At 65.0% G+C, this 115343-nt stretch carries 94 protein-coding genes (2 of these 94 only partly in view); 44 read left to right on the top strand and 50 right to left on the bottom strand.

Going from position 1 to position 115343, the window contains the following annotated elements; all coding sequences use genetic code 11:
• Both ACFQU1_RS06470 and ACFQU1_RS06475 read left to right on the top strand, forming a co-directional pair.
• Positions 1-244 carry the 3' end of a hypothetical protein gene (locus ACFQU1_RS06470; RefSeq protein WP_378130499.1) on the top strand. It extends 263 nt beyond the left edge of the window, so only the last 244 of its 507 coding nucleotides appear in the window; the start codon falls outside the window, past its left edge; it ends in the stop codon at positions 242-244.
• Between the two features lie 380 nt (positions 245-624).
• Positions 625-1110, top strand: coding sequence for a cupin domain-containing protein (locus ACFQU1_RS06475; protein ID WP_378130501.1), 486 nt, complete (start codon positions 625-627; stop codon positions 1108-1110).
• Positions 1111-1231: 121 nt separating this feature from the next.
• On the opposite strand, the gene ACFQU1_RS06480 is transcribed toward ACFQU1_RS06475, so the two are convergent.
• Both ACFQU1_RS06480 and ACFQU1_RS06485 read right to left on the bottom strand, forming a co-directional pair.
• On the bottom strand, positions 1232-2116 hold the full coding sequence (locus ACFQU1_RS06480) for a LysR family transcriptional regulator (protein ID WP_378130503.1): 885 nt from the start codon (positions 2114-2116) through the stop codon (positions 1232-1234).
• A 13-nt stretch (positions 2117-2129) separates the two neighbouring features.
• Positions 2130-3470: an MFS transporter gene (locus tag ACFQU1_RS06485; protein ID WP_378130505.1), complete on the bottom strand. Its 1341-nt coding sequence runs from the start codon at positions 3468-3470 to the stop codon at positions 2130-2132.
• A 298-nt stretch (positions 3471-3768) separates the two neighbouring features.
• Here ACFQU1_RS06485 and ssuE point away from each other — a divergent pair, with 298 nt between their 5' ends.
• Genes ssuE through ACFQU1_RS06500 form a run of 3 tightly spaced genes read left to right on the top strand, consistent with a single transcriptional unit; the run spans position 3769 to position 6363 of the window.
• The gene (gene ssuE / locus ACFQU1_RS06490; protein ID WP_378130507.1) at positions 3769-4359 is read left to right on the top strand and encodes an NADPH-dependent FMN reductase; all 591 of its coding nucleotides are present in this window, start codon (positions 3769-3771) and stop codon (positions 4357-4359) included.
• 56 nt (positions 4360-4415) lie between these two features.
• A complete protein-coding gene (locus tag ACFQU1_RS06495; protein ID WP_378130509.1) occupies positions 4416-5780 on the top strand; it encodes an LLM class flavin-dependent oxidoreductase in 1365 nt (454 codons plus the stop codon).
• Positions 5764-6363, top strand: a complete 600-nt coding sequence (locus ACFQU1_RS06500) for a redoxin domain-containing protein (RefSeq protein ID WP_378130511.1) — start codon at positions 5764-5766, stop codon at positions 6361-6363. The genes ACFQU1_RS06495 and ACFQU1_RS06500 overlap by 17 nt, the downstream gene beginning before the upstream one ends.
• Positions 6364-6406: 43 nt before the next feature.
• Here the strand turns inward: ACFQU1_RS06500 and ACFQU1_RS06505 are convergent, their stop codons facing one another.
• Both ACFQU1_RS06505 and ACFQU1_RS06510 read right to left on the bottom strand, forming a co-directional pair.
• Positions 6407-7189, bottom strand: coding sequence for a GntR family transcriptional regulator (locus ACFQU1_RS06505; protein WP_378130513.1), 783 nt, complete (start codon positions 7187-7189; stop codon positions 6407-6409).
• 37 nt (positions 7190-7226) lie between these two features.
• On the bottom strand, positions 7227-7541 hold the full coding sequence (locus tag ACFQU1_RS06510) for a YciI family protein (protein WP_378130515.1): 315 nt from the start codon (positions 7539-7541) through the stop codon (positions 7227-7229).
• Positions 7542-7742: 201 nt separating this feature from the next.
• On the opposite strand from ACFQU1_RS06510, the gene ACFQU1_RS06515 reads away from it, so the two are divergent.
• The 6 genes from ACFQU1_RS06515 to ACFQU1_RS06540 all read left to right on the top strand — a co-directional run bounded on the left by ACFQU1_RS06515 (position 7743) and on the right by ACFQU1_RS06540 (position 13495).
• On the top strand, positions 7743-9053 hold the full coding sequence (locus tag ACFQU1_RS06515; protein WP_378130517.1) for an MFS transporter: 1311 nt from the start codon (positions 7743-7745) through the stop codon (positions 9051-9053).
• An 82-nt stretch (positions 9054-9135) separates the two neighbouring features.
• Positions 9136-10110 (top strand): 5-dehydro-4-deoxyglucarate dehydratase, encoded by a 975-nt coding sequence (gene kdgD / locus ACFQU1_RS06520; RefSeq protein ID WP_378130519.1) that lies wholly within the window; start codon positions 9136-9138, stop codon positions 10108-10110.
• Entirely contained in the window at positions 10107-10937 is an 831-nt protein-coding gene (locus tag ACFQU1_RS06525; RefSeq protein WP_378130521.1) for a hypothetical protein, read from the top strand. The genes kdgD and ACFQU1_RS06525 overlap by 4 nt, the downstream gene beginning before the upstream one ends.
• A gap of 26 nt (positions 10938-10963) precedes the next feature.
• On the top strand, positions 10964-12193 hold the full coding sequence (locus tag ACFQU1_RS06530) for an alpha-hydroxy acid oxidase (protein WP_378130523.1): 1230 nt from the start codon (positions 10964-10966) through the stop codon (positions 12191-12193).
• Positions 12190-12627 (top strand): heme-binding protein, encoded by a 438-nt coding sequence (locus ACFQU1_RS06535; protein WP_378130525.1) that lies wholly within the window; start codon positions 12190-12192, stop codon positions 12625-12627. Before ACFQU1_RS06530 ends, ACFQU1_RS06535 begins: the two co-directional genes overlap by 4 nt.
• 4 nt (positions 12628-12631) lie before the next feature.
• Positions 12632-13495: a DUF1932 domain-containing protein gene (locus ACFQU1_RS06540; protein ID WP_378130527.1), complete on the top strand. Its 864-nt coding sequence runs from the start codon at positions 12632-12634 to the stop codon at positions 13493-13495.
• A 37-nt stretch (positions 13496-13532) separates the two neighbouring features.
• On the opposite strand, the gene ACFQU1_RS06545 is transcribed toward ACFQU1_RS06540, so the two are convergent.
• From ACFQU1_RS06545 to ACFQU1_RS06565, 5 genes are all read right to left on the bottom strand, one after another.
• On the bottom strand, positions 13533-14612 hold the full coding sequence (locus ACFQU1_RS06545; RefSeq protein ID WP_378130529.1) for a M48 family metallopeptidase: 1080 nt from the start codon (positions 14610-14612) through the stop codon (positions 13533-13535).
• Between the two features lie 24 nt (positions 14613-14636).
• Positions 14637-15194 (bottom strand): LemA family protein, encoded by a 558-nt coding sequence (locus tag ACFQU1_RS06550; protein ID WP_378130531.1) that lies wholly within the window; start codon positions 15192-15194, stop codon positions 14637-14639.
• A gap of 122 nt (positions 15195-15316) precedes the next feature.
• Positions 15317-17764, bottom strand: coding sequence for an AI-2E family transporter (locus ACFQU1_RS06555; RefSeq protein ID WP_378130533.1), 2448 nt, complete (start codon positions 17762-17764; stop codon positions 15317-15319).
• Positions 17765-18161: 397 nt separating this feature from the next.
• Positions 18162-19187: a zinc-binding alcohol dehydrogenase family protein gene (locus ACFQU1_RS06560; protein WP_378130535.1), complete on the bottom strand. Its 1026-nt coding sequence runs from the start codon at positions 19185-19187 to the stop codon at positions 18162-18164.
• Positions 19188-19288: 101 nt separating this feature from the next.
• Positions 19289-19717 (bottom strand): cupin domain-containing protein, encoded by a 429-nt coding sequence (locus tag ACFQU1_RS06565; protein WP_378130537.1) that lies wholly within the window; start codon positions 19715-19717, stop codon positions 19289-19291.
• Positions 19718-20281: 564 nt separating this feature from the next.
• Here ACFQU1_RS06565 and ACFQU1_RS06570 point away from each other — a divergent pair.
• Positions 20282-21337, top strand: coding sequence for an alpha/beta fold hydrolase (locus ACFQU1_RS06570; protein WP_378130539.1), 1056 nt, complete (start codon positions 20282-20284; stop codon positions 21335-21337).
• A 168-nt stretch (positions 21338-21505) separates the two neighbouring features.
• Here the strand turns inward: ACFQU1_RS06570 and ACFQU1_RS06575 are convergent, their stop codons facing one another.
• The 4 genes from ACFQU1_RS06575 to ACFQU1_RS06590 form a co-directional block, all read right to left on the bottom strand.
• Entirely contained in the window at positions 21506-22369 is an 864-nt protein-coding gene (locus tag ACFQU1_RS06575) for an oxaloacetate decarboxylase (RefSeq protein WP_378130541.1), read from the bottom strand.
• Between the two features lie 123 nt (positions 22370-22492).
• Positions 22493-23314 (bottom strand): transporter substrate-binding domain-containing protein, encoded by an 822-nt coding sequence (locus ACFQU1_RS06580; RefSeq protein WP_378130543.1) that lies wholly within the window; start codon positions 23312-23314, stop codon positions 22493-22495.
• A 46-nt stretch (positions 23315-23360) separates the two neighbouring features.
• Positions 23361-24011: an amino acid ABC transporter permease gene (locus ACFQU1_RS06585; protein ID WP_378130545.1), complete on the bottom strand. Its 651-nt coding sequence runs from the start codon at positions 24009-24011 to the stop codon at positions 23361-23363.
• Between the two features lie 9 nt (positions 24012-24020).
• Positions 24021-24689 carry an amino acid ABC transporter permease gene (locus tag ACFQU1_RS06590; protein ID WP_378130547.1) on the bottom strand — a complete coding sequence of 223 codons (669 nt, stop codon included), beginning with the start codon at positions 24687-24689 and terminating at the stop codon, positions 24021-24023.
• A 434-nt stretch (positions 24690-25123) separates the two neighbouring features.
• Here ACFQU1_RS06590 and dctP point away from each other — a divergent pair, with 434 nt between their 5' ends.
• The 3 genes from dctP to ACFQU1_RS06605 all read left to right on the top strand — a co-directional run bounded on the left by dctP (position 25124) and on the right by ACFQU1_RS06605 (position 29008).
• Positions 25124-26254 carry a TRAP transporter substrate-binding protein DctP gene (gene dctP / locus ACFQU1_RS06595; RefSeq protein WP_378130549.1) on the top strand — a complete coding sequence of 377 codons (1131 nt, stop codon included), beginning with the start codon at positions 25124-25126 and terminating at the stop codon, positions 26252-26254.
• Between the two features lie 213 nt (positions 26255-26467).
• On the top strand, positions 26468-27625 hold the full coding sequence (locus ACFQU1_RS06600; protein ID WP_378130551.1) for a TRAP transporter small permease subunit: 1158 nt from the start codon (positions 26468-26470) through the stop codon (positions 27623-27625).
• A gap of 12 nt (positions 27626-27637) precedes the next feature.
• Positions 27638-29008 (top strand): TRAP transporter large permease subunit, encoded by a 1371-nt coding sequence (locus ACFQU1_RS06605; protein WP_378130553.1) that lies wholly within the window; start codon positions 27638-27640, stop codon positions 29006-29008.
• 13 nt (positions 29009-29021) lie between these two features.
• Here the strand turns inward: ACFQU1_RS06605 and ACFQU1_RS06610 are convergent, their stop codons facing one another.
• Together ACFQU1_RS06610 and ACFQU1_RS06615 are read right to left on the bottom strand one after the other, a co-directional pair.
• Positions 29022-29348 carry a c-type cytochrome gene (locus ACFQU1_RS06610; RefSeq protein ID WP_378130555.1) on the bottom strand — a complete coding sequence of 109 codons (327 nt, stop codon included), beginning with the start codon at positions 29346-29348 and terminating at the stop codon, positions 29022-29024.
• 118 nt (positions 29349-29466) lie between these two features.
• A complete protein-coding gene (locus ACFQU1_RS06615; protein WP_378130557.1) occupies positions 29467-30732 on the bottom strand; it encodes a PQQ-dependent sugar dehydrogenase in 1266 nt (421 codons plus the stop codon).
• Between the two features lie 248 nt (positions 30733-30980).
• On the opposite strand from ACFQU1_RS06615, the gene ACFQU1_RS06620 reads away from it, so the two are divergent.
• The 5 genes from ACFQU1_RS06620 (at position 30981) to ACFQU1_RS06640 (ending at position 35901) form a co-directional block, all read left to right on the top strand.
• Positions 30981-31340 carry a glyoxalase gene (locus ACFQU1_RS06620; protein WP_378130559.1) on the top strand — a complete coding sequence of 120 codons (360 nt, stop codon included), beginning with the start codon at positions 30981-30983 and terminating at the stop codon, positions 31338-31340.
• Between the two features lie 237 nt (positions 31341-31577).
• Positions 31578-32522, top strand: a complete 945-nt coding sequence (locus ACFQU1_RS06625) for an ABC transporter permease (protein ID WP_378130561.1) — start codon at positions 31578-31580, stop codon at positions 32520-32522.
• Positions 32519-33400, top strand: coding sequence for an ABC transporter permease (locus ACFQU1_RS06630; protein WP_378130563.1), 882 nt, complete (start codon positions 32519-32521; stop codon positions 33398-33400). The genes ACFQU1_RS06625 and ACFQU1_RS06630 overlap by 4 nt, the downstream gene beginning before the upstream one ends.
• Positions 33401-33404: 4 nt before the next feature.
• Positions 33405-34154, top strand: a complete 750-nt coding sequence (locus tag ACFQU1_RS06635) for a glycerophosphodiester phosphodiesterase (protein ID WP_378130565.1) — start codon at positions 33405-33407, stop codon at positions 34152-34154.
• Between the two features lie 187 nt (positions 34155-34341).
• Complete coding sequence (locus ACFQU1_RS06640; RefSeq protein WP_378130567.1) at positions 34342-35901, top strand: ABC transporter substrate-binding protein; 1560 nt, start codon at positions 34342-34344, stop codon at positions 35899-35901.
• 315 nt (positions 35902-36216) lie between these two features.
• On the opposite strand, the gene ACFQU1_RS06645 is transcribed toward ACFQU1_RS06640, so the two are convergent.
• The 5 genes from ACFQU1_RS06645 to ACFQU1_RS06665 all read right to left on the bottom strand — a co-directional run bounded on the left by ACFQU1_RS06645 (position 36217) and on the right by ACFQU1_RS06665 (position 42006).
• Positions 36217-37245, bottom strand: a complete 1029-nt coding sequence (locus tag ACFQU1_RS06645; protein ID WP_378130569.1) for a TIGR02594 family protein — start codon at positions 37243-37245, stop codon at positions 36217-36219.
• 275 nt (positions 37246-37520) lie between these two features.
• On the bottom strand, positions 37521-38990 hold the full coding sequence (locus ACFQU1_RS06650) for an alkaline phosphatase family protein (protein WP_378130571.1): 1470 nt from the start codon (positions 38988-38990) through the stop codon (positions 37521-37523).
• A 40-nt stretch (positions 38991-39030) separates the two neighbouring features.
• Positions 39031-40014 (bottom strand): ABC transporter ATP-binding protein, encoded by a 984-nt coding sequence (locus ACFQU1_RS06655; protein ID WP_378130573.1) that lies wholly within the window; start codon positions 40012-40014, stop codon positions 39031-39033.
• A complete protein-coding gene (locus ACFQU1_RS06660) occupies positions 40011-41087 on the bottom strand; it encodes an ABC transporter ATP-binding protein (RefSeq protein ID WP_378131590.1) in 1077 nt (358 codons plus the stop codon). Before ACFQU1_RS06660 ends, ACFQU1_RS06655 begins: the two co-directional genes overlap by 4 nt.
• A 112-nt stretch (positions 41088-41199) precedes the next feature.
• Positions 41200-42006, bottom strand: a complete 807-nt coding sequence (locus tag ACFQU1_RS06665) for an IclR family transcriptional regulator (protein WP_378130576.1) — start codon at positions 42004-42006, stop codon at positions 41200-41202.
• 183 nt (positions 42007-42189) lie between these two features.
• Here ACFQU1_RS06665 and ACFQU1_RS06670 point away from each other — a divergent pair, with 183 nt between their 5' ends.
• From ACFQU1_RS06670 to ACFQU1_RS06700, 7 genes are all read left to right on the top strand, one after another.
• On the top strand, positions 42190-43152 hold the full coding sequence (locus ACFQU1_RS06670; RefSeq protein ID WP_378130578.1) for a C4-dicarboxylate TRAP transporter substrate-binding protein: 963 nt from the start codon (positions 42190-42192) through the stop codon (positions 43150-43152).
• Positions 43153-43247: 95 nt separating this feature from the next.
• The gene (locus ACFQU1_RS06675; protein WP_378130580.1) at positions 43248-43751 is read left to right on the top strand and encodes a TRAP transporter small permease; all 504 of its coding nucleotides are present in this window, start codon (positions 43248-43250) and stop codon (positions 43749-43751) included.
• Entirely contained in the window at positions 43748-45031 is a 1284-nt protein-coding gene (locus ACFQU1_RS06680; RefSeq protein ID WP_378130582.1) for a TRAP transporter large permease, read from the top strand. The genes ACFQU1_RS06675 and ACFQU1_RS06680 overlap by 4 nt, the downstream gene beginning before the upstream one ends.
• A gap of 46 nt (positions 45032-45077) precedes the next feature.
• Complete coding sequence (locus ACFQU1_RS06685; protein ID WP_378131592.1) at positions 45078-46256, top strand: CaiB/BaiF CoA transferase family protein; 1179 nt, start codon at positions 45078-45080, stop codon at positions 46254-46256.
• Positions 46253-46708: a MaoC/PaaZ C-terminal domain-containing protein gene (locus ACFQU1_RS06690; protein ID WP_378130584.1), complete on the top strand. Its 456-nt coding sequence runs from the start codon at positions 46253-46255 to the stop codon at positions 46706-46708. Before ACFQU1_RS06685 ends, ACFQU1_RS06690 begins: the two co-directional genes overlap by 4 nt.
• A complete protein-coding gene (locus tag ACFQU1_RS06695; RefSeq protein WP_378130587.1) occupies positions 46705-47874 on the top strand; it encodes an ABC transporter substrate-binding protein in 1170 nt (389 codons plus the stop codon). Before ACFQU1_RS06690 ends, ACFQU1_RS06695 begins: the two co-directional genes overlap by 4 nt.
• A gap of 35 nt (positions 47875-47909) precedes the next feature.
• Entirely contained in the window at positions 47910-48839 is a 930-nt protein-coding gene (locus ACFQU1_RS06700) for a dihydrodipicolinate synthase family protein (protein ID WP_378130589.1), read from the top strand.
• A 6-nt stretch (positions 48840-48845) separates the two neighbouring features.
• Here ACFQU1_RS06700 and ACFQU1_RS06705 read toward each other — a convergent pair whose 3' ends face one another.
• Positions 48846-49733, bottom strand: a complete 888-nt coding sequence (locus tag ACFQU1_RS06705; protein WP_378130591.1) for a 4'-phosphopantetheinyl transferase family protein — start codon at positions 49731-49733, stop codon at positions 48846-48848.
• A gap of 83 nt (positions 49734-49816) precedes the next feature.
• Here ACFQU1_RS06705 and ACFQU1_RS06710 point away from each other — a divergent pair, with 83 nt between their 5' ends.
• The 5 genes from ACFQU1_RS06710 to ACFQU1_RS06730 all read left to right on the top strand — a co-directional run bounded on the left by ACFQU1_RS06710 (position 49817) and on the right by ACFQU1_RS06730 (position 56556).
• Positions 49817-50584, top strand: a complete 768-nt coding sequence (locus ACFQU1_RS06710) for a FadR/GntR family transcriptional regulator (RefSeq protein ID WP_378130594.1) — start codon at positions 49817-49819, stop codon at positions 50582-50584.
• Between the two features lie 78 nt (positions 50585-50662).
• Complete coding sequence (locus tag ACFQU1_RS06715; protein ID WP_378130596.1) at positions 50663-51637, top strand: substrate-binding domain-containing protein; 975 nt, start codon at positions 50663-50665, stop codon at positions 51635-51637.
• Between the two features lie 52 nt (positions 51638-51689).
• Positions 51690-53573, top strand: a complete 1884-nt coding sequence (locus tag ACFQU1_RS06720) for a sugar ABC transporter ATP-binding protein (RefSeq protein WP_378130598.1) — start codon at positions 51690-51692, stop codon at positions 53571-53573.
• A 20-nt stretch (positions 53574-53593) separates the two neighbouring features.
• Positions 53594-54589 carry an ABC transporter permease gene (locus tag ACFQU1_RS06725; RefSeq protein ID WP_378130600.1) on the top strand — a complete coding sequence of 332 codons (996 nt, stop codon included), beginning with the start codon at positions 53594-53596 and terminating at the stop codon, positions 54587-54589.
• Positions 54590-54621: 32 nt separating this feature from the next.
• The gene (locus ACFQU1_RS06730; protein ID WP_378130602.1) at positions 54622-56556 is read left to right on the top strand and encodes a hypothetical protein; all 1935 of its coding nucleotides are present in this window, start codon (positions 54622-54624) and stop codon (positions 56554-56556) included.
• A gap of 33 nt (positions 56557-56589) precedes the next feature.
• Here the strand turns inward: ACFQU1_RS06730 and ACFQU1_RS06735 are convergent, their stop codons facing one another.
• Complete coding sequence (locus ACFQU1_RS06735) at positions 56590-57459, bottom strand: LysR family transcriptional regulator (protein ID WP_378131594.1); 870 nt, start codon at positions 57457-57459, stop codon at positions 56590-56592.
• Between the two features lie 131 nt (positions 57460-57590).
• On the opposite strand from ACFQU1_RS06735, the gene ACFQU1_RS06740 reads away from it, so the two are divergent.
• A complete protein-coding gene (locus ACFQU1_RS06740) occupies positions 57591-58148 on the top strand; it encodes an NUDIX hydrolase (protein WP_378130604.1) in 558 nt (185 codons plus the stop codon).
• Here the strand turns inward: ACFQU1_RS06740 and ACFQU1_RS06745 are convergent.
• Genes ACFQU1_RS06745 through hutI form a run of 5 tightly spaced genes read right to left on the bottom strand, consistent with a single transcriptional unit; the run spans position 58143 to position 64015 of the window.
• Positions 58143-58712 (bottom strand): HutD family protein, encoded by a 570-nt coding sequence (locus tag ACFQU1_RS06745; protein WP_378130607.1) that lies wholly within the window; start codon positions 58710-58712, stop codon positions 58143-58145. The genes ACFQU1_RS06740 and ACFQU1_RS06745 overlap by 6 nt on opposite strands.
• A 3-nt stretch (positions 58713-58715) precedes the next feature.
• On the bottom strand, positions 58716-60389 hold the full coding sequence (gene hutU / locus ACFQU1_RS06750; RefSeq protein ID WP_378130609.1) for a urocanate hydratase: 1674 nt from the start codon (positions 60387-60389) through the stop codon (positions 58716-58718).
• A gap of 8 nt (positions 60390-60397) precedes the next feature.
• A complete protein-coding gene (gene hutG, locus ACFQU1_RS06755) occupies positions 60398-61222 on the bottom strand; it encodes an N-formylglutamate deformylase (protein ID WP_378130611.1) in 825 nt (274 codons plus the stop codon).
• A gap of 1 nt (position 61223) precedes the next feature.
• Complete coding sequence (gene hutH, locus ACFQU1_RS06760; RefSeq protein ID WP_378130613.1) at positions 61224-62759, bottom strand: histidine ammonia-lyase; 1536 nt, start codon at positions 62757-62759, stop codon at positions 61224-61226.
• On the bottom strand, positions 62756-64015 hold the full coding sequence (gene hutI, locus ACFQU1_RS06765) for an imidazolonepropionase (RefSeq protein ID WP_378130615.1): 1260 nt from the start codon (positions 64013-64015) through the stop codon (positions 62756-62758). The genes hutH (ACFQU1_RS06760) and hutI overlap by 4 nt, the downstream gene beginning before the upstream one ends.
• Positions 64016-64113: 98 nt before the next feature.
• Here hutI and ACFQU1_RS06770 point away from each other — a divergent pair, with 98 nt between their 5' ends.
• On the top strand, positions 64114-65460 hold the full coding sequence (locus ACFQU1_RS06770; protein WP_378130618.1) for a formimidoylglutamate deiminase: 1347 nt from the start codon (positions 64114-64116) through the stop codon (positions 65458-65460).
• Positions 65457-66182: a histidine utilization repressor gene (gene hutC, locus ACFQU1_RS06775; RefSeq protein ID WP_378130620.1), complete on the top strand. Its 726-nt coding sequence runs from the start codon at positions 65457-65459 to the stop codon at positions 66180-66182. The genes ACFQU1_RS06770 and hutC (ACFQU1_RS06775) overlap by 4 nt, the downstream gene beginning before the upstream one ends.
• 5 nt (positions 66183-66187) lie before the next feature.
• On the opposite strand, the gene ACFQU1_RS06780 is transcribed toward hutC (ACFQU1_RS06775), so the two are convergent.
• From ACFQU1_RS06780 to ACFQU1_RS06825, 10 genes are all read right to left on the bottom strand, one after another.
• Positions 66188-67126, bottom strand: a complete 939-nt coding sequence (locus ACFQU1_RS06780) for an ABC transporter ATP-binding protein (RefSeq protein ID WP_378130622.1) — start codon at positions 67124-67126, stop codon at positions 66188-66190.
• Between the two features lie 18 nt (positions 67127-67144).
• Entirely contained in the window at positions 67145-67780 is a 636-nt protein-coding gene (locus ACFQU1_RS06785; protein WP_378130624.1) for an ABC transporter permease, read from the bottom strand.
• Entirely contained in the window at positions 67777-68409 is a 633-nt protein-coding gene (locus tag ACFQU1_RS06790; RefSeq protein ID WP_378130626.1) for an ABC transporter permease, read from the bottom strand. The genes ACFQU1_RS06785 and ACFQU1_RS06790 overlap by 4 nt, the downstream gene beginning before the upstream one ends.
• An 87-nt stretch (positions 68410-68496) precedes the next feature.
• Positions 68497-69501: an ornithine cyclodeaminase family protein gene (locus tag ACFQU1_RS06795; protein ID WP_378130628.1), complete on the bottom strand. Its 1005-nt coding sequence runs from the start codon at positions 69499-69501 to the stop codon at positions 68497-68499.
• A gap of 144 nt (positions 69502-69645) precedes the next feature.
• On the bottom strand, positions 69646-70530 hold the full coding sequence (locus ACFQU1_RS06800) for a glycine betaine ABC transporter substrate-binding protein (protein WP_378130630.1): 885 nt from the start codon (positions 70528-70530) through the stop codon (positions 69646-69648).
• 74 nt (positions 70531-70604) lie between these two features.
• Entirely contained in the window at positions 70605-72128 is a 1524-nt protein-coding gene (gene hutH, locus ACFQU1_RS06805; protein ID WP_378130632.1) for a histidine ammonia-lyase, read from the bottom strand.
• On the bottom strand, positions 72125-72895 hold the full coding sequence (gene hutC, locus ACFQU1_RS06810; RefSeq protein WP_378130634.1) for a histidine utilization repressor: 771 nt from the start codon (positions 72893-72895) through the stop codon (positions 72125-72127). The genes hutH (ACFQU1_RS06805) and hutC (ACFQU1_RS06810) overlap by 4 nt, the downstream gene beginning before the upstream one ends.
• Positions 72896-73129: 234 nt before the next feature.
• Complete coding sequence (locus ACFQU1_RS06815; RefSeq protein WP_378130637.1) at positions 73130-73924, bottom strand: SDR family NAD(P)-dependent oxidoreductase; 795 nt, start codon at positions 73922-73924, stop codon at positions 73130-73132.
• Positions 73925-73934: 10 nt separating this feature from the next.
• Entirely contained in the window at positions 73935-74639 is a 705-nt protein-coding gene (locus tag ACFQU1_RS06820; protein ID WP_378130639.1) for a glutathione S-transferase family protein, read from the bottom strand.
• Entirely contained in the window at positions 74636-75613 is a 978-nt protein-coding gene (locus tag ACFQU1_RS06825) for a DMT family transporter (protein WP_378130641.1), read from the bottom strand. The genes ACFQU1_RS06820 and ACFQU1_RS06825 overlap by 4 nt, the downstream gene beginning before the upstream one ends.
• 234 nt (positions 75614-75847) lie before the next feature.
• Between ACFQU1_RS06825 and ACFQU1_RS06830 the strand changes: the two genes are divergently transcribed.
• Positions 75848-76432, top strand: coding sequence for a TetR/AcrR family transcriptional regulator (locus tag ACFQU1_RS06830; protein ID WP_378130643.1), 585 nt, complete (start codon positions 75848-75850; stop codon positions 76430-76432).
• Positions 76433-76677: 245 nt separating this feature from the next.
• Here ACFQU1_RS06830 and ACFQU1_RS06835 read toward each other — a convergent pair whose 3' ends face one another.
• The 4 genes from ACFQU1_RS06835 to ACFQU1_RS06850 all read right to left on the bottom strand — a co-directional run bounded on the left by ACFQU1_RS06835 (position 76678) and on the right by ACFQU1_RS06850 (position 79247).
• Complete coding sequence (locus ACFQU1_RS06835; RefSeq protein ID WP_378130645.1) at positions 76678-76980, bottom strand: carboxymuconolactone decarboxylase family protein; 303 nt, start codon at positions 76978-76980, stop codon at positions 76678-76680.
• 253 nt (positions 76981-77233) lie between these two features.
• Entirely contained in the window at positions 77234-78025 is a 792-nt protein-coding gene (locus ACFQU1_RS06840; protein WP_378130647.1) for a molybdopterin-binding protein, read from the bottom strand.
• Positions 78022-78873 (bottom strand): cytochrome b/b6 domain-containing protein, encoded by an 852-nt coding sequence (locus ACFQU1_RS06845; RefSeq protein ID WP_378130649.1) that lies wholly within the window; start codon positions 78871-78873, stop codon positions 78022-78024. The genes ACFQU1_RS06840 and ACFQU1_RS06845 overlap by 4 nt, the downstream gene beginning before the upstream one ends.
• 86 nt (positions 78874-78959) lie before the next feature.
• Positions 78960-79247 (bottom strand): pentapeptide MXKDX repeat protein, encoded by a 288-nt coding sequence (locus tag ACFQU1_RS06850; RefSeq protein ID WP_378130650.1) that lies wholly within the window; start codon positions 79245-79247, stop codon positions 78960-78962.
• A gap of 205 nt (positions 79248-79452) precedes the next feature.
• On the opposite strand from ACFQU1_RS06850, the gene ACFQU1_RS06855 reads away from it, so the two are divergent.
• The 3 genes from ACFQU1_RS06855 to ACFQU1_RS06865 all read left to right on the top strand — a co-directional run bounded on the left by ACFQU1_RS06855 (position 79453) and on the right by ACFQU1_RS06865 (position 82831).
• The gene (locus tag ACFQU1_RS06855; RefSeq protein ID WP_378131596.1) at positions 79453-79980 is read left to right on the top strand and encodes a sigma-70 family RNA polymerase sigma factor; all 528 of its coding nucleotides are present in this window, start codon (positions 79453-79455) and stop codon (positions 79978-79980) included.
• On the top strand, positions 79977-80615 hold the full coding sequence (locus ACFQU1_RS06860) for an NrsF family protein (RefSeq protein ID WP_378130652.1): 639 nt from the start codon (positions 79977-79979) through the stop codon (positions 80613-80615). Before ACFQU1_RS06855 ends, ACFQU1_RS06860 begins: the two co-directional genes overlap by 4 nt.
• Before the next feature lie 152 nt (positions 80616-80767).
• The gene (locus ACFQU1_RS06865) at positions 80768-82831 is read left to right on the top strand and encodes an ATP-dependent helicase (RefSeq protein ID WP_378130655.1); all 2064 of its coding nucleotides are present in this window, start codon (positions 80768-80770) and stop codon (positions 82829-82831) included.
• A gap of 212 nt (positions 82832-83043) precedes the next feature.
• On the opposite strand, the gene ACFQU1_RS06870 is transcribed toward ACFQU1_RS06865, so the two are convergent.
• The 7 genes from ACFQU1_RS06870 to ACFQU1_RS06900 all read right to left on the bottom strand — a co-directional run bounded on the left by ACFQU1_RS06870 (position 83044) and on the right by ACFQU1_RS06900 (position 106744).
• Positions 83044-84201 carry a PepSY-associated TM helix domain-containing protein gene (locus tag ACFQU1_RS06870; protein ID WP_378130657.1) on the bottom strand — a complete coding sequence of 386 codons (1158 nt, stop codon included), beginning with the start codon at positions 84199-84201 and terminating at the stop codon, positions 83044-83046.
• A 48-nt stretch (positions 84202-84249) separates the two neighbouring features.
• A complete protein-coding gene (locus tag ACFQU1_RS06875; protein WP_378130659.1) occupies positions 84250-86544 on the bottom strand; it encodes a TonB-dependent siderophore receptor in 2295 nt (764 codons plus the stop codon).
• Between the two features lie 316 nt (positions 86545-86860).
• Positions 86861-89047: an HlyD family efflux transporter periplasmic adaptor subunit gene (locus ACFQU1_RS06880; RefSeq protein WP_378130661.1), complete on the bottom strand. Its 2187-nt coding sequence runs from the start codon at positions 89045-89047 to the stop codon at positions 86861-86863.
• On the bottom strand, positions 89032-90366 hold the full coding sequence (locus tag ACFQU1_RS06885; RefSeq protein WP_378130663.1) for an efflux RND transporter periplasmic adaptor subunit: 1335 nt from the start codon (positions 90364-90366) through the stop codon (positions 89032-89034). Before ACFQU1_RS06885 ends, ACFQU1_RS06880 begins: the two co-directional genes overlap by 16 nt.
• Positions 90363-91136, bottom strand: a complete 774-nt coding sequence (locus ACFQU1_RS06890; RefSeq protein ID WP_378130665.1) for an efflux RND transporter periplasmic adaptor subunit — start codon at positions 91134-91136, stop codon at positions 90363-90365. The genes ACFQU1_RS06885 and ACFQU1_RS06890 overlap by 4 nt, the downstream gene beginning before the upstream one ends.
• A 33-nt stretch (positions 91137-91169) precedes the next feature.
• The gene (locus tag ACFQU1_RS06895) at positions 91170-92663 is read right to left on the bottom strand and encodes a TolC family protein (RefSeq protein ID WP_378130667.1); all 1494 of its coding nucleotides are present in this window, start codon (positions 92661-92663) and stop codon (positions 91170-91172) included.
• A 119-nt stretch (positions 92664-92782) separates the two neighbouring features.
• Positions 92783-106744 carry a VCBS domain-containing protein gene (locus ACFQU1_RS06900; RefSeq protein WP_378130669.1) on the bottom strand — a complete coding sequence of 4654 codons (13962 nt, stop codon included), beginning with the start codon at positions 106742-106744 and terminating at the stop codon, positions 92783-92785.
• Positions 106745-107408: 664 nt separating this feature from the next.
• On the opposite strand from ACFQU1_RS06900, the gene ACFQU1_RS06905 reads away from it, so the two are divergent.
• The 5 genes from ACFQU1_RS06905 to ACFQU1_RS06925 all read left to right on the top strand — a co-directional run bounded on the left by ACFQU1_RS06905 (position 107409) and on the right by ACFQU1_RS06925 (position 112979).
• Complete coding sequence (locus tag ACFQU1_RS06905) at positions 107409-107651, top strand: hypothetical protein (protein ID WP_378130671.1); 243 nt, start codon at positions 107409-107411, stop codon at positions 107649-107651.
• A gap of 580 nt (positions 107652-108231) precedes the next feature.
• Positions 108232-108795, top strand: a complete 564-nt coding sequence (locus tag ACFQU1_RS06910) for a spore coat U domain-containing protein (RefSeq protein ID WP_378130674.1) — start codon at positions 108232-108234, stop codon at positions 108793-108795.
• Between the two features lie 11 nt (positions 108796-108806).
• Complete coding sequence (locus ACFQU1_RS06915; RefSeq protein ID WP_378130676.1) at positions 108807-109532, top strand: molecular chaperone; 726 nt, start codon at positions 108807-108809, stop codon at positions 109530-109532.
• Between the two features lie 49 nt (positions 109533-109581).
• Positions 109582-112008: a fimbria/pilus outer membrane usher protein gene (locus ACFQU1_RS06920; RefSeq protein WP_378130678.1), complete on the top strand. Its 2427-nt coding sequence runs from the start codon at positions 109582-109584 to the stop codon at positions 112006-112008.
• Complete coding sequence (locus ACFQU1_RS06925; protein ID WP_378130680.1) at positions 112005-112979, top strand: spore coat protein U domain-containing protein; 975 nt, start codon at positions 112005-112007, stop codon at positions 112977-112979. The genes ACFQU1_RS06920 and ACFQU1_RS06925 overlap by 4 nt, the downstream gene beginning before the upstream one ends.
• Before the next feature lie 21 nt (positions 112980-113000).
• On the opposite strand, the gene ACFQU1_RS06930 is transcribed toward ACFQU1_RS06925, so the two are convergent.
• Together ACFQU1_RS06930 and ACFQU1_RS06935 are read right to left on the bottom strand one after the other, a co-directional pair.
• Positions 113001-113297, bottom strand: a complete 297-nt coding sequence (locus ACFQU1_RS06930; RefSeq protein ID WP_378130682.1) for a hypothetical protein — start codon at positions 113295-113297, stop codon at positions 113001-113003.
• A gap of 273 nt (positions 113298-113570) precedes the next feature.
• Positions 113571-115343, bottom strand: the 3' portion of a protein-coding gene (locus ACFQU1_RS06935; protein WP_378130684.1) for a pilus assembly protein TadG-related protein. Its footprint extends 6 nt past the window's final position; the window shows 1773 of its 1779 coding nt (coding positions 7-1779); its start codon lies off the right edge, out of view — the gene reads right to left on this strand; its stop codon occupies positions 113571-113573.

Genomic DNA, 115343 nt, shown 5'->3' on the forward strand with positions numbered 1-115343 from the left:
TCTCGGCGTCGCCTTCGCCGCCGGCATGGTCCTGCCCGAGCGGCGCGTCGGACTCTGGGCAGTCGCCACGGCTTGGCTTTGTGCCCATGCACTCTTCCACTTCTGGGAAGTCGCGGTCGGCATCTGCTCCCCCGCGGCACTTCCGCGTGATTTTCCGGCTGTGACCATGCCGGCGATCTTCGGGATCGTGCTGGTCCTCTGGGCCACTCGCCGTTCCGGCTCGAAACAGCCCGCCACCGCCTGAGATTAGCGCTGCAAGCCCGCACGGCGCAGGTGGGCCGCATCGCGGCCGTCCTGCGCTCCACCAGACAAGCGGAAGAAAAGCCTCACGAGCCTAAGGCCTCACGAGCTTAAGAAACACAAGGCGTGAGGTCTTCTATGCCGGCGTGTGCCGATCCGCGGCTTGTGAGGGCCGAGCCGCTGTGCGGCAAGAGGCTCGGCGATGGCGCCGCTCGACCGCCATTCGCTCTCCATGTACTTCTATTTCAGGGTGACCAAGCTGCCGGCATGCGTCGGACTCGCTGCAGGGATGTCGGCCACGGTGGTCGTAACACCGCGTCAATGACGCTGTTCGAACTGCCGCGCGGTCAGTCAGGCCAGGATTCATCGGAACGGGACAGACCAATGGAATTTTCGTTCTGGAGATCGCGCGGTGATGAGCCATCCGTTCTCATCCCCGCCATCGGCCTGGAGCTGAACGTTCTGTTGCCGCCGGCGTCCAACCAGAACGCGATGACTGTGATCGAAACGGTCAACGCTCCCGGCTTCGGCCCACCACGCCACCGCCACCCTGAAACGGAGGTCTTCCGGGTCATGGAGGGGCGCTACCTCTACGAGGTCGACGGCCGGCGCTTCTTTGCCGATGCGGGCGACCTGGTGAGCGTGCCGGGCGGCGCCGTGCACGGTTTCGTCAACGTCACGGATCGACCGGCACGCCAGTTGATCATGATCCTTCCCGGGCTCGATGCGAAATGCTTCTTCACCGAGCTCGGAGAAATCATGCGGCACGGAATACCCGATCGCGCGCGACTCAATGAGTTCGGCGCGCGCTGGAACATTGAATTCCTGGGCCCTCCTGTGCGGGCGGCCGACGGCATCACCGAGCGATGAGGTCGATTGGCAGCCTATCCGACACGGCGCTCGCACTGTCGGCCGGTGGCGGGCGCGTACGTGTCCCAAGCACCTCGGCATGCCGAGGCGCTAAGGCCCCCTGTCGTCTTCAGACGCTGCGCTACCGACTTGCGAGTTCCCGGATGAGCCGACGCAAAGTGACTTCCGCCTCCGAATGGCGCTTCGGTTCGAGATAAGCCAAGGACAGGTCCAGACTGAGGTGCGGCTCGATGATGCGGCTGATATTGACCCGTCCATCGGCTGCCGCTCGCTTGGCGGCTCCTTCCGGCAGCATGGACGAGGCGAGCCCGCGCTCGACCAGATCGATGATCATATTGACCGATCTGATCTCGAACGGAACGCGCATCTCCCTGCCGATCGCCGCGGCCGCCGCCTCGATCATCGATCGCAGCTTGTGTGGCCTTGGCTGCAGCATGAGCGGCATCGCTGTCAGTTGCTCGAATGGAACTCCGGCCCGTGGCGTTTGCTCATTGTCTGTGAGCAGGACGATGTCGTCGCGAAAGAGGTGGTCGCAGGCGATGCCGCTCGCATCATCCGGAATGAAGTAAACCATGGCCATGTCGAGGGTCCCATCGAGCAGCCATTCGACAAGCTGGTCACTCGCTCCCTCCAGGATCGTTATTCTTGTGCCCAGCAAGCTTTCATTGGCCGCTCGCAATATTCGGGCGATGAGATCGGGATCGAGGCTTGGATTGATCCCCAATCGGACCGGTGCGTTGTCCGGGGCGTCTGCGGGAGCGGCGATGCGCCGCGCGGCCTCGATATCCCGCGTGATCCGGATGGCTTTTTCGAGGAAGAGCTGGCCAGCTTCCGTCAGGTGAACGCCGCGACTGTGCCGCACGAGGAGTTGCACGCCGAGCTCCTCTTCGAGGTTGCGCATTTGCATCGACAGCGCCGGCTGCGCGATGAACAGGACCTCGGCGGCCTTGGTCATGCTCTGCAACTCGGCGATGCATGCGAAGTAGCGGAGCTGTCTGAACTCCATCCGGCCTTCCTCCTTAGGCGACGGCCAGCGTGGTGTCCTTCTTGTTCTTGACGACCACCAGGGCCAGCAACCCTCCGAGCGCGATGATCATGGAAAGCAGGAGTAGAGCAAGGAAAAAGCTGCCGGTCTCCTGCCGGATGAGCCCCACGAGCCACGGCCCCGTGAACCCACCGAAGGAGCCGAGCGTGTTGATCACCGCAATGCCGACCGGCGCCGCCGATCTCGACAGGAAAGACGAGGGAAGCGCCCAGAACACCGGCAAGACCGCGTAGACGCCGATGGCGCCAAGGCAAAACCCCGCGACAACCAGGACCGGCGACTGGAAATAGGCGCTCGCCACCAGTCCAATGGCCGCGATGAATGCGGCGACCGCGATGTGCCACTTTCGTTCTTTGCGGCGATCGGAACTCCTGGCGAAGATGATGCTCGCCACAGCGGCGAGGCAGAACGGGATCGGGCTGATCAGACCTATGGTAAAGGCCGAAACGCCGAGCGTGGCTATGATCTGCGGGAACCACATCACCACACCATAGAGACCGAGCACGATCGTGTGGTAAAGCAGCGATAGAACCAGCACGCGGGGATCGAGGAGTACTTTCCAGAAGGAGAGCGGCGGCTCCTTCTGTTGCTGGGTCAGATCTTCATCCAGCGCCTGCTTCAACGCTGTTTTTTCGTTGGCGGAAAGCCACTTCGCGTCGTCCGGCTTGTTGTCGAGATAAAAGAACACGACGACACCGAGCACCACGGCAGGCAAGCCTTCCAGAATGAACATCCACTTCCAGCCGGCAAGACCGAACCAGTTGATGTGAAGAAGAGCACTGCTGATCGGCCCGGCCAGGGCCGGCCCGAGAGGAACGGCGAGGCACAAGAGGCCAGCGGCCCATGCTCTCGATTTCTCCGGGATCCAATAGCTGAGGTAAAGCATCATCCCAGGAAGAAAGCCGGCCTCGGCCAAACCCAGCAAGAAACGCATCAGGTAGAAGCTGTTGGGCGAGAATACGAAGGCCATGCAACTCGCGGCAAGACCCCAGGTGATCATGATCCGGGCTATCCAGACCCTCGCGCCGACTTTGGCGAGGATCATGTTGCTCGGTACCTCGAAGAGAAAGTAACCCCAAAAGAAGATCCCTGCACCGAATCCGTAGACCTCGGGAGAGAAGTTGAGATCCTTGTTCATCGGCAAGGCGGCAAAAGAGAGATTGACGCGATCGAGCTGCGCGACGAAATACGCCAGCGTGATCAAGGGAAGCAGACGCATAATGACTTTGCGGTTCGCGATATCCGCGAGAGACGTCATGGCGCCCGCGTCTGCTTGCCGCCCGCTGCTCGCGACGGTCTCCGGTATGGTCGCCATCCGATAGTCCTCCCTTATGTGCATCGTGCTTTTGTGACGAGCTGATTGGCGCGCAGGATCGTGCACGATGCACGCGTTGTCAATCGACCGCCCTTCGTAAAAGCCGCAGCACGAACGACTTTTTGGCGCCGCCGGCCGAACTTCCGAAGCAGAACGAGGGCGTTAGGCTGCGCAGGTTCTGGCCGTCAGGGCCGATATAAGGACTTGGTATTGGTCCGCGCGCTCCGGTTCTGCCTAGTCTCTGCCGGTCAATGAACGACATGCGACGGTAGGTCGAACGATCGCCAGGGAGGAAAGAATGTTGGAGCCCGAGGGAGCGGCAATTGGCGACCAGGCCCAATCGGCTCGGCATCGACGCGTTCTCGTCATTTCCGGAAGCCCTACGATTCCTTCCAAGACGGCGCTGCTGGCGGACATGGTCGCGGCGCGGCTCTGTGGCGAGCAGACTTGCGTCGAACATCTTCGCCTCCTCGACTTGCCGGCCGAGGACCTCGTCGCGATGAAGGTCGATCGCGGGCCTGTCGCCCAGGCCATCGCGGCTGTCTCCAGGGCCGACGGCCTGGTGATCGCCACCCCGACCTTCAAGGCGTCGTTCTCCGGGCTGACGAAGCTCTTCCTCGATCTGCTTCCGCAATTCGGGCTTGCAGGCAAGGCCGTTTTGCCGCTCGCGACCGGGGGCAGCCTCGCCCATGTTCTCGCCCTGGATTACTCGCTACGTCCCGTGCTCCAGTGCATGGGCGCTCGGTGCGTGGTCCCGAGCTTCTACGTGACCGCAGACGCGTTCACGGGAGACGAGCGCGGCCTCTCACACAAGTTCGAAGCCGGTCTGGCGGATGTCCTTAGCGCCTTCAGGGAGGCCCTGGGCCTGCCGGCCAAGCTTGAAGCATAAGACGCCGGCAAAGCCACGGGCGACGTCGCCGCACGACAACTGACGAAGGAGGTAACATGTCCAAGCAAAATAGAGTGATGCGGCTCGGTGCGTTCTTCCATGGCATCGGCCACCATATTGCGTCCTGGCGGCACCCAAGCGCCGATCCTCATCTCGTGACTTCCCTTGCGGGCTATGTGGACATGGCGCGAACCGCTGAGCGCGGTGGTTTCGACATGATCTTCCTGCCCGACAATTTGAGCGTCCGAGAGAGCAATCTCGAGGCCCTCAAGCATGTCTCCGACTATATCGTGCAGTTCGAGCCGCTTTCGCTTCTCTGCGCCCTCGCCCCCATGACCCAGAACATCGGGCTGCTGGCGACCGCATCGACGAGCTACAACGAGCCCTATCATCTCGCCCGCCGTCTGGCGTCGCTGGATTTCCTGAGCGCCGGCCGTGCGGGATGGAATCTCGTCACCTCGACGACCGACGCCGAAGCGCGCAATTTCGGACGCGATACCCATTTCCTGCATGCCGAACGCTACGACCGGGCCGATGAATTCGCTAAAGTCATCATGGGCCTATGGGACTCGTGGGAGGACGATGCCTTCCCCCGAAACGCCGCCTCGGGCCTCTACTGCGACACCAGCAAGCTTCATGTGCTCGACCACCAAGGCAAGCACTTCCAGGTGAGAGGCCCGCTCAATATCGAAAGGCCGCCGCAAGGATATCCGGTCATCGCTCAGGCAGGCTCCTCGACGACGGGCATGGATCTCGCAGCACGTGTGGCGGATCTCATCTATACCATGCAGACCAGCCTCAAATCGGGCCAAGAGTTCTATACGGAGATGAAGCGGCAGGTCAGGGCGGCCGGCCGGCACGAGAGCGATCTTCTGATCATGCCGGGCGTCGTCCCAGTGGTCGGGAGAACCGACTCCGAGGCGCAGGAGAAATTCGAAGAGCTTCAGGAACTGGTCGATCCCGTCGTGGGCCTTTCTCAGCTTTCGGCCATGTTCCCGGGCTTTGATTTTTCCTCCTTCGACGTCGACGGCCCATTGCCCGACATCCCTGAGGGAAACGGCATCCAATCGCGCCAGAAGCTGCTCGTCGATATGGCGAGAAAGGACAATCTGAGCATCAAGCAGCTCTATCTGAAGATCGCCGGCGGTCGCTCGCATTGGGTCCTGATCGGCTCGCCCACGCATATCGCCGATCAACTCGAGGAACGCTTCGTCGATTATGCCGCTGACGGCTTCAACATCATGCCCTTCACACAGCCCGGCGGCCTCAACGACTTCGTGGATCTCGTCGTTCCCGAACTGCGCAAGCGCGGCCTAGTCAATGCGGGCTATGCCCCTGGGACCCTTCGTGAGAAGCTGGGTCTACCGCGGCCTCAACATCCCGCGCATCGCAAGACCGCTCAGATTGCAGCCGCAGAATGAATGGAAGCGGTGGAACGAGTCAGCGGCCGTTCCCGGAGTCAATGAAATGAACAAAATTGTTCCTGGTCAGCAGGTGCCCGATTTTTCCGCCAAGCTTGCCGACGGAAGCACATGGTATCTTTCGCAGAACGCCCCCGATTACATGCTGATGGTCGATATCTATCGCGGATATCACTGCCCGCGCTGCCGCCAGCATCTCGAAGCCATCAACGCGGCCATGGCGGATTTCAAGAATGCATGCATGGATGTGATCGCCGTCTCGGTCGACAGCGCTGAACGGGTCGCGAAAAGCTACGCCGAGTGGGATATCGCCGATGTCCGCGTCGGAGGTGGGCTGTCCATCACCGATGCGGACCGGCTTGGGCTCTATCTCAGTCATTCCATCGAGATAAGGCCGCTGGAATCACCCGTTTTCGCCGAACCGGCCGTGCTTTTCGTCAGAAGTGATCTGACACTCTATGGCGCGATCCTCCAAACCTTTCCCTTCGCGCGTCCGAAGATTCCGGATCTGCTCGAAGTGCCGACTTTCGCGGCAGCCCAGAATTACCCGCCGCGTGGCGATTATGTGCTGAGCGCCGCGTAATTCGCTGATCACGCCTGGAGCGCGGGCACCTTTGCCCGCCTCCTCACGAGGTACGATCGAGCGTCCGCCGCGATCGCTCGCGGGCCGCGGGCTTCTGCGCCGTGCTCGCTTCGACGTCGTTCGCCGGCGCACTCGCCTCGTTGCCGGACAGCAGGCGCCGCTTGCCGCCTTCGAGATGCTCGCGAATGGCGAGAGCCGCTTCTGGGCCGTCGCCCGCTTCGAAGGCCGCGAGGATGCGAGCATGCTCCTCTGCCACCTCGCCTGCCCGCGCCCGGCCGCCGGAACGATAAAGATAAAGACGCGCCTGCAGGAGAATGGCGTTCATGCCGCGATAGGTGTCGGAGATAACCTGATTGCCGGCGCTCTCCACGATCACTTGATGAAAGCGCTGATCGGCGGCGACGAATTTTCTATATTGCTTGTAGTGGGTGCCGATCTGCTTGGCCGCGCTCATCTGGCGCGTGGCCGCCCTGAGCTCGTTGAGCACGGAGGCGGCTTTGCGCGGCGCACCGACCAGCGCGCAATGGCCTTCGAGCATCGTGCGGAAATCAATGAGATCGCGCAGATAGTCGAGCGTCGGTTCGGGCGCGACCGAATAGCCGCTATAGAGCTCGGTCACGACGAGCCGCTCGGCTTCGAGCTTCGACAGAGCCTCGCGCAAAGGCGAGGTGCTGACGCCGAGATCGCGGGTCAGAGCATCGATATTGAGGCGCGTTCCCGGAGCAAGCCCCCGGTCGAGGATCCGCTCCTTCAAAATCTCATAGGTCTGCTCTGTCAGGGTCGTTTTGATCGGAGAAGATCGACCGTTGTACGTCGCTTTGGCCATGGGCGATCCATAAAGGGAACCGAGACGATTGTCCGGCTCAGTGCCTCGACGCGGCCGGCTTCGTCCGTGCGCGATCGAAGAATCCGGTGCGGACCCGCGTCAGCGTCATCGCGGTGATCAAGCCGGCCTTGGCATAGGGGTCGCCAGCGATGAAGCGCTCCGCTTCGCCCTGGCTTTCCACATCGACCAGATAGAAGGAGCCTTCGCCGACCGACCCATCTTCCTTGAGCTTGGCGCCCGCGGCGAGCAGAACGGCGATATTGGCTTCGAGATAAGCGAGATGGTCCGGCCGGACTGCATCGCGCTCCGCCATGCGGGCCGCGGGGATCACGGTGTCGATGAGATAGGGCATTCGATTCCTCCGGAACAGTCACGATTAGTCGCACATCATGCACGATGCCGGCAAGCGCCGTCTCCTTGTCGACCTCCAGCGGATATCGTGCACGATGCCCGATGCACGTTGACACGGCGGCGCGATTTTGAAATGGTTCGGCGAAACCAGGGCGGACAGCCCGGACAAACCATGGCCACCGGACGGCGCGGGAGAGATCAGATGGCGACGCTCGCAGACACAACACTTTCCAAGATGAAATGGCGGTTGCTGCCGTTTCTCCTGGTCTGCTATCTGCTTGCCTATCTCGATCGCGTGAATGTCAGCATCGCTGCTTTGCAGATGAACGAGGACTTGGGCTTCACGCCGACAATCTATGCCTTCGGCGGCGGCATCTTCTTCCTCGGCTATTTTCTCTTCGAATTGCCCAGCAACTGGGCGCTCGAGCGTGTCGGCGCCCGCCGCTGGATCGCGCGGATCATGATCAGCTGGGGCCTCGTCGCGAGCGCCATGGCCTTCGTCTCCGGGCCGACGAGCTTCTACTGGCTGCGCTTTCTTCTCGGCGCTGCCGAGGCCGGCTTCCTGCCCGGCATCGTCTATTATCTCAGCCGTTGGTTCCCGGCGCGCGAGCGTGCTGCGATCATGGCCCTCTTCTTCCTCGGCCTACCCTTGTCTTTCGTCGTCGGGGCGCCGGTCTCGGGAGCACTTCTCAGTCTCGACGGGCTCTTGGGCATCGCTGGCTGGAAATGGCTTTATCTCCTCGAGGGGCTGCCCACGGTTGTCTTCGGCATCCTGTGCCTCAAGGTGCTGACGGATCGGCCGAGCGAGGCGAAGTGGCTCTCGGCGGAGGAACGCAACTGGATCGAGGGCGTGCTGCGCGCCGAGGAGGCGGAACGCGCCAAGGTCTCCGCCCCGACTTTTACCGCGGCTCTCTACGACCGGCGCGTCTGGGCCTTCGGCATCGCCTATGTGGGCATCATCATGGGCATGTACGGCATCGGTCTGTGGCTGCCCCAGATCATCAAGCAGCTCGGCTACAGCGATTTCGTGACGAGCACCATCTCGGCCGTTCCTTACGTCCTGAGCGCCGTCGCCATGATCGTCGTCGCCCGCAGCTCGGACCGCACGGGTGAGCGGCGCTGGCACGCGGTCCTGCCCTGCATCGTGGCCGCGGCGGGCCTCGTCGCGAGCGCCTATATCGGCAGCCCCCTGCTGTCGCTCGCAGCGGTCACGGTCGGCGCGGTCGCGGTGATCTCCTCGATGCCGACCTTCTGGGCTCTGCCCACCGCCGTTCTGTCCGGGTCGGCAGCGGCCGGCGGCATTGCCCTCATCAACTCGATCGGCAACCTCGGCGGTTTCGCCGGCCCCTATCTCGTCGGCTATGTTCGCGAGGCGAGCGGCAGTTTCCAGCTGGGCCTCCTCTTCCTGGCCGTCTGCCCCTTCCTTACGGCGCTCATTCTCTACGCCATGACCGGCCGCAGCACGGCGGAAGAGGCGCTTCGCCGGGCGAAGTCCTCAGCGCCGGCCCATTGATCATCGCGGGCCGTTGCGAGATGGCCCGTGTTCCCTGCCGGCCCTGGTCGAAACATGTCGAATCCGTGGATCACAAATCGCCATGACGCAACTCAGTCCTGAAGCCCTCAGATCGGCTATCGACGGCGGGCTCCTGTCCTTCCCGCTCACGGATTTCGACGCGGCCGACAACTTCGATCCGGAGAGCTACCGCGCGCGGCTCGACTGGCTCAGCCCCTATGGCGCCGCCGCGCTCTTCGCGGCCGGCGGCGCGGGTGAATACTTCTCCCTCACCGATCAAGAATACGAGCGCGTCGTGGCGGAAACGGTGGCCTGGTCGGCGGGCCGGGTGCCGGTGATCGCCGCCGCCGGACAGGGAACGAAAGCCGCCGTCAGCCATGCGCAAGCCGCCGAGTGCCTGGGCGCCGACGGCATTCTGCTGCTGCCGCCCTATATGACCGAGGCCTCCCAGGAAGGCCTTGCGGCCCATGTCACGGCCGTCTGCCGCGCCGTATCCATCGGCGTCATCGTCTACAACCGCGGCAATTGCCGGCTGGCACCGCCGACCGTGGCGCGCTTGGCCGAGAGCTGCCCCAACCTGATCGGAATCAAGGACGGCCTCGGCAATGTCGAGTGGCTCTTGCGCATGAGGAGCCTCGTCGGAGACCGCATTCTTTTCGTCAACGGCATGCCGACAGCGGAAGTCTATGCCGCCGCCTACCGCGCCATGGGCGCGCCGACCTATTCGTCCGCCATCCTGAATTTCGTTCCGCGCACGGCGGTCGCCTTCCATCGCGCCGTGCAGACGGGCGATGCGGCGACCTGTGATAGGGTGTTCAAGACTTTCCTCGGCCCCTATCTCGAACTGCGAAACCGGCAACCGGGCTATGCGGTCAGCATCGTCAAGGCGGGCGTCGACATCATCGGGCGCAGCGCCGGCCACGTCAGGCCCCCGTTGTCGCCCCTGACCGCATCCGAGCGAGCGGAACTCGCCGATCTCATCGCGGCCCTCGGTCCGCAGGACCCGCCGATGGCCGAAGACCTGACCGCATCCGTCATGGAGGAGCTACCGGCATGAGCGACGGCGAGGTGAAAATCTACACGGCCTCGAGCAGCGCCACGGCAACCGGCGATTGCGCCGGACAGGTGGTCGTATCCGGTTCCTATGGCGGCGAATACAATGCCTATCACGCTGCCAAATGGGGCATTCGCGGCGTCATCCTGAACGATGCCGGCGTCGGCAAGGACGGCGCGGGCATCAAGGGCCTGCCTTACCTCGACCGTATCGGCCTGCCGGCCGCCACGGCCGACGCCATGACCTGCCACATCGCCGATGCCGAGCACATGCTCGCGCATGGCATGATCAGCCACGTCAACCGCGCGGCGGAGCGCCTCGGCTGCCGCGTCGGCCAGACCGTTCGCGACTGTGCCGAACTGATGAAGAAAGGCGAGATCATTCGCGAGGCGCCGCCGGAAATCAGCGGCGGCAAGCGCTACACGATCAAGGACGATCCGGGCGAGCCCAAGGTGCTCTGCCTCGACGCGGCGCCGCTGCTCGTGCCGGAGGACGCGGGGCAGATCGTCGTGACGGGATCTCACGCCGCCATGTTCCGGGGCCAGCCCGACGGGGTGGTCGGCCCCGACGTCGGGGCGATCTTCTTCAGCGACGCCGGGGTCGGCCTCGACGGCGCGGGCATTGCCCGCCTTGCCGATCTCGACCAGCGCGGCATTCCCGCCGGCACGGCTTCCGCCGCCAGCGCCCCTATCGGCGACGCGCGCGCCATCTATGCCGATGGCATCCTCTCCCACGTCAATGCCGCCGCGGCCCGGCTCGGCGCCGCGCCGGGCATGCCGATCAAAGCCTTCGTCGATCGCCTGCTTGCCGCAGCGCGCGGCGCGGGCTGAGCGGACAGCGCGATGAGAACCGGCCGATGAAGTTCACCGAGGCGCTCAGCATTGCCGATCTGCGCATGCTCGCGAAGCGACGCCTGCCGCGTGTGGTGTTCGAGGTCATCGAATCGGGCACGGAGGACGAATTCGCCCTCCCCCGGAACGAGGCAGCGTTCCGTGACTACCAGCTCTGGCCCCGCTATCTCGTGGACGTGAGCCGTATCGAACGGGGAAAGACGCTGTTCGGCAGGCGCTACGCGGCGCCGTTCGGCATGGCGCCGACAGGATTCGCCGGTCTCTTCCGCAAGGAAGCAGACAGCATGATGGCCTGCGCGGCCGCCGATGCCGATATCCCGTTTATCCTCTCGGGCGCCAGCATCGAGCCGCTCGAGAGGGTCGCGGCTGCGGCTCCCGATCACGTCTGGTGCCATCTCTATCCGGCGCGCGACCGCGCCATCACGACCGACCTCGTCAAACGCGCGGCCGATTGCGGGCGCGAGGTGCTCGTGCTGACGGTCGACAACCCGGTCTATCCCAACCGGGAGCGCGATACCCGTAATCGGTTCGGCAAGCCCGTCTGGCAGCAGAAATGGTCCACACTCATCGAGGCGGCCACGCATTTCGGCTGGGTGACGGAATATCTGCGGCGTGGCGGCTTCCCGCGCATGGAGAACTGGTCGCGCTACGCTCCCCCGGGCGCCTCCGGTCCGGCGGTCGCCGCCTTCTTCCGCTCGCAGAGCCCGAGCATCGTCACCTGGCGTGATCTCGAAACCTTTCGTGCGCTTTGGCCGGGCAAACTCGTTCTGAAGGGGCTGCAGCATTCGGAGGACGCCCGCCGGGCGGCCGAGGCCGGCATCGATGGCATCATCGTCTCCAATCACGGCGGCAAGGCCCACGATCCCCTCCCCGCTCCTCTTCACAGTCTGCCCGGCATCCGGGCAGCGGTCGGCCCCGAGATGCCCGTCATGATCGACAGCGGCATACGCCGCGGGTCGGATATCGTGATCGCCGCCTGTCTTGGAGCCGATTTCAGCTTCGTCGGCCGGCCGATGCTCTATGGCGTCACCGCCGGCGGCACCGACGGGACCCTCAAGGCGATCGACATCCTGAAGCGGGAGATCGACTTGAGCCTCGCCCTGATCGGCTGCCCCGTCTTCGACGATTTGAATGCCGGCTTTCTCTTCAAGCCGGAGGCGCTCAACACGCCGCCGACGCGCGAGGCAGCGCCGGTTTCCCTCAAGGTTCTGACGCAGTCGAGGAACTCGGTATGACGAACGGGTCGCCCGCCTTCTTGATCGACCGGAAAGGACTGACGCTCGCGGCCTGCCAGGCGGCGATGGCGGCCGCACTCGCGGAGGCGCAACGCAACGGGCTCGTCGTGACAGTTGTCATCCTGGATGCCGGCGGTCAGCTGCTGCATCTGACCCGCATGGACGGCATTCACGCCGGCACGGTGGACGTCGCCATCGCCAAGGCGCGCTGCGCCGTCCAGTTCAAGCGCCCGACGAAGGTCTTCGCCGAGGCCTATGCGGGCGGCGCGACCGCACTCACCGCCCTGCCGGGCATGTTGCCCTACGACGGCGGCGTGCCGATCATCGTCGACGGCCATATCGTGGGGGCAATTGGCGCGAGCGGCGCCTCGCCCGAGCAGGACGGCCAAATCGCCGCTGCGGGCGTCAACGCCATCCTCGCTTCAGGAGTCTGAGTCCATGTCAGCGTCCATGCCAGCCAACGCTCTGCCGACTGTCGCAATCGTCTCTCCGGGGCAGATGGGTGCTGCCATCGGCGCCCGCCTCAAGGCCGGCGGCCTCAAGGTGATCACCCCCGCCGGCCGAAGTGCGGCAAGCGAAGCCCGGGCGCGCGCCGCGGGCATCGAGATCGTTCCGGACCGGGAGATCGCCAGGAGCGACTTCATCTTCTCGATCGTGCCGCCGAGCGGCGCTGCGGACACCGCCCGCAGGATCGCCGAGCTCGTCCGGGGCGAGCCCGATCAGCCGCTCTACATCGATTGGAACGCTGTCAGCCCCGAGCGGGCCCACGAGGTGGCCGCCATTGTGGAGGGCGCCGGCGGGCGCTTCGCCGACGGCGGCATCATCGGCCTTCCGCCGGGTGCCGAAGGACCTGGACCGCTCCTCTATGTGAGCGGTGCCGAAGCTCCCGCGCTCGCCGCCCTGGAAGGACGGGGCGTGCGGTTCAAGATCATCGAGGGCCCGATCGGCGCGGCATCGGCGCTCAAGATGGGCTATGCCGGCATCACCAAGGGAACGATCGCCCTCGGCGCGGCCATGCTGCTCGCCGCCTCCCGCGCCGGCTGCGGCGAGGCGCTCGTCGCCGAACTCGCGGCAAGCCAGCCGCAGGTGCTCGCCGGCTTCCGGCGCAGCATTCCCGACATGTTCGGGAAGGCGGAACGTTGGGCACCGGAGCTCCGGGAGATTGCCGCCTTCGTCGGTCACGACCGCGCCGAGGGCGGCGTCTACGACAGCATCGCGGACTTCTATGCCGCCCTCGCCGAGAACATGAAGGGCGAGCGGCAGGAGATCGACACCCTGGACGCATTGCTTCGCGACGGCTGAACGGCACAGCAATCGAAGGTCGCGCCGTCTGTGGACCTCAGGAGGACGCCGGGTGCGGCCCCCAAGGCCCGGGTTGTCCTGCATCGGAGGGCGGATCCCACGGCCCCTGCGGCGTGGTTGGCGCAGGCGTAGGCGCAGGCAGGCGACCGCCAGCATACTGCACCAGCCGATCGACACGCGCCGCGATCGACGGATGCGTGGCGAAGAGATCCGTGAAGCCCGAGCGGGGATTGTCGATGCACATCTCCATGACGCTGGAAGGCGCGCTCGGCAATTCGCCGCGCCCATCGATCTTCAGCAGCGCCGCGATCATCGCGTCCGGGTTCTTGGTCAGCTCGACCGCGCCCGCATCGGCGAGATACTCGCGTGAACGCGACAGGGCGAAGCGGATGACCTGTGAGAGCAGCCAAGCGACCGCCACAAGCGCAAGGGCGATGAGGACGGCGGCGAAAGCGCCGCCGCCGCTTCCGCCGCGGCGACCCTCGGTGGAGTAGCGTCGGCGCGGCGCGCCGAAAGACATGCGCGTGAGCCCTCGGAACACGAACTCCCCGACGAAGGAGACGATGCCGGCCACGACGCCCGCAATGACCATGAGGCGCACGTCGCCGTTGCGAATATGGGTCAGCTCGTGGGCGAGCACCGCCTCCATCTCCGCATCATCGAGCGCCTCGAGGAGCCCGCGGGTGACGGTGACCGAATATTGCTTGTCGTTGAGCCCTGTCGCGAAGGCGTTGAGAACGGGGCTCTCCACGATATAGAGCCGCGGCATGGCAAGGCCGCGCGCGATGCAGAGATTTTCGAGCAGCGTATAGAGCTTTGGCTCTTGCTGGCGCGTCACCGGATGGGCCCCCACGGTCGCAGCAATGAGCGCGCGGTTGAAGTGATAAGCGATGAAGAGCCAGACGAGTGCCCCCGCGGTCGCCCAGGGCGCTGCCGCGATCAGATCGTTCAAGGCCATGCGCAGGAGCACATCGAGCGGCGCATCTCCCGTCAGGGCCTCGGCCAGCAGAGCGCCGGCGAAGACCATCACATAGACGAGCAGGAACAGCCCCACGATGAGGAAGCCGGAGCGGATCCGGTTCGCCCGGATATGCGTATAGAGCCCGAAGGCCTGCATGGCGGCCGCCTTGCCGGCGCGGCGTCAGAACTTGACGCTCGGGGCGACGTCCAGCGTCTGGCGCGCCTCCGCGCCGACGTCGAAGAACTCGCGTGGCTGAAAGCCGAGGGGACCGGCGAAGAGCGCGGCCGGCAGGGCTTGGATGGCGGCATTGTATTCGCTGACCGCATTGTTGAAGAAGCGCCGCGCCGCCGCGAGCTTGTTCTCGACATCCGAGAGGTCGGTCTGGAGCTGCTGAAAATTGGCGCTCGCCTTCAGGTCCGGATAGGCCTCGCTGAGGGCGATCAGCCGGCCTAGCGCGCCCGAGAGCTGCTGCTCGGCAGCAGCCTGCTGCGCCGGCCCCTGCGCGACGAGGGCCTTGTTGCGGGCCTCGACCACGGCGTCGAGCGTCGTCTTCTCGTGTGCCGCATAGCCTTTCACGGTTTCGACGAGATTGGGAATGAGGTCGTGGCGCTGCTTCAGCTGCACGTCGATGTCGGCGAAGGCCTGGTTGACGCGCTGCCGAAGGCTCACGAGCCCGTTATAGGTCGCGATGCCATAGATCACCGCGACGACGATGATTGCGAGTATCACCCATTCCATAGTCGTTCCCGCCTCCGTCCGGACCGTCAAAGCCCGGCTCGTGTTATGTCACCCCGTGCGACGCTCACAAAGTGGTGTTTTTGAACGCGGCGCAAATGGCCGTCCGAGGAAACGCCTCTTCGCTATCGTGATGAACCGCCCGTTCCAACAGCACTGGGAAGAGGGTTCTCGTCCTCCGTCGGCCGGCTTTCGAGATCGGCCATCAGTTCGTCGGCCAGTTCCTGCAGACGTCGACGATCGGGCTCGGGGAACTTCCGCGGTTTGGTGTCGATGACGCAGAGCGCGCCAATCACCAGTCCGGAGGAGGTTCGCAAAGGGGCTCCCGCATAGAAGCGAAGGCCCTTCTCCAGCACGAGCGGATCGTCGGCAAAGCGCGGATCCTTGGTTACGTCCTCGGATACGAGCACCTCATTCGCTGCGATCACGTGGGCGTCGAGCGATTCATGAGACGATTCGCTTCCATCGCCTTGGGCGTCCTGCGAGCCGGGGTCGGCCGGAGGCCGATGGACGAGGTCCACGAGGGAGACGAGGGCGATCGGGGCGTCAAAAACTTGGGAAACCGTTCGGGAAACACTCTCGAATTGCTGCCTCCTGCCCGCCACCAGGCCGAGGTCGTGCAGCGCCTGGGACTGCTCCTGCTCGGTGTCATGAGCAACCGGTGAGATTGTGGCAGGAGATGTCGGCCGCAGGCCCCACGCATCTATCTGGTCGACGCAGGCCTCGAGAGAAGCGAAGACCGCATCGGCCGCCATCTGCGTCGTCAGGTCCTCGGTCTGTCCGCTGCCAGGGGCCAAATTCCAGGCACAGACGACGAGCTTCACGCCGGGCGCCCGGCGGCGCAGGCGACGGCAGATGTAGCGGGCATAGACCTGCGGCTGTGGGTGAAGATAGGACAGGCACACCACCTCCACGCCTTGCAGGTCGAGCTGCCCGAGCGTCCCCTGGCTGACGGCGATCGGCGGCAGGACGCGTGTGCCGACACCCCGTTCCCCCAGCACTTGCGCTACCATCTCGGCCGCCGCGCGATCGACCTCCGTCCGTCCCGCCAGGCAGAGAACCGAGGCCGGCTGCGCCTCTGCGACCGACGATGACGTATCGCCACCTTTGCCCTTGCTCGGCTCCTCGGTCGATCCGGTCTTTTCCCGGACGTGGTCCTCCACTTCCTGGACCACGCAGATCGCCGTCTCGGCCACGAGCCGGCGATAGTTGGTGTCGGTGCTACTGCGCTGACGATCGTTCTCTGCCAGACGAAGCGCGGGAATGGCCACATTGTCGTAAAAGGCGAGCGACGAGTTCTCGTCGACATAATCCTCGGCCAGCTCCACGGCTTCTTCCAGATTGCCGGCCATTAGGCGCTGGTAGAGGCGCTCCTCTGGTGCGAGCACCGGGTCGCTGCCGAGGAGGACGCCCAGGAACTCCAGTTGCGGAACATAACGGCCGATCACGACGAGGCAGACTGTCAGGGGCGTTGCGAGGAAGAGCCCAACGGGGCCCCACAATGACGTCCAGAAGATCGCCGCCATGATGATGGCGAGCGACGACAGGCCCGTGCTGGACCCGTAGAGCCACGGCTCGAAGACGTTGTTGCTGATGAGCTCCGCCACGATGAAGAGGGCCAGAACCCAGAACAGCATGGTCCAGCCGGGATCCACCGCAACCGCGAGCGCAATGGGAAAGAGGGCGGCCAGAAACGGGCCGAGATACGGAACGAACCGCAAGACGGCCGCAAGCAGGCCCCACAGCACCGCGTTGGGCACGCCGATGAAATAGAGCGCAACGCCGATCGGAATGCCGTAGGTCAGGTTTATGACAAGCTGCATCAGCAGGTAGCGGCTGACCCGGGAGGCCGCATCGTTGATCGCCTGCGTGCTCTTCTGCAGATCGCCCGCCCCCACGAGCTTGATGAAGCGGTCGCGCAGATCCTCACGCTCGAGCAGCACGAAGATCACGAAGATGATGACGAGGCCGGCCGTCGCGAGCGGCGCGAGGAGCGGCCCCACGACCGTTTGGATCATCTCCAGCGGGCGGGGTCGCGGAGGCTCCAGCCTGACGGTTAGCGGTTCCTGCGCTGTGCTGCCGCCGAGTGCGGGTCCCGGTGGCGCGGCTGCCGTGCCATCCGGGCTCCCCTCGCCGGAAATCTGCTTGCTGAGATCCTCGATTGTGGTGGTGACTTTATCGACGACGCCGCCGCCCGGTGCAGATTGTTGCAGGGAGCGGATCTTCTGGGCAATGTTGGTCTGGTAGGTCGGCAGATTATTGGCGAGCTGCACGAGCTGGCGACCGACGACGAAGCCGATGCCGCCGATCAGGATGAAAGCGAGCGCGACGGCGATGAGCACCGCCGCGATCCGCGGCAGCTTCAGGCGCCTGAGCCAGTTCACCAGAGGGGTGAGCGCGAAGCTCAGGAGAATGGCCAGCGCGAAGGGGATGAAGATGTCCCGGCCGAAGTACAGCGTCCCGATCGCCAAAACGATGCCGCCGGCGGTCAGTATCGGCGACCTTGTGGGCTGTACGACAGGCGGAGATAGAGCCGGATTGGCCATGGCCACGCTTTCAGCTGGGTTGCTCATGAGAGAACCCGGCGCTTGCCCGTTGGATCCCACTCTTGCCGTAATGTCCGTGCGAAACTGGACGTTAGCGGAAATGCGCCACGCGCTGGGCAAATGCCCCGGCCTGACGAGCGGCCGAGGTCGCATGATGGCGCTCTCGGCGCGACAGATCCGTCGCATGCTGGTCGCGCTCGGTTTGGATCTCAGCGGCCGGCGGCCGCCAGGATGCGGCGCGTCTCGGCAACCGATCGGCGAGTGACGTCAGCGATTCTGGACCGCAGTAACATGCAAGCCGGCCTGAAGCCGGGCGATCACCCCGCTCCAGCTCTAGCCGTCCATGCGCCGTGCACGGGCACGACCTTCTGCGCTCGCACCGGTTGCGCGCGCAGAAGGTGGAGAGCACGCGAGGGCGTGGGCTTCATCTTTGCGTGTCGAAGCCGGCAAGAACGGTCTTGCCGATGGCGCGGCCGCTTTCAAGAAGTGCGTGGGCACGCCGGAGATTGGCTGCCGTGATAGGGCCGAGATCATCGGTCAGCGTCGTCCGCAGAACGCCGGCATCGACGAGGGCCGCCACCTCGGTGAGGATGCGATGCTGCTCGATCATATCCGGCGTCTGGAACATCGGCCGGGTGAACATCAGCTCCCAATGCACTGAAATGCTCTTGCGCTTGAGCGGCACGATGTCGAGCACTTTCGGGTCGTCGATCAGTGCGAGCTTGCCCTGCGGCGCGAGGGCCTCGGCGATGGCCGGCAGATGCGCATCCGTCGCCGTGAGCCCGGCGACATACTCCACCTCCGGAATGCCGATCGCTTTGAGCTCCTCATCGAGCGGCCGGCGATGGTCGATGACGTGGTCGGCGCCCATCTTCTCAACCCAGGCGATGGTTTCCGGTCGGGAGGCTGTAGCGACGACGGTGAGCCCGGTGAGGCGGCGCGCGATCTGCGTCAAGATGGAGCCGACACCGCCGGCCCCGTTGACGATGAGGAGCGTGCCGCCGCCGGTCTTGCGGCCATAAGCCACGCCCAGTCGGTCGAACAGGAGCTCCCATGCCGTCATGGCAGTGAGCGGCAACGCCGCCGCCTCGGCAAAGGAGAGCGAGCGTGGCTTAGGGCCGGCGATGCGCTCGTCGACCAGGTGGAATTCGCTGTTGCTGCCGGGGCGAGTCATCACGCCTGCGTAGAACACCTCGTCGCCGGGCTTGAACAGCGTGACCTCTGCGCCGACCGCCTCGACAACGCCGGCGGCATCGAAGCCGAGGACGCGCGGCGACCCGGCGGGCGGGGCGGCGCGTGCGCGCAGCTTCACGTCGACAGGATTGACGGAAACCGCCTTGACCGCGACGCGCAGATCGCGCGGTCCGGGCTCCGGCATCGGCAGATCGAGCTCGACGAGGGCTTCGTCATCCGTGATGGGCAGCGACTTGTGATAGCCGATCGCTTTCATGACTGAATTCCTTTCCGGGGATCTATCGGGCTTGACGCGGTCGGCTGCGGATCGCGCCGGCTCTAATGGGGTGCGAGGAGAACGTGGAAGGTGCCTCGCGTTCAGGGCTGTCGATTGCGGATGAAGGTCTCGGGTGTGCCGTCTTCTGGATTGGCGAAGATGATGTCCTTCGGATCGCGCCGCGGCGTATCGATCGACAGGAAGACAACTGGCGCTTCCAGAATATCGGGCAGGGCATGCACGGTCCCGCGGGTGAAGAACAGAAGCTGCCCGGGCGCGAAGGTCCTGAGATTGTCGGGGCTCCCCATCCAGAAGGTGCCGCGTCCGGAAACGACATAGAGATATTCGTCGCAGCTGGCGTGATAATGCGCTGGCGTCGGGCGATAGACGCGGAAGACGCGGGCGCTCGCAGCCTCCCCATTGGTTAGATAGGTGTCGAGGAGCAGCGTATCCGCCTGCGGCGGAAAAGACGAAGCGATCTCGTTGATGTCGAACCGGCCGAAATCGGACGTTCTGCTGTTCATCGTCATCGTCGTCTCCAGAGCTATTTCCCGGCTGCCCACCTACGCTCAATTCCGTCCGATTTCCATGGGCCGCCTCCCGCAGGGCGAACATCCTCGTGGGGCATCCACGCGGCCGTGGCCAGCGGGCCCGGCATCGCCATTTGGGCTTTTTCTTACGTCAAGGACGGCCGGCGGGTGCTGCGCAGGCGGGAGGCTCGGCCGGCGCTCTCGATAACCGAAATCGGGCCGATCGGGGAGGAGACGGCGGAGGCTGAACGCCTGCAGACCAGCAGATAATCATTTCATATTATTGTCAATTGTTGACAATGGAAATACTCACCGTCAAGGTTTCGCCCAGCCGGCCGGCTGCCGCCGGCGACGGCAGGATGATCTCGCGCGCAACAAGATGCCGGCTCCGCGCAGATCGTGGTCAACAAGAATTGATTGGGAGATGGAACGATGATCTCTAAGCGCTCAAGGACCGATGAACAGCCTGAGAAACACGCGGTCGATCCCCCTCGGCCGAGATCCGGACGAGGGGCCGGACTAAAACGCTGGGGCCGATCTGCACTGGCGCTCGGGGCTATTCTCATGAGCGGCGCGGCCTTGGCGCAGAGTGGCACCTCCTCCGGCCCAGCCACCGCGGATTCTCCGCCGATCGTTCTGTCGCGAATGGGCGCCTTTACGTTCGGCGGATCGGTGATCAGCGACGACAAAGGCAACAGCCTGCATTGCGGCCATGGCTATGCCCAGTTCCAAATTCCGGTTCAGGCCCGGCAATATCCACTCGTGTTCTGGCACAGTGCCAGCACGGTAACTTGGGAATCCTCACCGGACGGACGAGATGGCTTTCAAAGCATATTTCTGCGCCGCAATTTTCCCGTTTACCTGATCGACCTTCCCGGCCAGGGCCGCGCCGCCAATGGTTGCGAGGAGCTTCTCTACAAGCCGAGCAAAGGATTAGATCAATATACTTTCGACGGGTGGCGGTTCGGTACGTGGAATCCGCCGGATCCGCCGAAGTTCAATCCGGGCGTCCAAGTTCCGGCCGATAACAAGGAGTGGCTGAACCAGGTTTTGCGCGCGAGATACCCCGAAAGCGAAGGTGACGACGCAAATGCGCGCAATGCCAAAGCGGTCAACGCCCTTCTGGACAAGATCGGCGATTCGGTACTCGTCACCCATTCCGGTAGCGGCGTGATGGGCTTCTATACGGCAACCCAGGGAGCCCATATCAAGGCGATCGAGGCGTTCGAGCCCTCCGCCTTCGTCTTCCCGGCCGGTCAGCGGCCCGAGCCGATCATCACCGGGTTCAACAATAAGCCCCAAGATCCCGGACTTGAAGTCAGCGCAGAGGAATTTGCGAAACTCAAGAACGTGAAGATCCAGATGATCTTCGCAGACTATATTCCGAGCGAGTCGGTGAAGGTCCGAGGACCGGAGCGCCGCCGGATCAGCCTTGCTTACGCGAGAAAATTCGCGGAGCTGGTGAATGGGATCGGGGGAGATGCGGAGATCGTCTATCTGCCGGATCTCGGCATCAAGGGGAATACCCATCTCCTCATGCTGGATCTCAACAATGTCCAGATTGCCGATGTCGTCTCTAAATTTCTCGCCGACAAGGCACTCGACGGTCCGAGACCTTGATTGACAACCTGATCGGACTATCGAAAGCCTCTGGATCATCGCCGTACGGCGACGATCTCGCAGCGCTGCCTAGAGTTTGGTGTCTTCGCAGATAGTGAGAGGGGCGCCTTTTGGGGCGCCCTCTCGTCCATCGAAACAGTGTGGTTGCCGCCGGTTGCTTCGCCGGCGTCAACCGCCGATGACGAAGGGCCGGGCCGCCGCCTCGTAATCGGCGTAGCCGAGCACGGCCCGAAGCTCGCTCGGCTCGAGCGCCGTGTCCGCTTCAGGCCGGTCTGCCGCGAGCGCGGCAAGCCCGGCTTGTATCCCCGCGGCGACCGGCGAGATCAGCGCCGTCGGATAGGTGCCGATCTTGAGGCCGAGCTCCTTCGCCCGCACCTGCGAGGGCGTCTCACGCGGCCCACCGGGCGAGAGCACGGCAAAGGACGGCCGGCCTTGGGCGGCCGCCACCGCGCGCTTGATCTCGGCCTCGTCCGCCGGCGAGTCGAGAAACAGGATATCGGCCCCCTCTTCCACATACATCTCGATGCGCGCGAGCGCCTCCTCGATGCCGAGCGTCGGCCGGCAATCGGTGCGGGCCATCACCAGGATGCCCGAATCCTTGGCCGCCTGAACCGCTGCGCGGATCTTCATCCGTGCTTCGTCGCGCGACAGGCAGGGCTTGCCGTTCGCCGTCAGCGCGCGCGGCGTCACCTTATCCTCGATCAGGATCGCGGCGGCGCCGACCCGGCCATAGGCGCGGACGGTGCGCTGCACATTCATGGCATTGCCGTAGCCATGGTCGCCGTCGGCCAACAACAAGGTCTCGGGCGCTGCGCCGCGCACCATCTGCAAGGAATCGAGCATCTCCGGAAAGGAGATCAGGTCGAGATCGGGCCCGCCGAGCCGCGAGGCCGCCACACAGGAGCCGGACAGGAAAGCGGTACGAAAGCCTGCCTTTGCGGCAAGCTTGGCGCTCAGCCCGTCCCATACCGCCGGCATGACGACGAAATCCGGCTCGGCCAGCAATGCACGCAATTGATCGGGAGGTGACATTCAAGTCTCCATGGTGAGGATATGCGGCCGAGGAAAGCCAAGTGCGAGCATCGGCCGAACTTGCCGCAAGTCTGCGCGAGTGGCGCCACGCATTTACGCGCGGAGAGCCCGCTGGGGCGATGCTTAGAGTTGCGGCATGGGCGGCAGCTTGGTGAGCGGCGTGCCGAACCAGCGCTGATTGATGGCGCTCAGTTCCCCGTTCTTCTCGATCTCGGCGATGAAGCTATTGGCATATTGCTGCAGAGCGGTGTCGGATTTGCGAAAGGCCATGCCGTTGGCCTGCTCGCGCAACGTCAGCTTCGGCTCCATCTGCAGCTGCGGATAGTCCTTGTTGAGCTGGGCGAGAATGGTGTTGCTGGCGCCGATCGCCTGTACTTGACCGGAGATAAGCGCCTGCAGCGCGGTGGCGTCGTCGTCGAAGCGCTTCAGCTCGGTGCCTGGGGGCGCGATTGCGCTGATGGCGGTGTCCTGCGTGGAGGCGCGCGCCACGCTGATCGAGACGGACTTCAGATCCTCCGGCGTCTTGATGCTGAGGCTCTTGGGCGCCAGCACATAGATCGTCAGCGCGCTATAGGGATTGGAGAACAGCACCTGCTTGGCACGCTCGGCCGTTATGCCGAAGGTGGCGATGAGGACGTCGATCTTGTTCGTCAGCAGATACGGAATGCGGTTCGGCCCCGTCACGGGAACGAGTTCGAGCTCCACGCCGAGCGACTTCGCCAGCAGCTTCGCCACATCGACGTCATAGCCGGCCGGCTGCTGCTGGGCGTCGGTTCCGCCGAAGGGCGGATAATCGGTCAAAACGCCCACCATGAGCTTGCCGCGCGCCTTGATCTCCTCCGGCGTGGCCGCGCTCGCGGGGGCGATTCCCAGGCTTGCGGCGACGATGCCGGCGAAAGCCAGTGCGCCGAGACTCCGGCGGCAAATGGACTTGAACAGGGACATTGGGCGTTCTCCTCTCCGTTTGAAAGTCGGCGATTGGCCGCCGCAATCAGCGGGCGGCGACGAGCAGCTTGCGCTCCATCCTCTTGCTATAGGCCGAAAGTGGTCGGCACAGCAGATAATAGATGAGCGCGACAAGTGCGAAGATGGTGAAAGGCCGGAAGGTCGCGTTGTTGATCACCTGGGCGGCCCGGGTCAGCTCGACGAATCCAATGATGGACGCGAGCGAGGTGCCTTTGATGAGCTGGACGAGGAAGCCGATCGTCGGCGGAATGGCGACCCGCACCGCCTGCGGCACGATGATCAGCATCATTTTCGGGCCATAGCGCAGCCCGAGCGACGTTCCCGCTTCCCATTGCCCCCTTGGCACGACCTCGATCGCGCCACGCCAGATCTCGCCGAGAAAGGCGCTGGCGTGAAGTGACAGGCCGAGCGCCGCCGCGCTCCAGGGGTCGACTGACCAGCCGAACAGCCCCGGCACGAAGAAGGCGAGGAAGAGCTGCATGAGCAGCGGCGTGCCCTGGAAGACCCTGATATAGCCATTGGCGGCGAGCCTGAGCCATTTGAACTCGCCGGTGCGCGCAAGCGCCACCAGGATGCCGCCCACCGCCCCGCCGAGGAAGGCGACGAGCGACAACAGCAAAGTCCAGCGCACCGCGGCGATGATGAAGATGATGTCGCTCAGACCGAGTTCGCGCATCGGCTTCCCCTACCGGGCTGGAACGCGCAGGAACCTGCGCTCGATGGCCGCGAACACAGTCCAGAAAAAGACCGACATGCCGAAATACATGCAAGTGACCACGAAATAGACCTCGAAGCTCCGGAAGGTCCGCGACTGGATATCGCCCGCGACTGCCGTCAATTCCGTCGCCGCGATCGCCGAGCAGACGCTGGTGTTCAGCATCAGCAGGATGAACTGGCTGGTGAGGGAGGGATAGACCGCCTGGATTGCCGGCTTCAGGATGATGTGGCGGAAGATCTGCAGTGGTCGCAAGCCGAGCGACTTGCCGGCCTCGACCTGCCCCGTCTGGATGCTCTCGATGCCGGCGCGGATGATCTCGATGCCATAGGCGCCGACATTGACGACGAGCGCCAGGAGCGCCGCCGCATTGGACGAGAGCCGCAGGCCGAAGGAGGGCAAGCCAAAGAAGATCACGAAGATCTGGATGAGGAAGGGCGTATTGCGAATCAGCTCGATATATTCGTCGATGAGCCAGCGCAGCGGCTTGGGACCGGAGGTCTTGCCGAGCGCACCGGCCACCGAGACGACCATGCCGATCGCCATGGCCAGGCCCGAGAGAACGAGCGAATTGATGAGACCCTGCAACAGTTCCGGCCATGCCGCGAAGACGGCGGCGAAGTCGAATTCATAGCTCATCGACATCCCCCGTCCGGGAGCCCGGGTCTGCGGCCACTCGATTCCTCCCCGCCGTTACGGCTCGTTATCGTCGCGCTGTGCCTGGAAGGCGTCGGGATGCCGCCGTCGGCATTGGCCCCTCTCCCCGGCCGAGGCGAAACTGCCACCGATTAGGTGGAGAACGCAACGTGCGACCTGGTAGCCGCACCTTCGTGATCAGGTCCTTTGGGGTTCCCGTCCGGGTCTCCGAGATGAGGATGCCGTAGGCTCAGGCCGCACGATCAGCACGACGCGGCTTTGACGGTGCATGCACCGCGGCGGTTCGCGGGCGACAATGCCGGCAGCTGTACCGGCTACGCCCAAGGGCGAATTGCGCCGGGTAGTTACATCTGAAATTATCCCTCTCAAAGGACGGACTTCGCGTAACGGAGCCGCACAGATCGGAGGAGGACGACATGTCTCGCATGGACCGAACCGGCGAGGCGCCCGGGAGGCGCCGCTTTCTGAAGACGATGGGCACGGTGGCTGTGGCCGGAGGGGCAGCGGCGGTTTCCGCCCCCTTCATTTCCAATCCGGCCAAGGCACAGACGGCGGTCTGGAAGGTGCAGACCTCCTGGCCGGCGGGCGTCGGCCTCGCCACCTTTAAGGATTGGGCGAACAGCATCAAGGAGAAGACCGGCGGCGAACTCGAATTCAGGCCTTTCGCCGCCAAGGAGGTTGTCGGCGACTTCGAACTGCTCGACGGCGTCCGCAACGGCGTTCTCGAGGCGATGAACTCGTTCACGCTCTACTGGGCCGGCAAGCTGCCGGCCACCGCCTTTCTCAGTTCCTATACGCTGGGGCTGCGCTATCCCCACGAGTGGGATGTGTTCTTCTACAGCAAGGATGGGCTGAGGATGGCCCGCGAAATCTTTGCCAAACAGGGCCTCTATTACGTCGGGCGCATCCACCACGGCCCCAATATCATCCATTCCAAGACACCCATTCGGTCGATCGACGATTTCAGGGACCTGAAGCTGCGCGTGCCGGGCGGCATGATCGCCGAGACCTTCGCCGCGGCCGGGGCCAAGACCACGCTGCTGCCCGGCGGCGAGGTGTTCTCGGCGCTGGAGAAAGGCACGATCGATGCCGCTGACTATACCGGGCCGGCAGTGAACTGGGACCTCGGCTTCCAGCAGGTGACGAAATTCATCTCCATGGGGCCACGCGGCCTCGAATCCATCTATCAGCCTGTCGACTTGATGGATTTCGTCGTCAACATGAACAATTGGAACGCCGTTTCCCCGAAGATGCAGCGCTTCCTGGTCGACGAGGTGGAGGTTTATTCGGCCCTCCATCATGCAGCGGTGCAGAAGGCGGACATGGAGGCCTGGCCGAAATTCCAGCAGGCCGGCATCGAGGTGAACCGCCTCGGCGAGGAAGACATCGAGCGCTTCACCGACATCGCCGTGCCGATCTGGTTCAAATGGGCCAACAAGGACAAGGATGCCGCGCGGCTGTTCCAGGCGCAGCTCGACATCATGCTGAGCCCGAGCTTCGGCTATGTCACGCAGGACATGATCAAAGACCAGAAGCTCGAACTTTGAAGGCGAGGCCCCGGCGCACGGGGTGATCCGATTGACTTCGTGGGGCGGATTTGACGTCAAGTTCGCCCCACGGAGGCGTTTTCGAGCGAATTGCCCCCGGTTCGCGCTTGGAAACACGATAATCAAGGATGAGCAGCTTCTTTCGCGACCCGACGAACGAAGAAGCTGTAGAGGCGCCCTTCTCTTCGACATTTCCGATCAAGCAGCTCCCCCATGCCAAGCCTCACCTTCATCTTGCCCCACTGGCTCTATTGGTCGGGCCTCGTCATCTTCCCGCTGATCGCGATCTATTTCGTCAGGCGCGAGCGCCGCCGCGGCCCTGGTGCTGGCATCAATTTGCCGCTCGCTTACCTCTTCTGGCTGATGGCCGGTTTCCTCGGCTTGCACCGGTTCTATCTGCGCAATCCCTGGGGCCTCCTGTTCATCCCCGTCTTCGGCTTCATCCTTTGGACCAACGACACGATCCGGACCGTCCGCGAAGATGTGTCGCGCACGCGCCAGCAGCACGAACTCGCGTTGCGCGCCGTTCAGCGCGCCGATGTCCGCGTGCAAAGCAATCGCCCGGGGAGTGCCGATGCCCTGAGCCGGGCCCGCGACACGGAGCAGAGAACGAGGACGGACTACGAGAGCGCTCAGGCGGACATGAGCCACCGCCAGCGGCTGTCATTGGCCGGCGCCACAGCGATGGCCATCCTCTTGCTGATCGATGCCGCGCTCTTGCCGAGCCTGGTGCGCAGCGCGCGCCAACGTGAGGGAGCGCGACCGGCGGAGATCACGCCGGTGCCCGAGGTGCCGATGGCCGGCACCGCCGAGGCGACCTCCGCCCGGGTGCGCACGCCGATCACGGATATTCTGGACCGCATCAGCACGGCGGCGGGCGTCTATGTCGCCTATTGGTCGGTGATCGCCGTCTTCTTCTACTATTACGAAGTCCTCGGCCGCTATGTCTTCAACTCACCGACGAACTGGGTGCATGAGAGCATGTTCCTGATGTTCGGCATGCAATATCTCTATTCCGGCGCCTATGCCTATCGCGACGATGCGCATGTCCGGGTCGACGTCTTCTATGTCAAGCTCAGCCCGCGCGGCCGAGCCCTCATGGACATCTTCACCTCCGTCTTCTTCTTCATTTTTGCGATTACGTTATTCGTGACAGGCCTTCGCTTCGCGCTCGATTCCATCAATCTCAACGAGCACTCCTTCACCGAATGGGGGGTGCATTATTGGCCCATCAAATTGTCCATTCCCATCGGCGCCCTGCTGATGATCCTGCAGGGCCTGTCGAAGCTCATCAAGGACATCGTCTTCGTCGCGCGCGGTGCCCCGCCCACGGTGGCGGCTGGACCAGCCAGCACACATTTCGGAGCCTGAGGGGGGCGCGCGATGGGTTTGGACATCAGCATCGAGTGGCTTTCCGTTCTCCTGTTCGGCTCGCTCGCCCTGCTGCTGGCGCTTGGTCTGCCCATGGCCTTCTGCACCGGCAGCCTTGCGCTCATCTTTCTTTATGTGTTCGGCACGCCCGAAATTCTCAACATGATGCCGAACCGCATCTTTCCGTTCATGACCGACTACCAGCTGTCGGCGGTGCCTCTCTTCATCTTCATGGCGGCGATCCTGGAGAAGGCAGGCATCATCGAAGAGCTGTTCGACGTCATCTATAAATGGCTCGGCGGCCTCAAAGGGGGCCTTGCTTCCGCCACCGTCATCGCCTGCACGGCGCTCGCCGCCATGGTCGGCGTCGTCGGCGCGACGGAAGTGACCATGGGCATGATCGCCCTGCCCGCCATGCTCAAGCGGCACTATGACCCCTACATCGCCTGCGGGGCGCTGCTCGCCGGCGGCACGCTCGGCATCCTCATCCCGCCCTCCGTCATGGCCATCGTCTATGCCGTCGTCGCCCAGCAATCGCTGGGTGAGCTCCTCATCGGCTCGGTCTTTCCCGGCTTTCTGCTTTCGGGTCTCTATATCGCCTATATCACCATCCTGTCCTATATCGATCCGAAGCGCGGCCCGGCCCTCCCGCCCGAGGAACGGCTGACGCTCGGCGAGAAGCTCCGCCTCGCGCGCAAGATGATCACGCCCATCCTGCTCATCGTGCTCGTCCTGGGCGTGATCTTTCTCGGTATCGCGACGCCCGTGGAGGCGGCCGGCATCGGCACCTTCGGCGCCCTCTTCGTCGGTGCGTTGCATCGCCGGCTCAACTGGATCAATGTGAGCGACGCTGCCATGGCGACGCTCAAGGCGACCGCCATGGTGATGTGGATCTTCTTCGGCGCGACGATGTTCGTCGGCTTCTTCATCATCAAGGGCGGGCAGACCTTCGTAGCCGAACAGATACTCGGCACCGGTCTGCCGCCTTATGGCATTCTGGTCATGATGATGGCGATCCTCATCATCCTCGGCATGTTCCTCGATTGGGTCGGCATTCTATTGCTGACCGTGCCCATCTTCCTGCCGATCATGACGAGCCTTACCTTCGACGGCGTCTTCGGCCTGCCCGGCATTCCACAGTCCGATATCGCCCTGTGGTATGGCGTCATCTTCATGATCAATATGCAGATGGCCTTCTTGAGCCCACCCTTCGGCTATTCCTTGTTTTACTTGAAAAGCGTGGCGCCGCCGCAGATCACCATGGCCATCATTTTCCGCTCGGCACTGCCCTTCCTGTTCCTGCAGGCGCTCGGCCTCGCGCTCTGCATCATCTTCCCACAGATCATCTTATGGCTGCCGCGCACGCTTTACGGCGGCAGCTGAACCAAGTGGCCGTCTACTGCGGGGGAATGACCTCGACCTCGATGGAGGCATAAAAGGCGGCCAGGTCGTCGATATCCTGGTCGCTCAGGTCCTTGGTGACAATCGTCATCATCTCGTTCTTGCGCTCGCCGGATCGATATTCGCGCAGGGCCTTGGCGAGATAGTTCTCGATCTGACCGGCGAGGTTCGGTGCCTCCGGGTGCTTCGACAGGCCGTCGAGGCCATGGCAGGCTTGGCAGGTGGTCGCCTTCTGCCGCCCGGCCTGGGCGTCGGCGGCCTCAGCCGGCCCCGCCGCAAGAACACACATACCGACGACGAGCGATAATAGCTTTGAGATCATGCCGCCCCCCATATCTGCCGCCGCGAGCCGAAAGGATAGAGGCATCGCGAGGACGAAGCGACGTCACGGAACCGATAGTCCGCCGGCTCCGTGACGCAGCATGAGCATCGCATGCCCGTCAGTCCCGTCCCTCATAGGAGACGCGGTAGATCGCGCCTGCGGTATCATCGGACACGAGCAGCGAGCCGTCAGGCAGGGTCGTCACGTCGACAGGTCGCCCAAGATATTCTCCGTTCTCGGTCAGCCATCCCTCGGCAAAGACTTCCGTCTTGTCGACCGTTCCGTCAGGCTTGAGCGACGTGAACATGATGCGGGCGCCGATCGGCTTCGTGCGGTTCCAGGAACCATGCTGCGCCGAGAAGATGCCGCCGCGGTAGCGCTCCGGGAACATGGTGCCGTTATAAAAGGTCATGCCGAGGTCGGCGGCATGGGGATCCATTTCCACCTGGGGCGGCACGACGCCTTCCGGCACGGGATCGGCCTGGTATTCCGTGGTACGGACCGAACCGCCGCCGTACCAAGGGAAGCCGAAGTTCTGACCGGCCTCGGCGGCGCGGTTGAGCTCGCCCGGCGGCCGGTCGTCGCCCATCCCGTCGACCTGGTTATCGGTGAACCAGAGCGTCCCGTCCTTGGTGTTGAAGTCCATTCCGACCGAATTGCGGATGCCGGTGGCGAAAACTTCGCGGTTCTTGCCGTCCTGGTCGATGCGGATGATGCCGCCGATTCCGGTCTTGGCATAGAGGTCCGCCTTCTCCTTCGGCGGCACGTTGAAGGGCTGGCCGAGGGTGATGTAGAGCTTGCCGTCCGGGCCGACGCGGCAGACGCGGGCCGTGTGGTTGTAGCTCTCTTCAGTGGGCGGGATCAGATCGCCCTGTTTTATGACGAGGAAGGCCGCCACATCCGGTCCCTCGTAGAAGAATTCGGCGGCCGGGAAGACAAGCAGGCGGTTCTGCTCGGCAACATAGAGCATGCCGTCGCGCGAGAAGCAGACGCCGTTGGGAATTTTCAAGTCCACGGAGGGCGCGAATTCCTTCACCTCGTCGGCGACGCGGTCTTTGTCGCGGTCCGTGACGGCATAGACCTTGGATTTACGTGTGCCGGCAAAGACCACCCCCGTCGAGGGCCCGACAGCCATGTGCCGGGCGTCCGGCACGACCGCATAAAGCTCGATTGTGAAGCCCGACGGCAGCTTGACGCGTTCGAGATTCTTCTTGAGCGCATCGACGCGACGGCCCGTCTGCGGGACCAGGGGCGGCTCGACCGTACCCGTCTGGCGAAATTCCGAGAGCTTGTCGAGATTGCCGGCCTTGGGAGCCGGTGTAGGCTGGGCGAGAGCGGTTCCCGCCAGCGCGACGGTCGATGCGGCAAAAAGCAACCAGCGCATGGTGACCTCCCTATGATCGATCGGGCTTATGCTATGCCTTCCCGACCATCATGCGCCCGTGCCCGAACCGCTGCAATTATCCTCTTGGATAGACCGGCGACGCGCATCGGCCTGTGGTCGGGTAAGCCCGCTCATAAGGGCGCTGGATCAGCCGGTGCGCCAAAGCTCGACCGGAAGCCGTCGAGGGCTGTTCCTTGTGGAACCGGCCTTCCTTCCCTACCCTCGCGGCGATCCCTCGGGAGGCTCACGTGGACCAGAGATTGACGGCCATCCTGCCCACCAACGACTTGGACGCTGCGCAGGCGTTCTTCGAACGTCTCGATTTCAAACGCGACGAAGGCAGTCCCGACGATTACCGGATGATGTCGGACGGACGCGGTGGCTTCGTCCACCTTGCACCAGCAGTGGAAGGCTGGCTGGAGGCAGGACGCAATCCCTTCGGCCTTTATCTTTATCGGCCTGATGTCGATGAGCTGGCCGCCCGATTTGCGGGCGAGATCATCGAGAAGGAGGGTCCAAGTGAAAAGCCTTGGGGGATGTATGAGTTCGCGCTCAACGGCCCCGACGATGTTCTCGTGAGAATTGGCTGGCCGACACGTCTGAGATAGACGCACGAAATCCTCGAACATCCGCTCCCGGGGTCGTCTCGTCTGTCCTCGGCATCAGTGCCGGTTGCTTTGAGCGATCGCCCGAGCGGCGCGCCGGCCTTCGAGCACAGCGCCGCATGGCCAAGCTTGGCCACCGAATAGCCGAGGTCGGAGACACTCACGCCTTCCGTCATGCAGCTGTCATCGAAAGGCAGCATTGGCACCGGCATGGTTGCTGCGTTTCGGACGAGTTCGCCGATGCTGCGTTTCTTGGCTCTGCGGGCCGGGCGCGCATGTCTGACGCTGCTCTTGTGTGTCACTGCCATCTTTTTCGCCTTGCGCGTGGCGGGCGATCCCGTCGCCATCATGCTGCCGCCGGAAACCCCTCCGGACGTGATCGCCTCCTATAGGGAGCTGTGGGGCCTCGACCAGCCGCTCTATGCCCAGTACTGGCATTATCTCGGAAGCGTGCTGCAGGGCGACTTCGGCGTGTCTTTCGCCGACGGCCGGCCGGCCTTCGAGGCCGTAGCGGACGCTTTGCCCAAAACCGTACTCCTTGGCGGCTCGGCCCTTCTGCTTGCCCTTCTCATCGGCCTGCCGCTCGGCATCGGCGCCGCTCTCAAGCACAACGGCCCGCTTGATCGGCTCGCCATGGCCTCGGCGGTGCTCGGCTATTCCATCCCGATCTTCTTCCTGGGCATCCTGCTCATCCTGCTGTTTGCGCTCAAGCTCCGGGTACTGCCCTCGGCCGGTTCGGCGACGCCCGCCCATCTCATCATGCCGATGCTGACGCTCGCGCTTCCGCTTGCAGGCCGCCTCGCCCGCTTTGCACGCACCTCCATGCTCGAGGTCATGGGCAAGCCCTTCATTCGGGCCGCGCGCGCCAAGGGCGCGCGTCCCTTGGGCGTGCTCCTGCAGCATGCTCTGCCGAATGCGGCCGTGCCGCTGCTCATGTTTCTCGGCATCGAAATCGGCATGATCCTCGCCGGCGGCGCCGTCACCGAGACGATCTTCGCCTGGCCCGGCCTCGGCCGCCTCATCGTCGATTCTGTCGCGACCCGCGACCTGCCGGTGGTGCAGGCCGCCATCCTGACGATCACGCTGATCATGGTCCTCTCCAATCTCCTCGTCGACGTGCTGCACACCATGCTCGACCCGCGCCTCGGCAGGTGGGGTGAGCCGGCCGGAGCACCCGCCCGATGACCGCGCTCGATGCAGCCACCACACCGCCACGCCGACAGGCGGGCGGCCGTTCCATGCCGCCGACGATTGCCGCCGCCGTCGCCTTCCTGCTGCTCATGGTGGTCGTGTCGCTCGGCGCCGAATGGCTCGCCCCGACCCATTATGCGACCCAGGACCTCGCCGCCCGCTTCCGCCCGCCGGTCTTCTTCGGCGGCGATCTGACTCACGTTCTCGGCACCGACCATCTCGGCCGCGACCTCCTGAGCCGGATCATCTATGCGATCCGCACCTCGATCTTCATCGCGGTCTGCGGCACGCTGATCGGCGCTGTGGTCGGCACGCTGCTCGGCTTTGCCGCCGCCCGCCTCGGGCGAGCCGTCGACCAGGCGGTGATGATGCTGGTCGATGCGCAAGCGGCCATCCCCGCCTTCTTCCTGGCGCTGACGCTGCTCGCCTTTTTCGGCAACAACATTCTCCTGTTCATCTTCCTCGTGAGCCTCGACGGCTGGGAGCGCTACACCCGGCTGACGCGGGGTCTCGTCGCCTCCGAACAGGCGAGCGATTACATCATGGCCGTCGAGGCGCTTGGCGCCGGCACGGCACGCGTGATTTTCCGCCACCTTCTGCCGAACATCATCGCCTCGCTGGTGGTGCAGGCGACCTTGAATTTTCCCGGCACGGTGCTGCTCGAGACGTCGCTCTCCTTCCTTGGCCTCGGCGTGCAGCCGCCCGGCACCTCGCTCGGCTTGATGCTCGGCGAGGGGCGGCGCTACCTGCTCAATGCCTGGTGGATCGCGGTGCTGCCCGGCATCACCATCTTTCTCACCACCCTCTCGATGAGCCTCTTCGGCGATTGGCTGCGCGACCGGCTCGACCCGACGCTCGACGGCAGGACCTGACTCCATGCAGCACTCCATTTGGCGCGTGCCGAGATCCGGCCCCCCACGCGTGATCGCCCATCGCGCCGGCGCCCTGCTCGCGGTGGAGAACTCTGCCGAAGCATTCCACCTTGCGGCAAAGGCCGGGGCGGACGCGGTCGAGACCGACCTGCGGCTCACGGCCGATGGAGTCCTCGTCTGCCTGCACGATGCCGACCTTGGGCGCCTCGCGGGCGATCCCCGACAGGTGGCCGATCTCGACCTCGCGACCATCCGCCAGCTCGTGCCGCATGTGCTGACGCTCGCCGAGGCCATGGCGGCCTCGGCGCCGCTCGGCCTGCTGCTCGATGTGAAACTCACCCAGCCGGACTGTCTCGCGCCGATCCTCGCGGCAGTGGAGGCGGGCGGGGCAACCGAGCGCATCCTGCTCGGCTTGCGCCATCCCGCGCTGATCGCAGAGGCCCATGCCCTTGCTCCGGCGGTACCCGTTCTCGCCTTCCTGGCGGATCCCGACGCGGTTGCCGCCGCGCGGCAGGCCGGCGCCGCCTGGTTTCGCCTCTGGGAAGGCACCGCCACGCCCGCCCGCGTGGCGGCGGCCCGCGCCGAAGGGCTCGGCGTCGCCATCATGACCGGCCAGCCCCGCAGCACGCCTCTGCCCGGCGAATGGCCGCCCTTCCCCACGGGCCATGTCGATACCCCCGGCCTGGCGGCGCTCACCGCGCTCGGCCCGGACGCCATCCTGCTCGATGATCCTCGTCTCGCACGCTCGCCTTGATGGCCGTCACCGCACTGTCGTCGAACTTGGCTAGAGCGTTTTCGAGCCAAGTGGATACCGGTTCGCGTCAAGAAAACATGTTGAATCAAGAAACTAGGGCTCCGTTCGCGATTCAAGGCGCGAGAGGAGCTCTAGAGCCGCCGCATCCTGTTCGGACCCGGCCCGCCCCCTGACTGAAGGAGCCCCCATGCTAACGATCTCGCGCCGCCGCTTCCTGGAAGGTGCTGTTGCCGCACCGCTCGTTCTCGGTGCCGGCTCCGCCTTTGCCGCCGCCGACCGGCCGACTTTCACAGTCGCGGTCGCCGATCTCCCGGCGACCCTCGAACCCGCGCGCGAATTGTCGAACGTTGGCACGCGCGTCACCTATTCGATCTTCGATACGCTCATCCGCCGCGATTTTCTCGGCTCGCCCGATGGCGGCGGCTCCGAGTTGAAGCCGCATCTGGCAGAGAAATGGGAGCGCCAGTCCCCGCAGGAGCTCATCGTCAGCCTGCGCCGGGGCGTCAAGTTCCACAACGGCGACGAGCTCACCGCCGAGGACGTCGCCTATACCTTCCGCGAGGGCCGCATGTGGGGCGAGAAGCCGCAGATCCCCGGCGCGCGCCCCTATTTCGGCATTCTCGCCGGCTGCGACGTGGTCGACCCCTATACGGTCCGCTTCCGCACGCGGGTGCCCGACGTGCTGCTCGAGCAGCGGCTCGCCTCCTGGTGCGCCTGGATCGTCAACAAGCGCGCTTATGAGGAGATGGGTTTCGACGCCTATTCGAGGGCGCCGGTGGCGACCGGCCCCTACAAGGTCGTCTCCCATAACGCCGCCGATGCAACCGCACTCGAGGCCTTCGACGACTATTTCATGGGCCGGCCGACCGCCGAGCGCGTCACCTTCAAGCGGGTGCCGGAACTGGCCGCCCGTGTGGCCGGTCTCGTTGCGGGCGATTACGACTTGATCACCACCGTGCCGCCCGACCAGATGAGCGTCGTTGCCGGCTATCCCGATATCGACGTCCGTTCGGTGGTGCTCGCCAATGTCCATGTGCTCGTCTTCAACGAGCAGGACAAAGTGCTCGCCGACAAGCGCGTGCGCCAGGCGCTCGCCTCGTCGATCGACCGCCAGAAGCTGGTGGACACCCTGTGGCAGGGCACCGCCAAGGTGCCGGCCAGCCACAACTATCCGGAATATGGCCAGATGTATCTGGAAGGCCGGAAGCTCCCCTATGACCCCGCCAAGGCGAAGGCCCTTCTGGCGGAAGCCGGCTACAAGGGGGAGCCGATCGTCTACCGCACCCAGGCGAACTACTACACCAATGCCGTCGAAGCGGCGCAGATCATGATCGAGATGTGGAAAGCGGTGGGCATCAACGCCTCCCTCCAGGTCGTCGAGAATTCGACGCAGCTGCGCGGTCCTGGTGCGCAGATCTTCAATTGGTCGAATTCGACCCGCCTGCCCGATCCGCTCGGCGCGATCTGGGTCGCCTGGGGGCCAGCCGGCGAAATCCAGACCTCGGGCTTCTGGAAGAGCGCGGAGGCGTTTAACACAGCCGGGCGCGCGCTCGAGGCGGAAACCGATCCGGCCAAGCGCAAGGCGCTCTTCGCGCAAATGCTGGACGTTTGGGAGGACGAGGTACCCGCGACCATCCTCTACCAGCCGAGCGAGGCCTATGCCATCAAGCGCTCCATCGCCTGGCGGCCGACGACCTTCTACTTCATGGATCTGCGGCCCGACAACCTCAGCTTCGATCGCGCTTGAGGCGCTTCCCTCGCGGGACAGCGCCTTCACCAAGCACGGCTTCTTGCTCGTTTGTCGTCATGGCCGGGCACGTCCCGGCCATCTCGGCGGATGTGGGCCCGTCCATACGCACCAGCCCTTGTCATTCCACGGGAATAACATCCTGCAGGATTTCTCATGACGGCGGCGCGGCGCATAGGGCGTCTTCGGGCGGCATAGTACGCACGGCACGACCACAAACCTATCCGCCGAACAGCTTGGGATGCAGCGCTCCCAGCGGCCGCCGCTCAAGATGAACGGCGGCCTTTCGAAGAACAGAAGACGGTCACGGCAGGTCTACGCCCAGACGTCCTGCTCCGCCTCGCGGACACCGATATATGGCATATAGCCTTCCGCGTTATCGAGCGCCTCTACGGCGAGCGAGAACGGCTTCCTGTTCTCCGGAGCCTTCGTGTTGTCGAGCGCAGCATGCTCGCCAGATGATGGCTGCGCAACGGCTCCGCCGTCCTGAGGATCACTCGAGATGACAATCGACTCGTCGCGAGAAACAGCCTCGACGAATGCGCGCAGCATATCGAGGAACCTGCCGTCGCTACCCGCCTCGGCGGTCTTGCCTTGGTCGGCCACCTCATCGACGGCCTCGGCGCATGCATCGGCTACGGCCTCATCCTGCGACGGCCCGCTCTCCGGCGTGGCGGAACGCGTCGTCCTGACGACGATGACATCCCGATGCTGGCTATCTGCAGTCGCAGCCGGGACCACCGGATCAGCCGATGCGGCAGGGTTTGGCGCGGTCTCGGCGACGGCCCCATCTGTCGCGCTTTCGGGCACCGACGGCGCAGCAAGATCCGGCGCAGGCTGTGGCGGCGTGTTCCAAGCGGCCACCTGTTCATCGGTGAAGGTAGGGATTTTCAGCAATTCAGGATCAGGCTGCCCGCTCGGCCAACGGTAGCCGAGAACCTGCGAAGCAGGGAACGCCTTGACGTTCACGCCGTCGTCCTGGTTGCCGCCGAGCACCAGTGGATTGCCATCACTGTCCTTGCCGACGAGAAAGCCAGCATGGCCTTTCCAGGACGTCGGCGATTCACGCCACAGCACGGCGATGGAGCCGACCGCCGGCTCATCGAGCGTGACGGGCAGCTTGAGCCAGTTGCGCGCCACCTGTCCGGTGTCGACGACCTCTTCGCCCGCGGCCCTCAGACAATGGTCCAGAAATGCACCACACCAGGCCGTCTCGTCGTCCCGGAACGGCGCCCCCATTCCTTTCCACCAATCGACGATTGTCGCGTTGTGCTCCGGACCCGGAATCTCCCGCATACCGATGGAATCGCGTGCCACTTTCAGCCAACTCGGTTCGGTGACCATGTCTCTCATCCAATCTGTTGATCGAAACAGTCGAAGACGAGGTCAGTAAACAGCACAACCGAAGGGAGTGACCACAACCCAATAGTTTCATAGAATTTGAAGATAATTAATAGCTATAGCCATCCATCTCTAAATAGATGAACCTTCCAAATCTTGGAGAGCGAGCCCGAATTTCTCGCTGCAGCCGGGGCGAGCCGTTCTTCGCGCGTTGCGACGATCGGGCTCCCCACCGGCACGGACGGTTCGCAACGAGCAGGACTGCGCTGTCGAGGCTGCTAGTGACCGCCGACAATGAAGCGTCGGCCGTCCTGCTCCACCATATCGACATGCTGGAGAAAGGCGCCGCTCTCTGCCGAGAAGCGCGTGACCTTCGGCTCGGCGCGCGGCGGAAGCGCGAGGTTGCGGCCGACCATGGTCGGGGCCGGCGGCAAGCCGAGGAGCCCGAGCACCGTCGGCGCGATATCGATGATGCCGGCCGGTGCCGAGGAGCGCATGCCGCGTCCTTCGGCGGTCTCGGCGCCGACGATGAGTACCGTGTTCAGTTCGTGCGGATTCAATCCGCCGTGCATGCCGCCCCCGACGGGCACATCCCCCGGCGTCATAAGCCCACGACCCGGCAGTCCGTAGCGATCATCCGCGACGTCCGACTTCAGCACGAACATCAGGTCGGCCTGCCGGGCATGGCCCTGTCCGACGAGGTCGAGCGACAAGGTGCCGGGTAGCTCCCCGTCCACCTCGTTGCGGCCGCGCGCGAAGACATGGCCCACGGCCGGATGCTCCATCAACCAGGCCGCCAGACGCGACAAGGCCGCGCGGTCGCCGCCGAGCAGACGGATCTCGCCGCTGCGTCCGCCCGTCGCGACGAAGGCGGCATCGGCGAGCGCATCCCGTTCGCCTATTGCAAATCCGGCGCTCCCCGCATCGGCGAAGAGCGGGTCGGCGGCGCTGGTGGCGATCTGGCCATGGTCGGATGCAGCGATCACCGCGATCCGCTCCGCGTCGGGCTCGTTCTCCACCCAGTCGAGGATCCGGCCGAAGGCGGCGTCCGCCTCGGCGAGTGCGCGTTTGGAGTCGTCTGAGCCAATCTCGCGATAATGGAAGGAGGTATCGGGTTCGTTGAACCAGACGAGGGCAACATCCGGCCGCAAGATCGGCAACACATGATCGGTCATCACCTGGCCGGCATAGCGGGCATCCGGCAGGCGCGGCAGCTCGCGTTCCGGCAGCGGACCGATGCGTTGCACCGCCTCCGCCACCGCCTCCGGCGTCTGGGTCGCATCGGGACCGTGCACCGAAAAGGTCCAATGGCCGTTCGCGCGGGCCCGGGGACTGATCATATGCGCAGAACCGCCAGACCCGGTATGGACGACGGCTAAGCGCCGTCCGGCGCCCGCCAGCACATCGCCCAAGGTCTCGGCGTCGACGAAACGGCCCTCATGCGCCGCCTCGGCGCGGCGGATATGCTCGATCCGGCCGGTGTCGAAGACGCGGTCGGGGAAGGCAGCCGGATGGTAGAAGGCATTGCCGATAATGCCGTGCACGGTGGGCGGCGCGCCACTGGCGATGGAGGTCGTGGCGACCCGCGTGACCGATGGAAAGACGCTGCGCGCCTCTCGGAACCAGGTACCTCGAGCCGCCAGCCGCATCATGTTCGGCGTGAGCTCGGGCGTCACCATGTCGGGCCGAAGCCCGTCGAACACAGCCACGATCACGCGATCGGCGACCGGCTTTGCTTCTTGCGTCATCAGAGGCTCCTGGCACGAGTTTGGCGATGGTTGCCGGCGCTCACGCGGCAGACAGCTCCGGCACGCCCGCGACGAGATGGCAGGCGACACGCCGACCCTCGGCCGTCGTGCGCAGAACCGGGCGCTCGGAGCGGCACCGCTCGCTGGCGCGTGGGCAGCGCGGATGAAAGGCGCAGCCGGTCGGGATATCCACCGGATTGGGCGGATCGCCGGCGAGCAGGATGCGCTTTGCAACATGGCGCCGCGGGGTCGGGACGGCTGAGATCAGCGCCTCGGTATAAGGGTGCGCCGGCGCGTGGAACAGATCCTCGGCCGGGCCTTGCTCGACGACGCGGCCGAGATACATGACCGCGACGTCATCGGCGATCTGGCGGACCGCCTTGAGATCATGACTGATGAAGAGGTAGGTCAGGCCGAGGCTCGCCTGCAGGTCCTGCAGCAGGTTCAGAACCTGCGCGGCCACGGACACGTCGAGCGCGGAAATCGCTTCGTCGCAGACGACGAGCTTCGGTTCGAGCACGAGAGCGCGGGCAAGCACCACGCGCTGTCGCTGACCGCCGGACAATTCATGGGGATAGCGGTCGAAGAGATCGGGCCTGAGGCCGACCGCCGCGAAGAGCGACAGGGCTTTTTCACGCCGCTCGGTGGCACTGGCGCCGAGGCCGTGAATGACCAAGGGCTCCATCACCTGCTCGCCGACCTTGAGGCGCCGGTCGAGCGCAGCAAGCGGATCCTGGTAGACCATCTGCATCATGCGCCGCTGCGCCCGCCAGCGTGCATCACGCATGGCTCCCACCGGCTCGCCCGCAAAGAGCACGCGGCCGCCGGTCGGCGGCACAAGACCGAGCACGAGCCTCGCAGTCGTCGACTTGCCACAGCCGGATTCACCGACGATGCCGAGCGTGCGACCGGCGACGACGGCAAGGTCGACCCCGTCGACGGCTCTCAGCATGCGCCGCTCGCCATGCGCGCTGGCCACCGAATAATGCTTGGTCAAATTGTCCGCGACGAGGAGCGCGCTCAAGCCAGCGCCTCCGCCAATTTGCGCGGCCGCTGGCCGGTATCAGGCAGTGCCTCGCCCCGCAGGCATGCGAGCCCATGGCCGTCGCGGCCCACCGCGAGCACCGGCACCTTGGTGTCGCATAGGGCCGCGGCCTGGGCACAGCGCGGTGCGAAGGCACAACCGGGCGGCAGGGCGTGCGGCGCTGGAACGGTGCCGGGGATGGCCGTCAGCCGGACCCGCGGGCCGGCCAAGTCCGGCAGCGCCGCGAGCAGGCCCTGCGTATAGGGGTGGCGTGGCGCTGTGAGCAGCCTGTCGGCCTCTCCCGTTTCGACGATCCGCCCGGCATACATGACCGCGACGCGGTCACACAGGTCGGCCACCACACCGAGATCGTGCGAGATGAGCACGAGCCCCATGCCGGTGTCGCGGCGAATGTCGCGGAGGAGATCGAGGATCTGCGCCTGAACGGTGGCATCGAGCGCGGTCGTCGGCTCGTCGGCGATGAGCACGTCCGGTTCGCCCGCCAGCGCGATGGCGATCATCACGCGCTGGTTCATGCCGCCGGAGAGTTCATGGGGATATTGGTTGAGCCGCCGCTCGGCGTCGGCGATGCCGACCCGGTCGAGCAGACGCCGCGCCTCGGAGCGCGCTTCGGCTCCGTGCAGGCCGCGGTGCAGGGCCAGCGCCTCGCAGATCTGCCAGCCGATGCGGCGCACCGGATTGAGGCAACTCGCCGGGTCCTGGAAGATAAGCCCGATCCGCCCGCCGCGGATGCCGGCCATCTCCCGCTCACCGAGCCCGGCGAGATTTCGGCCGGCCAGGAGTGCGCGACCGGAGATCGTGACGCGCGGCCCCAGTAGTCTTAGGGCCGCCAGCCAGGTGATGCTCTTGCCGCAGCCGGATTCCCCGACGATGCCGAGCGCCTCGCCGGGTGCGAGCGCAAGCTCGATGCCGTGCACCACCGGCACGGATGCGCCTCCCTGGCGGATCGCCACGCCGAAATTCTCGAGCGCCAGGACGGGCGGCGGCGCGGCGCGCGCATGCTCCGAAGGCTTCGCGACGGCGGCGAACTGAACGGGCACCATGTCCTTCATGGAGAACATCTCAGACACCGCTTTGATGACGACGCGATGACACCCTCGGGTGCCGGCCCCTAGGTCATGCCGATCCGCTCCCGCAGGGTACAGCGCCGAGACTGGCGGGGAGTCATTCGCCGTTGGCGCCCTCCTCCTGGTCCGTTCGCGGCGCCCCCATCGCGACAGAAATCACCCGGGCAGCTGAGCGCACGGCCCCGATCAGATCCTCCTTCGAGACTTCCACGTCCGGCTGCGACATGTAGGGCACCGTCAAAGCCGCGATCGCCTGGCCGAAATGGTTGAGGACAGGGCAACTGACGTCCGTGACCCCGAAGGCGATGCCGCTCGGTGCATAGTCGTAGCCGGCGGCCGCAATCGCATCGAGCTTGGCCTTGATGGCGGCCGGCGGACTGGCCCCCTCCTGCGCCGCCATGATGGCAACGAGCTCCGCCTGCCGTTCAGGGCGCTGGAAGGCCGCGATGACACGTGCGGAGGCGTATTTCTCCGCCATGGGAAAAGCCGCGCCGAGCCGGACGGACCAGCCCATCAGCACGGAATCCGGCTGCTCCTGCGCGAGCACGAGCAGATGCTTGGCGTGCATCACGACGAGGTGGCAAGCGTGGCCGACCGTGGCCGCCAGTTCCTCCATGGCCTGCAAGCTCGCTTCGAGCAGGCGGCGCTCCGGCGGATGGCGGTGCGCGAGCTCGAACAGCCGTAGCGTCAGGGCGTAATGGCCACGCGCGTCACGCGCCACATAGCCGCGGCGCTCGAGCACGCCGAGCATGCGGAAGATTTCGTTGACGGACCGGCCGACGCGATCGGCTACGGCTTTCTGGGTCAAGCCTTCCGGTTCCTCCGCCAGAGCTTCGATGAGGTCGAGGCCCTTTTCCAATGCGGGCGCCCCCGCTGTCCGTTCGGCCTCCTGCTTGACATGCATTCAATTTCACCTATGAGTTTATAACGTCAAATATGAAATTATAGGACTGACTGGTCAACCGCTTTCTGCCGCGGCTGCGGCTCGCGAAACCGCTCGTAAGGCACTGGGCTCGACAGACACGAAGCCCTCGCACATGCGAGCGGAAACCATGGGAGAGAAACATTGAAAGCTCTGCTATCTGGAATGGCGTTTGGAGCGGCCTTACTTGCTCTTCTGCCCAACGCGGCATCGGCCCAGCAGTATAAGCTGCGGCTAGCCCATGCGCTGGCGCCGACCGAGCCCATTCATATTGTTGCCGAGGAATTCGCAAAGGCCGTCGGCGAGCGCACCAAGGGCCGCGTCCAGATCCAAGTATTTCCATCGGAGCAGCTCGGCATCAACAAGGACATGCTGGAGCAGGTGCGGCAGGGTGCACCGATCATACAACTTGCCGATGCCGGATTCATGGCCGACTACGTCCCTGATTTCGGGGTCCTCAACGGGCCGTATCTCATCAGTAATCCGGCCGAGTTCAAGAAGCTTCTGGCGAGCGATCTCTATCGCGGCCTCCTGGAGAAAAGCGAGAAGGTCGGCTTGCGGCCGATCGCCTTCAACTTCTTCTTCGGCGTGCGCAACATGCTCGGCAACAAGCCGTTCCGCTCGCCGGACGACCTCAAGGGCGTGACCATGCGCATCGCGCCCAATCCCATCTGGGTCGAGACGTTCAAAGCGCTCGGCGCGCGCGGCGTGCCGCTACCTTGGACGGAGGTTTATGGCGCGCTCGCTCAGAACGTCGTCGACGCGGTCGAGGCGCCGCTCGGCTCGCTGACGGCCTCGAAGCTGCAGGAACAGCGCAAGACGCTCACCCTGACGGGGCATTTCACCCAGTTCGTGGGACTCGTGATCAACGACAAGCTCTTCAAGAGCTATCCCAAGGACATCCAGGACGCCCTGGTCGAGGAGGCCGAGAAGGCTGGCGAGCGCATGACCGCGCTGACCATCGAGAACGATAAGAAATTGCTCGAGGACCTGAAGCAGCAGGGTGTCACCGTGGTCACGGATGTCGATCTGCCCGCCTATCGGGCCGCCACGGCCCCCGTCTACAAGGCTTTCCCGAACTGGACGCCGGGGCTCTACGAAGAGATCCGCAAGATCCTCGACAATTGACGCCTTGCCCGGCCGCGCCTCCGCACCATCCGGCGGGGGCGACGACAGAAGTAGAGCCGCCACGCAAGATGGATGGCTGAGAGAAGAGTTCGGTCATGAATAAGGTCGCTGAGCGGGAGGGCGAAGAGGATGTCCTTTCCTTTTCGCAGCTCACCTTCGAGGAAATTCTGGCCGCCGTGATGATGCTCGTCATCGTCGTGTCGGTCTCCTGGGGAGTGCTGACCCGCTATGTCTTCGCCACGCCGGCGAGCTGGACGTCGGAGGCGGCCTCCATCGCTTTCGCCTGGGCAGTCTTCGTCGGAGCGGCCGCCGCCTTTCTGCGGCGTGAGCACAGTTCCGTCGACGCCTTGCTGGCGATCTGTCCGCGCCCGATTGCGCGGATCCTGCAAACGGTTGCCGACCTCGTCGTGCTCGCAACACTGCTGGCCGTCGCCTGGCTCGCAATCGGCATGACCCTGTCGACGACTGACGTGCCGACCACAGTTCTGCGCATTCCGCAGAGCGTTACCTATGGCGCGGCCGCAGTCGGCTTCACGGTCATGGCGCTGCGCCACCTCATGGCGATGACCCGCCGCTTTCGCGCAGGAGATGCGGCATGACGCTCTGGCCCGCCTTCCTGATGCTTGCACTGCTTGCCATCAACGTTCCGGTGGCGATCGCGATGATTGCACCGGCTTTCCTGTTCTTCCTCTTCGGAGGCGATCTGCCGCTCGACCTCATAGCCCAGCGCATCGTCGCCACAACGGATTCCTTCCCGCTCCTGGCGCTGCCCTTCTTCATCCTTGCCGGCAGCATCATGAACAGCGCGGGCATCACCCGCAATCTGCTGAAACTGGCGGACGCCTTTGTCGGCCATTTTGCTGGCGGGCTTGCGCAGATCAGCGTGCTGCTCGCCACCCTGATGGGTGGCTTCACGGCGTCCGCCAATGCGGATGCCGCCATGCTCGCCAAAATGCTCGGCCCGACAATGATCCGCCGCGGCTATGCGCCGGGCTTCGCCGCCGCGGTCACGGCCTGTTCCTCCATCATCGCCGTCATCATCCCTCCCGGCATCGGCCTTATCGTCTATGCCTATCTCGCCAATGTGTCGGTGGGTCGGCTCTTCATCGCCGGCATCGTACCCGGCATCGTGTTGACCCTGGCGCTTCTCATCGCGGTCTACCTCGTCGCTAAGCGACGTGGCTATGCCCCGATCCGCACCCGGATGATGAGTGGGCCAGAACTCGGCCGCACAATTCTCGAGGCGGGCTGGGCGCTCACTCTGCCGGTCTTCATCGTGGTCGGCATCCGCAATGGCTTCTTCACGCCGACCGAGGCCGGAGCCATCGCGGTGGTCTATGCCACGCTCATTGGCGTCTTCATGCACCGCGAATTGAAGTGGAAACATGTGCCCGGAATCATTCGCGAGACCTTGCACACCACTGCTGTCGTGATGCTCATCATCTGCGCGGCATCCACGTTCGGTTACTATATGGTGTGGGAGCGGATACCGACGGAAGCGGCCAATGCCCTCGTGCAGCTGACGAGCAATCCTTACGTCATGCTGCTCCTCGTCAATATCCTTCTACTCTTCGTCGGCATGCTCATCGAGGGCACGGCTGCGCTAATCCTGCTGACGCCAATTCTGGCGCCGGTTGCGGTCAAGCTCGGCATCGACCCGATCCAGTTCGGCATCATCATGGTGTTGAACCTGACGCTCGGCGGGGTCACGCCACCCGTCGGGACGCTGTCCTTCACGACGAGCAGCGCCTTGCACGTGCGGTTCGTCGAGACGGTGCGGGAATCCCTGCCACTGCTTCTTGCGCTCATGACCGTCCTCGCCCTGGTGACGGCCATCCCTTCGCTCTCCCTCGCCCTTCCGAACCTCGTGATGAATTGACCGGGCCAGCACGGACGACAATAGACACATGCACGACAATCAGAACATCAACACGGAGGAGGCTATCGAGCTTCCTCTGAAGGGGCTGCTGGTGCTCGATTTCAGCCAGTTCCTCGCTGGGCCTTCCGCCGCGCTCCGCCTGGCGGATCTCGGTGCGGATGTCATCAAGATCGAGCGGCCAGACGGCGGCGATCTCAGCCGCCAGCTCTATGTCTCCAATCTGCAGCTCGATGGCGACAGCACCATCTTTCACACCATCAACCGTAACAAGCGGAGCTTTGCGGCCAATCTGAAGGACGAGGCCGACCGCGCGCAGATCTGGCAGTTGTTGCGGCGCGCCGATGTGATGATCCAGAACTTCCGCCCTGGCGTCATCGAACGGCTCGGCTTCGGCTACGAGGCAGTTCGCGCGGTGAACCCGCGCATCGTCTACGGCTCGATCACGGGTTACGGCGAGGAAGGGCCGTGGCGCGACAAGCCGGGCCAGGACCTTCTCGTGCAGTCGCTGTCCGGCTTGACCTGGCTGTCAGGCGACGCCGATCACGCGCCGACGGCCGTGGGCGTGGCGGTGGCCGATATCATCACCGGCGCTCATCTCGTGCAGGGGATTCTCGCCAATCTTGTGCGCCGCGGCATCACCGGGCGTGGCGGCCGTGTCGACGTCAGCTTGATGGAATCGACGCTCGACCTGCAGTTCGAGTTTCTGACGACTTTCCTCAACGGCGACGGCACGCCGCCGGAGCGCTCCCGGCTCGGGAGCGCCAGCGCCTACCTCAGCGCCCCCTATGGCATCTACCAGACGGCGGACGGCTTCATTGCCATCGCCATGAACCCGGTCGGCCGGCTGGCAGAGCTCATCGGTTGCGAGGCGCTCCTGCCCTATGTGGACGCCAAGACATGGTTCACCCATCGCGACACCATCAAGCAGATCCTGTGGGATCACCTGAAGACCTCCACGACAGCCGAATGGCTTGCGGTCCTCGAACCCGCGGATATCTGGTGCGCCGACGTGCTCACCTGGCCGCGGCTCGTCGCGCATGACGGGTTCAACGCGCTCGGCATGCTGCAGGAAGTCGTCAACGCCCGCGGCGCCAAGCTCGTCACCACCCGCTGCCCGATCCGCATCGACGGGAAGCGGCTCGCCACCCCACGCGGGGCCCCCAAGGTCGGCGAACACACCGAAGAAATCCGCAGGGAATACGCAATCGGAGAGGTCAAGGCATGATCGTCGAAAAGTATCTCGAAGACTATGTGATCGGCGAGACGCATCTCACGACCGGCCGCACGATCACCGAAGCGGACATCATCATGCACGCCGGCCAGACCGGCGACTGGTATCCCCATCATGTGGACGCGGACTGGTGCGCGACCCAGCCCTTCAAGCAGCGCATTGCGCACGGCACCCTCGTCTTCAGCGTCGGCATCGGCATGGCGGCGAGTGTCATCAATCCGCGCAGCATGTCCTATGGCTATGACCGGCTGCGCTTCATCCGGCCGACCTTCATCGGCGATACCATCCGCGTGCGCACCACCTATAAGGAGCTTCGCGAGCACAAGAAGCCGGGCTACGGCATGCTTGTCGAGTTGGTCGAGGTGCTGAATCAGCGCGACGAAGTCGTGCTCGCCTGCGAGCATCTGCACCTTGTCGAGCGCCGCAACGAGGGGCGGCCGGCATGAGCACGCTCAAGGTCCTGTGCTGGGGGCACCGGCGTGCCGTAGCCCCGCTCGAGGCGGCGCGCGAGGCGTTCAAGGCTATACGGCCGGAGATCTCGCTGGCGCTGGAGGTTCGGTCGCTGAGCGACTTCGAGCACCAGGGGATGGACGGCGTCGCGCGCGCCTATGATCTCGTCGTCTTCGACCATCCGTTCTGTGGGGATATCGCCGCGCAGGACCTGTTCGTGCCGCTCGATGTCCATCTTCCCGAGATCCTGGGCTCCTCGGCCGATGCGCGCTATATCGGCCCGAGCCTCGCGACCTATCGCCTGGGCGGCCATATCTGGGGAGCGCCTATCGATGCCGCGACCCAGCATGCGATCTTCCGTCCCGACCTGCTCGCCCAGTGTGTCGAGCCGGTGCCGCGCTCCTGGCAGGAGACGCTGGCGCTCGGCGCACGCCTGCGAAAGCGTGGGCTCCATCTCGGGATCGCCATCGAGACGCCGCATGCATTGATGACCATCAGCTCGCTGATGGCCAATGCAGGGCGGCCCTGGCAGACCTCCCCGAGCGAGCCGCTGACCCTCGATGGCGAGGCCTTTCTCGCGGCCCTCGATCTCCTGCGGGAGCTTCTGGCCTTGTGCCCGCCGGAGGCGATCGCCTGGAACAGCATCGACCTGCACGACGCCATGGTGGCGCGGGACGACGTGGTCTACTGCCCGGCGGTCTACGGTTATGCCACCTACGGCGAGGCGGACATGCGCAAGCCGCTCGCTTTCGCCGATTTCGCCGGCGCGGTCGCGCCCTATCACGCCGGTTCGGCGATCGGCGGAACGGCGCTCGGCCTTTCACGCTTCTCCGACAGGCGCGAGGACGCACTGGCCTTCATCGCCTTTATGCTGTCCGAGGAGGTGCAGGACCGCCTCATCCCCTCTCACCACGGCCAGCCAGCGCTCGTCTCCGCCTGGAGCGCGCCCGCGAACGACACAATGTTTAACGGTTTCTACTCAGCGGTTAGATCATCAATGGAGACGGTCTGGACCCGGCCCCGGCACCCGGGCTACATCATCTTTCAGCGAGAGGCGGGCAGCATCGTTGCCGCGGGGCTGCGCGACGGCATTGCCGGCCGCGCGATCCTGGCCGAGGTCGAGCGGATCGCAGCGGGTGTGGGGAGGCTCGGCGCAAGCTGATCTCCCGCAGCACCCTCCAACAGAAGGATAGGCCAATGACATCCCCTGCGCGGCGCCCCTATCGCGGTGTTTTCCCCGTCGTCCCCACCATCTTCGACGAGAAGGGCGAGCTCGACCTCGCCGGGCAGAAGCGCGTCCTCGACTTCATGATCGATGCGGGCTCTGAAGGCCTCTGCATCCATGCCAATTTTTCGGAACAGTTCGCGCTGACCGATGCCGAGCGCGACCTGCTCACGGACGCGATGCTCGGCCATGTCGCCGGGCGCGTGCCGGTGATCGTGACGACCACCCATTTCAGCAGCCGCGCCTGCGCCGCCCGTTCGCGGCAGGCTGAAGCGGCTGGCGCCGCCATGGTCATGGTCATGCCGCCTTACCACGGCGCGACGATCCGCGTGCCCGAGGCGGCGACCTATGACTTCTTTCGGACCGTGTCAGACGCGATCTCGATCCCCATCATGATCCAGGACGCGCCGGTGGCGGGCACGCCGCTCTCGGCGAGCTTTCTTGCGCGAATGGCGCGGGAGATCGCCAATGTCGCCTATTTCAAGATCGAAACGGCGGGTGCGGCCGGCAAGCTGCGCAGCTTGATCGAGGAAGGCGGCACTGCCGTCGAAGGTCCCTGGGATGGCGAGGAGGGCATAACCCTCATGGCCGATCTCGAGGCCGGCGCCACCGGCGCCATGACCGGCGGCGGCTATCCCGACGGCATCCGGCAGATTACCGACCCGTTCTTCGCCGGACGCCGGGACGAGGCGCACGAGGCCTATCAGCGCTGGCTGCCGCTCATCAATTACGAAAACCGGCAGTGCGGCTTTCTCGCCTGCAAGGCTTTGATGCGCGAGGGTGGCATCATCGCCTGCGACGCGCCGCGCGCGCCATTCCCACAGCTCCATCCCGCCACCCGCGCGGGGCTGCTGGACGTCGCGCGCCGGCTCGATCCGCTCGTGCTGCGCTGGGCCGCCTGACCTGGTTCAGCCTCGCAGCGCAAAGGGCCGCCATGACCAGGCGGCGATCTGCCGAACTGGCTGCCGCATTGCCAGGGCGATATAGGCTTGCGGCGGCACCGAGATGTCCCGCAACGCCCATTGCTGGGTAATCGCCGCCTCGCGCTCGACCGCGACTAGAGCCGGGTCCGAGCGTGGGCTCACCTCCACGGCAAAGCTGTTGAACGGCAGATGGAAGCCAAGTCCGACGGCCTTGGCCAGCGCCTCCTTGCGGGTCCAGCAGCGATAAAAGGCGGCCTCCCGCTCGGCTTGGCCCGCGACACCCTCGATGGCCCGTACCTCCAGCGGATGGAATGTGTCGCGCGCCAGCTGGACACAGTCGGGAAGCGGACGCGGGATCTCGATATCTACGCCCACGTCGTCCTGTAGAGTGACCGCCAGGATGCTCAGAGTGTCGCTATGGCTGGCGTTGAAGCGCAGGCGCGAAGGCTCGCCGGTTTCATCGAGCTCGGGGCGGCCGTAGGCTCCCGCGCGAAACGCGATTTTCGCCGGGTCCCGATCGAGATAACGGCCGAGGACAGAGCGACGCATCCACATGGCGACCCTGAACCGGTGAGCATCGCGCAGGAACCGGAACTCCATCGCCCGCGCTTCCTCGGCGGAGCTGAGCGGCAGCGCCGAACCGAAAGGATCGACGGCGCTGAGATCGACGGACCAGAGATGGACGTGGCCGATCTCAAGCGGGGTGAACGCCTCGGGCGACGGCCATCGCAGCGGGTCCGACAGCGGCGATCGCGAGGAGCTTATCATCGGAGACACGACTTCGAATCTATCGGTCGTTCCGTGTGATCGCAACGCGCGTGTATCCGCTCCGAAGCACCTGCACCATCTGCCTGCGTGATGTGCCCGCGTCATGTGATTGACACCCCGAGACCCGCGTGCTGATTTCGTGGTCCGGTCAACCGACCAGTAGGACAGCAACGCCGGCCAGCTGAGACATGAGTGCGCGTAGGAACGAACGGGTTTTACCGGCGCTGGTCCCGAGCTTTCGCTCGGAGATCGCCAAGCATACGGTCCGGGAGAGGATCAGCGACAAGCTGGCCTCGCTCATCGCGTCCGGCATTCTCCAGGTCGGCGACGAGCTGCCGGGCGAGCGGGAACTTGCCGCCCTCCTCTCGGTCAGCCGCGAGACGGTGCGCGGCGCCATTCAGAGCCTGGCCGCAAAGGGCGTAGTGGAGGTGGTGCAGGGGCTCAGGACGCGTGTCGTCCGGGCGGATATCGACAGCTTGAAGATCGGCGTGACCAGTCCGAGCGCCATCAACAGCTATGATCTCGATTCCGTGCACCATGCGCGGCTCCTGGTCGAGCGGGCGGTCGTGGCGGACGCCGCCGCACGGATCGACGACGACACGCTCGCGCGGCTGGAGCGCTCGCTCGTCATGCAGCGGAGCACGATGGCGGACCCCGTCCACTTCCTGATCTGCGACCGCGAGTTTCATGTCGCGGTCTATAGCTGCGCGGGCAACCAGCTCCTCGCCGCCTTCGTCGTCGACCTCTATACCTACATGCTCGACCATCGCCGGGCAGCGATGTCGTATCCTGGCGCGATCGAGAAGAGCTACGAGGATCACTTGGCGATCATGCAGGCTTTGCGAACGCGCGATTCTGAGGCGACCGTCGCGGCTTTCGGCCGCCACATCGAGCGGATCTATACGACGACCCTGTCGATCCTGAACGAGCGCGACGAAAAGCCGAGACAAAGCTAAATGCTCGCCCGATTGCCTGCGGGTCGCTAAGAGGGCAACAAACCAGCCGGAACGGTCCGGTCCAGTGGAGGAAACGTGATGAAAAGACGCTTGGTTGTTCAAACGATGGCAGCCCTTGCCCTGACCATCGGGCTCGGCACGGGGGGCGCGCAGGCCCAGAATAAGGAAATCGTCTATCTGACGCCCGGCCTCGATCTGCCCTTCTGGCGCTATCTGTCGAAGGGCGTCGAGTCGGTCGCCAAGAAAGAGGGCTACGGCTACCAGGCGCTCGATTCGCACAACAGCGCCCAGACGCAGCTGAAGAACGCCCAGGACGCGATCGCCCGCGGCGTCGCCGGCATCATCATCTCCCCGACCGATTCCTCGACGGCCCCGAGCGTGCTGACGCTCGCCGCGCGCGCCAAGATCCCGGTCGTCATCGCCGATATCGGCACCAACAGCGGCGACTATGTTTCCTTCATCATCTCCGACAACAAGGAAGGCGCCCATGGCGTCGGCAAAGCCCTCGCCGAGGCCCTGAAGGAGAAGGGCTGGACCGACGGCTCCTTCGGACTCATCACCATTTCCCAAGCCCGCAAGAACGGCCAGGCGCGCACGGCGGGCTTCCGCGAGGCCATGAAGGAAGCCGGCATCACCAAGGAGGCGGGCCTGCAGCAGATGCAGTCCTACACGGCCGACGAGACCTTCAAATTCACGCAGGACATGCTGACCGCCAATCCCGATATGCGCAGCATGTTCATCCAGACCGACCAGCCGACGGTTGGTGCGCTCAGGGCTATTAAGGCGGCGCGCCGCGATGGCACGCTGCTGGTCGCTGCCTTCGACGGCATCCCGGACTTCATCGACCTTCTCAAGAAGGGCGAGATCGTCGCCTCCGGCATGCAGCAGCCCTATCTCATGGGCGTGCGTTCGGCCGAGGCCATGTTCACGCATCTGAAGGGCGGCAAGCCCGAGAAGGAAATCCTGGTGCCGATCGTCGTGGCAACCAGCAAGAACATCGACCAGATCCTGCCGACCATCAAGGAAACCGTCTTCGCCAACGAAGTGCAGTAACGGGCTCCGGCCGGCCGGCATCAACCGGCCGGCCGGGCATCGGCATGGCATCATGAATCCTTCAGGCTCCGTCCTGCTCGAAGCGCAGGACATCACCAAGAACTTTGCCGGCACGAAGGCGCTCGCCGGGGCTCGCCTCACGCTCAATGCGGGAGAGGTGCATGCGCTCCTCGGCGCCAACGGCGCCGGCAAGTCCACGCTGTCGCGCGTCATCTCGGGCCATGTGCGCCGCGACGGCGGCACGATCAGTTACAAGGGCCGGCCGCTCGATCTCAAATCACCGCGCGAGGCGCTCGATGTCGGCATCGCCATGGTGATGCAGGAGACGAGCCTCGCGCCGGACCTCTCGGTGCTCGAGAACATCTTTCTCCCGCGGCTCGGCCAGCCGGGGTGGCTTTCGCGCGCGGCCATGCGGCGCGATGCGGCTGCGATCCTTTCCGAGCTCGGGCAGGACCATGGGCTCACCCTCGACGTGGAGGTGCGCGAACTCTCGGCCGCGCAGCGACAGCTCGTCGAGATCGCCAAGGCACTCGCCCTCGAATCCGAGCTCATCATCTTCGACGAGCCGACGGCCTCGCTCAGCCCCGGCGAGGTCGAGCGGCTGTTCGAGATCATCACCCGGCTCAAGGCGTCGAACCGTGCCATCGTCTTCGTCTCGCACCGGCTCGAGGAAGTCTTCGCCATCACCGACGTCATCACCGTCATGCGCGAGGGCCGGACGGTGGCCGCCTCGGTGGAGACGCGCTCGCTCAGCCAGACGGACCTGATCCGCCTCATGGTCGGGCGGGAGCTCGGCGCCATCTATGCGGAGCCGGCAGAAGCGGAGGCCGCGCGCGGCGCGCCGGTTCTCTCCGTGCGCAGCCTGAAATCCCCGCCCCTTGTCCGCGACGTGTCCTTCGATCTGCACGCCGGCGAGATCCTCGGCCTCGGCGGCCTCGTCGGCGCCGGCCGTTCGGAGACGGTCGAGGCCATCTTCGGCCTGCGGCCCCGCGCCGGCGGCACGCTGACGCTCGCGGGAAAACCCTTCGCGCCGCGCAGGCCGGCCGAGGCGATCCGCGCCGGCATCGGCCTCGTCGCCGAGGACAGGCGCAGCCAGAGCATCGTGCCCGACCTGTCGGTGAAGGAGAACCTGCTCCTCGCCCATCTCGGCCGGCACCGCGGCTTCGGCCTCGGCTATGGCCGGCTGCAGACAAAGATCGACGAGCTGCTCGCCCGCCTCGAACTTCCCGCCCATCGGCTGATGGACGACAGCCTGCTGAACTTCTCCGGCGGCATGCAGCAGAAGATCATCATCGCCCGCTGGCTGCTGCTCGAGCCCAAGGTGCTGATCCTCGACGAGCCGACCAAGGGCGTCGACATCGGCACCCGCTCGTCGATCTACGCCATCCTGCGCGACATCGCGGCGGCCGGCACGGCCGTCATCGTCATTTCCTCGGAATTCGAGGAACTGCTCGGGCTGTGCCATCGCATCATCGTCATGAGCGACGGCGCGTCCATCGCCGATGTGCCGAGCGCGTTGCTCGACGAGGAGAAGCTGACGCTCCTGGCGGCCCCGCGCAGTTCCATGGAGCGCAACCAGCGGCTCCTCGATGCGCTCGCGAGCGAGCATAGGGGCGCCGCCTTCTGGGCGATCGTCGACGACGACCGCGTTTTCTGCCTCAATGCCGTGACCGCCAATGCGGAGGCCGACCCGGCCTTCCACGCCGGCTCGACGCCGCGCTTCGGCGAAACGCGGATCGGCGCGGCGCTCGCCGCCCGCGCGCAGGGCTTCGTGCGCGACCCCGAAAGCGGCTTGTCGAGCCTCGTCGTGGAGGTCAAGAGCCCCCGCGGCCACGATCTCGGCGCCATCGGCCTCGTGCTCGGGCCGGGGCGCGAGCCGCCGCCGGCCGAGGCGATCCGCGACGCCATCGTCGAACAGTTCCGTTCCACCGTGTAGCCTATGAGGACTTGAGGGGAATGACCCTTTCCACGCAAACGAGGTCCACGCCCGTGACCGGCGCCTCCTCCCCTTCGCGCCTCAAATCGCTCGTCGGCCGGCTCGAAGTGCGGATGATCGGGCTCGCGCTCCTCATCGCGATCGCGTTGTCCTTCCTGTCGCCTTACTTCCTGACGACGGCCAATCTCCTCAACTTGCTCGACCAGTCGGTCGTGGTCGGCATCGTCGCCATCGGCATGACCTTCGTCATCCTGACGGGCGGCATCGACCTCTCCGTCGGCTCGGTCGCGGGCCTCACCGGCGTCGTCCTGGGGCTCACGCTGCAGCAGTTCGATATCCCCGTCTCGATCGCGCTCGCGATCCTGGCGGGCGCCGGCATCGGTCTCTTCTCCGGCGTGCTCGTCGGCTATTTCGGCCTGGCCGCCTTCGTCGTCACCTTAGGTGTGATGGCGATTGGCCGCAGCCTCGCCTATATCTTCTCGGGCCAGACATCGATCACCAATATCCCGCCCGAGCTCAACAACATCGTCTATACGAGCGTCTTCGGCATCCAGTCGAATGTCTTGACCCTGCTCGTCCTCTATGCGCTCGCCTGGTATTACCTCACCTATACCAAGGGCGGCCGCACCATCTACGCGGTCGGCTCGAACCAGGAGGCGGCGCGCACGGCCGGCCTCAACGTTCTCCTCTACAGCATCCTGCCCTATGTGATCTCCGGCGCCCTGACGGCCATCGCCGCGGTGATGACATCGGCGCAGATCCTTTCCATCGACCCGCTCGCCGGCAACGGGCTCGAACTCGACGCCATCGCCGCCGTCGTGATCGGCGGGGCCAGCCTTTATGGCGGCCGCGGCACCATCATCGGCACGCTCATCGGCGTCTTCATCATGGTGATGATCCGCAACGGCCTCAATCTCATGGGCGTCTCGCCCTTCTGGCAGGGCTCTGCGATCGGCGGCATCATCATCGCCGCCGTGCTCGCCGAACGCCTGCTCAGCCCCAAAAGCCGTCACTGAAGGCCGCCGCCGACCGCCCGCAGGAGCCTGCCATGACCGACGCCCCATCCCGCGCCCTCCGCCTGTTCGGAACGGAGGAGCCCGTCACGCCGCCGCGCCTGCTCACCGCCGGGCCTCTCACGGCTGAGCTCGAGGCCGGCAACCTGCGCTACATCCGCTTCGACGGCATCGAGATGATCCGCGCCGTCTCCTTCATCGTCCGCGACAAGAACTGGGGCACCTACAACCCGGAGATCAGCAACCTGCTGATCTCCGAGGACGACGAAGGTTTCTACGTCTCCTATGACGCGGTGACCCGCGACGACACCCAGGAATTCCGCTACTCGGCCGTGATCACCGGCAAGCCGGACGGCACGCTCAGGTTCGAGGGCAAGGGCCAGGCCGCCACCGAATTCCTGACAAACCGCACCGGCTTCGTGGTGCTGCACCCCGTGGCCGGCGTCGCCGGTCATCCGGCGCGCGTCGAGGATGTCGACGGGGGCATCACCGATACGGCCTTCCCCGACATCATCGACCCCGTGCAGCCGATGATGAACCTGCGCGCCATCACGCATTCCTTCGCGCCGGGCGCCTCGGTTACCTGCCGCATGGACGGCGACACCTACGAGATGGAGGACCAGCGCAACTGGACGGATGCCTCCTACAAGACCTATGTGCGCCCGCTCGCTTTGCCCTGGCCCTACCGGCTCGCCGCCGGCGAGACGCTGGACCAGGCGGTGACACTCACCGTGAGCGGCGCACCGCGTGCCGCCACAGCAGGCGGCGAGGCCGTCACCGTCCGGCTCGGCGCAGCCGCCGGCACGGCGCCGACGCTCGGCATCGCGCTTGATCCGGACGAGGCGGAGGCGGCGGTTGCCCGCGCCGAAGAGATCGGCCGCGCCAAGCTCTCCCATCTCGTCTGCCATTACGATCCGCGCCGTGGGCATGACCGCACGCATCTCGTCCAGATGCTGCAGGTAGCGAAGCGGATCGGTGTCACGCCCTGGCTCGAGGCGATCATCGCCGAGGTCGACGGCTTCCAGGAGAAGATGGCGGCGCTCGGCGATGTCGTGCGCGCCCTCGGCTCGCCCTTCCCCGTCGTGCTCGTCTCGCCGGCGCCGGACCTCAAATGCACTTTGCCGGGCAGCCCCTGGCCGCCCTGCCCGCCGGCCGACGAGCTCTTCCGCGCCGCCCGCGCGGCCTTCCCGATGGCCCGCCTCGGCGGCGGCATGTTCAGCTATTTCACCGAGCTCAACCGCAAGCGCCCGCCGTCCGATCTCCTCGATTTCGTGAGCTTCACCACCTCGGCGCTCGTCCATGCCGGCGACGACCGCTCCGTCACCGAGACGCTGGAGGCCCTGCCCTATATCGCGCGCAGTGTGCAGAGCTTCATCGACGGCCGGCCCTTCGCCGTCGGCCCGAGCGCCATCGGCATGCGCGACAATCCCTATGGCGCCGACGTCATGCCCAATCCGGGCAATATCCGCCAGGCCATGAACCGCAACGACCCGCGCCAGCGCGGCTTGCTCGGCGCGGCCTGGAACCTCGGCTATTTCGCCCATTTCGCCTATGGCGGGGCGAGTGCCGTCACCCTCGGCGGCGCGGTCGGGCCCTTCGGCCTGATGCATGCGCCGATGCCCTTCCCGCAGCCCTGGTTCGATGGGCGCGGCGGGCTTTTTCCGGTCTTTCACGTGATCGCCGGCCTGACGCGCCTCGCCGGGCAGCCGCTGCGGCAGGTCGAGATCTCGCGCCCACACGAAATCCAGGCGCTCGCCGTCGAAAGCGAGACGGGCACGGAGATCTGGCTCGCCAATCTCACCGGCGAGCCGCAGCGCGTGGCGCTGGAGGGGGCAACGGCCGGCGAGATCGCCGTGCTCGACGCCGCCCGCTTCACCGAGGCGGCGGGCACGCCCGACATCCTGGAGCGCAGGCAGCCGCTCAGCGGCGCGGTCGAGCTCGATGCTTATGCGGTGGCGCGGGTGAGATAGTCGGCCTCATCCCGCGGCGAAGCCTGATCCCCCTCACGCCGCCTGGCGCTGGCGGGTAAAGCCGTTGCGGATGTGGCGGGCGAGTTCGGCGACCGCCGGCGCCATCTCGCGCTGCGGCAGGTGCAGGTTGATGCCGAAGGGTGGCAGCGACGGCAGGCCGAGCTCCGGCGGCAGGATGTCGAGGTCCATCGGCACGGTGAAGGCGAGCAGGGTCGTGACGGCGAGATCGGCACGCACCATCGCGCTGGTCGCATCGAGGCTGCCGCTCTCGAACATCGTCCGCCAGTCCCGCTCATGCTCGCGAAGCGCCGCCAGCACGGCGGGCCGGAAGGCGCAAGTCTCCGCCGCCAGCGATACCGGCAGCGGCGTGCGCAGATGGGCGGAGCCGCCCTTGGCACCCACCCAGACGAGCCGCTCAACGGCGAGGCATTCTCCTCGCGAGAGCCCCGCGGGCTCCTCGGCGAGGGCGAGATCGAGCTCGCCCCGGCCGAGCGCCTCGATGAGGTCGGGCGAGGTGGCGCAGACGAGTGACACCTCCACCTGCGGGCATGCCTCGGCATAGGCCTTCAGCACGGGCGCCATCGCCATGCCGGCGAGATCATAGGGCACGCCGAGGCGCACCCGCCCGTCCATGCGGTCCGACGTCATGGCGGCCCAGATCTCGTCGTTGAGCGCGAGCATCCGCCGCGCCTTGCCGAGCAGCCGTTCCCCCGCAGACGACAGCCTGATGCTGCGCCGCTCGCGCACGAAGAGCTCCGCGCCCAAGAACTCCTCGAGCCGCGCGACATGCTGGCTGACCGCGCTCTGCGTGAGATTCAGCGCATTGGCGGCGACCGTCATGCCGGCATGATCGGCCACCGCGACGAAGGTTCTGATGAGGGCGATGTCGATATTGCGTGCCATAGGCGCATTATGCACCCTAATGCTCGCTGCTGACAATATGCAGATTCGTGATGCGTGCGGAGCAGCCCTTCCGAGTCCGCTATAGCCCGCCATGATAGTGTTCGGCTCAAGTATGGGGACGAGGGGAAGAAATGGTCAAACCCTGGACCGTCAGCAGCACGCGCATCACTTACCAAGACCGTTGGCTGACCGTTCGCTCCGACGGATGCGTGAAGCCGGATGGGAAGGTGCTCGACCCTTTCCATGTTCTCGTCAATCCGCCCTGGGTCTGCATCATCGCGCTCTCTGAAGCGCAGGAGGTCATCCTCACGCGTGAGTATCGGCACGGCGCGGGCATCGTCGCCACCGGGCTACCAGGCGGCGGGCTCCTTCCCCGCGAGGATCCGGCGGCAGGGGCAGCTCGCGAGCTCGCGGAGGAAACCGGCTACACCTGCGCGATTTGGCGTGAGCTCGGGCGGGCCTACGCGAATTGGTCGAACCACACCAATGAAATCGTCTTCATGCTCGGGAGCGGTGCGGCCCTGACCACGACCCAATCTCTGGACGAGGGCGAGGAAATCGAGGTCGTCGTCGAGCCCTGGCGCGAATATATGCGCCGTCTCACGGCCGCGCCGGCCCAAGCCTTTCATCTTGCCGCCGCGTTCCTCGCCGACCGCTTTTTGTGCGAGCAAGCTGCAGGCCGCTCATAAGCCGCGCAATTCGATCAGGAATGCCGCTCCCTCACCCGAGACGCGGACGCTGGCCTGCATCTCCGGCTCGATCACAAGGCAATCCAGAGGACCGAGTGCCAGAGACACTTCCCCTTGTCCAACATTCAGCCCGCCTTCCGCGCACAGCAGCAACCGCAGCGCGGAACTCGGCTGCAGCGTGAGCGGGGCCTCCACCCGCCGAACCGTATGCGCATAGCGGCCGCGGCGTGTCATCACATTGAGATCCGTGATCGGGCCGTCGATGAGCCGCGCCTTCGTCGGCACGTCCGCCGGAAAGGCATGCGGCGGCGACGAGCGATCGAGCACCACCTCGCCCTGCCCTTCGATCGTCAATTCCATGCCGGCGCCGGAGAGGACCGACAGCGTCCGGTCGATCTCCGGAAAAATCGAGAACGGTCCGTCCGTGGCGACGCTCGCCATGCTCACGCGCCAGGTGAAATCGCCAAGCGCCGCGTCAGCTGGGAAGACGGCGATCTCGACCGTCTCCCCGCCGCCGTTCTTCCACGGCATGCGCTTGTGATCGGCGGCGCGCAGGATCCGCATGGCTCAGTTGCCCAGGATGCCAGGCAGGCGCAGCCCGCTTTCCTTGGCGCAGTCGACGGCGATGTCGTAGCCCGCATCGGCATGGCGCATGACGCCGGTCGCCGGGTCGTTCCAGAGCACGCGCGCGATGCGCCGGTCGGCATCCTCCGAGCCGTCGCAGCAGATGACCATGCCGGCATGCTGCGAAAAGCCCATGCCGACGCCGCCACCGTGGTGCAGCGACACCCAGGTCGCGCCGGAGGCCGTGTTGAGCAGCGCATTGAGCAGCGGCCAGTCGGAGACGGCATCCGAGCCGTCCTTCATGGCCTCCGTCTCGCGGTTCGGCGAGGCGACGGAGCCGGAATCGAGATGGTCGCGGCCGATGACGACCGGTGCCTTCAATTCGCCGTTGCGCACCATCTCGTTGAAGGCGAGCCCCAGCCGATGGCGGTCGCCGAGCCCGACCCAGCAGATGCGCGCCGGCAGCCCCTGAAAGGCGATGCGCTCGCGCGCCATGTCGAGCCACTTGTGAAGGTGGGTATTGTCGGGCAACAGCTCCTTCACCTTGGCGTCGGTGCGGTAGATGTCGTCCGGGTCGCCGGAGAGCGCCGCCCAGCGGAAGGGGCCGATGCCACGGCAGAAGAGCGGGCGGATATAGGCCGGCACGAAGCCCGGAAAGGCGAAGGCATTCTCCAGCCCCTCGTCCTTGGCGACCTGGCGGATGTTGTTGCCGTAGTCGAGCGTCGGAATGCCGGCATTCCAGAAGGCGAGCATCGCCTCCACATGCTCGCGCATGGAGGCGCGTGCCGCCTTCTCCACCGCCTTCGGGTCGCTCTCGCGCCTGGCCTTCCATTCGGCGATGGTCCAGCCCTTCGGCAGATAGCCGTTGATCGGATCATGCGCCGAGGTCTGGTCGGTCACGATGTCCGGCCGGATGCCGCGCCTCACCATTTCGGGCAGGATTTCCGCCGCATTGCCAAGGAGGCCGACGGATTTCGCCTCGCCGGCTTCCGTCCAGCGGGTGATCATCGCCATAGCCTCGTCCAGCGTCTCGGCCTTGGCGTCGAGATAACGGGTGCGCAGGCGGAAATTGATCGAATCCGGATTGCATTCGACGGCCAGGCAGCAGGCGCCGGCCATAACGGCGGCGAGTGGCTGCGCCCCGCCCATGCCGCCGAGGCCGCCGGTGAGGATCCACTTGCCCTGGAGACTGCCCCCGTAATGTTGGCGCCCGGCCTCGACGAAGGTCTCATAGGTGCCCTGCACGATGCCTTGCGTGCCGATATAGATCCAGGACCCGGCCGTCATCTGGCCGTACATGGCGAGCCCCTTCTTATCGAGCTCGTTGAAATGGTCCCAGGTCGCCCAATGCGGCACGAGATTGGAATTGGCGATCAGCACGCGCGGCGCATCCTTGTGCGTACGGAACACGCCAACCGGCTTGCCGGATTGGACGAGCAGCGTCTCGTCCTCCTCGAGCGTCTTCAGCGTCGCGACGATGCGGTCGAAGTCGTCCCAGGTGCGCGCCGCCCGGCCGATGCCGCCATAGACCACGAGCTCGTTCGGATTTTCCGCGACATCCGGGTCGAGATTGTTCATCAGCATCCGCAGCGGCGCTTCAGTCGTCCAGCTCTTGGCATTGAGCGCGGTCCCGCGCGGCGCGCGGATCGTGCGGATGTTGTGGCGGGGATTGGTCATCGCGGCTTTCATTCTGCGGGGTGGTTCTTGGTGCGTGATGCGAGATCGAGCGCGATCTGCTCGATGTGAGTCAGGAGCTCTTTGAGGTGAACGCGCAGCCGCTCGGCCTTCGCCGCGTCATAGGCGAAGGGCAGCGCTTCCGTCGCGAGATGGGTCGATTGGGCGAGCTCCATCTGGAGCGCATGCATGCCCTCTTCCGGCCGCCCGTAATGGCGGGTGGTCCAGCCGCCCTTGAAGCGGCCGTTGAGGATGCTGGTGTAGCCCGCGGCGGAGGCGGTTATGTCCACCACCGCCCGTTCGATCGCCGGATCGCAGGTTTTGCCCCCATCCGTGCCGATATTGAAGTCCGGCAGCTTGCCCTCGAAAAGGAAGGGGATATGCGAGCGGATAGAGTGGCAGTCGTAGAGCACGACCACCCCGTGGACCTTCTTCACGCGTTCGATCTCGGCCGAGAGCGCCGCATGATAGGGGGCGTGGAAGTCCCGCACGCGCTGGGTGACATCGGCCTCGGTCGGCGCCTCGCCGTCCTTCCAGATCGGCAGGCCGTCGAAATCCGTGCCCGAAATCAGGCCGGTCGTGTTCTGTCCTGGATAGAGGCTCGAACCTTCCGGGTCGCGATTGGCATCGATGACATAGCGGTGGAAGGTGGCGCGCACGGTCGTCGCGTCGGCAAGCAGCCCGTCGTAGAGCCTGTGGATATGCCAATCGGCATCGGCCAGCGTGCGGCCCCTGTCGTTCAGCCGCTCCCAGACGGGCGCGGGAACGTCGGTGCCGGTATGGGGAAAGCCCAATATGACGGGCGAAGCGCCGCGCCGGATCTCGACAAGACTCATTTCAAAGCTCCAGCTTGGGCAGGATGCCGTCCGACACGGAAGCGCCGAGCGCGCCGGAGGCGACGAGCCGGCCTGCCGCTTCGAGGTCGCCGGCCATGAAGCGGTCCTCCTCCAGCGCGGTGACCGCCGCGCGGATGGTGGCGATCGCCTTCGTGAGCTCCGGGCTCGTCGCGAGCGGTGCTCGCAGCTCAACGCCTTGCGCGCCCGCCAGCGCCTCGATGCCGATGATGCCGAAGAGGTTCTCGGTCATGGCGATGAGGCGCCGCGCGCCATGGCAGGCCATAGAAACGTGATCCTCCTGGTTGGCGGAGGTCGGCGTCGAATCGACGGAAGCCGGATGCGCCATCTGCTTGTTTTCCGACATCAGCGCCGCCGAGGTGACCTCGGCGATCATCAGACCGGAATTGAGCCCGGGCTTTTTCGTCAGGAAGGGCGGCAGCCCGTAGGAGAGCGCCGGGTCGACGAGCAGGGAGATGCGGCGCTGGGCGATGGCGCCGATCTCGCAGACGGCGAGCGCGATCTGGTCGGCGGCGAAGGCGACCGGCTCCGCATGGAAATTGCCGCCGGAGACGACGGCACCATCCAAGAGCACCAGCGGATTGTCGGTGACCGCATTGGCCTCGATCGTCAGCGTGCGGCCGACCGCCCGCAGAATATCGAGGCAGGCTCCGTCGACCTGCGGCTGGCAGCGGATGCAATAGGGATCCTGCACGCGCTCGTCGCCGGTGAGGTGGCTCTCGCGGATCGCCGAGCCGGCCAGCAGCGCCCGCAGCGCAGCCGCCGTGTCGATCTGGCCTTTGTGCCCGCGCAGCTCATGGATCTCCGGATGGAAGGGCGCGGAGGAGCCCATGGCGGCGTCGGTCGAGAGTGCCCCGGTGATCAACGCAGCCTGCACGGCCCGGTGGGCGCGAAAGAGGCCGGCGAGCGCGAGCGCCGTCGACACCTGCGTGCCGTTGATCAGCGCCAAGCCCTCCTTGGCCGCGAGCACGACCGGCGCGAGGCCGGCCTTGCGCAATGCCTCGCCGCCTGGAAGGGCCTCGCCCGCGAAGGAAGCCTCGCCCTCGCCCATCATCACCGCGGCCATATGGGCGAGCGGCGCGAGGTCGCCGGAGGCCCCGACCGAGCCCTTTTCCGGAATGACGGGGGTGACACCCCGCTCCAGCATGGCCTCGATCAGCCGCACCAGCTCCAGCCGAACGCCGGAAGCGCCGCGGCCGAGCGAGATCAGCTTCAGCGCCATGACGAGCCGCACGATCGCCTCGGGAAGCGGCGCACCGACCCCGCAGCAATGGGAGAGGATCAGGTTGCGCTGGAGCGTCGCCACGTCAGCGGCGTCGATCGTGATGGAGGCGAGTTTCCCAAAGCCGGTATTGATACCGTAGACCGGCTCATCACCGCCGGCGATGCGGGCGATCTGCGCCGCGCTCCATTCGATCGCCGCGTCGCAAGCGGGATCGAGCCGCACGGGCGTGGCGTTCCAATAGATTACGGCGAGGACATCGAGGCCGACCGCCCCCGGCGCCAGGACGAGGGTCATGGCGCGACCCTCGCGCCTTCGAAGACCCGGCAGGCGAGCGGATTGAAGCCGATGCGGTAGACGAGCTCGGCCGGCCGGGCGATATCCCAGACGGCGAAATCGGCGGATTTGCCCGCCTCCAGCGTGCCGGTTTCGGCGAGCAGGCCGAGTGCGCGTGCCGCCTCGCGGGTCACGCCGGCAAGGCATTCCTCAACCGTCAGGCCGAACAGCGTCGCGCCCATGTTCATGGCGAGGAGCAGCGATGTCAGCGGCGAGGTGCCGGGGTTACTGTCAGTCGCCAGCGCGATATGGGCGCCCGCCTCGCGCAGGGCGACCACCGGTGGGGCCTGTTTTTCACGCAGCGCATAGAAGGCACCGGGCAGGAGAACCGCGACCGTCCCGGCCGCCGCCAAGATCTTGGCATCGTCCGCGGAAAGATATTCCAAATGATCGGCTGACAAGGCGCCGTAGGAGGCCGCCAGCCGCGCGCCGCCGAGATTGGAAAGCTGCTCCGCATGCAGCTTCACCGGCAGCCCGAGCGCCTTCGCTCTGTCGAAGACGCGGGCGATCTCCTCCGGCGAGAAAGCGATGCCCTCGCAGAAGCCGTCGACCGCATCGACCAGGCCCTCGGCATGGGCGGCGTCGAGGCCCGGCAGCACCACGTCGGTGATATAGTCGCCGTTGCGGCCCTTGTAGTCCGGTGGCGTCGCATGGGCGGCGAGCCAGCTCGTGACGACGCGCACCGGCCGGATCTCGGCGAGCCTGCGGGCGGCCCGCAGCATCTTGAGCTCGCCCGCGATGGTCAGGGCATAGCCGGACTTGATCTCGATGGTCGAGACGCCCTCGTCGAGCAGCGTATCGAGCCGTGGGAGCGCTTGCGCGACGAGCTCGTCTTCGGACAGCGCATTCGTCGCCTTGACGGAGGAGACGATGCCGCCGCCGGCCCGCGCGATCTCTTCATAGCTCGCGCCTGTGAGGCGCATCTCGAATTCCATGGCGCGATCGCCGCCGAAGACCAGATGCGTGTGACAATCGACGAGCGCCGGGGTGATCCAGCGGCCGCCGCAATCGACGGCCTCGGCGTCGTGAAATTCGGCCGGCAGGCCGTCCTCCGAACCGACGAAGGCAAGACGCCCACCGGTAATGGCGATCGCACCGCGCTCGATGATGCCGAGCCCCGGCGCATCCCCGGCCAGCGTGGCGATGCGCGCGTTGCGCCATAGGCGACAAGCACCTTCCGGACCGGATAAAGGCTTTGCGAAATCGTTCCTGGGCATCAGCTTTCGCCTTTCCCTTGATGAAGAACATGTATATACATATTAGCCTGAGTGACAAGAGGAAAATTGCTCGTCACAGGCAAGGGAGAGAGGACAGCATGGCCACGCTTCATGCGGCAACGGCACTTCTGCCGGAGGGCTGGCGGGACGATGTGCGGCTGACGATCGCCGACGGCCGTATCGCCAAGGTGGAGACTGGCGTTCAGCCCGACGCGGCGGACGAGCGGCATCGCCTCCTCGTTCCGGCCATGCCGAACCTGCACAGCCACGCCTTCCAGCGCGCCATGGCGGGCCTCACAGAGCTGCGCGGCCCGGGCGAGGACAGCTTCTGGAGCTGGCGCACGGTGATGTACAAATTTGCGCTGTCGATGACGCCGGAGCATGTCGAGGCCGTCGCTGCGAAGCTTTACATGGAAATGCTCGAGGCGGGCTTTGGTCGCGTCGGCGAGTTTCATTATCTCCACCACGCGACTGACGGGCAGCCTTACGCCCAGATCGCCGAAATGGCGGAACGGATCGCCGCGGCGAGCGCCGAGACGGGCATCGCGCTGACGCTGCTGCCGGTCTTCTATGCCCATTCCGGCTTCGGCGGCGAGCCGCCGATCGAGGGCCAGCGACGCTTCATCAACTCGCTCGACGGCTTCGCAAAGCTTCTCGACGGCTGCCGGAAAATTACCTCCGGCCTTGCCGGCGCCGCGCTCGGGGTTGCCCCGCACAGCCTGCGCGCCGTGACGCCGGACGAGCTTGCGAAGGTGGCGCCTCTCGCCGGCGCAGGGCCGATCCATATCCATGTCGCCGAACAGGTGAAGGAGGTGGAGGATTGCCTCGCCTGGTCTGGCGCGCGGCCGATCGAATGGCTGATGGCGAATATGCCCGTCTCCGGGCAATGGTGCCTGATCCACGCGACGCATATGACCGACGACGAGACGCGGCAGATGGCGAAAAGCGGCGCCGTGGCCGGCCTCTGCCCGGTGACGGAAGCCAATCTCGGCGACGGCATCTTCCCGGCACGCGCCTTTCTCGACGAGGGCGGCCGCTTCGGCGTCGGGTCGGATTCCAACGTGCTGATCTCCGTGCCGGAGGAACTGCGCCAGCTCGAATATTCGCAGCGCCTCGCCTTGCGGGCGCGCAATGTGGTCGCGGCGCCGGGCAGCTCGACCGGGCGGATGCTCTTCGATCAGGCGCTTGCCGGCGGCCGGGCAGCGCTCGCGGCGCCGGCCGGGCTTGCCGAGAGCCGTTTCGCTGATATCGTCGCGCTCGACATCAAAGATCTCACCCACCTCTCCCATGATCAGATCCTCGACCACTGGATATTCGCGGGCGGTGTGTCCGTCGACGCTGTCTGGGCGCTCGGCCGCAAGCAGGTCGAGAACGGCCGCCATCGCCGCCGCGATATGATTGACCGACGGTTCGCCGCCGTGATGCAAGACCTCACGGCCTCATGACGACCGGCAAAGAGGCCACGCTGCACAGCCGCATTCTGAGCGACATCGAGCGGCGCATCGTTTCCGGCCAATGGCCTCCGGGATACCGCCTGCCCTTCGAGGTCGACCTCGCCGCGCACTATGGCTGCTCGCGCATGACGGCGAACAAGGTGCTGACGCATCTCGCACGCACCGGCCTCATCGAGCGGCGCAAGAAGTCGGGTAGCTTCGTGGCTCAGCCGGTGACGCAGGCCGCCGTGCTCGAAATCCACGATATCGAGGCAGAGGTTCGCTCGCTCAAGCTTCCCTATTCGTACAAACTCGTCAAACGAAGCAAGCGGACGGCAAAGCCCGCGGACAGAACGCATATGGAACTCCCCGACGGGGCGTCGGTGCTTGATCTCGTCTGCATCCACCATGCGGGCGAGCGCCCTTTCTGCCTGGAGCGGCGCCTCATCAGCCTCTCGACCGTGCCCGAGGCCGCCGATGAAGACTTCTCGACGACGGCCCCCGGCAGCTGGCTCATCAGCCGCGTGCCTTGGAGTGCCGCGGAACACCGCATCTATGCGCTGGCCGCCGGAGCGGAGGCTGCCGAAGCGCTCGCCATCCCCCGAACCGCGCCCTGCCTTGCCGTCGAGCGCCGCACCTGGAGCAGCACCGGCCCGGTGACCTTCGTGCGTTTCACCTATCCCGGCGACCGGCACGCGCTGGTGGCGCGCTTCACGCCCGGCGGAGAAACATAGCCCGGTCAGCGATGCGCGGAGAGCACCGCCTCCCGCGACAGATAGCCGACGGTCGCACCGTCATCGGCCTTCACGTCGAGGCCGGCGAGATCGTCGGCGAGGATCAGCGCCAAGGCGGAATGGAGGCTCGCGCTCGGCCCGATGGATACGCCCGCCGGCCGCGAACCGGCAGGCCCCATCGCGCTCGCCACCTCGATCAGGCTCAACCGCTTGATCGCCCTGTCCGGACCGAGGAAGTTCTTCACGAATTCATCGGCGGGATGAGCCAGGATCGCCTCTGGCGTATCATATTGCAGCAGCTTGCCGTCCCGCATGATGGCGATGCGATCGCCCATCTTGATCGCTTCCTCGAGATCATGGGTGACGATGACAACGGTCTTGCTGACCCTTTTCAGGATCTGCCGAAATTCGTCCTGCAGCCGGACGCGGGTGATCGGGTCGATCGCGCCGAAAGGCTCGTCCATCAGCATGATGGCGGGATCGGCGGCGAGCGCGCGCGCAAAGCCGACGCGCTGGCGCTGCCCGCCGGATAGCTCATGCGGCAGGCGCTTGCGCATGACCGCGGGGTCGAGGCCGACGAGGTCGAGCAATTCGTCGATGCGGCGGTCGGTCTTCACCTTGTCCCAGCCGATGAGGCGCGGCACCGTGGCGATGTTCCGCTCGATCGTCATATGCGGAAAAAGCCCCACCTGCTGAATGACATAGCCGATGCTGCGCCTGAGCTCCTTCTGATCGGTTTCGGCGACGTCACGGCCGTTCACCAGCACCCGGCCGGAAGACGGCGTCTCCAGGCGGTTGATCATGCGCATGGTCGTCGTCTTGCCGCAGCCGGAAGGCCCGATCATCGCGACCGTCATGCCCGTCTCGATCTCGAGGTCGAGATCGTCGACGGCATGGCGCTCACTAGCCGGATAGGTCTTCGTCACGTGGTCGAGGCGTATCATGTTATTCGCAGCCCCCGGTCATCGTCTTTGCGTGAGGGATCGCTCGAGCCTGCCGAGCAGCAGCTCGGCAAGGATGGCGAGAAGGGCGATGGGAAGCGCGCCGACGAGCAGGCGCGGCATATTCATGATGGCGATGCCCGCGTTGATGAAATCGCCAAGCCCGCCCCCACCGATGAAGGAGGCGAGCGCCGCGCCACCGATCAACTGGATGGCGCTCGTGCGGATGCCGGAGAGGATGGACGGCACGGAAAGCGGCGCTTCGATCTGCCAGAGGATGTCACCGCGCCCCATGCCCATGCCGTTGGCGGCATCGAGAATAGAAGGCTCGATCTCCCGGATGCCGACGATCGTGCTGAGGAGGAGCGGCGGCACCGCCAGCACGACGAGGGCGATGATCGACGGCAGAAGACCGATGCCGAGGATAGGCATTGCCGCCGACAGGATCGCAAGGCTCGGGATCGATCTGAGCGAACCGGCGATGTTGATGGCGATGAAGGAGCCGCGCCGCGATCTCGCAACGAGAAATCCGAGCGGAATGGCGATCACCAGCGCGATGCCGAGCGAGATCGCGCACATCAGCACATGGCGATTGAAGGCGCTGAAGAAATTGCCCGGATTGTCGAGAATCCACTGGAAGGCTTCGATGACGATCATGACGCCGGCCTCCCGCTGCGGCGGCGAATTATTCTCTCGATCGACGCGAAGAGATAATCGGCGAAAAGGGCGAGCGCCGAGGTGAGCAGACCGCCGGCGATGATTTTCTCCGGAAAGCGCTGGTCGATGCCTTCGAAGATGATGACGCCGAGGCCGCCGGCGTTGATATAGGCGGCGACGGTCGCGATGCCGATCACCGTCACCATGGCGATGCGAATGCCAGCCACGATGAACGGCATGGCGAGCGGCAACTCGACCTCCCAGAGCCGGCGCAGCGTGCCATAGCCCATGCCATGCGCGGCATCGAGCACGTCACGCGGAATGGCCTGGAAGCCGAGCCCGATATTGCGGATCAGGATCATGAGCGAATAGGCGGCAAGACCGACGATGGCCGGCGCTGCACCGATGCCGAGAGTGGGGATGAGGAGCGCAAAGAGCGCAAGACTGGGAATGGCGAAGAGAATACCGGTGACGACCACGATCGTGTTGAAGGTATTCGGCCGACGAGCCGCCCAAATGCCGACGATCAGCGAGATCACCAAGGCGATCCCTACCGAGGAAAAGACCAAATAGAGATGCTCCAGCAAGGCCTCGAGAAGCCGGTCGATATTCCTGGGGACCCATTTCATCGGGCGGCTCCTTTCCCCAAACGGCCATGCATCTGTCGTTTGTCCATCATCGGGACCTGAACATCTCGTCCTGGGCTCCGTCGCCGGTCACGCGAAACGCAGCCGCTGGCCGATGCCGCGCGCCTTCGCCTTCTCGACCATCGCCGCGCCAAGCGCCACATCCGTGGTGCTAAGGCCGCGATGCCAGAAGAGGACGGTCTCGTCGTCGCTTTCGCGACCGGGTTTCATCCCGCAGACGATCTGGCCGATTTCGGCGTGGAGGTTCTCCGCCGTGACCTTGCCTTCGTCCACATGCCGGCGAAGCGCACCGAAGGGCCGGCCGGGGCCGCATTGTCCCCAATCGTCGACCACGACCTTGTCCATGATGTCGGTCAGGTCGAATTCAAGCGCACTCATGGTGCCGTAGGGGACGACGAAAGCGCCCTTCTTCACCCATGCGGTCTTGAAGAGCGGCGTGGGCTCGGGCAGGCGGCTTGCCTCCACCATGATGTCGGCGTCCTTGAGGCAGTCCTCCCAGTTGTCGGTGACCGTGATCTTCTTGCCGAGATCCTTCTCGAGCCGGGCGGCGAAGGCATTGCGGCTTTCGGGGCGGCGGGAATGGACGCGGATTTCTTCGAAATCGAAGAGATGATCGAGAAGGCGGACATTCCAATAGGAGGTGCCGCGGGCACCGATATGGCCCAGCACCTTGCTGTTCCTGCGCGCGAGATATTTTGCGCCGAGCGCGGTGACGGCGCCGGTGCGCATATCGGTGATCGCGGTTGCGTCGATCACCGCCTTCGGCACGCCCGTGCGTGGATCGAACAGATTGAGCACGGCCATTTCCGATGGCAGGCCGACCTTGTAGTTGTCAACGAAGTCGCCGACGACTTTGACACCGGCATAGTCGAGCGGCTTCACATAGCCGCGCAGAACATTGAAATGACCCTTGTCGGAGCTTTCGGGCACCAGATGAACACGCGGTTCGATGACGGTTTCACCGCGGCCTTGCGCGTCCAGTGCCTTCTCGACCGCGCCGAGAATTTCGTCGTTGCTGAGGGCGAGCGCCTTGGCGTCGAGCGCGTTGAGATAGTCGATCCAGATTTCCTGCATTCCCGTTCTCCAGGGATAGTGCGGTTCTAACCGCATCATTGGCGGCGGCCGGCCGGCGCGCGACGCCGGTCCACGGCCGCGTGAGGCGGTCTTGGCAACCCTCGGTCGGACGGCAGGTGCGATGTCCCGCCGCCTCGGTCGACGTCAGGGCAACAGACCCTTTTCCTTCAGGAAGTCCTCGGCGACGTCCTTCGGCTCTTCATGGTCGTTTTCGACCTTGGCGTTGAGAACGCGCATGGTGTCATTGTCCAGGTGCGACCCGAGCGATTCCAGCACTTCGGCGACCTTCGGATTGGCATCGAGGACCTGCTGGCGCACGATCGGCGCGACGTAATAGGGCGGGAACAGGCCCTTGTCGTCGTCGAGCACCTTGAAATCCTTGGTGCCGATCTGCCAGTCGGTGGCAGATCCATTGGCGACATCGATATCCTTCTGCGAAAGGGCATCATAACGCAGGCCGAGCTTGGCGAACTGCTTGTTGTCCTTGAAGGCGATGCCATAAATGCGCTTCAGCCCGGGCAGGCCGTCCGGACGGTCGGCGAATTCCGAGCCGGCGCCCAAGACCAGATTGGGCGAGACCTTGGCGAGATCCGTCAAAGTCTTCAGTCCTTGCGCATCGGCAGCCTCGCGACGCATCAGGATCACATAGGTATTGTTGATGCCGGTCGGCTTAAGCCATGCAACATTGAAGTTCTTGGCGTAGAACTCCTTGACGTCGTTGTAGACCTTGGCCGGATCGGGCGACATCGTGCCCTTGACGACGGCCGACAGGGCGGTGCCGGTGTATTCGGGATAAAGGTCGATCTGGCCGGTGGTCAGCGCCTGCTGGGCGATGAGCGTACCGCCAAGGTTGATCTTGCGCTCTACTTTGAAACCGGCATGTTCGAGAAGAGCGGCATACATCTCGGCCAGGATATACTGCTCGGTGAAGTTCTTGCTGCCGACCTTGATGGTGGCTGCCGTGGCCGGCGTGAGCGCGGCGGCGGCGGAAGCGGCGACAGCGATGGCGGACAGAATCAATCGTTTCATCGTCATTCCCTCTGGCTATTCACGGTCGACCGTCGGCATGCCGACAGAGCGAATTCAGGTCTTTTCAACTCTTCTCATTGCTTATAGACGTCTTCACCACCCGTGGATGAAGCGCGGATCAGCTCGGCTAGTCTTTGGAAATCCGGCCCTTGGGCCCGGTCTTCGCTCAGCGGCGGGACATGCTCGCGGACGAAGCCATAGGCAGCCCGCGTGCCCTCGCCCAGTTCCCTTTGCACGCCGCGCAGCTCCACTGCCTGGGCGGAGGCAATGAGCTCGATGGCGACGAGGTAGCGCAGGCGCTCGATGATCGCCTCGGTCTTGGCGAGAACGCTCGGTGCGAGCGAGGCCTGATCCTCCACCCCATCGGCGACGGCTAGGGGCGTGAGCGAAACGGGCGCGGCGAGGTGGCGGATTTCGGCTTCGAGCGCCGAGATCGTCTTCTGCACCGTGGCGAAGCCCGTCCGGCTCTGCCCCAGCGACGTGAGAAAGCGCGGGAGGTCGGACATTCCCGGCGACATGATCTTCATCGATCTGTGCGCCGTTGCCGCGGCGCAATGAGCGAGCGCCTGGCCCAAATGCTCCCAGGCCAGCACGAAGGCCGTCATGTCGAAATTGCCGTGTGACAGAATAAGTCCCTCGGCGGCGAGCACGACGGGATTGTCGCCGGAACTCGCGATCTCGATCTCGGTAGCCTGGCGAGCCTCGCCGATGGCGTGAAGGAGCGCGCCCGAGACCTGCGGCGCGCAGCGGTAGCTCAGCGGATCCTGCAGCCGCCGGGCGACGCCTTCGGCGAGCAGCGAGCTTCCGCTCAGCAGCGCACGCAGGCGCGCCGCCGCCTCGCGCTGGCCGAACGCCGGCCTCGTGGCGAGCGCCCGGTCATCGAAAGCCGTCACATTGGCGCGGAAGGCTTCGAAATTGAGCGCGAGAGCCGCAAGCGACCAGTCGAACAGGCGCTCGATGTCGCCGAGGCAGAGGCAGGCGCGTCCGACCGAAAGGCTGTTGGCGACGACGAGCGCATGGCCGTCCTTGGGCGCGAGCCGTAGCGGCTGAAGTCCAGCCCGGCGCAACGCTTCGTCCGCCGCCATGACTTCGCCACGCCACTCGGCTTCGCCATCGCCGAGAAGCGCGCGCGCCATATGCGCGAGGGGCGCGAGATCGCCGGCGCCGATCGAGCCGAGCGACGGCACCACCGGATGAAAGCCGGCATTCAGGGCTGCGACGAGGCCGGAAAAGACCGGCAGCGAGACGCCGCTGCCGCCGGCGGCCATGCCGGCGAGCCTCGCCGCCATCATGGCGCGCACCGTCTCGCGCGGCAGGGCAACGCCGACGCCCACCGCGCGCGCCTGCGGCACGCGCATCTGGAAGGCGACGAGGTCGTCGGTCGCAAGACGCGTGTCGACACCGGCGCCGAGCCCGGTCGTCAGGCCGTAGACCGGCGTATCATCCGCCACATAGCGATCGACAACGGCGCGGGCGGCAAGAATCCTCTCCTCGACCTCCGGCGAAATCGCCACCTGCGCATTGCCTCTGGCGATGGCGACGATGTCGCCGACCGTGGGCGCGGTGCGCGTGAACACGACGGGGCCTTCAGCCTTCATTCGCCCCTCCCCTTCAGGAGCGCGAGCGGCTTGCCCGGCCCCTTGCCCGATCGCGCTTCCAGCCGATATTTGTCGCCGGGATAGGACAGCAGCGCACAGGTCACGACCGCCGCGCCGGACCAGGTACGACGAAATACCCTGAGGCAAGGCTGATCCGGCTTCATGCCGAGAAGCTTTCGCACCATGGCGTCGGGCTTTATCGCCTCGACGAAATGCTCGAATTCGGTGATCGGAGCGACCTTGGTCAGATATTCATTGGGCGTGATCTTGGCGAAATCATTGGACAGATATTTGGGCGCTACGATCGGATTGACGTAGCGTTCCTCGATCTGGATCGGCTGCTCGTCCTCGAAGTGCACGATCAGCGTGTGCATCACCTCGATACCGGGCTCGAGATCGAGCGACTGGGCCACCTTCGCATCCGCCTCGATGCGGTCCGCCACCAGCACCTGCGCGGTATGACGATGACCGCGGCTCGCAATCTCCTCGGCAATGTTCTTGATCTGCAGGAGGTCGATGTCCTGGCGCTGCGATGCGACGAAAGTGCCGAGCCCTGCGCTGCGCGTCAGGACGCCTTCGAACATCAGTTCCCGCAAGGCCCGATTGGCGGTCATGCGGCTGACGCCGAAGGAGGAGACGAGCTCGCTTTCCGAATAGACGCGATCACCGGGCTTCAACTCGCCCTCGGCGATCATCGCCATAATCTTTTCTTTGATCCGCAGGTAATGCGGTGCATCACCTGCAGGTTTCGGCTTCGCAGCTGTCACGCCAACCTCGCGATTGAACAGTCGAGACCGGCGAAGCCGAAGGCGGGAGCGGTTGCCCCGCCCATCGCGGATCCTGCTGCTGCGGAGGAGGTCATGACCTGGGTGTGCCTCGATCGGCTGATGACCTGTATATACAGGCACAGGCAATCGAGCTTTGCAAGACACCAAATTCACGGTGTTGAAAATTATCGCCGGGCGTCCTCGCCCGGCGTCATCGCCCTCCCCGCCGCGCCTTCAGAGCGCCGCGTGATCTTTGACGGCGTCTTCCAGCGCCGGCTTCAGGGAAAGAAAACGCTCGTCGACAGCGGCCGGATCATCGCGATTGAGCGCGATCATCTTGGCGCGAGCCTCCCCACCCCGGATCACCTCGAAGGCATTGGCTTCAATGCCCTCGATGATGGCCTGCGCGACGGCCGAAGCCGGCTCGCGCGAGAAACCGAGCTCCGGGCCGGCCCGGTTCGACTTCATCATCGGCGTATCCGTTCCGCCGGGATAGGCGGTCATCACATGGATGCCCTCGCCCTTCAGCTCACGGCGCAGAGCCTCCCCGAAATGGGCGAGCCCCGCCTTCACCGCCGCATAGGTCGCGTAGAAGGGTGCGCCGACCAGCGCAATTCCCGACGCGACATTGACGACGGCCGCCTCACCGCTCGCGCGGAGCGCCGGCAGTGCCGCACGCGTCAGGAGGATCGGGGCGAGAAGGTCGACGGCGACCATCGCCTCGATCTCCTCCTCTGAGGTGTTCTCCAGCCGGCCGGCGCGCACGCCGCCGGCATTGTTGATGAGGATGTCGAGCCCCCCGAGGGTCTCGGTCCCCTTCGCCAGCGTCGCCGAACGGCCTTCCCGCGTCGCTACGTCCGCGGCCACGCCGGATGCCGATTCGAGCTCGCGCAGGGCGGCATCGAGAACCTCCTGCCGCCGGCCGGTGACGAAGACCTTCGCCCCTTTGGCGATGAGAGCATGCGCCGTTGCGAGGCCGATGCCGCTCGTGCCGCCGGTGATGAGAACGTGTTTGCCCGCGACTTTCATCGCTTGTTCCTCATGCCACCGGGGAATAGTTCGACGGGAAGAGCGCGCGCTTCGTCTCTTCGTCGTTGACGGATTTGAAGGCATGGTCTTTTCCGACCACCTTCGCCCGTGCCGCTGCCGGCCGCGCATCGACCATCGCGAACCACCGCTTGATCTCGGGATAGGACGCCAAGGGGTCCTCGGCCCCCTTCAGCACGCGCGAGGCGCGGGCAAGCCAGCCCCAGGCGGAGATATCGGCGATGGTGTAGCTGCCGCCGACGATGAATTCGCGCCCGGCGAGATGATCATTCAGAACCTGGTAGTGCCGCTCGGCCTCCCACCGATAGCGGTTGACCGCATAGGCAAGACCTTCCGGCGCGGCATACTGGAAATGCACGGCCTGGCCGGAGAAGGGGCCGAGCCCCGTGCCGACAAACATGAGCCAGGAGAGGAGTTCCGGCCGATCCTCCGGCGCGCCGAGAAACTTGCCGGTCTTCTCCGCGAGATAAAGCAGGATCGCCGTCGAATCGAAGACGCGGGCTTCCCGGCCGCCGGGTCCATCGGTGTCGACGATCGCCGGAACCTTGCCGTTCGGGTTGATCTCACGAAAAGCAGGCGCGTGCTGCTCGCCCTTGCTGGTATCGACCGGAACGGTTTCATAGGGCAGCCCCGCCTCTTCCAAGAAAAGCGCGACTTTCGCCGGGTTCGGCGTCGGATGGAAATAGAACCGGATCATGGATCTTCCTTTCGTTTCGACGATGTCGGGGAGGCTTCAGCCGCGCGCACCGGCTTTGCCGCGAGAAGGACGCCGGCGACGATCGCGACGATCGCCGCGGCTTCAGCCGGTGCCGGCCACTCGCCGAGCACGGGAATGGCCAGCAAGGTGGCAACGGCAGGAACGAGCGCGATGATCGCGGTTGCGGCCGAAGGCCCGAGCAACGAGACCGCCCGGTTGAAAGTGATGACGGCGACCACGCTCATGAGAATGCCCTGATAGATGGCCTGGAACGCAACTTCGCCGGCTGAGGCCATCCCGAGGTGGCTCAAGCCGAGGAGCCCATAAGCGGGCACGAAAAGCAGGGCGGACCAGACGCAGATGAGTGCGGCCGACTGGATCGAGGTCAGGCCGCTGCGCCGGAAGAGAAGCGTGTAGACCGCCCACATCGCCGCGGCGAGAAGCAGCGCGGCGATACCCCAGGGGTTCGGCGCGCCATGCGCGGCCGTTCCCGCGACGATGAGGAAGGCCAGCCCGACGATGATGGCCACATAGCCGAGCCAGCGCGCCCAGCCCTGTCTTTCGCGCAGAAAGAGCCAGCCGAGCAGACCGGCAAAGATGGGCATTGTCGTCGGTGCGACCGAAGCCGCCTGGGCGGCCGAGGTGAGCGTCAGGCCGAGCGCCACGAGAAGGACAAAGGGCATTCCCCAGAGCAGTGCAAAGACGAGGCCCTCGAGCCAGGCCTTGGGCGGCAGGCGGCGTCCGGGCCAGAGCAGCATCGGGGCGAGCAGAAGGCCGCCGATGCCGAAGCGAAGCACCATGATGTCCGAGATCCCCAATTCGCGCGTGACGCTGAACCGCGTCACGACGAACCAGCCGGAGAAAATCGCCACCGAGAGCGCGGCCCAGGCAAGACCGGCGACGACCGAGCGAGACAAGCGCCGCGGCCGGGGCGACGCGCCGACGCTCGGCTCGACGGCCGGAGTGAGCTCCACGTCCACGGTTATCCTGCTCGCCTTGCCCACATCGCCAGCGACGCGCGCTCGGACCTTGGCCTGCTGCGGTCGATTGCGCCGAACTCGAAGGTGGCTCGCCGATCCGGAGCAATCACGTGGGTCACCATCCGTTGCGCTTCAGAACACTGGCGGTTGCGTTTTAGAACGCCTGTTTTAGAATGCATGTTCAGCGAGAGCTGGCAAGATGCAATCGCGCGACAGGGGGGATTACGAGTGGCGAGGCCGAGAGAGTTCGATGAAGCTGCCGTTCTCGCGGCCGCGGTGGGCTGCTTCTGGGCCCGCGGCTATGAGGGCACATCTGTCCGGGACCTGATCGAACAGACGGGCGTCACGGGCGCGAGCCTCTATAACGCCTTCGGCGACAAGCGCGCCCTCTATCAGAAGGCGCTCGATCATTACCTCGACGAGAGCGTGGCGACCCGCATCCGACGCTGCGGCGCGATGCCCCCGCGCGAGGCGATCCATGCCTTTTTCGCGGAGATCGTCGCCCGCTCTCTGGGCGATCCGGAATGCAAAGGCTGCATGCTCGTGAATGCAGCGCTCGAAGTGGCCCCGCACGATCCCGAATTCCGGCATGTCGTCACGCAAGTCCTCGTCGAGATCGAGACATTCTTTCGCCGATGCATCGAGAAGGGCCGGGCTGACGGAACGATCGCCGCAAGCCAGCCGGCCGACGACCTTGCCCGCCACCTGCTCGGCATGCTCGTCGGGCTGCGCGTGCTCGCCCGGGTCCGGCCCGAGCGCGAACTGCTGGAAGGCATGGTTCGGCCGGCGCTGGCGCAACTCGATCGTCAGTAACGTGTTTAGGGACGCCGAAGGCCGCTCGACCGCGTGAAGGCTGGGCAGCCTGCTCACTCGAGCGTGAACGGTCACCGACATCAGTGCCGGGACGGCTGTAACCTTGGCCGCAACGCCAGAGAATTCAGCTTAGTATCCGCGAGAGCGGGTGGTCTCTCCGGATGGCGCCGAGCCGCCGACGATCAGCGAATGGGGACCGGCGCCCGATGCGCCAAGCCCGGGTGCCGGCCTGCCAAAAACCCTGTTCAGGTCAGCACATGTGTGGCGTGGGTGATCGCACCTCCCGCGCGGATCGCGGCGGCGACAACCGCTGCCTCCGAGAGCTGGGCATCGCTCGCGCCGGCAGCGCGGGCCGCCTTGGTATGGAGTTCAATGCAATAGGGGCACTGGGTGGTGAGTGCGACCGCAACAGCTATCAGTTGCTTATGAAGACCGGTCAACGCGCCGTCCGCGAAGGCCGCCTTGTCGAAGGCCCAGAATGCCTTCATGGCCTCGGGGGCATTCTCGTCGAGCTTCTTCAGGCGGCTCAAATTCTTCATATCGAACATAAGTGTACTCCTCCGATTAAACGGCGTGCCGTTCGGTTCTTTGGGAGCGCGATCGCTGATAGGTCGGGCAACCCTTAAAAGTATTCGTCCGTATCATGTTGGTGAAACAGAACATAATAAGAAGACGTTCATGATAGAATCGAGAATAGATCTCTCGATTTCCGATATCAATGGTCGGCCGCGGCCTTCTCCCGCTGAATGCAAGCGCAAAACGTCGCAGGCATCTGATGAGGCGCAGAAGAACTGAAAGGCGTCAGATGCCGCCGTACCAGTCGTAGCCGTTGTCTTCCCAATAACCGCCCTTGCCCCGGCCGAACCGGCTGAAGCTGTCCACTGCCTCGATCGCATGCACATATTTCGGCTGCTTGTAGCCGAGCGCCCGTTCGACGCGCACACGGATCGGCGCGCCATTGGCCACGGGAAGCGGCTGGCTGTTGAGGCCGTAGGCCAGAATGGTTTGAGGATGCCGCGCATCGACCAGATCGCAGCTCTCATAGTAACGGATCGGCCCGGAAGGGCCCTCGTCCATGGCATCGAAGCAATGGAAGACGAGATAGCGCGCGGAGGGCTTCAGTTTGGCTTCATCGAGGATGCGGGAGAGGGGCGTGCCCGTCCATTTGGCAATGCAGCTCCAGCCCTCGACGCAGTCGTGCCGCGTGATCTGTGTGCGCGACGGCATGTTGCGCAATTCCGCCAAAGAGTAGCTCGTCGGCTTTTCCACGAGCCCCGTGATGGTCAGGCGATAGGCGGAAAAATGACTCGCCTTGAGCGCCAGATATTCGGCCGACTGCGGATCGGTCGAACCGTTGGGCCGTTGGCCCTGTCGGATCTCGCTTTCGGAATATTCCGGCGCGAGCGCACCGTCCCGAATGAGCAGGCGTTGAGCCCGGTAGGTCAGGTCATTCGCCTTCTGCAGGAGCGCGCGCGCCTCGCTGTCACGGTCGCCGAGACCGTCGAACATATCGCATCCGGCCAGCATGAGGGACGAAGCTCCCACGGCGCCGAGGCCGAGAAGGCGCCTGCGGTCGAGAATGATCTTGTTCACGGCTTCATCTCCGGCTCCGGGGCCGGCTCGGGATCTGCACGATACCAGCCGGTGATCATGGAGCGCAGCTCGTTGAGCGGTCCCGCGGCCACCACCATCAGGATGTGCACGACGAAGAAGAGAACGAGCAGCGTCATGACGAGGAAATGGATCGTGCGGGCCGTCTGGCGGCCGCCGAAGAGGTCGAGCAGCCAGGGCCAGGCCGCATCCATGCCGGGGCTCATCGTCAGCCCGGTCAGAATCATGAGCGGCAGCAGCACGAACAGCACGCCGCAATAGGCGAATTTTTGCAGCACATTGTAATCGCGCGTGTGATGGAACCGGAACCGCGCATGGTCGGCCACGTCCCGCGGCAGATTGGCGATGTCCTTACCCGTCGGTGCAAGGTCGCGGCGAATATGGCCGTTGACAAGGCCGGCGATCAGCCAGACGAGCAAGGTCCCGACGAGCAGCCAGGCGAAAAAGAAATGCACCACCCGGCCGGTCGCGAGATCTTGGTAGGACGGGATGGTCAGCGCCGCCGGAAAGCCGCGAAAGCTCGGATTATCCGCAGGCCCGCTCAGGCCGAAGATTCCGGTCGTGTCGAAGGAATGTCCGAAGACCGTCGTTCGCCCACGCGGACCGTCGGGCGTATCGATGGCATCGAAATGGAGAATGGCATTGTCATAGCCGAAGCCGCTCTCCTGGCCGATATTGAGCGCAGGATGCGCATTGAAGATCTGCAGCCCCGACAACAGGAGGAAGAACAGGCATATGGCCCAGAGCCAATGCGTGATCCGCGTCCAGACCGATTGCCGATAGATGAGCGGGCCCGAAAGCTTCGCCCGGATGCCGCGATTGTCGTGCATGATCATACCCTCGCGTTTCCGCGAACCAACACACCTCGACACCGGCTCCGCATCTCCACCGGTGGAAATGCGGAGCCGGACGGCCATTACTTCGTCTTCGGAGCCATCGCGTCGCCATGCATGGCATCGCCCTTCATGGCATCGCCCTTCATGGCGCTTCCCTTCATCGCGTCGCCTTTCATGGCACTGCCCTTCATGGCGTCGCCGTGCATGGCATCGCCCTTCATGGCGCCGCCTTTCATGGCATCGCCGTGCATGGCATCGCCCTTCATGGCGCCGCCTTTCATGGCATCTTGGGCGAAGGCAGCACCGGCGGCGACGCTGGCCGTGGCGCAGATCAGGGCGAAGGCGGCATTACGAATGAAGCGGGTCATCGGTGAACTCCGGTTTCCGCGAGGTCAGCCGAGCCCCATGCCCGAGCCACTCGCGATGTCTCGAAGTTCGGAAGGAGGCGGCACCAGGTTACGGGCTCACGTCTTCGTGAACTAAGACGCGAGCATAGGATTGCCGATCGTGTAACTTCCGCTCCGCCAAAGCGAATGGGTTCACATGAGCGATTTGCCAGTTTTGGAAGATCGGCTGCGCAGTCTGATGCTGGCCTCGCTCGACGGCGATGCCGCGTCCTATCGCAGCCTGATGTCGGAACTGCGAGGTCATCTTCGCCGCTATTTCGGGCGGCGGTTGCGCGCCGATCTGCTCGACCAGGTCGAGGACCTTGTTCAGGAGACGCTTCTGGCCATGCACACCCGCCGTATGACATACGACCCGCGTCGGCCGTTTACGGCATGGATCTACGCGATTGCGCGGTACAAGCTCGTGGACTTGCTGCGTGGCCCGCAACAGCACAAGCATGTGCCGATCGACGATCTTTCGGATTTTCTGCGCGCCGGGCCCGACGAACTTGAAACCGCTGGCACACGCCAGGATCTCGACAAGGTTCTCGACACGCTGCCGAAGCGGGTGGGCACCCTCATTCGCCGCATCAAGGTCGAGGAACAATCGGTCGCCGAAGCGGCCGCGGCGAGCCGCATGTCGGAGGGTGCGGTCAAAGTCGCCGTGCATCGCGGCATGAAGGCCCTCGTCACGCGGTTCGGAGGCAAGTCATGACCGACGACCTGATCACTCGCCTCGCCGCCGATCTGAAGCCGCTGCGCCGCACGGCATTGCTCGAGCGCCTTGCGCTCGTTATCACGGCCGCCCTCGTCGTTTCAGCCGTGCTCATGTGGATCTGGCTCGGCTTGCGGCCCGACATGGCCGAGGCGACGAACACGGCGATCTTCTGGATCAAGTCGGCCTACACATTGATCTTGGGACTGTTCGGCGTCTGGGCGATCGAACGATTGGGCCGCCCCGGAACCAGGGGCAGAGTTCCACTCCTCGGCGCGTTGATCTGCTTCGTCGTCGTAAGCGTCGCCGCCGCCTTGAACTACATGTCGGCGCCCGCCCATGCCCGCGAGGAGATGCTCATGGGCGGGACAGCCTCCGTCTGCCCGCTCTATGTCATGGCGCTGTCCACGCCGTTCCTGGTCGCGGCGCTCGCTTTCATGCGCCGGCTCGCGCCGACCAGCCCAACATGGGCCGGGGCGGCAGCGGGACTGGCATCAGGAGCACTCGGCGCCTGGGTTTATTCCTTCCATTGCACGGAGCAGGGCCTGCCCTTCCTCGCCAGCTGGTATAGCTTGGGCATCGCGGCCGTTGCCGCCATCGGTGCGCTGCTCGGTAGGCGCCTCCTGCGGTGGTGAGTTCTCCGGAGCCTCCGAGCCTCCGTCCTAGCAACGCCGCTGGGTACCTTCGTCGACGTCGTGAAGGCGCAGGCGAGGCATTAGACCTGATTGCGAACAAAACGGGAAACGTGCTCCAGTGGCTTCGTTCCTCTCGAATGATTCGCAGCCGAATGTCCGTCGCTTATCTCGATAAACTCAATGTGCAGCAACGGCGGGCTGTCGAGCACGGCGTCGGAAGCCTCGCGTCCGCTCCGGCTCTGCTCGTCATCGCAGGGGCGGGTTCCGGCAAGACGAATACCTTGGCGCATCGCGTGGCGCATCTCATCGTCAATGGCGCCGATCCCTGCCGCATCCTGCTCATGACCTTTTCACGCCGCGCCGCCAGCGAGATGACGCGGCGCGTCGAGCGGATCGCCCGGCAGGTGATGGGCGAGAGCGCGGCCGCGATGACGGGGGCGCTGACATGGGCCGGCACCTTCCACGGCGTCGGCGCGAGGCTGCTGCGTGACTATGCCGATCAGATCGGTGTCGACCCGGCCTTCACGATCCATGACCGGGAGGATTCGGCCGACCTCATGAATCTGGTCCGGCACGACCTCGGCCTCTCCAAGATGGAAAGCCGCTTCCCGATGAAGGGCACATGCCTTGCGATCTATTCGCGCTGCGTCAATGCCGAGATGACGATCGAGGAGGTGCTCGCAACCGCCTTTCCCTGGTGTGCCGCCTGGGCGAAGGAATTGAAGTCGCTGTTTGCCGGCTATGTCGAGGCCAAGCAGCGGCAGAACGTCCTCGATTACGATGACCTCCTGCTCTATTGGGCGCAGGCCGCTGGCGATCCGGTGCTGGCCAAGGACATGGGCGGACGTTTCGACCACGTGCTCGTCGACGAATACCAGGACACCAACCGCCTGCAGGCCTCCGTCCTGCGGGCGCTGAAGCCCGACGGCCGCGGCCTTACCGTCGTCGGCGACGATGCGCAGGCCATCTATTCCTTCCGCGCTGCGACAGTCCGCAACATCCTCGACTTCCCGGGCGAGTTCCGCCCGGCCGCCGATGTGGTGACGCTCGACCGGAACTACCGGTCGACCCAGCCGATCCTGGCGGCCGCCAATGCCGTGATCGAACTCGCGAGCGAGCGTTTCACCAAAAATCTCTGGACGGACCGCACGGCGGGCGAGCGGCCGCGTCTCGTCAGCGTCCGGGACGAGGCCGACCAGGCGCGCTACATCGTCGAGCGGGTGCTCGACAACCGCGAGGGCGGCATCACCCTGAAGAGCCAGGCCGTGCTTTTCCGAGCCTCGCATCACAGCGGCCCACTCGAGGTGGAACTGACGCGGCGCAATATTCCCTTCGTGAAATTCGGCGGCCTCAAGTTCCTCGATGCCGCGCATGTCAAGGACATGCTGGCCATCCTGCGCTTCGCGCAGAACCCCCGCGACCGCGTGGCGGGCTTCAGGCTGCTGCAGCTGATGCCCGGCGTCGGGCCGACTTCGGCGCAACGCGTGCTCGATCACATCGACGACGCGGCGGAGGGTATAGCCGCGCTGGCGACGGCACCTGCACCGCCCCGGGCTGGCGATGCCTGGTCCGTCTTCGTCGACGTCATGACGGGGCTCGCCTCCGGTGCGAGCGGCTGGCCGGCCGAGCTGGAGCAGGCCCGGCTCTGGTATGAACCGCATCTCGAACGCATCCACGAGGATGCGACGATGCGCCGTGCCGATCTCCTGCAGCTCGAGCAAATCGCCGGGGGATATCCGTCGCGCGAGCGCTTTCTGACGGAGCTGACGCTCGATCCCCCCGACGCGACGAGCGACCAGGCCGGCGTGCCGACGCTCGATGAAGACTACCTGATCCTGTCGACCATCCATTCGGCCAAGGGCCAGGAATGGAAATCCGTCTACGTGCTGAATGTGGTCGACGGCTGCATGCCCTCGGACCTGGCGGTCGGTTCCAACGCCGAGATCGAAGAGGAGCGGCGGCTGCTCTATGTGGCGATGACGCGCGCCAAGGATGATCTCCATCTTCTTCTGCCGCAGCGCTTCTTCGTCCATGGGCAGAACGCCCGGGGCGACCGCCACGTCTATGCCTCGCGCAGCCGCTTCATTCCCAATGGTATTCTTGCCGCTTTCGAGAGGACGAGCTGGCCGCTCGCGGCAGCCGCCTCGCCCTCGGTACGTGCCCCCCAGGAGGCGCGGGTCGATATCGGCGCGCGCATGCGCAGCATGTGGCGCTAGAGAGCTTTTCGCGGCGCCGATCGCGACAAGATCTCTGGACGTCCCAGTTCATTGCGTTCGGCGCAAGGTATAGAACCCAACCAAACCTAGCGGCAGTCCCAGGCCGATCCAGGAAACGACGTCCCAGATCCCGTCACCGATGAGCGCCGAGAGCAGGCCGGCCGTCGTCAGCAGTCCGAGGATGACCGGTATTCGAAACTCACGGCGCAGCCTCATGTCCGGGAGAGGCCGCTTCCATGGGCAAGGCTCCGTTCCAGCGCGGCAGGGCGCTGCGCGGCAAGCGATTGCCGGCGCTTCCACCAGAGATAGAGACCGCTGCCGAGAACGACGATCGTGACGAGATCGAGCAGCGCCCAGATGATCTTCAACGGCATGCCGCCATAGTCGCCGAAATGCAGCGGCTGGGAGATGAGAAGGGCCGTGAGGTACCATGGCAGGTCGCGCGCATCCGTTACGCTGCCGGTCTCGGCATCGACGAGGGCGGGCTTCAGAAGCCGGGCGGTCAGGGGACGGTCGCCACGCATGAAGACGGCGAAATGGTGGTTGCTGCTGAACAGCGTTCCAGGAAAGGCGACAAATTGGGGCACCATGCCCGGCAGGGCCTTGCGAGCATTGGCAACGACGGTATCGAGCGAGATGTGCACGCCCGGTATCGGCTTGTCGCGATAGGGGGCAGTCATCTCGGCGAGCTGGTTCGTCCTCCAATGATTGAGCATGAGCTCGGCCCAGGTATTGAGAACGCCCGTCGCACCGACCGTCAGGGCCCAGACCATCGTCACAATGCCGAGGAGATTGTGCAGGTCGAGCCACCGCAGCCGCCGCGATCGGTCCTTCCGGACAGTTCCGAAGGACAGCCGGCGCGTGAAGGGCCCGTAGAGAACGATGCCGGACACGACGGCGCCGATGAACAGAAGGCCCATCGCCCCGAGGAAGAGCTTGCCGGGAAGGCCCGCGAACATGTCGACATGCAGCCTGAGAAGAACGAGCATCGGCCCGCTGCCGCTGTTGCCGTCGAGCAGCTCGCCGCTTCGTCCGTCGAAGGTCATGGTTCGGGAGTCGTTCGGATGCGCGCCGGGCGCATGGTTCATGATGAGCCCGGCCATGGCGGGCTCGTCCTGCTCCCAGAAGATGTACTGCACGACCTGGCCGGGGAGCTGCGCCTCTCCGGCCGCGACAATCCGGTCGAGGGCGAGGAGCGGCGCGCCGTCATGGACCGGCGACGGCTCCGGCGCACCGAGAAGGTGATCGATCTCGTGATGGAAGATGAGCGGCAGGCCGGTCACACATAGAAGCAGCATGAACAACGTGCAGATCAGGCTCGACCATTTGTGGACGAAGATCCACGCCTTGGTGTGCTTGGCGGCCCGCATGCTGTTCACCTTCCTCGCCGACGGCACATCTTGGAAGCGCGCATCGTCTCACCACCGATAGCTGACGCTGAGCGTGCCCTTGCGCTCGTCGCCGTAGTAGCAGGCCGACAGCGAACTGCAGGAGGCGACATAGGTCTTGTTGAAGAGATTGGAGACGTTGAGCGCCACCCGCCATCCGTTTCGCTGATAGTGCAGCGCCGCGTCGACGAGTGTCTGGCTCGGAACTTGATAGGTGTTATCGACGTCGGCGAAGGAGTGGCCGACGAACCGCACGCCCGCGCCGAAGCCAAGCCCGGCGAAAAGTCCGTTCTGGATCGTATAGTCGAGCCATAGCGAGCCGAACCGCTCCGGAACGCCCGTCGGCAGCTTGCCGATCACGCTCGAATTGAGGTCCTTGGTGATCTCCAGATCGTAGAAGGTATAGGCACCGACCAGATTGAGCCCATCCGTCAGGCTCGCCACGGCCTGGAGCTCGATGCCGCGTGAGCGCACCTCGCCGTTCTGGATCTGGTTGAGAATATTCGTCGGGTCGGTCGTCAGCACGTTCTGCCGTTTGAGATCGAAGAGCGACACCGTCGCGAAGCTCTTCCAGCCCACGGGCTGGTATTTCAGGCCGACCTCGACCTGCTCGCCGGTTTCCGGAACGAGGGGCTTTTGCGTGCTGCCGTTGATACCGACGAGCGGCGAGAAGGAGCGCGAATAGCTGAAATAGGGGGCGAGCCCGAGATCGCTGTTGTAGATCAGGCCGACCCGGCCGCTGAACGCGCTATCCGTGCTGTCGGCGCTCTGCGATGGCGAGAGGCGGTTCTTGGTATCGGTATCGACCCAGTCGTGGCGACCGGTCAGGACGAGGGTCCATTTGTCGAATTTGATCTCGTCCTGAACATAGGCGCCGATCTGCGTCTGCGTGATCTTGCTGTTGATGAAGTTGGGTGGCTGCGGCGCGACCGGCGGATCGATCGGCGCGAGCAGATCGAGGTTGGGGCCTGCGCCAAAGCCCTCCTTGTCCGTCGTACGATAGCCCTTGTAGTCGAGGCCGAACAGGAGGGTGTGGCCGAGCGGACCGGTGGCGAAGCGCGCCTGCGCCTGATTGTCGATCGTCAGCAGCTGGGCATAGGGCTGGGCGCTGAAATTGCCCCGCGCGAGCAGGGCGGACGTCGCCGTCGGCGGGCTCGCATAGCCCGTCCCGAAGAGCGACAGATATTTCGTCTCGATCGTGCTGTAGCGGGCGTTCTGGCGTACCGTCCAGGTATCGTTGAGGTGATGCTCGAACTGGTAGCCGATCATCGTCTGGCTGCGCTCGAACGTGTCGAGCCCGGGATTGCCGGTGAAGAGCTTGGGCGAGATGAAGCCGAAGGGAGCCCGCACCACCGTCCCTTCATAGGGCAGGAAGTTGAGACCATTCGTCCAATCCCGCTGATATTGGCCGAGGATCGTCAGGGTCGTGTCGGCGCTCGGCGTCCAGGTAAGCGCCGGCGCGATGAAGATGCGGTCTTCCCGCGTGAAATCGGTCTGGGTATCGCCCACCTTGCCGAGCGCCGTCAGCCGATAGAACCACTGGCCCTCGGCGCCCGTGATGGCAAGCGGCCCACCGAGATCGAAGGCACCATACCGATTGCCGAAATTGTTGATGCCGAACTCGACGGAGCGCAGCGGCTCCGTGGTCGGCATCTTGCTGACGGCATTGATGAGCCCGCCCGGCGTTGAGCCGCCATAGAGGAAGGAGGTCGGGCCGCGCAGGATATCGATGCGCTCGAGCCCGTAAGGCTCGAGCTTGAAGGTCGCATAGTTATAGCCGAAGAGCTGCAGCCCGTTGAGGAAATATCCGGTGTCCTCGGCCTTGAAGCCGCGGATGAGGAACCAGTCGTTACGGAAATCCGAGCCGAAGGTGTTGGAGCGAATGCCCGGCGAGTACCGTGTCGCCTCGCCGATCGACTGCGCCCGCTGGGCGTCCATCTGATCGCGGCCGACGACGGCAATCGATGCCGGGGTTTCGATGATCGGCGATCCCGTTTTGGTCGCCGTCGCGCTGCTTCTCGCCACATAGCCGTCGATCGGGCCTTCGGCGCCGCCCTGCCACCCCCTCGCCGCATCGTCGCTGCGCTGGCCTTCGACGAGGATAGGGTCGAGCTCGACGGTATTGCCGCTCTCGGCTGGTCCCTCTTGGGCGAGGGCACCGTTCGCCGCAAGGCATGCAGCCAGCGCGACGAGCAGCGTCGCGGCCGCCGGCCGGTGGGGCTGCGACCGAGGTGCCGGCCACGCCCGCAGGAGCGCTTTTCCGGGCCGCACTTCGCCCAGCCTCGCTTCGCCCCGGACTTCGCCCTGGTCATCCTGCTCGGTCACAGCTGCCGCCCTCCTCGATATATTTCGCGGAGGCGACTACCAAGCTATCGAGTTAAACGCAAGAATTTATCGGTATTTAGATGGATTCCATACTGCTGATTTAAATTTTAATGATTCAAAACTAAGTATCTGTTCCAAAGCCTCTACATGTTAAAAGATGTATAGCGCGCATGCTGAACTGATATCGGCTGCTGAATTCGATGGTGCCGGACCGCATGTCTGTCGGTCCGGCATGCGAACGCCATGTCCGATTGTCCCCGGCTGCGCATCTGAGGAAACGGACCGACGGCCGCTTCCGCTTGTAGCTATGCCTCGATCAGAAGCCGCTCTCGCGAATGATGACGCTTGCGATTTTCCGCCACGCCTTCCCGGCGACGGAGGAGGGCTTGCCATCGAGAATGGCGTTGCCCGTGCTGGTGTGCCGCAGATCAACCTGTTCCAACGGTCTGAGCGTGACACGGTAGACGGGGTTTTCGGGAATCAGCGTGTCGTCGGGCCCTTGCCGCGCTGCGATCGCCCCGCCATTGACGGACGCGAGTTCCGGGTCGGGAAGCACGCGCACAGCAGTGCGATCGATGCCGGTGATCTCGGCCTCTACCCGGCCGGCAGCGACATCGGTCGGCACGAAGACGGCCTGCGTCCCCGGTGCGATCCGCTCTAGGTCGCCCTCTCCCACATAGGCATCGATGCGGCTTCCGGACATGTCGGCTACAATGCCGAGCAATTCCCCGGGCTTCACCCATTCACCGATCCCGAGCGGCTCCGCCATGTCCACCAGCGTGCCCGAAAGCGGCGCGCGGATCGTGAGCCGCGCCTCTTCCACCCTGGCGGCGGCGAGTTCCGCCTGAGCGCCTTGGAGCTGCCGCGCCAGCACCTGCGCGCGCGATCGCAAGGTCGGCTCTTGCGAAGCCGCCTGGATCTGCGCCTCGATGCTCGTGACACGACGCTCGGCCTGGGCGCGCTTGTATTCGATGTCCGGCGAGGCGAAAACGATGACCGGATCCCCTTCCCTCACGGGATCGCCGGACCGCGCCAGGACCATAGCAACGCGACCGGGCACCTGCGAAAACAGGCGAACACGCGCCTCCGCCGCCATCAACGCCGGTGCGTGGATGGAGGTGCGCCAGGGGACCACGAGCGCGATCACCAGCAGGCCGAGGAGACCAAGCGTGACGAGGCTGCGCGTGTTGAGCTTGCGCGCCCGCCCCCACCTCGCCCATGCGGCGACTTCGCGCACGATCGGGCGCGCGATGAACCACCAGAGCTCCACGGCGAAGAGCAGAATGCCGAGGACCTTGAAGAACATGTGGTAGACGATGAAGGCGATGCCGAGAAAAAGGACGAGCCGATAGGTCCAGGTGGCGAAGGCGTAGATGATGAGGACGCGCCGCATCTCCGGCGACCACGTCTCCGGCGGCGGCTCGCCGAAACCGAACAGGGTCTCACGCAGCCAGTGGCGCGCGAGCGCGAAGGAGCGGTCCTGCAGGTTGGGGACGTCGATCAGATCCGAAAAAAGATAGTAGCCGTCGAAGCGCATGAAGGGCGACATATTGATCAGCACCGTCAGCACCCAGGTGGTCGTCGCCCATACGAAAAGGATGCTGCGGAACACGCCGTCCGGCACGAAATTCCACAACAGGAGCGCATAGGCGGCGAGGCAGCATTCGGTGATGACGCCGGCGCTGCCGATGGCGAGGCGCTGCGAGCGCTTCGGCAAATGCCACGCGGCGCTGGTGTCGGTGTAGAGAACGGGCATCATGACGAGCAGCGCCAGCCCCATTGTGGGGACGCGGCACCCCAGGCGCTTGGCCGTCAGGCCATGGCCGAGCTCGTGAAGCATCTTCGAGGCAAGAAGCGCCGCGCCGGCGAGTGCCACGCCTTCAAGCGAGAAGAACCAAAGCAGCGACGCCTTGAACGAGTCCCACTGCCGCAGCGCGAGATAGAGGCCGAAGAGCCCTGCAGCGACGCTCACCCACAGGAAGGCCCAGCTGTAGATCCACTGGAGGCGCGGCAGCAGCAGGCCGAGCAGGCGGTCGGGCCGGACCAGGGGAATGCGGACGAAGAGGTAGTGGTGGAGCAGCCACATATACCAGCTCGTCCTGGCGGCCGCCTTTCGGCTGCACAGCCGGCTCGTTGCCTCCGGGCCGCTGCTGCGCAGCAGTTCCGCACCGCCGAGAAATTGCACGAAGCCGTCGACATCCTCGGGCGTCGGCCGCAGGGTCGTCTCCCGTTCGATACGATTGGCGATCTCCGCCGAGGAGCCGAGATGCCAGCGGCACAGAATCTCGAATTCCAGCCAGCCGAGCCGATAGAAACGATTGGCGACGGGATCGTAGAGCGTCCAACTCGGCGCGCCGCCGCGCAGCGAGGGGCCGGGCTTCAGGACCAATTCCTCGCGCAGCGGGGCGAAACTCGATCCGGCCGCATGTCTGGCGCCCGCTGCCGGCTGAGCTGAGCCCCCGGGCGCCAGCACCTCCGGCGAGGCGTCTACAAGCCCAACCATTGCCGAGCCGCTGAAATGGGACGCCGGAATATGGCATAGGCGAGCGGCACTTCCGCGCCATAGAGCTTGGCGGTTCCCTTCAAGCCGATGCGCGGCAGGGTCTCGCCATCGGCCAAACGCGCCTTAACCCGATATCCCAGAACCCCGTCCGGTCCCTTCTGCGCCTGGTAGGAGACGAAGGTCAGAACCGCATCGCGCGGACGCTCGGGATCGGTGTTCAGGAACAGCCGCACCGGTCCGCCGATCTCGAGATCGATGGCATCCGCGACCGACAACCGGGCGTCCACCTCGACCTTCTGCGGATCCGCCAGCAGCATGACGCGCTCACCGATGGCAACGGGGCGGCCGAGCCAGTCGTTCGGGTCATCGAAGACGGCCAATCCGCTCTGCGGCGCGCGGATCTCGATCCGGTTCATCTGCTCCCGGAGATAGGCGACTTCGGCGCTCACCTGGTCGAATTTCCCTTGAAGCTCGGGAAGGGTGGCGCGCACCTTGTAGTCGACGACGGCAAACTGCTTCGCCTGCCGCAATTCGGTGTCGGCAGCCTCCTGCGCGCGCAGGGAAACATCCAGTTGATTCTGAAGCCGACGCCGATCGAGGGCGAACAGGACCTGTCCGCTCTCCACCTCCTGGTTCGGCTTTACGAAGACGCTGTCGACGACCCCTTCGAGCGGAGCGCGGATGACCGCGGCGTCGCGCGGCGCGATCTCCGCCGGCGCCAGCACCGACTGGCGGACGGGGAGGAAGCCGGCTGCGACCAGGAGGAGAAGGCCCGCGGCGACCAAGGCCTTCCTTTTCCAGGATCCGGCCGAGGCTGCTCTTTCGCGGAGGCGCCGTTTGGCGAGCCGGGCCTGCCAGGCGTGGCCATAAGCGTCGGCAAGAACCGCGAGAACATTCTTATCGGCCTCGCCGAGCGCTTCGTCGCGCGCCAGCAGAAGGGCGCCCAACCTGGGAGCGAGAGGTATCCAGACGAGATAGGGCGGAAGCCACTCGGACCACTCGGCCTTCAGGTTGTCGGAAACGTCGGCGGCGGTGATCTCGCGGATTTCCTCGGATTCACCCGTTTCGAGCTGGGCGCAGAGGCGACTGGCCCACATCAGGAAGGGCGATCTCTGATCGGGGATGGCGACCCCCGAAACGGCGAGGATCCGGCGCACCGGCGTGCCGCGCCAGAGAAGCGCCTGGCGATAGCGGACGACGCTCAGCGTCTCGTTGGCCATCAGGAAGGCGAGTTCGTCGCTTCCGGCGGCCCGCGCCCGCTTCTCCAGCTGTAGGAGCATCGTCAGGCGCAGCAGTTGCCGCGCGTGCAGATCGCTCATGGCCGGACCGAAGCCTCTGCCCGGGGGGCCAGATGAGCGAGCCCGCTCATGCCGGGGATGAGGTCGGGCACGTCGCCCTCGATCCGGCCAAAGATCTTCACCGTCTGGCTGACCGGGTCGATCCGGGCGCCGATGCGGGTGACGACGGCGGGGAAATCGCGCCCCAGATCCTCGATGCGAACGGTGAAGCTCCCTCCCGGCTTCAGCCACGACAACGCCTGCGACGGCGCGAGCAGCTCAAGCTCGAGATCCCGATCGCTCAGGATATCGATCACCGGCTGGCCCGTGGTCACATATTGGAAGGGCTGCACCTTCAGTTCGGCGACACGGCCGGAAAAAGGCGCGGTGATGCTGCAGTGGGAGACGTCGATGGCGGCGAGCCGCTGCTCCGCCTCGGCTGCGTCGAGATCCGATTCGGCGAGATCGAGATCCACCTTGCCCGTGGCGCCTCGCCGATCGAGGAACCGCAGCGCTTCGGCCTTGCGCTTGGCGTGGTTGACCTGCGCGTCCATGCGCAGAAGGCGAGCGCGATAGGCAGCGCAGTCAATCGCAGCGATCTCCTGCCCCTCTTTGAAGGCCTCGCCTTCCCTGAAGGGCAGTTGCAAGATCTTGCCGGCGATTTCGCTGGAGAGAACGGTGGTCCTGCGGGCAATCAGCTGAGCGCGCACGTCGATGCCGCCGAAGTCCTCTCCGGCCGCAGCACTGGGCGAGCTGCCGAGCAGCCCGAGCAGCATGACGAGCGGAAACACCCGCAGAGCCTTGATCCTCAACACACGTTCCTTCTCCGGGCGCCGGAATCGACGTCAATGCTTGGCATTCGCATCCACCATAGCGGTTTTCTCGACGACGGTCGGCTGCTGCGCCTGCGCGGCTTGCTCCAGGCTCGGCACCGTGACCTTGCCCGCCTGCCATTCGCTCGCACGCTGCCGGATCGCCGCCATGAGGCTTTTCAGATCGCGGCCGTCGGCATCTTCGGGGACAGGATCGAGGCCGAGCGTTGCGTAAATCGAAGCGCTGGCGTTCTGCAAGTCGGCATAGGCGCGGTTGCGCTTGAGCTCGGCCATGACTGAATTGGCCTTCTCCCAAATCAAATCGAGATCGGAGGATGTCTCTGCCTGCTGGGTATCGGCGGACAGGCCGGCGATGCGCCGGTTCACATCCGCGATCGAGCGAGCCCGCTCATAAGTCTTTCGAGCGATCTGATACTGCTGAGCGGAAATCTGCACCTGCGCCAGCACCGCCATGGTGGTCGCGAGCCGCCGCGTCTCGGCGATCTGCGTCTGAGCCTCGTTCAGCTTGATGACGCCCGGCACCGACATGAGGTGGATCAGGCTGGCCGCGATACGGCCCCCGGCCTCCTGCCAGTTGTTGTAGAGCAGGTAGCTGTTGCTGTCATAGTTGAGCGAGGAGACCAGATTGATGCCCGGCACCATGCGCAGGAGGGCCCGCCGGCCTTCCTGCTGGGTGACCCGGGCGTTGTAGCCCTCCTCGCGCAATTCGGGCCGGTTGAGCAGTGCAAGCTGCTCCATTTCGCTGACCGAGAAGCGCACCCGCGGCATAGCGGTCGACTTCGGCACGGCCAGCGTATAACGCGTGCCGGGACGCAGGCCCATGAGCTGCGCGAGCTGGGCTTTGGCGATCGCCAGCTTGTCGTCGACCGACTCGAGTTCCTGGATGATCTCGAGAAGCGCACGCTGGTAGCGCAGCGATTCCAGAGGCAGCTGCGCACGTGCGGCTTCGAGCGACCGGGACGAGTTGAGCGCACGGCGCGCTTCGGCCAGGATCGGCTTGAGCCGCGGACGCACCGCCTCCGCCGCAGCAGCGGTCCAATAGGCCGAGCGGACCTGCTGGAAGATGTTGTGCACCACGCGCCGGCGCTGTTCCTTGGCGATCAGGACGCGATCGGCCTGCTGCTTGGCCTGCAGGTAGCTCACGCCGAAATCGATGACATTCCAGGACAGCGTCAGATCGCCAAACACGCGGTCATTGTCGACCGATACGGTCTGGAAGTTCGAGGGCAGGATCTGCCCATTCTGATAGCTCGCGCTCGAACTCACGAGCGGCGGGTTGCGCGCCACATAGCCCGCATTGGCGGTGAGATTGGGCAGCATGTCGAGCTTGGTGAGATCGAGCTGCCGATCCTGCAGGGCGGCATTGAACATCTGCAGCCGACTATCGAGGTTGTAGGCGAGAGCGCGCGCTTCGGCTTCCTCGAGCGAGATCGGCCCGGATGGCTGCGGAGTGAGGTTCTCCAGCTCGGCGACATCCGCCGACGTTCGCGCCGCGTTTTCTGCCATCGTGAACGGCTGAGGATTGGTGGTACACGCCCCGAGCCCCAGGCAAGCGGCAGCAGTGAGCATCCGCAGGTGCATGAATGTTGCCTCACGTAAAAGGGTAATGAAGAGCCGGAACGGCGTTAGTGACGAGGCTGGTCGTCGACAGCGAGCGCCTCGAGGAAACGAGCGGCCTCGATCATCCGCCCCGTCGCCCCGGAACCGTGCAATGTCTTGGATAAGGATGCATTCTGACCACCCCCCTGGTCGGTTTGAACTCGATCTTTAGCTTCAGTCGATTTACCGGTCGCGGCGGAGGCCGGTTGCTCGACATGCGACCTCTCCGTTTCTTGTGCCGGCTTCGCCTGACCGTTGCCGGTCGGCTGCTCGGTTGCTGGAGGCTGACTATCTCCGGACGGCGGCGGCGACAGGTGCCGCAGGATGCCCGGACCGCCCTCAGCCCGCGACTTGATCTCTTCGAGGACCTTCGCCTCATCGCGCCCGACCTGGATGGTGAGGATCGACTCCGCCTCATGGCGCGCAGCATCGCGCGCGACTACACGCACTTCATAGATGCCGGGCTCGACACTTTCGTCCGGAATGGCGGTGACCACCTGCGTCGATCGGTCGAAGGAGATCCACCACGGCAGCTGCTGATTGCGGCCGAGGCCCGCCTCGTAATCGAGGTCGCCGAGCGAGACCTGGCCCGAATACCGGAACAGGAGCCGCTGCGTGATGCCCTCCGTCACTTGGGTGTAGCGATAGACGTGCTCGCCCTCGAGATCTTCGACCGTGTCGATCGAGACGTCCTGATCGGCCCATTTGCTCCACTGCGACATGAGCCCCCAGCGGTCGTAGCCCGGCAGGTTCATGAAGGCGGCAACGTTGCTCCCGGACTGCCCATTGACCGTAATGGTCAAGGTCGCCGTGGCCGTCGCACCGTCCACGTCGACGATCGTATAGGTCACGGCCGTGGTTGCGGTTTCACCTAGCCCGAGGCTCTGGAAATCGCTGCCCGGGTCGAAAATATAGGTGCCGTCGGGCCTGATCGTGAATGTCCCGCCATGCGAGCCGCGAACGCTCGTTCCGTCCGAGGACACCGGCTCGCCGTCGAGCGCCTTCACCGTCAGGGTGTCACGGTCTGGATCGCTATCCCGGCCGAGCCCCGGACCGGCGCCGATGATCAGGTTGCCACCGACCGTGCTATTCGCGTCGGTGACATTGGCATCGTTCTCCGCCACCGGCGGCGGGTTCGACACCACCCACCGGAAGGTCTGGGCAACGGAGGCACCCTGCGCGTCCGTGGCGGTGACCGTCACGACATAGACGCCGTCCTGGTTCGGTCCGCCCTGCGACGCCGATCGATCGAGGATGCCGGTGACGATGCCCGTCTGCGGATCGAGCACGAGCCCGGGCGGCAGACCCGCTGCCGCATAGCTGAGCTTGTCACCGATATCGACGTCGGTGAAGCCGCCTGTCACATCGACGGGGCCAATCAATTCGGCATCGATATTGGATCTGTCGATCAGTTCCCCGCCGGTGACAACGGTCGGCGTGTCGTTCGTGCCCCGGATGGTGAGCGTGAGTGTCGCCGTCGAGGTTTCGCCGTCGGCGTCGGTGATCGTGTAGGTGACCACCTCCTTCAGCGTGTCACCCGCTTTCAGTGCATCGACGGTCGGATTGCCGCTGTTGAGCGCGTAGCTGTAGCTCCCGTCGGCATTCAGCGTCAGATGGCCATAGGCCGTATCGAAGACGGTTCCCACCTGATGAGCCGTACCGCCGAAGCTCACGCCGGTGACCGCCCCGCCGGCCGCCGCGCCGTCCGCCCCCAGATCATCCGGCACGTCACCCTGCCCGCCACTGGCGACGACATTGCCGGTGACCGTGGCCGTGCCCTCGTCGATCTCGGCGTTGTCGTTGGTCGCTACCGGAACATCGTCGATGATGCGCACGGCGAGCGTGCCGTTGCTCGTGCCGCCGCCGGCGTCCGTCACCGTCAGGGTGATCGGATCACTGCTGTCGGTCGCATTGGGCTGGTCCTGCGCCGTCTTCAGCACATAGCTGTAGGTAAGCGTGCCCTCGATCGGCACGCCACCGACGATCGCGCCCGGCGTGAAGCCGGTCAGCGTCAACATGCCCTCGCCGGTGTCGATCACGACGGGCGTGGTCGAAAGACCGTTCAGTTCGGCAAGCGTCACCGTCGTGCCGTCGACTGTGATCGAGGTAAGCCCGTCGGGCACCGTGATGGCGATCGAGCCTGTCGTCGTTTGGCTGCCGTCCGACGGATCCGTCAGGCCATGCTCGTGCACCTCGGCCTCACCCGTCGCGCCGCCATTGCCGTCGACCGGCACGATGGCAGGACCGCCATCGGTGGTTCCGCGAATGGTGATGGTCAGTGTTGCCGCTGACGTGTCGCCGTCACCGTCGGTGATCGTGTAGGTGACCGCCTCCTGCAGCGTCTCGCCTGCCTTCAGCGCATTGACCGCCGCATTGCCGTTGTCGAGCTCGTAGGTGTAGCTGCCGTCGGCATTGAGCGTCAGATGCCCATAGGCCGTGTCGAAGACAGTTCCCACCGCTTGGACCGTCCCGCCGAAGCTCACGCCGGTGACCGCTCCGCCAGCCACTGCGCCATCGGCACCGAGGCTGTCCGCCACATCCTGCGGTCCACCACCGGCAACCACATTGCCGTTGACCGTCGACACCTGATCTTCGGTAATCTCCACCGCGTCATTGGTCGCCACCGGAACATCGTCGACGATGCGCACGGTGAGCGTGCCATTGCTCGTGCCGCCGCCGGCATCGGTCACCGTCAGCGCGATCGGATCGCTGCTGTCGATCGCACCCGGCTGGTTCTGCGCCGTCTTCAGCTCATAGCTGTAGGTGAGCGTGCCGTCGGTCGGCACGTCGCCGACCATCGTGCCCGGAGTGAAGCCGGTCAGCGTCAGCCTGCCCTCGCCGGTATCGATCACGACAGGCGTGGTCGAAAGACCGTTCAATTCAGCGAGCGTCACCGTCGTGCCGCCTACAGTAATCGACGCGACACCGTCCGCCGCCGTGATCGCAATCGTGCCGGTGGTCGTCTCGCGCGTGTCGGATGGATCTGTGAGGCCTGGCTCGTGCACCTCGGCTTCACCGGTGGCCCCGCCATTACCGTCGACCGGCACAATCGCTGGACCGCCATCGGTGGTTCCGCGAATGGTGATGGTCAGCGTCGCCGTCGAGGTCTCGCCGTCGCTGTCGGTGATGGTGTAGCTGACGATCTCCTGCAGACTGTCGCCCTCTTTCAGGGCATTGACCGCCGCATTGCTGTTGTCGAGCACATAGCTGTAGCTGCCGTCGGCATTCAGCGTCAGCTGGCCATAGGCCATGTCGAAGCCCGAGCCGACCGTCTGGTCGGTCGTGCCGAAGTGCACGCCCGTGACCGGGCTGATTGCGAGTCCATCGGCGCCAGGGCTGTCGTTGTCGACCACATTGCCGGTTACCGAGGTCGTATCCTCGGTAACTGCCGCCACATCGTTCGTCGCCATCGGAGCGTCGTCGATGATGCGCACCGTGAGCGTGCCGGCACTCGTGCCGCCGCCCGCATCGGTCACCGTCAGCGCGATCGGGTCGATGCTGTCGGTCGCACCCGGCTGGTTCTGCGCCGTCTTCAGCTCATAGCTGTAGATGAGCGTGCCGTCGGTCGGCACGCCGCCGACCATCGTGCCTGGCGTGAAGCCGGTGAGCGTCAGCGTGCCTTCGCCGGTATCGATCACCACGGGCGTTGTCGACAGCCTATTCAACTCGGCGAGCGTCACCGTTGTGCCGCCCACCGTGATCGACTCGAGACCATCCGCCGCCGTGATCGCAATCGAGCCGGTCGTCGTCTCGGTCGTGTCGGATGGATCGGTCAGGCCGTGCTCGTGCACCTCGGCCTCACCCGTCGCGCCCCCATTGCCGTCGACCGGCGCCACGGTCGGGGGACCGTCCGTCCGACCCTGAATGGTGATGGTCAGCGTCGCCGTCGAGGTCTCGCCGTCGCTGTCGGTGATGGTGTAGCTGACGACCTCCTGCAGACTGTCACCCTCTTTCAGGGCATTGACCGCCGCATTGCTGTTGTCGAGCACATAGCTGTAGCTGCCGTCGGCATTCAGCGTCAGCTGGCCATAGGCCATGTCGAAGCCCGTGCCGACCGCCTGGGTGTCGCCATCGAAGCTGACGCCGGTGACCGCTCCGCCGATCGCCGCCCCATCCGCACCGAGACTGTCTGCCACGTCCTGCGGCCCACCACTGGCGACCACATTGCCGGTCACCGAGGTCGTATCCTCGGTAACTGCCGCCACATCGTTCGTCGCCGTCGGAGCGTCGTCGATGATGCGCACGGTGAGCGTGCCGTTGCTCGTGCCGCCGCCCGCGTCAGTCACCGTTAGTGCGATCGGATCGCTGCTGTCGATCGTACCCGGCTGGTTCTGCGCCGTCTTCAGCTCATAGCTGTAGGTGAGCGTGCCATCGGTCGGCACCCCGCCGACCATCGTGCCTGGCGTGAAGCCGATCAGCGTCAGCGTGCCTTCGCTGGTATCGATCACCACGGGCGTGGTCGACAACCTGTTCAGCTCGGCGAGCGTCACCGTCGTGCCGCCCACCGTGATCGATTGCAGGCCATCCGCCGCCGTGACAGCGATCGAGCCTGTCGTGGTCTGACTGCCGTCCGACGGATCCGTCAGGCCGTGCTCATGCACCTCGGCCTCACCCGTCGCCCCGCCATTGCCGTCGGCCGGCACGATGGCCGGATCGCCATCGGTGGTTCCGCGAATGGTGATGGTCAGTGTTGCCGCTGACGCGTCGCCGTCACCGTCCGTGATTGCGTAGGTGACCGCCTCCTGCAGCGTCTCGCCTGCCTTCAGCGCATTGACAGCTGCATTGCCGTTGTCGAGCACATAGCTGTAGCTACCATCAGCATTGAGCGTCAGCTGGCCAAAAGCGGTGTTGAACACCGTCCCCACGGTCCGCGGCGCCCCGCCGAAGCTCACGCCGGTGACGGCGCCGCCAGCCGCGGCGCCATCGGCACCGAGGCTGTCCGCCACGTCCTGCGGTCCGCCATTGGCGACGACATTGCCGCTGACCGTGTTCGAGGCCTGGTCTTCGGTGATTTCCGCGGCATCATTCGTCGCCACCGGAACATCGTCGACGATGCGCACGGTGAGCGTGCCATTGCTCGTGCCGGCGCCGGCATCGGTCACCGTCAGCGCGATCGGATCGCTGCTGTCGATCGCACCCGGCTGGTTCTGCGCCGTCTTCAGCTCATAGCTGTAGATGAGCGTGCCGTCGGTCGGCACGCCGCCGACCATCGCGCCCGGAGTGAAGCCGGTCAGCGTCAACGTGCCCTCGCCGGTGTCGATCACGACAGGCGTGGTCGAAAGACCGTTCAACTCGGCGAGCGTCACCGTCGTGCCGCCCACCGTGATCGATTGCAGGCCATCCGCCGCCGTGACAGCGATCGAGCCTGTCGTCGTCTGACTGCCGTCCGACGGATCCGTCAGGCCGTGCTCATGCACCTCGGCCTCACCTGTCGCGCTGCCATTGCCGTCGACCGGCACGACTGTCGGAGGACTGTCCGTATTGCCCCGGACTGTGATGGTCAGCGTCGCGGTCGAGGTGTCGCCGTCACCGTCGGTGATCGTGTAGGTGACCACCTCCTGCAGCGTTCCCCCCGTCTTCAGCGCATTGACCGCCGCATTGCTGTTGTCGAGCACATAGCTGTAGCTGCCGTCGGCATTCAGCGTCAGATGCCCATAGGCCGTGTCGAAGCCCGTGCCAAGCGCCTGCGTATTGCCATCGAAGCTGACGCCCGTGACGGCGCCGCCCGCCGCCGCACCATCGGCGCCGAGGCTGTCCGCCACGTCCAGGGAGCCGCCGCTGCCGACCACATTACCGTTCACCGTCGGCGACTGGTCTTCGGTGATCTCCGCAGCATCGTTCGTCGCCACCGGCACATCGTCGACGATGCGCACGGTGAGCGTACCATTGCTCGTGCCGCCACCGGCATCAGTCACGGTCAGCGCGATCGGATCGGTACTGTCGATCGCCCCAGGCTGGCCCTGGGTCGTCTTCAACTCATAGCTGTAGGTGAGCGTGCCGGCGGTCGGCACGCCACCGACTGTCGTACCCGGCGTAAAGCCGGTGAGCGTCAGCGTGCCCTCGCCGGTGTCGATCGTGACAGGCGTGGTCGACAATCCGTTCAATTCGGCGAGCGTCACCGTCCGTCCACCCACCGTGATCGAGGCGAGACCATCCGCCGCCGTGACGGCGATAGAGCCGGTGGTCGTCTCGGTCGTGTCGGATGGATCGGTCAGGCCGTGCTCGTGCACCTCGGCCTCACCCGTCGCGCTGCTATTGCCGTCGACCGGCGCCACGGTCGGAGGACCATCCGTCCGGCCCTGAATGGTGATGGTCAGCGTGGCCGTCGCCGTGCCGCCCGTCCCATCGCTGATCGTGTAGCCGACCACCTCCTGCAGTGTGTCGCCCGTCTTCAGCGCATTCACCGCCGGATCGGTATTGTCGAGCTCATAGGTATAGGTGCCGTCGGCACTCAGTGTCAGCCAGCCGTGCTCTGTCGCGAAGCGCGTGCCGACACCCTGGCCATTGCTTTCGAAGGTCACGCCGATCACGACGAGATTCGACGAATCCGGATCGGTATCACGCCCTGCGCCACCGACGCCGCCTGCAATTACATTGCCGGTGGCCGAGGGCGTGTCTTCCGTGACGCTGTTGATGTCGTCGACCGCCGCCGGGGGATCGTTCGCGGCATTGATCGTGATCGTCCCGGTGATCGCATTCGACGGCAGGGCAGGCCCACCCGCATTGCCGCCACCCTGGAGGTTGTTTCCATCATTGACGACGATCGAGTAGCCGCGGGTCGTCGCTGTTCCGCCGCTCGTCGGGTCGTCGCTCGTGCTGTGGTAGGTGATCCGCTCGATGAGGCCCTGCACCTCGGCGAGCGTGGTGTCGGCGTCGAGGGTGATGGTCAGTGTGCCGTCGGTACCGGCACTGACAGTGACGCCCGCCGGCAGCCCGCCCTGGACGGAGAGCACATCCCCCGCCTGATAATTGGTCAGGTTGACCGTGACCCGCCCCGCGCCGAAGACTTGAGAATTGAGGCCCGGCGTGGTGGTGAGATCGAGGTCCGAAAGGGCCACGGTGCCGGTGTTCACGAGGTTCACCGTGTCCGTGCCGATCCCCGACGTGCCACTCTCGGAAGCGGTCGGATTGGTCGCCGTGCCGCCGAGAACCGGGGCATCATTCAGCGGATTGATCGCCGTGATCAGGGAATGCGTGACAGACCAGGTGCTCGTCTGGTTGCCGACCGTTCCGGATATATCGGCACCGTCGGCGAAGTTGACCGCGGTGTCGGCTGCCCGGATGGTGAGGCCGCCGGGATCGCCGTTGAAATTGCCCGCCGGGACGAAGCGCAGCTTCGCATCGGTGGGAAGCAGAAGCGCCGCCGTGTCGCTGACCGAGCCGGAAATGGCGTTCCAGGTATCGCCGTTGTCGAGCGAATACTCCCAACTGCCCTGCGCCGCGGTAGAGGCATTGCCGACAATGGCGATGCCGCCGAACGCCGTTGCGGCATTGCCGCCGCCGGTGATCGCGGACTTGTTGTCCGTCGCGTCGCTATAGCCGCTGCCGAAAAGGTCACCGACCGTGCTGCCCGCGGACGTGGTGACGTCCTCGGTCCCGCTGGGCAGAACCCCGTCGGCCACCGTCGGGCGGTCGTTGACATTGCTGACGGCGGTCGACAGCGTCACCGTTCCGGCGCTGTAGCGGGTCGTCCCGCCCGTCGCGCCGGCACCGTTCAGATTGACCTGATCCCCGGCAGCCGGAACGGCCGAGCCATCGCCGCCGTCGCTGTCGTCGACGAGCACGACCGTCATCGTGTTCGGCGTGCCGTGGAAATCCGCGGCAGGCAAAAAGCGCACGAGCGTGTCGGCGCCCAGCACGAGCGCATTGGAGGCGCTGCGCGCGCCTATATTTACCCAGGTGGTTCCGTTGAAATATTGCCACGCGCCTTGGGCTGGATTGAGCGTCAGGCCGGTCACGGCAACGCCGGCGAAGGCATTGGAACTCGACCCGCCGTCGATGGCATCTACGGGGTCGCCGAACTGGCCACCAAACAGCTCACTGACGGTCCTGCCGGTGGGATTGGCGGTATCTTCCGGCGTCGTCTCCAGAACCTCGCTCCCATCGCCGGCGACCACCGGCGCGTCGTTCACCGGATCGACGGTGACGGTGAAGGTCCGCGTTGTAATGAGCGCGGCGCTCGTTTCATCCGCATAGTCGAAGTCGCCGGGATTCGAACCGGGGTCGTTGCTGTCGCCAAGCAGGCTGCCCGGCCGGCCGCCGTTGTAGCCATCGTCGTTGACCGTGATGGTGACGTCGAACTGCCCGTTCCAGTCGGTTTCCGTCGGAACGCCATTCGGATCGGGGAGCTTGATGATTATGCTGTTCAGGGCCGCATTGATCTCATCGAGCGACCCGGTGATGGTCACCGTGCCCGTGCCGATGCCGGTGACCTGACCGGGATTGTCGCTCGTCGACCCATTGACGGACGAGATGGTAAAGCCGCTCGGCAAGGTGACCGTCGCGGTCAGCGTATCACTCAGTGCGTCACTGTCGGACACCTGGATGCCGCCGAGCTGGACGGTCGAACCCTCGGGGCTGTGGTTGGCCCCGCTCACATCGATATGCGCGGGATCGTTGGCGCCGGTCGGGAAGACATCGCGCGAATTCACCGCGACATTGGCATCGAGGTCGCCGGGCACCGCCTGATACGGGTCGATAGCCGCGGCCGGAACCGGGGTCGTGCCAGATCCGCCGTTGTCGTTCATCCCGCCATTGGCGTCATTGCCGGCGAGCGCGCCTGTATCGATGTCGCGAACGCGATCGTCGGCGATCACCTCGACGCGGTAATGTTGATCGCTATTGGCGAGGCTGCCGTCGAACTGCACCTGCAGGCCCGCGAGATAGTCGTTGACCTGTTCACGCGTCCCGCGGATGACGAGCGCGCTTCCCGTACCGTCATAGGTGCCGTCGACGCGGAAAGTGCCGTCCTGAGCCGGTGCGCTCGCCGACGAGATCGTCACATCCGCATATAGACCCTGCACCAGCGGATTGCCCGCCTCGTCCGTGATGCGCACCGTGACCTGAACGAAGTCGGTCTCGCCATTGGCCGGCGCCGCTGCCCCGTCGCCGCTGAGATCGATGTCGCCGACCGAGAAGCCGGGCACCGGCGTCGGCCCGTCCATGATGACGGTGCCGGATCCTGCGGAAACCGTCGGGGCGTCGTTCACCGGCGTGATCGTGACGCCGATCTCGATATTGGTCGGATTATTCGCCGCCTCGCCGCTGCCGATATTGGAACCGGTGTCGTCGAAGGAGACGGTGAGCGTGACGTCCCCGGCCGCGGCGCCGTTGAGATCGTCATTGACGTTGGCCGCGCTCTTATAGGTGAGATGCTCATTGAGCAGTTGCTGTACATCGGCCGCCGTGCCGGTGAGAACGAGCGTTCCGGTGCCCGCCCCAGCGACGGTAACCGCACCGGTATCGCTGCCCACGTCCAGGGTTCCGCTGGGAATGGTCAGTGTCACCGTGACGGGCGTATCGAAGGCTTGGGATTCGGGGTCGGTGATGGTGAAGTTGATCTGGTCGCCGATGAAGGTCGCCTGATCTTCATTGACCGTCGCTTCGCCGCTCCCGCTGGTCAGCGTGGCGGGGTCGTTGACGGTGGAGGCGCGCAGGGTGACGGACGCTGCCGCGATATTGCCGACAAGCGCACCCGTCGTCGGGACTGCGTCGGCATACCAGTCGAAGTTGTCCTGGCCGGAAATAGCTTCGGGCGAGCCGGTCGAAACCGTTTCCGATTGGTTCTGCGTGCCCCCGTTGGCCCAGGGCTGGACGCCCGCGGCCGGGTCCTGATCGATGAGATTGCCCGACGCATCGCGCAGCCGGTCGTCGGCGATGACTTCGACCTGATAAACCTCGTCGCGGTCACCGTTGAAGGCCACCTTCAGGCCAGCGAGCGCCGTATTGATTTCGGTGCGGGTACCGCGCAGGACGAGATAGTCGTTGGAGCCGTCATGATTGCCGTCGGTGGTCGCGCCGCTAGCCGCCACGTCGATCTCGACGCCGCCCAGCGCGGCGTAGTCGGCCGCGCTGAATGCGGTGCCATCCTCATGGGTGAGGCGCACCACGACCTGCAGGAAGTCCGTCTCGGCGCCCGATATGATCGAGGTCAGATCGGGATCCGAGACGCTGAAGCCCGGGACGTCCGTAGACGTATCGGTCACATCGACCGGGCCCGAGGGAGCCTGCACGACCGGTGCGTCATTGACAGGCTTCGTATAGATCCAGAATTCGCGACCGGCCTGCTCGGCCGCGCCGTCGGCGAGCGTGAAGACGAATGTGTCGTCCGGTGCCGCGGGATAGGTGCGGCCGGACGGCTCGTCGCCATTGCTCAGATAGTAGATGCGACCGGCGGTGACATCGGCCTGCGTGAAGGCCGAGCCGACGCCGATCGTCACGAAATTCACGCCATCGACGGAATAGGCAATGCGTCCATGCGCCGGAGCGGATGTGATGCGGTATTGCACCTGGTCCGCCGAGCTGTCCGGGTCAATCGCCTGCAGCATGGCCGCGGTGATCTGGGCGAAGCTGCCTTCCCCGACGATGGTCAGCGGCTCGTTGACGCCCGTGCCGGGCGTCGTGGTGCCAGGCAGGATGCCCGTCGGATCCGTGGCGGTTGGATTTTGGGCGATCTGCGGCGGATCGTTGACATTGGTGATCGCGAAGTCGACGTTGGCCACGTTCGACGTCGCTCCCCAGCGGTCTGTCGCCTGCACGACGAAACCGTCGGCGCGGTCTTCTCCGCCGTCGTGCACATAGCGCAGGCGCGTGGTCGCGGCATCGCCCGTGATCCAGGACGTGTCGATGCTCATCCCAGCTGTCACGTCCTGCCAGACGCCGCTGCCGTCACGATATTGCAGCTTCCCGTGCTGCGGCAGGGATGTGACCGTGAAGGTCAGCGGATTGGATTCGTCGTGATTGACGGCATAATTGTTACCGCCGCCGCCGGGCAGCGTCGCCGTTCCTTCGAGATAGTTTTCACTCTGCGCGTCGTCGGCATCGCTAAAGTTCAGGAAATCGGTGGTGATGGCGACCGTGTCGCCTTCATTGATCACCGTGTCGCTCGATCCTACGGCGACCGGCGCATCGTTCACGGGCGTGATATAGAAGGAGAAGGAGGTATCCCACTTGTCGGCGGTGAGGCCGCCTTGCCCGTCGCTCACCAAGATGCCCGCAGAGGCCTGGAGCCTGACGCTCGATTCGAAGTCCTCGCCCCCGTCGTGCCGGAAGCGGACCAATTCGGCATTGAGATCGGCCTGCGTGAAGGTGTCGTAAAGGCCCAGATCGACCCAAGCGCTATCGACCAACTTCTGCAGCTGGCCGTTCCATTGCGCACCGGCGCCGTCGAAGCCGAGGATCGTATAGACGATCTGTGAGGGGTCGACGCCCTGCACGGTATAGTTCAAGCCGGGCTGGTTGCCGCTTCCGTTGGTCAGGGTAACCGTTCCGCCTTCGGTGAGCTCACCGAGCGTCGCACCGTTATTCGGGTTCGTTCCGGCATAGGTCGAGGTCGCCTGCCCGACGACCGGATTGAGGTCGGGAAGCCCGCCGCCCGTCCCGTTCGGCGTATCGGCGAGATCGATCGTGAAGTCGAAATTGCGCAGCGTGCCGGACGACGTCAGGTTGGTATAGACGCCCCCCAGGCGCTCGAACTGGGTGCCGTCCGCATCCCAATGGGGCGCGGTCGCGTTGTCGACCACCTGGAAGGTGAATTGGTCCGTTTGGCCAGGAGCGGCGCCCGAGAGCTGCCAATATTGCACGCGGCCGGCCTTGACATCCGCGAGGGTGAAGGTCCCGCCCTGGGGGATGAAGGAGGAGTTACCGCTCGTGTCGGTGAAGACGAGCCTGCCCTGGTCGAGGCCGGACGTCGAGTTCACCACGAAGGTGATATTCTGGTCCGGTGAATCAACGTCGGTGACGTTGAGCATCGCCGTGGTCAGCGTCACCTTGTAGTCGGTCGCCGTGTCGCCCGTCGGTTGGGGAACCGTTGCCGTCCGCGTGCTACCCTCGACCCAGAGCGGATCATCGTTCACCGGCCGGATCGTGAGCTGGATCGTACCGTCGGTCGAAGCCGGGGTCCCCGATCCGCCGCCACCATCGATGATCTTCACACCGAAGCTGTCGTTCGGTGGACGCCCGCCGGGGCCGTCGACGCCGTCGTTCGCATAGGTGAGGCCGTCACGCGCCGCATAGTCGAAGATGAAGCCGGCGGCGATATCCGCCGCGGTGATCTGGTGATTGGTGAAGGTCTGCGAGACGCCGCCGACCACCGCCGTGCCGGTGAAAAAGAGAGCGCCGTTGCCCGGCAGCGCGGTCAGCTGGACATGCAGGGCCGCATCACCCGGGTCCCCGCCGCCATCGGCCGTTATGAAGGAGCCGACGATCGATTGCGGCACGCCGCCCGCCGTCGCATTCGCCGGTTGGCCTTCATAGACGGCCCCGCTGCCGGAAACCGTGGGTGCCTGATTCACCGGCGTGACGTTCAGCGTGATCCGGGCGCTGTCCGAATTGGCTTGCGGCGTAGCGCCGTCATTGACCAGAACGCTGAAGCCGTCGGCCGTATTCTGATCGGCTCCTGTGGCCGTGTGAACGTAGACCAGCTTGCCGTCGATCACGTCCTGCTGCGTGAAGATGGAATTCACGCCGATCCGCTGCCCGCTGAGCATCAGATAGCCGAAGTCCGGATCGTCCGTCACGCGATAGACAATCTGGCTGGCAATCTGCGCGCCTTGGGCGAGCTCGGGGTCCATCGGCGCCAAGACCGAGGCGCCGATGGCAATGGTGCCGCCCTCCGACACATTCGCCGTCTGATCGGCGATCGTCGTCGGATCGTTGGACGGCGTCACCTCGACCGCAATGGACTTGCTCGCGCTGCCGCCATCGGCATCGGTGATGGTCAGCGAAATGGCGGTCTTGCCCGAACCCGTGCCGCGCTCCACATCCGCCGCCGTAAAGACGAGACCGTCGAGCCAGGCATTCGCTTCCGCGAGCGTGCCGGTGAAAGTCCAGCCGCCGGCGACCGCCGAACCGCCTGCCGTGCTCGACAAGCTGCCGATGGACGCGTCACCGAGGACCGCGGTGACGGTAACATTACCGCCCGCCGTGCTCTCGAATTGCCAAGCCGCAAGCGACGCGCGATCGGCGCCGGCGGCATTGAGAGCGCTAGGCTCGGCGACGTTCAGGGTGTCCCCGCCGGACTTGGTGATCGCGGGCGGATCGAGGAGATGATCCCAGGCCGCGAGCGACGAAGCCTCGAACGGGGCCGCCGTTTCGATAGAGCCGGTGGACGCTTCGAGAGCCCAGTCGCCGTCGCGTTGGGCAGAGCCCGTGAGATCGGTGGAGGCGGCGACATCGGCACCGGTCAGCGACGCGAGCCCGCTCATCAGCGCTTGACCGGCGGGCTGGTCCGCAACATCGCAGCCCCAGATCATGATATCGGCGTTCTGCCCGAGAGCACTGCTCCAGCCAGCGATATCCCCGGCTCGCGTCGCCAGGGTTGCCGCATCGATGCGCGTGGCCCCGAGCGTGAACTCGCCGCTTTCACCATGGCCGACGAAATGCACAGCAGCCAGATGGTCATGCCCGGCGAGCGCCTCGGAGACCTGCGAAATGCCGTCCTTGGTCGGATCAAGCACCACGACCTCGACGCCGGGCCGTGGCGCGAGCTGCGGAAGATCGGGCAGACGGCCATCGACGAAGACGATCTCGGTGATCGGCGCCGCCACATCCGATCGGGCGGATGCGGCGAGTTGCGCCTCCCCCTTGCTGCCGAAGGGACCGACATCGGCAACCGACGCCTGGGCATGCTCCGGCCCGGAATTGGCAGAGGCGTGGTTCGATGGATCCGTCGCGGCATGATCTGGGGCACGCGCCTCGGCCATGGCCGGCGGCGCGTCCGTCTTATGCGCAACGGCAGCCGCGGTCGCTCCGCCTGCCGCGTCGTACATCAAGCGAGGCTCGAGCGCTATCGCGAGACTTATACCGTCCCGCCTTCGACTGGCAGCTCCATTTCGACGAATCGCCCCCCCGGCGGAAAGATCGCCACGCTTCATCCAAATGTCTCCTGAGATGTATTTCGGCGACAAGACGCCACCAGCCGAGGCAGCGATCTGCCTCCGCCGCAACGGAAGATTAGATTAACGATTTACAGGCCCCGCCCCGCCCAAGACTGATTCGTATGCACGCATCATTACTTTAGATGCGGAATATGCGCAATAGAATGAACCCTTTGTAACCACGAGAAAAACATGATTTGGACAGTGTAGCGCTGATGCCACGGCGGCGCGTGCCGTTCGCCCCTTTGGCGGCCCCCGCCGCTCGCATGTTAGCCGGACATACAGGTCCTAGACGCCGACGCATAAAGGCATTCGGGCACGGCGCGGAAGTGAGCCGTGCCATCTCCCGATGAGGATGGCACAGACAGCGGGGATATGCACATCTCTAGCCGGGCCACGGCCCGGCCTACGCCTGAAGGCGTCAGGCCGTCCTACCGAACGAATGAGCTTGGCTGTTTGCGGCCGATCTCAAGCCTGTGCTGCGCAATGAAGCAGGTATATCGGAACCATGCGGTGGCGTAACCGTTTACCTATCCCCGCTCAGAGGAGTTGAGCTTTGAAAAAACTGTTGCTCGCCGCCGCCTTCATCGTCGCCGGCACGTTCACGGCAAGCGCCCAGCCCGCACCCGGCTGGCATCGCGGCCCGCCTCCCCACAGCCGCGGCTATGACCACCCGCCGCGCCGGTGGCACGGCGCTCCGCCCCGGGCTCGGCATTATGCGCCGCCGCGCCGTTATGTCGGCCATCATCGCTGCTGGACACGCATGACGCCCTATGGACCGCGCCGCGTCTGCCGGTAATCGCTAGATGAGCCGGCGAGCGCCACATGGGCGCTCAGCGGCTTTGCCATTCCAGGAGGCGCGTCCGCGTGGCCGCCTCCGGCTTCTGTCGAATACCCGCACATCGACGCTCCGGCTGGACACCCGCGCTGGCCTCGCCCAGCCGGACGATTGGACGCGGCTTCCCTCGCTTGCCATACAATAATAATGACGGCACGCGCTAGCTGATTAGACGCTGTCGATCAGTTTTCGGGCCGACAGCGGTCCGACACCCTTACCACTTCTTGCCGTTCCAGGTGACGATTCTGCCGGCAGGCGTTGCGTGACTGCACGTCGGCAGATATTGCCACGCGGCCGGCACGATAATGGTTAATCCTGTAGTGACTTGCGCCGGAGCGCAAGTACCCCAGCCTAATGCTCAAGCCGCAACTATCCTTAATAATACCAGGTTTCGCGCTCTCGGCGCCCAATGCCCGCCTTGCTCTCAATTCGCATGAACAGTGTTTTGTTAACATTATATACAATATATTGACGTATTATAGCATAGTCGTCTAGCGTCTTAATCATGTGATTCGCAGCCGCGATCTGGGGAAATCTACACATGGCCGATATTCAATGGCGAGCGCTTGTCACCAAGTGCTCCCGAGCCGATTGGCGCCTGACCGGCTTCAGGTCCTTCGCTGTAATGCTCCTCGCGGGCATTGCCACTTGCCCGGGTGCTGCAACTGCAGCAACGGCAACTGGAGATCTTCAGGTAACGATTACGATTACCAGCGAATGCTTGTTGGGAACGATCACCGACGTAAATTTTGGCAGCCATGGTGTGCTCAGCGCGGACCAGACGGCGCAGGGCAGCATCTCCGTACAGTGCACCAATAATCAAAGCTATACTTTAGGCCTCGGTGCCGGATCCGGAGCAGGCGCCAGCGCCGCTACGGCCGATGGCCGGTTCATGACCCTGGCGAGCGGCACCGACACGGTTTCCTATGGATTGTACAAGGATAGCGCCTTGAGTGACCCCTGGGGCGATACCAGCACCAATCTCTTCAGCGGCACCGGAACCGGCAGTGCCGTTGCGATCCCGGTCTACGGCAAGGTGCCGAGCCAGACCACACCGCAAGCCGGCACCTACAACGACACCGTCGTCGTCACGCTAACCTATTGAGGCTTATCTCCATGGTGCGCAGGAGCGCCTTCGCGGCAATCGCTCTCTTTTGGCTGGCGGCGGGCGGGGCTGCGCAGGCATCCTCGCTGCGGGTGAGCCCCGTCATCGTTGACCTGCCGACCAGTGCGGCGGCTGCCACACTCAGCCTGCGCAACGATAGCCAGGCGCCGCTCAATATCCAGGCGCGCGTTTTCCGCTGGGTGCAAAGTAACGGCACCGAACGTCTCGAGCAGACGGACGAGGTGGTGGCGAGCCCGCCCCTCGCCGCCCTTCGCTCGAAGGCCGATTACGCGCTTCGCCTGGTACGCGTATCGAAGGCGCCGATCAAAGGCGAGGCGAGCTACCGCGTTCTCGTGGACGAATTGCCCGATCCCACGGCCCGCCGGCCGGGGGTCGTGACGCTCCTCATGCGCCAGTCCATCCCGATCTTCTTCTCGGGCGCGAGCGCCGCTCCCCCGTCCGTGTCCTGGTCGGCGACGCTCCGAGGAAGAAGCCTCGTCCTCACCGCGCAGAACGCGGGGGATCGCCGGCTCAGGATTTCCGCTCTTACGGTATCGTGGAATGGACAACTCCTTGCGCGCAACGATGGGCTTCTGGGCTATGTGCTCGGCCACTCGACAATGCGCTGGACGTTACCCTTGCGGCGCGCCGGCGCCTATCGAGGTCCCATCGAAATTATCGCGACGAGCGACTCCGGGCCCGTCCGTGCCAGGGCGACAATCGGCAGAAGCAACTAGGCTTCGACCGACGTCGATCGTCGTTGCGGTGTTTGTTCTCGGTAGCGGCTTGCTTCTTCCCACGCCAACACGAGGCGCCGGTGCGAGCGCCACGCCCCACGATGCAGGAGATGTCCAGCAGAGCTCGGAAGCGCCGAGCAGCAGTCTGAGCAGCGTACAGGCGGCCCGACCGGTCCTCGACCTCCAGCTCGAGGTTTTCATCAACGGCGCGACCACCCACCTCATCGGCGCTTTCCGCCATGAGAGCGACGGCGGGTTTTCCATAGAGGAGCAAGAGCTGCAGGAGGTCGGGCTTGTGCCGAGGGATGCCGCCCGGGACACCACCGGCCGCATACGTCTCGAGCGGCTGCCAGGAGTGACCTATCAATACGACGAAGCCGCCCAGGCCATGCGCTTCACGGCACCCAACGATGCGCGCGCCCCGCATGTGCTCAACGCCCGGCCGGCGCAGGATGACGCACCCAAGGGCCAGAGTGCCTATGGCGCCGTGCTCAACTACACGCTCTTCGCCAATTTCCAGAACGAAAGCTTCTTCTCCATCCCGTCCTATCAAGGGGTGGCGGGAACATTCGACGGACGCCTGTTCTCGCCCTTCGGCACGATCATCCAGTCCTTCACAGCACGCACGACCCATTCGGACTTCATGCCCAATCTCGTGCGTCTCGATACGCGCTGGACCTATTCGGATCCAAGGTCGCTCATTACCTACCAGGCCGGCGACGTCATTTCTGGCGGCCTCAGCTGGACCCGACCGATCCGGCTCGGCGGCCTCCAGGTCGAGCGCAACTTCGGGCTGCGGCCAGATCTCGTAACGGCGCCCCTGCCGGAACTCTCCGGCAGCGCGGCCGTGCCTTCGACGGTGGAGATCTATGCCAACAACGCGCGCACCCTATCCGAGCAGGTCGATGCCGGCCCCTTTCAGGTCACCGGCCTGCCGCTTGCGACCGGCCCGGGTCAGGCGCGCATTATCGTGCGCGATGCGCTTGGGCGCGAGGTGGTCACCGAAGTGCCGTTCTATTCCTCGCCGCGGCTTCTGGCGGAAGGTCTTGCGGACTTCTCCCTGGAGGCCGGCTATCCCCGCAACTTCTACGGCACCTTCTCCGATGCCTATGATCGCCATGTGGTCGGCTCCGCCACGGCACGACACGGCCTGACGAACGACTTGACCGTGGAAGGCCATACCGAACTCGGTGCCGGCCTTGGCAATGGCGGCCTTGGCGCCGTCTTCGGCCTCGGATCCTTCGGCGTGGGCTCGGCGGCGCTCGCGGGCAGCCGCTACCGCGACCAATGGGGCGGCCAGCTTTCGGCTGCCATCGAATTCGCGCTATTCGGCTTGCGTGTCTATGCCAATTCTCAGCGCACCTTCGGTCACTACGAAGATATTGCGTCCGTAACCGCCAGGATCGGACGGATCGGCGACTTTATCTTTCCCCTCGCGAGCAGCAAGCCGCCGCAGGCGCTCGATCAGCTGTCGATCTCCATCCCGCTCGGCGATAACGCGTCCTATTTCAACGTGAACTACGGCCGCATCCGTTACCCCGGCGATCAGCACTACCGGATCGTCGGCGCTTCCTACAGCCGGGCGGTCGCCTGGCGCGGCACTCTCACCATCAACGGCTACAAGGACTTGGACAACAAGGGGAGCTACGGGCTGTTCGCCAGCTTGAACCTTCCGCTCGGCCCGAAGATCTCGGCCACCGCCGGCGTGCAGTCCACGCCCGAGGGCCTTTCGCTGACAGCGGACGCTGTCAGGATGCAGGGACCTGATGTGGGCGATTATGGCTGGCGCATTCGCGATGCCGAAGGCGGCATCCGGCAGCGGGCCGCCGCCGTCAGCTATCGCACGCCTTTTGCGCAAGTGCAGGCCGGCGTCCAACAATTCAATGGTGTATCGCAGGTGACCGCGCAGGCCGATGGAGCAATCGCCGTCCTAGGCGGCGGCGTATTCTTTGCCAACCGCATCGACGATGCCTTTGCCGTGGTCGATGCCGGCGTGCCCGGCGTAACCGTCTATAGCGAAAACCGACCGGTCGGCACGACCGACCGGTCGGGCCGCCTCCTGGTGCCCTCGCTTCAATCCTGGCAACCGAACGAGATCACGCTCGATCCGACGGATCTGCCCGTGGACGTGGACTTACCGGAGACGAACCGCAAGATCGTGCCCGCCGAGCGCAGTGGCGTCGTCGTCGATTTTGGAGCCTCAGGGGGAACGCAGGCAGCGCTCGTCAGCTTCCGCGGACCAAGCGGCGACTATGTGCCGGCCGGCTCATCCGGCCGGCTGGACGGGACGAGCGAGCCCTTCGTCGTCGGCTATGACGGTGAGGCCTATATCCGTGGGCTCGGTGCCGCCAATACCGCCATGATCACCACCCTCGACGGAAAGACGTGCCAGGCGGAATTCGCCTATAATCCGACGCCGGGCACGCAGGTCCAGCTGCGCGATGTCGTCTGTCGCGAGATGGAGGCCGTTCCATGATGCGAGCCGCGATCGCCCTATTCGTGCTGCTCGCGCTTCTGCGCGCCGCAGAGGCTCAGACCTGCGGCGCTGCGATCACCTCTCCGATACAATTCGGCGGGACTGGCGGCGCCGACGTGCTGGCCGGCGCTCCGATCGACACGACCGCCACCTTGACTGTCACCTGCAGCGGCCTCCTCGGCCTGATGCAGATCTGCGTCAGCATCGATGCAGGGTCCGGGGGCGCCAATGGCTCAACGGCCCGCTTCATGCAGCGCCAGGGCGGCGGCGGCACGGCATCCTACCAGCTCTACCAGGACGCGGCACGCAGCCAGCCATGGGGCTCCCTCACGAATCCGGCGCTCGGATCCGTCCCCGGCATAGGCATCGTCGCCGTCATTCTTGGTAGCACATCGACAACGCGAACCGTCTACGCGCGCCTGCTCGGTGGGCAGCAGACGCTTCCGACCGGCACCTATTCATCCACGCTGAACACCCAGATCAAATACGGCGCCGTCAGTGCGCTGACCGGATGCGACAGTCCCCTGTTGACACGGAACTCGACCGGCCCGAGCTTTCAGGTGCAAACCACCGTGAACAAGAATTGTCTGTTGGCGGTCACGCAGGATGTCAACTTCGGCACGCGAGGGGCGCTCGCCGCCGCGGTGGATGCCGCCGGCCGTCTTTCCGTGACCTGTACAAGCAGTACGCCGCTCACCATCAGCCTCGGCGCGGGCAATGGGGCCGGCGCCAATGCCAATGTCGCCAATGCTCGTAAGATGACCGGGCCGGGCGGGGCCACCGTGAGCTACGGCCTTTTTCAAGACACCGCACGCTCCCTGCCCTGGGGAGATAACCTGGGGATCACGACGGAGGCTGCGACCGGGACGGGCCTCGCGACCGATGTGCCGGTTTACGGGCGCGTGCCGGCCCAGACGACGCCGGGGCCTGGCACCTATTCCGACACGGTGGTCGTCACCGTGACCTATTGAACGAAGAAAGCGGCCGGGAGCCTAGCGCATGACGAAGCGCGGGCGCACACGCTCCACGATGACGGGGCGCCGGGTGGACGAGGTGACAGTGCCGGTGGCAAGACGCAGCCGCGGCCTCACTTGAGGCTTCGCCAAGTCGAGCTTCGACCGCTCTTGGCGCACCTCTTCTTCGCTGCATCCCATCAGGGATGCCGCAATGGCGATCTGGTCAGCGACCTCGTCCGTGAGCCCGGCAGCCGCCTCCAGAGCCTCGCGGATGGTCGGCGGCTCATGCCGAGGGCGCAAGATGCGCGGCGGAAGCTTCGTTCTGACAGGCACTGATCTCACTCCGAAGGGCGATCGATTTACGGACATAGTGCATCGCACAACGTTCCAGTGCAATGCACCATTTCAACCGTCAGTCCTGCGGAATTCACATAGCTTGCGGCGGCTCCAATTGCTCAGGCTAAGCTCGCACGTGCTTTGCCGTCGACCAATTGGCTTTTGCATCCTGAAGTCGGCGACGTCGTGACGCATCGCTGCCCCTGCTAACGGACGAGCCGAAAAGCAGCCCCGAGTGGGAGGACGGGCGAGCCACGCCCGCCCTACCACCTATTGGGCGAGCCGCAGAGCGCCGAGCTGGTGGGCGATGTCGTTGAAGACTTTGATGATGTCGCCGCTGTTGGTGGCGATATAGGCGAGCTTCTGCGTGCCGCTGGGGTCCGGGGAGGCGCAGTCCTTGAGAAGTTGCCGGCCTTGCTCGGTGATGTCCGAGCCCGTGTCGAAGCCCACCGTATAGACGAGAATGCCGGCCGCCTTGGCATTGGTGCAGGCCTCCAGCGTCTTAGCGTCCATGGCCTCGGCCGCCTCGGTCGCGTTGCTGATCCGCTCGTCGTTCGCGGTCAGCCGATTGCTTATATAGTATCCGAACGGCGAATATTGCGATTTATCATGATTGTCCCTGGCGTCCTCGTTTACCTGCTTCGCCGTTGACCACACATTCATGCCGTCCGTCATGAAAATGATGACCTTGCGGTTGTTGCGCGTTTGATAGGGCTGTCCATCGGTGAAGGGCGCGTTCGGTGAAATGGTCCGCCAACCCCACATGAAGCCCTCGACGAGATTGGTAGTGCCGTCGGCCACCATCTGGTTGATCTTGGTCTCGATGGCGTCTTTGTCACTCGTCAGCCGGGTCAGCGGCTGCACGTTGCACATATAATTCGGACCACCGTCATCCAACTGCGGTGTTGTAAATTTCTGCTTATATTTGTACTTGCAGAGCTTCGTCTGCGCCTTGACATAATCACCCGCACCGGTCTCTTCGTCACTGCAGGCCGAATTCGAATTGTCATCCAAATAGCTATTGGGATAACGCCAGGTCGTCTTGCGCCGTCCCGATCCGAATATGTAATCATCACCATTATTGGCATCAGGCTCGTCCGGCGCGAACTGCGGCACGAAAAAGCTGTCATAGTCCGCCGTCGTCGGCGGTAGGTCGTTTACGCCCCAATCACCCGGCCGCATTTCGAAACACCCGCCCCAACCGTAGCTCGCGTTTCCACGCTTCAGCTCGTCGAACAGATCGAAGCGCGATTTCGGCGGCCAGCCCGGTTGTTTGGCGGGCGGATTGACCGGCTTCTCAAAGGTTATGCCATCCCAGTGAATTGACGACTTGCCCTCCGTATCGGTCCAGGGATAGCGGGCATATTCAGTCCCGACCTCGACGCTGAGATTGAACGGCACCAGCGATATCCGCGTGCGGCTTGCGCCGGACGTCGTCGAAAACATGGCATCGATCAGACTGAGCGCCGCCGTCTTGGTCGCCGCCATCTTGGTCGGCGCTCTCCATCCCGATCCGGCCTTGTTGCCCATGGAGCCGGAATTGTCGATGACGAGGGCGATCTCATAGTTCACGTCCGAAGCGAGGCTGCGCGACAGCGTGCCTAGCGTGATCGTCTGCTGCCTTAGCGCGCCGATATTCATGAACACGGGATCGTAGACGGCCGAACTCGTGATGGTCACGTCGCCGCGATCGCTGGTGACCACGATGGATTCGACATGCGCGTCCCGCCCGCCCATCGTGTCGAGCGCCTCTTTCATGGCGGAGCGAAGATAGCTCTCGGCGAGCGCCTTGAGCTCGGCATCAGTTTTCTGCCCCGCAAGCGGTGCGACCGCGAGAATGGCGGCGTCCGTCGCCTGCTGCAGCTTGGCACGCAGGGTCGCGGCGCGCGCGTAATCGATAGCGGCCCCCACGGCCAGCAACAGAGGCAGCAGCATCAAGGCGAACCACAGCGCGACATTGCCGTCACGCGCCCGGCCGAATGTCCGCACACGTCGAAAAGCCGCGCCCCGGCGCGACGGGCGCGGCCCGGCCGATGGCTGCTC

Source organism: Chelatococcus sp. GCM10030263 (assembly GCF_042666455.1).
Taxonomy (GTDB): Bacteria; Pseudomonadota; Alphaproteobacteria; order Rhizobiales; family Beijerinckiaceae; genus Chelatococcus.

Excerpts from the sequence above, each read along its gene's own strand:
- ACFQU1_RS06475 (WP_378130501.1), top strand. The coding sequence starts at position 625 with ATGGAATTTTCGTTCTGGAGATCGCGCGGTGATGAGCCATCCGTTCTC.
- ACFQU1_RS06480 (WP_378130503.1), bottom strand. The coding sequence starts at position 2,116 with ATGGAGTTCAGACAGCTCCGCTACTTCGCATGCATCGCCGAGTTGCAG.
- ACFQU1_RS06485 (WP_378130505.1), bottom strand. The coding sequence starts at position 3,470 with ATGGCGACCATACCGGAGACCGTCGCGAGCAGCGGGCGGCAAGCAGAC.
- ssuE (WP_378130507.1), top strand. The coding sequence starts at position 3,769 with ATGTTGGAGCCCGAGGGAGCGGCAATTGGCGACCAGGCCCAATCGGCT.
- ACFQU1_RS06495 (WP_378130509.1), top strand. The coding sequence starts at position 4,416 with ATGTCCAAGCAAAATAGAGTGATGCGGCTCGGTGCGTTCTTCCATGGC.
- ACFQU1_RS06505 (WP_378130513.1), bottom strand. The coding sequence starts at position 7,189 with ATGGCCAAAGCGACGTACAACGGTCGATCTTCTCCGATCAAAACGACC.
- ACFQU1_RS06510 (WP_378130515.1), bottom strand. The coding sequence starts at position 7,541 with ATGCCCTATCTCATCGACACCGTGATCCCCGCGGCCCGCATGGCGGAG.
- ACFQU1_RS06515 (WP_378130517.1), top strand. The coding sequence starts at position 7,743 with ATGGCGACGCTCGCAGACACAACACTTTCCAAGATGAAATGGCGGTTG.
- kdgD (WP_378130519.1), top strand. The coding sequence starts at position 9,136 with ATGACGCAACTCAGTCCTGAAGCCCTCAGATCGGCTATCGACGGCGGG.
- ACFQU1_RS06525 (WP_378130521.1), top strand. The coding sequence starts at position 10,107 with ATGAGCGACGGCGAGGTGAAAATCTACACGGCCTCGAGCAGCGCCACG.
- ACFQU1_RS06530 (WP_378130523.1), top strand. The coding sequence starts at position 10,964 with ATGAAGTTCACCGAGGCGCTCAGCATTGCCGATCTGCGCATGCTCGCG.
- ACFQU1_RS06535 (WP_378130525.1), top strand. The coding sequence starts at position 12,190 with ATGACGAACGGGTCGCCCGCCTTCTTGATCGACCGGAAAGGACTGACG.
- ACFQU1_RS06540 (WP_378130527.1), top strand. The coding sequence starts at position 12,632 with ATGTCAGCGTCCATGCCAGCCAACGCTCTGCCGACTGTCGCAATCGTC.
- ACFQU1_RS06545 (WP_378130529.1), bottom strand. The coding sequence starts at position 14,612 with ATGCAGGCCTTCGGGCTCTATACGCATATCCGGGCGAACCGGATCCGC.
- ACFQU1_RS06550 (WP_378130531.1), bottom strand. The coding sequence starts at position 15,194 with ATGGAATGGGTGATACTCGCAATCATCGTCGTCGCGGTGATCTATGGC.
- ACFQU1_RS06555 (WP_378130533.1), bottom strand. The coding sequence starts at position 17,764 with ATGAGCAACCCAGCTGAAAGCGTGGCCATGGCCAATCCGGCTCTATCT.
- ACFQU1_RS06560 (WP_378130535.1), bottom strand. The coding sequence starts at position 19,187 with ATGAAAGCGATCGGCTATCACAAGTCGCTGCCCATCACGGATGACGAA.
- ACFQU1_RS06565 (WP_378130537.1), bottom strand. The coding sequence starts at position 19,717 with ATGACGATGAACAGCAGAACGTCCGATTTCGGCCGGTTCGACATCAAC.
- ACFQU1_RS06570 (WP_378130539.1), top strand. The coding sequence starts at position 20,282 with ATGAGCGGCGCGGCCTTGGCGCAGAGTGGCACCTCCTCCGGCCCAGCC.
- ACFQU1_RS06575 (WP_378130541.1), bottom strand. The coding sequence starts at position 22,369 with ATGTCACCTCCCGATCAATTGCGTGCATTGCTGGCCGAGCCGGATTTC.
- ACFQU1_RS06580 (WP_378130543.1), bottom strand. The coding sequence starts at position 23,314 with ATGTCCCTGTTCAAGTCCATTTGCCGCCGGAGTCTCGGCGCACTGGCT.
- ACFQU1_RS06585 (WP_378130545.1), bottom strand. The coding sequence starts at position 24,011 with ATGCGCGAACTCGGTCTGAGCGACATCATCTTCATCATCGCCGCGGTG.
- ACFQU1_RS06590 (WP_378130547.1), bottom strand. The coding sequence starts at position 24,689 with ATGAGCTATGAATTCGACTTCGCCGCCGTCTTCGCGGCATGGCCGGAA.
- dctP (WP_378130549.1), top strand. The coding sequence starts at position 25,124 with ATGTCTCGCATGGACCGAACCGGCGAGGCGCCCGGGAGGCGCCGCTTT.
- ACFQU1_RS06600 (WP_378130551.1), top strand. The coding sequence starts at position 26,468 with ATGCCAAGCCTCACCTTCATCTTGCCCCACTGGCTCTATTGGTCGGGC.
- ACFQU1_RS06605 (WP_378130553.1), top strand. The coding sequence starts at position 27,638 with ATGGGTTTGGACATCAGCATCGAGTGGCTTTCCGTTCTCCTGTTCGGC.
- ACFQU1_RS06610 (WP_378130555.1), bottom strand. The coding sequence starts at position 29,348 with ATGATCTCAAAGCTATTATCGCTCGTCGTCGGTATGTGTGTTCTTGCG.
- ACFQU1_RS06615 (WP_378130557.1), bottom strand. The coding sequence starts at position 30,732 with ATGCGCTGGTTGCTTTTTGCCGCATCGACCGTCGCGCTGGCGGGAACC.
- ACFQU1_RS06625 (WP_378130561.1), top strand. The coding sequence starts at position 31,578 with ATGCTGCGTTTCTTGGCTCTGCGGGCCGGGCGCGCATGTCTGACGCTG.
- ACFQU1_RS06630 (WP_378130563.1), top strand. The coding sequence starts at position 32,519 with ATGACCGCGCTCGATGCAGCCACCACACCGCCACGCCGACAGGCGGGC.
- ACFQU1_RS06635 (WP_378130565.1), top strand. The coding sequence starts at position 33,405 with ATGCAGCACTCCATTTGGCGCGTGCCGAGATCCGGCCCCCCACGCGTG.
- ACFQU1_RS06640 (WP_378130567.1), top strand. The coding sequence starts at position 34,342 with ATGCTAACGATCTCGCGCCGCCGCTTCCTGGAAGGTGCTGTTGCCGCA.
- ACFQU1_RS06645 (WP_378130569.1), bottom strand. The coding sequence starts at position 37,245 with ATGGTCACCGAACCGAGTTGGCTGAAAGTGGCACGCGATTCCATCGGT.
- ACFQU1_RS06650 (WP_378130571.1), bottom strand. The coding sequence starts at position 38,990 with ATGACGCAAGAAGCAAAGCCGGTCGCCGATCGCGTGATCGTGGCTGTG.
- ACFQU1_RS06660 (WP_378131590.1), bottom strand. The coding sequence starts at position 41,087 with ATGAAGGACATGGTGCCCGTTCAGTTCGCCGCCGTCGCGAAGCCTTCG.
- ACFQU1_RS06665 (WP_378130576.1), bottom strand. The coding sequence starts at position 42,006 with ATGCATGTCAAGCAGGAGGCCGAACGGACAGCGGGGGCGCCCGCATTG.
- ACFQU1_RS06670 (WP_378130578.1), top strand. The coding sequence starts at position 42,190 with ATGGCGTTTGGAGCGGCCTTACTTGCTCTTCTGCCCAACGCGGCATCG.
- ACFQU1_RS06675 (WP_378130580.1), top strand. The coding sequence starts at position 43,248 with ATGAATAAGGTCGCTGAGCGGGAGGGCGAAGAGGATGTCCTTTCCTTT.
- ACFQU1_RS06680 (WP_378130582.1), top strand. The coding sequence starts at position 43,748 with ATGACGCTCTGGCCCGCCTTCCTGATGCTTGCACTGCTTGCCATCAAC.
- ACFQU1_RS06690 (WP_378130584.1), top strand. The coding sequence starts at position 46,253 with ATGATCGTCGAAAAGTATCTCGAAGACTATGTGATCGGCGAGACGCAT.
- ACFQU1_RS06695 (WP_378130587.1), top strand. The coding sequence starts at position 46,705 with ATGAGCACGCTCAAGGTCCTGTGCTGGGGGCACCGGCGTGCCGTAGCC.
- ACFQU1_RS06700 (WP_378130589.1), top strand. The coding sequence starts at position 47,910 with ATGACATCCCCTGCGCGGCGCCCCTATCGCGGTGTTTTCCCCGTCGTC.
- ACFQU1_RS06705 (WP_378130591.1), bottom strand. The coding sequence starts at position 49,733 with ATGACGCGGGCACATCACGCAGGCAGATGGTGCAGGTGCTTCGGAGCG.
- ACFQU1_RS06710 (WP_378130594.1), top strand. The coding sequence starts at position 49,817 with ATGAGTGCGCGTAGGAACGAACGGGTTTTACCGGCGCTGGTCCCGAGC.
- ACFQU1_RS06715 (WP_378130596.1), top strand. The coding sequence starts at position 50,663 with ATGAAAAGACGCTTGGTTGTTCAAACGATGGCAGCCCTTGCCCTGACC.
- ACFQU1_RS06720 (WP_378130598.1), top strand. The coding sequence starts at position 51,690 with ATGAATCCTTCAGGCTCCGTCCTGCTCGAAGCGCAGGACATCACCAAG.
- ACFQU1_RS06725 (WP_378130600.1), top strand. The coding sequence starts at position 53,594 with ATGACCCTTTCCACGCAAACGAGGTCCACGCCCGTGACCGGCGCCTCC.
- ACFQU1_RS06730 (WP_378130602.1), top strand. The coding sequence starts at position 54,622 with ATGACCGACGCCCCATCCCGCGCCCTCCGCCTGTTCGGAACGGAGGAG.
- ACFQU1_RS06735 (WP_378131594.1), bottom strand. The coding sequence starts at position 57,459 with ATGGCACGCAATATCGACATCGCCCTCATCAGAACCTTCGTCGCGGTG.
- ACFQU1_RS06740 (WP_378130604.1), top strand. The coding sequence starts at position 57,591 with ATGGTCAAACCCTGGACCGTCAGCAGCACGCGCATCACTTACCAAGAC.
- ACFQU1_RS06745 (WP_378130607.1), bottom strand. The coding sequence starts at position 58,712 with ATGCGGATCCTGCGCGCCGCCGATCACAAGCGCATGCCGTGGAAGAAC.
- hutU (WP_378130609.1), bottom strand. The coding sequence starts at position 60,389 with ATGACCAATCCCCGCCACAACATCCGCACGATCCGCGCGCCGCGCGGG.
- hutG (WP_378130611.1), bottom strand. The coding sequence starts at position 61,222 with ATGAGTCTTGTCGAGATCCGGCGCGGCGCTTCGCCCGTCATATTGGGC.
- hutH (WP_378130613.1), bottom strand. The coding sequence starts at position 62,759 with ATGACCCTCGTCCTGGCGCCGGGGGCGGTCGGCCTCGATGTCCTCGCC.
- hutI (WP_378130615.1), bottom strand. The coding sequence starts at position 64,015 with ATGCCCAGGAACGATTTCGCAAAGCCTTTATCCGGTCCGGAAGGTGCT.
- ACFQU1_RS06770 (WP_378130618.1), top strand. The coding sequence starts at position 64,114 with ATGGCCACGCTTCATGCGGCAACGGCACTTCTGCCGGAGGGCTGGCGG.
- hutC (WP_378130620.1), top strand. The coding sequence starts at position 65,457 with ATGACGACCGGCAAAGAGGCCACGCTGCACAGCCGCATTCTGAGCGAC.
- ACFQU1_RS06780 (WP_378130622.1), bottom strand. The coding sequence starts at position 67,126 with ATGATACGCCTCGACCACGTGACGAAGACCTATCCGGCTAGTGAGCGC.
- ACFQU1_RS06785 (WP_378130624.1), bottom strand. The coding sequence starts at position 67,780 with ATGATCGTCATCGAAGCCTTCCAGTGGATTCTCGACAATCCGGGCAAT.
- ACFQU1_RS06790 (WP_378130626.1), bottom strand. The coding sequence starts at position 68,409 with ATGAAATGGGTCCCCAGGAATATCGACCGGCTTCTCGAGGCCTTGCTG.
- ACFQU1_RS06795 (WP_378130628.1), bottom strand. The coding sequence starts at position 69,501 with ATGCAGGAAATCTGGATCGACTATCTCAACGCGCTCGACGCCAAGGCG.
- ACFQU1_RS06800 (WP_378130630.1), bottom strand. The coding sequence starts at position 70,530 with ATGAAACGATTGATTCTGTCCGCCATCGCTGTCGCCGCTTCCGCCGCC.
- hutH (WP_378130632.1), bottom strand. The coding sequence starts at position 72,128 with ATGAAGGCTGAAGGCCCCGTCGTGTTCACGCGCACCGCGCCCACGGTC.
- ACFQU1_RS06815 (WP_378130637.1), bottom strand. The coding sequence starts at position 73,924 with ATGAAAGTCGCGGGCAAACACGTTCTCATCACCGGCGGCACGAGCGGC.
- ACFQU1_RS06820 (WP_378130639.1), bottom strand. The coding sequence starts at position 74,639 with ATGATCCGGTTCTATTTCCATCCGACGCCGAACCCGGCGAAAGTCGCG.
- ACFQU1_RS06835 (WP_378130645.1), bottom strand. The coding sequence starts at position 76,980 with ATGTTCGATATGAAGAATTTGAGCCGCCTGAAGAAGCTCGACGAGAAT.
- ACFQU1_RS06845 (WP_378130649.1), bottom strand. The coding sequence starts at position 78,873 with ATGCACGACAATCGCGGCATCCGGGCGAAGCTTTCGGGCCCGCTCATC.
- ACFQU1_RS06850 (WP_378130650.1), bottom strand. The coding sequence starts at position 79,247 with ATGACCCGCTTCATTCGTAATGCCGCCTTCGCCCTGATCTGCGCCACG.
- ACFQU1_RS06860 (WP_378130652.1), top strand. The coding sequence starts at position 79,977 with ATGACCGACGACCTGATCACTCGCCTCGCCGCCGATCTGAAGCCGCTG.
- ACFQU1_RS06865 (WP_378130655.1), top strand. The coding sequence starts at position 80,768 with ATGTCCGTCGCTTATCTCGATAAACTCAATGTGCAGCAACGGCGGGCT.
- ACFQU1_RS06870 (WP_378130657.1), bottom strand. The coding sequence starts at position 84,201 with ATGCGGGCCGCCAAGCACACCAAGGCGTGGATCTTCGTCCACAAATGG.
- ACFQU1_RS06880 (WP_378130661.1), bottom strand. The coding sequence starts at position 89,047 with ATGGTTGGGCTTGTAGACGCCTCGCCGGAGGTGCTGGCGCCCGGGGGC.
- ACFQU1_RS06885 (WP_378130663.1), bottom strand. The coding sequence starts at position 90,366 with ATGAGCGATCTGCACGCGCGGCAACTGCTGCGCCTGACGATGCTCCTA.
- ACFQU1_RS06895 (WP_378130667.1), bottom strand. The coding sequence starts at position 92,663 with ATGGCAGAAAACGCGGCGCGAACGTCGGCGGATGTCGCCGAGCTGGAG.
- ACFQU1_RS06900 (WP_378130669.1), bottom strand. The coding sequence starts at position 106,744 with ATGTACGACGCGGCAGGCGGAGCGACCGCGGCTGCCGTTGCGCATAAG.
- ACFQU1_RS06910 (WP_378130674.1), top strand. The coding sequence starts at position 108,232 with ATGGCCGATATTCAATGGCGAGCGCTTGTCACCAAGTGCTCCCGAGCC.
- ACFQU1_RS06915 (WP_378130676.1), top strand. The coding sequence starts at position 108,807 with ATGGTGCGCAGGAGCGCCTTCGCGGCAATCGCTCTCTTTTGGCTGGCG.
- ACFQU1_RS06925 (WP_378130680.1), top strand. The coding sequence starts at position 112,005 with ATGATGCGAGCCGCGATCGCCCTATTCGTGCTGCTCGCGCTTCTGCGC.